Annotated in this window: 96 protein-coding genes and 1 tRNA gene (2 of these 97 cut by a window edge); 55 read left to right on the top strand and 42 right to left on the bottom strand. The window is 63.5% G+C overall.

Annotated elements, in window-relative coordinates; all coding sequences use genetic code 11:
* From F4Y72_00585 to nadA, 5 genes are all read right to left on the bottom strand, one after another.
* Positions 1-451: the start of a HAMP domain-containing protein gene (locus F4Y72_00585; protein MXZ26783.1), read on the bottom strand. The gene continues 1730 nt to the left of window position 1, outside the view; the window shows 451 of its 2181 coding nt (coding positions 1-451); its start codon is at positions 449-451; the stop codon falls past the left edge of the window.
* The gene (locus F4Y72_00590) at positions 451-1605 is read right to left on the bottom strand and encodes an ABC transporter substrate-binding protein (GenBank protein MXZ26784.1); all 1155 of its coding nucleotides are present in this window, start codon (positions 1603-1605) and stop codon (positions 451-453) included. Before F4Y72_00590 ends, F4Y72_00585 begins: the two co-directional genes overlap by 1 nt.
* A 19-nt stretch (positions 1606-1624) precedes the next feature.
* The gene (locus F4Y72_00595; protein ID MXZ26785.1) at positions 1625-2041 is read right to left on the bottom strand and encodes an ATP-binding protein; all 417 of its coding nucleotides are present in this window, start codon (positions 2039-2041) and stop codon (positions 1625-1627) included.
* Between the two features lie 2 nt (positions 2042-2043).
* A complete protein-coding gene (locus F4Y72_00600) occupies positions 2044-3204 on the bottom strand; it encodes a SpoIIE family protein phosphatase (GenBank protein MXZ26786.1) in 1161 nt (386 codons plus the stop codon).
* 71 nt (positions 3205-3275) lie between these two features.
* Positions 3276-4283: a quinolinate synthase NadA gene (gene nadA, locus F4Y72_00605; protein ID MXZ26787.1), complete on the bottom strand. Its 1008-nt coding sequence runs from the start codon at positions 4281-4283 to the stop codon at positions 3276-3278.
* Between the two features lie 367 nt (positions 4284-4650).
* Between nadA and F4Y72_00610 the strand changes: the two genes are divergently transcribed.
* From F4Y72_00610 to F4Y72_00635, 6 genes are all read left to right on the top strand, one after another.
* Entirely contained in the window at positions 4651-5565 is a 915-nt protein-coding gene (locus F4Y72_00610) for a hypothetical protein (GenBank protein MXZ26788.1), read from the top strand.
* A gap of 51 nt (positions 5566-5616) precedes the next feature.
* Positions 5617-5692 (top strand) — tRNA-Val (locus F4Y72_00615).
* 85 nt (positions 5693-5777) lie between these two features.
* Positions 5778-10007, top strand: a complete 4230-nt coding sequence (locus F4Y72_00620) for a DEAD/DEAH box helicase (GenBank protein MXZ26789.1) — start codon at positions 5778-5780, stop codon at positions 10005-10007.
* Between the two features lie 123 nt (positions 10008-10130).
* Entirely contained in the window at positions 10131-11699 is a 1569-nt protein-coding gene (locus F4Y72_00625) for an FAD-binding oxidoreductase (GenBank protein MXZ26790.1), read from the top strand.
* 168 nt (positions 11700-11867) lie between these two features.
* Entirely contained in the window at positions 11868-13655 is a 1788-nt protein-coding gene (locus F4Y72_00630) for a hypothetical protein (protein MXZ26791.1), read from the top strand.
* Entirely contained in the window at positions 13652-14485 is an 834-nt protein-coding gene (locus F4Y72_00635) for a DUF1838 domain-containing protein (protein ID MXZ26792.1), read from the top strand. Before F4Y72_00630 ends, F4Y72_00635 begins: the two co-directional genes overlap by 4 nt.
* A gap of 24 nt (positions 14486-14509) precedes the next feature.
* On the opposite strand, the gene F4Y72_00640 is transcribed toward F4Y72_00635, so the two are convergent.
* The 5 genes from F4Y72_00640 to F4Y72_00660 form a co-directional block, all read right to left on the bottom strand.
* A complete protein-coding gene (locus tag F4Y72_00640) occupies positions 14510-15340 on the bottom strand; it encodes a hypothetical protein (protein MXZ26793.1) in 831 nt (276 codons plus the stop codon).
* 95 nt (positions 15341-15435) lie between these two features.
* Entirely contained in the window at positions 15436-16716 is a 1281-nt protein-coding gene (locus tag F4Y72_00645) for a TRAP transporter large permease (GenBank protein MXZ26794.1), read from the bottom strand.
* Positions 16707-17126 carry a TRAP transporter small permease gene (locus tag F4Y72_00650; GenBank protein ID MXZ26795.1) on the bottom strand — a complete coding sequence of 140 codons (420 nt, stop codon included), beginning with the start codon at positions 17124-17126 and terminating at the stop codon, positions 16707-16709. Before F4Y72_00650 ends, F4Y72_00645 begins: the two co-directional genes overlap by 10 nt.
* Before the next feature lie 73 nt (positions 17127-17199).
* The gene (locus F4Y72_00655) at positions 17200-18180 is read right to left on the bottom strand and encodes a TRAP transporter substrate-binding protein (GenBank protein ID MXZ26796.1); all 981 of its coding nucleotides are present in this window, start codon (positions 18178-18180) and stop codon (positions 17200-17202) included.
* Positions 18181-18212: 32 nt separating this feature from the next.
* On the bottom strand, positions 18213-18977 hold the full coding sequence (locus F4Y72_00660) for an SDR family oxidoreductase (protein ID MXZ26797.1): 765 nt from the start codon (positions 18975-18977) through the stop codon (positions 18213-18215).
* 219 nt (positions 18978-19196) lie between these two features.
* Here F4Y72_00660 and F4Y72_00665 point away from each other — a divergent pair, with 219 nt between their 5' ends.
* The 7 genes from F4Y72_00665 (at position 19197) to F4Y72_00695 (ending at position 31484) form a co-directional block, all read left to right on the top strand.
* Positions 19197-22379, top strand: a complete 3183-nt coding sequence (locus F4Y72_00665; protein ID MXZ26798.1) for a TonB-dependent receptor — start codon at positions 19197-19199, stop codon at positions 22377-22379.
* 105 nt (positions 22380-22484) lie between these two features.
* On the top strand, positions 22485-23231 hold the full coding sequence (locus tag F4Y72_00670) for a FadR family transcriptional regulator (GenBank protein MXZ26799.1): 747 nt from the start codon (positions 22485-22487) through the stop codon (positions 23229-23231).
* A 19-nt stretch (positions 23232-23250) separates the two neighbouring features.
* The gene (locus tag F4Y72_00675) at positions 23251-25455 is read left to right on the top strand and encodes an alginate lyase (protein MXZ26800.1); all 2205 of its coding nucleotides are present in this window, start codon (positions 23251-23253) and stop codon (positions 25453-25455) included.
* Positions 25455-27671, top strand: coding sequence for an alginate lyase family protein (locus F4Y72_00680; GenBank protein MXZ26801.1), 2217 nt, complete (start codon positions 25455-25457; stop codon positions 27669-27671). Before F4Y72_00675 ends, F4Y72_00680 begins: the two co-directional genes overlap by 1 nt.
* Positions 27672-27689: 18 nt before the next feature.
* Positions 27690-28436, top strand: a complete 747-nt coding sequence (locus F4Y72_00685) for a glucose 1-dehydrogenase (protein ID MXZ26802.1) — start codon at positions 27690-27692, stop codon at positions 28434-28436.
* A 134-nt stretch (positions 28437-28570) separates the two neighbouring features.
* Positions 28571-30331, top strand: a complete 1761-nt coding sequence (locus tag F4Y72_00690) for an acyl-CoA dehydrogenase (protein ID MXZ26803.1) — start codon at positions 28571-28573, stop codon at positions 30329-30331.
* A gap of 1 nt (position 30332) precedes the next feature.
* Complete coding sequence (locus F4Y72_00695) at positions 30333-31484, top strand: PLP-dependent transferase (protein ID MXZ26804.1); 1152 nt, start codon at positions 30333-30335, stop codon at positions 31482-31484.
* A 33-nt stretch (positions 31485-31517) separates the two neighbouring features.
* Here the strand turns inward: F4Y72_00695 and kduI are convergent, their stop codons facing one another.
* From kduI to F4Y72_00715, 4 genes are all read right to left on the bottom strand, one after another.
* On the bottom strand, positions 31518-32360 hold the full coding sequence (gene kduI / locus F4Y72_00700; protein MXZ26805.1) for a 5-dehydro-4-deoxy-D-glucuronate isomerase: 843 nt from the start codon (positions 32358-32360) through the stop codon (positions 31518-31520).
* A 17-nt stretch (positions 32361-32377) separates the two neighbouring features.
* Positions 32378-33379 (bottom strand): LacI family DNA-binding transcriptional regulator, encoded by a 1002-nt coding sequence (locus F4Y72_00705; protein MXZ26806.1) that lies wholly within the window; start codon positions 33377-33379, stop codon positions 32378-32380.
* Positions 33380-33512: 133 nt separating this feature from the next.
* Positions 33513-34292, bottom strand: coding sequence for a 2-keto-4-pentenoate hydratase (locus tag F4Y72_00710; protein ID MXZ26807.1), 780 nt, complete (start codon positions 34290-34292; stop codon positions 33513-33515).
* A 140-nt stretch (positions 34293-34432) separates the two neighbouring features.
* The gene (locus F4Y72_00715) at positions 34433-37351 is read right to left on the bottom strand and encodes a TonB-dependent receptor (GenBank protein MXZ26808.1); all 2919 of its coding nucleotides are present in this window, start codon (positions 37349-37351) and stop codon (positions 34433-34435) included.
* A gap of 175 nt (positions 37352-37526) precedes the next feature.
* Here F4Y72_00715 and F4Y72_00720 point away from each other — a divergent pair, with 175 nt between their 5' ends.
* The 4 genes from F4Y72_00720 to F4Y72_00735 all read left to right on the top strand — a co-directional run bounded on the left by F4Y72_00720 (position 37527) and on the right by F4Y72_00735 (position 42988).
* Positions 37527-39251, top strand: a complete 1725-nt coding sequence (locus F4Y72_00720; protein ID MXZ26809.1) for a hypothetical protein — start codon at positions 37527-37529, stop codon at positions 39249-39251.
* A 68-nt stretch (positions 39252-39319) separates the two neighbouring features.
* Positions 39320-40057 carry an ABC transporter ATP-binding protein gene (locus F4Y72_00725; protein ID MXZ26810.1) on the top strand — a complete coding sequence of 246 codons (738 nt, stop codon included), beginning with the start codon at positions 39320-39322 and terminating at the stop codon, positions 40055-40057.
* On the top strand, positions 39951-41510 hold the full coding sequence (locus F4Y72_00730) for an ABC transporter permease subunit (protein MXZ26811.1): 1560 nt from the start codon (positions 39951-39953) through the stop codon (positions 41508-41510). The genes F4Y72_00725 and F4Y72_00730 overlap by 107 nt, the downstream gene beginning before the upstream one ends.
* Positions 41510-42988 carry an ABC transporter permease subunit gene (locus tag F4Y72_00735; protein ID MXZ26812.1) on the top strand — a complete coding sequence of 493 codons (1479 nt, stop codon included), beginning with the start codon at positions 41510-41512 and terminating at the stop codon, positions 42986-42988. The genes F4Y72_00730 and F4Y72_00735 overlap by 1 nt, the downstream gene beginning before the upstream one ends.
* An 82-nt stretch (positions 42989-43070) precedes the next feature.
* Here F4Y72_00735 and F4Y72_00740 read toward each other — a convergent pair whose 3' ends face one another.
* The 3 genes from F4Y72_00740 to F4Y72_00750 form a co-directional block, all read right to left on the bottom strand.
* Complete coding sequence (locus F4Y72_00740; GenBank protein ID MXZ26813.1) at positions 43071-45428, bottom strand: TonB-dependent receptor; 2358 nt, start codon at positions 45426-45428, stop codon at positions 43071-43073.
* 87 nt (positions 45429-45515) lie between these two features.
* Positions 45516-46385, bottom strand: coding sequence for a phytanoyl-CoA dioxygenase family protein (locus F4Y72_00745; GenBank protein MXZ26814.1), 870 nt, complete (start codon positions 46383-46385; stop codon positions 45516-45518).
* Positions 46342-48360, bottom strand: coding sequence for an MFS transporter (locus F4Y72_00750; protein ID MXZ26815.1), 2019 nt, complete (start codon positions 48358-48360; stop codon positions 46342-46344). Before F4Y72_00750 ends, F4Y72_00745 begins: the two co-directional genes overlap by 44 nt.
* Here F4Y72_00750 and F4Y72_00755 point away from each other — a divergent pair.
* The gene (locus F4Y72_00755) at positions 48323-49207 is read left to right on the top strand and encodes an alpha/beta hydrolase (GenBank protein ID MXZ26816.1); all 885 of its coding nucleotides are present in this window, start codon (positions 48323-48325) and stop codon (positions 49205-49207) included. The genes F4Y72_00750 and F4Y72_00755 overlap by 38 nt on opposite strands.
* Positions 49208-49225: 18 nt before the next feature.
* Here the strand turns inward: F4Y72_00755 and F4Y72_00760 are convergent, their stop codons facing one another.
* On the bottom strand, positions 49226-50194 hold the full coding sequence (locus F4Y72_00760) for an alpha/beta hydrolase (GenBank protein ID MXZ26817.1): 969 nt from the start codon (positions 50192-50194) through the stop codon (positions 49226-49228).
* 94 nt (positions 50195-50288) lie between these two features.
* On the opposite strand from F4Y72_00760, the gene F4Y72_00765 reads away from it, so the two are divergent.
* The 4 genes from F4Y72_00765 to F4Y72_00780 are packed head-to-tail and all read left to right on the top strand — an operon-like array spanning position 50289 to position 54849.
* Entirely contained in the window at positions 50289-51272 is a 984-nt protein-coding gene (locus F4Y72_00765) for a phosphotransferase (protein ID MXZ26818.1), read from the top strand.
* Positions 51273-51306: 34 nt separating this feature from the next.
* On the top strand, positions 51307-52737 hold the full coding sequence (locus F4Y72_00770; GenBank protein MXZ26819.1) for an FAD-dependent oxidoreductase: 1431 nt from the start codon (positions 51307-51309) through the stop codon (positions 52735-52737).
* On the top strand, positions 52737-53699 hold the full coding sequence (locus F4Y72_00775; protein ID MXZ26820.1) for an alpha/beta fold hydrolase: 963 nt from the start codon (positions 52737-52739) through the stop codon (positions 53697-53699). Before F4Y72_00770 ends, F4Y72_00775 begins: the two co-directional genes overlap by 1 nt.
* A gap of 52 nt (positions 53700-53751) precedes the next feature.
* Entirely contained in the window at positions 53752-54849 is a 1098-nt protein-coding gene (locus F4Y72_00780; protein MXZ26821.1) for a hypothetical protein, read from the top strand.
* Here the strand turns inward: F4Y72_00780 and F4Y72_00785 are convergent.
* Positions 54616-55431, bottom strand: coding sequence for an alpha/beta hydrolase (locus F4Y72_00785; GenBank protein ID MXZ26822.1), 816 nt, complete (start codon positions 55429-55431; stop codon positions 54616-54618). The two genes, F4Y72_00780 and F4Y72_00785, sit on opposite strands and share 234 nt — an antisense overlap.
* Positions 55432-55483: 52 nt before the next feature.
* Between F4Y72_00785 and F4Y72_00790 the strand changes: the two genes are divergently transcribed.
* Positions 55484-56836, top strand: coding sequence for an LLM class flavin-dependent oxidoreductase (locus F4Y72_00790; protein MXZ26823.1), 1353 nt, complete (start codon positions 55484-55486; stop codon positions 56834-56836).
* Positions 56837-56847: 11 nt separating this feature from the next.
* Here the strand turns inward: F4Y72_00790 and F4Y72_00795 are convergent, their stop codons facing one another.
* Complete coding sequence (locus F4Y72_00795; protein ID MXZ26824.1) at positions 56848-57813, bottom strand: alpha/beta hydrolase; 966 nt, start codon at positions 57811-57813, stop codon at positions 56848-56850.
* 65 nt (positions 57814-57878) lie between these two features.
* On the opposite strand from F4Y72_00795, the gene F4Y72_00800 reads away from it, so the two are divergent.
* Positions 57879-59246 (top strand): LLM class flavin-dependent oxidoreductase, encoded by a 1368-nt coding sequence (locus tag F4Y72_00800; protein MXZ26825.1) that lies wholly within the window; start codon positions 57879-57881, stop codon positions 59244-59246.
* Between the two features lie 11 nt (positions 59247-59257).
* On the opposite strand, the gene F4Y72_00805 is transcribed toward F4Y72_00800, so the two are convergent.
* A complete protein-coding gene (locus tag F4Y72_00805) occupies positions 59258-60181 on the bottom strand; it encodes an SDR family oxidoreductase (GenBank protein ID MXZ26826.1) in 924 nt (307 codons plus the stop codon).
* Positions 60182-60228: 47 nt separating this feature from the next.
* Here F4Y72_00805 and F4Y72_00810 point away from each other — a divergent pair, with 47 nt between their 5' ends.
* From F4Y72_00810 to F4Y72_00825, 4 genes are read left to right on the top strand one after another with little or no spacing between them, the layout of a single operon-like run.
* Positions 60229-61482: a hypothetical protein gene (locus F4Y72_00810; protein MXZ26827.1), complete on the top strand. Its 1254-nt coding sequence runs from the start codon at positions 60229-60231 to the stop codon at positions 61480-61482.
* On the top strand, positions 61482-62468 hold the full coding sequence (locus F4Y72_00815) for an aldo/keto reductase (GenBank protein ID MXZ26828.1): 987 nt from the start codon (positions 61482-61484) through the stop codon (positions 62466-62468). The genes F4Y72_00810 and F4Y72_00815 overlap by 1 nt, the downstream gene beginning before the upstream one ends.
* A gap of 31 nt (positions 62469-62499) precedes the next feature.
* Positions 62500-63216: an SDR family oxidoreductase gene (locus tag F4Y72_00820; GenBank protein MXZ26829.1), complete on the top strand. Its 717-nt coding sequence runs from the start codon at positions 62500-62502 to the stop codon at positions 63214-63216.
* A 3-nt stretch (positions 63217-63219) separates the two neighbouring features.
* On the top strand, positions 63220-63885 hold the full coding sequence (locus F4Y72_00825; GenBank protein MXZ26830.1) for a hypothetical protein: 666 nt from the start codon (positions 63220-63222) through the stop codon (positions 63883-63885).
* A gap of 167 nt (positions 63886-64052) precedes the next feature.
* Here F4Y72_00825 and F4Y72_00830 read toward each other — a convergent pair whose 3' ends face one another.
* On the bottom strand, positions 64053-65096 hold the full coding sequence (locus F4Y72_00830; protein ID MXZ26831.1) for a TGS domain-containing protein: 1044 nt from the start codon (positions 65094-65096) through the stop codon (positions 64053-64055).
* A gap of 72 nt (positions 65097-65168) precedes the next feature.
* Here F4Y72_00830 and pyrB point away from each other — a divergent pair, with 72 nt between their 5' ends.
* The 5 genes from pyrB to F4Y72_00855 are packed head-to-tail and all read left to right on the top strand — an operon-like array spanning position 65169 to position 76675.
* Entirely contained in the window at positions 65169-66155 is a 987-nt protein-coding gene (gene pyrB, locus F4Y72_00835; GenBank protein ID MXZ26832.1) for an aspartate carbamoyltransferase, read from the top strand.
* Positions 66068-68551, top strand: coding sequence for a penicillin acylase family protein (locus F4Y72_00840; GenBank protein MXZ26833.1), 2484 nt, complete (start codon positions 66068-66070; stop codon positions 68549-68551). Before pyrB ends, F4Y72_00840 begins: the two co-directional genes overlap by 88 nt.
* Positions 68520-70973: a penicillin acylase family protein gene (locus F4Y72_00845; GenBank protein ID MXZ26834.1), complete on the top strand. Its 2454-nt coding sequence runs from the start codon at positions 68520-68522 to the stop codon at positions 70971-70973. The genes F4Y72_00840 and F4Y72_00845 overlap by 32 nt, the downstream gene beginning before the upstream one ends.
* Positions 70886-73612, top strand: coding sequence for a hypothetical protein (locus tag F4Y72_00850; protein MXZ26835.1), 2727 nt, complete (start codon positions 70886-70888; stop codon positions 73610-73612). The genes F4Y72_00845 and F4Y72_00850 overlap by 88 nt, the downstream gene beginning before the upstream one ends.
* Before the next feature lie 57 nt (positions 73613-73669).
* The gene (locus F4Y72_00855) at positions 73670-76675 is read left to right on the top strand and encodes a TonB-dependent receptor plug domain-containing protein (GenBank protein ID MXZ26836.1); all 3006 of its coding nucleotides are present in this window, start codon (positions 73670-73672) and stop codon (positions 76673-76675) included.
* A 10-nt stretch (positions 76676-76685) separates the two neighbouring features.
* Here the strand turns inward: F4Y72_00855 and F4Y72_00860 are convergent, their stop codons facing one another.
* Entirely contained in the window at positions 76686-77534 is an 849-nt protein-coding gene (locus F4Y72_00860; protein ID MXZ26837.1) for an ATPase, read from the bottom strand.
* Positions 77535-77654: 120 nt separating this feature from the next.
* Here F4Y72_00860 and F4Y72_00865 point away from each other — a divergent pair, with 120 nt between their 5' ends.
* The 3 genes from F4Y72_00865 to F4Y72_00875 are packed head-to-tail and all read left to right on the top strand — an operon-like array spanning position 77655 to position 79733.
* A complete protein-coding gene (locus F4Y72_00865; GenBank protein ID MXZ26838.1) occupies positions 77655-78137 on the top strand; it encodes a peroxiredoxin in 483 nt (160 codons plus the stop codon).
* Positions 78134-79153, top strand: coding sequence for an NADP-dependent oxidoreductase (locus tag F4Y72_00870; protein ID MXZ26839.1), 1020 nt, complete (start codon positions 78134-78136; stop codon positions 79151-79153). The genes F4Y72_00865 and F4Y72_00870 overlap by 4 nt, the downstream gene beginning before the upstream one ends.
* Before the next feature lie 13 nt (positions 79154-79166).
* Complete coding sequence (locus F4Y72_00875) at positions 79167-79733, top strand: DUF924 domain-containing protein (protein ID MXZ26840.1); 567 nt, start codon at positions 79167-79169, stop codon at positions 79731-79733.
* Here the strand turns inward: F4Y72_00875 and F4Y72_00880 are convergent.
* The 4 genes from F4Y72_00880 to F4Y72_00895 all read right to left on the bottom strand — a co-directional run bounded on the left by F4Y72_00880 (position 79730) and on the right by F4Y72_00895 (position 83199).
* Positions 79730-80431 (bottom strand): DUF1826 domain-containing protein, encoded by a 702-nt coding sequence (locus tag F4Y72_00880; protein MXZ26841.1) that lies wholly within the window; start codon positions 80429-80431, stop codon positions 79730-79732. The two genes, F4Y72_00875 and F4Y72_00880, sit on opposite strands and share 4 nt — an antisense overlap.
* Positions 80428-81633, bottom strand: a complete 1206-nt coding sequence (locus F4Y72_00885) for a GTP-binding protein (GenBank protein MXZ26842.1) — start codon at positions 81631-81633, stop codon at positions 80428-80430. Before F4Y72_00885 ends, F4Y72_00880 begins: the two co-directional genes overlap by 4 nt.
* Positions 81634-81876: 243 nt before the next feature.
* Positions 81877-82443 carry a carboxymuconolactone decarboxylase family protein gene (locus F4Y72_00890; protein MXZ26843.1) on the bottom strand — a complete coding sequence of 189 codons (567 nt, stop codon included), beginning with the start codon at positions 82441-82443 and terminating at the stop codon, positions 81877-81879.
* Between the two features lie 3 nt (positions 82444-82446).
* Positions 82447-83199 carry a hypothetical protein gene (locus F4Y72_00895; GenBank protein MXZ26844.1) on the bottom strand — a complete coding sequence of 251 codons (753 nt, stop codon included), beginning with the start codon at positions 83197-83199 and terminating at the stop codon, positions 82447-82449.
* A gap of 128 nt (positions 83200-83327) precedes the next feature.
* Here F4Y72_00895 and F4Y72_00900 point away from each other — a divergent pair, with 128 nt between their 5' ends.
* The 8 genes from F4Y72_00900 to F4Y72_00935 are packed head-to-tail and all read left to right on the top strand — an operon-like array spanning position 83328 to position 89025.
* A complete protein-coding gene (locus F4Y72_00900) occupies positions 83328-84080 on the top strand; it encodes an electron transfer flavoprotein subunit beta/FixA family protein (protein ID MXZ26845.1) in 753 nt (250 codons plus the stop codon).
* Between the two features lie 9 nt (positions 84081-84089).
* Positions 84090-85040 (top strand): electron transfer flavoprotein subunit alpha/FixB family protein, encoded by a 951-nt coding sequence (locus F4Y72_00905; protein MXZ26846.1) that lies wholly within the window; start codon positions 84090-84092, stop codon positions 85038-85040.
* On the top strand, positions 85041-85907 hold the full coding sequence (locus F4Y72_00910; GenBank protein ID MXZ26847.1) for a sulfurtransferase: 867 nt from the start codon (positions 85041-85043) through the stop codon (positions 85905-85907). It begins immediately after the preceding gene.
* Positions 85908-85936: 29 nt separating this feature from the next.
* Positions 85937-86491 (top strand): hypothetical protein, encoded by a 555-nt coding sequence (locus F4Y72_00915; GenBank protein MXZ26848.1) that lies wholly within the window; start codon positions 85937-85939, stop codon positions 86489-86491.
* 3 nt (positions 86492-86494) lie between these two features.
* Positions 86495-86803 (top strand): REDY-like protein HapK, encoded by a 309-nt coding sequence (locus F4Y72_00920; GenBank protein ID MXZ26849.1) that lies wholly within the window; start codon positions 86495-86497, stop codon positions 86801-86803.
* Between the two features lie 8 nt (positions 86804-86811).
* On the top strand, positions 86812-87315 hold the full coding sequence (locus tag F4Y72_00925) for a MaoC family dehydratase (GenBank protein MXZ26850.1): 504 nt from the start codon (positions 86812-86814) through the stop codon (positions 87313-87315).
* A 26-nt stretch (positions 87316-87341) separates the two neighbouring features.
* Positions 87342-88079, top strand: coding sequence for a DUF3108 domain-containing protein (locus F4Y72_00930; GenBank protein MXZ26851.1), 738 nt, complete (start codon positions 87342-87344; stop codon positions 88077-88079).
* Positions 88072-89025, top strand: a complete 954-nt coding sequence (locus F4Y72_00935) for a hypothetical protein (protein ID MXZ26852.1) — start codon at positions 88072-88074, stop codon at positions 89023-89025. The genes F4Y72_00930 and F4Y72_00935 overlap by 8 nt, the downstream gene beginning before the upstream one ends.
* Positions 89026-89032: 7 nt before the next feature.
* Here F4Y72_00935 and F4Y72_00940 read toward each other — a convergent pair whose 3' ends face one another.
* Positions 89033-91006: an NAD(P)-binding protein gene (locus tag F4Y72_00940; GenBank protein ID MXZ26853.1), complete on the bottom strand. Its 1974-nt coding sequence runs from the start codon at positions 91004-91006 to the stop codon at positions 89033-89035.
* Between the two features lie 69 nt (positions 91007-91075).
* Here F4Y72_00940 and F4Y72_00945 point away from each other — a divergent pair, with 69 nt between their 5' ends.
* On the top strand, positions 91076-93763 hold the full coding sequence (locus F4Y72_00945; GenBank protein MXZ26854.1) for a hypothetical protein: 2688 nt from the start codon (positions 91076-91078) through the stop codon (positions 93761-93763).
* The gene (locus F4Y72_00950; protein MXZ26855.1) at positions 93760-97062 is read left to right on the top strand and encodes an AAA family ATPase; all 3303 of its coding nucleotides are present in this window, start codon (positions 93760-93762) and stop codon (positions 97060-97062) included. The genes F4Y72_00945 and F4Y72_00950 overlap by 4 nt, the downstream gene beginning before the upstream one ends.
* 17 nt (positions 97063-97079) lie before the next feature.
* Here F4Y72_00950 and F4Y72_00955 read toward each other — a convergent pair whose 3' ends face one another.
* The 8 genes from F4Y72_00955 to gspG all read right to left on the bottom strand — a co-directional run bounded on the left by F4Y72_00955 (position 97080) and on the right by gspG (position 102169).
* Positions 97080-97439 (bottom strand): hypothetical protein, encoded by a 360-nt coding sequence (locus F4Y72_00955; GenBank protein MXZ26856.1) that lies wholly within the window; start codon positions 97437-97439, stop codon positions 97080-97082.
* A 94-nt stretch (positions 97440-97533) separates the two neighbouring features.
* Positions 97534-98016, bottom strand: a complete 483-nt coding sequence (locus tag F4Y72_00960) for a type II secretion system protein M (GenBank protein ID MXZ26857.1) — start codon at positions 98014-98016, stop codon at positions 97534-97536.
* Positions 98000-99223, bottom strand: a complete 1224-nt coding sequence (locus tag F4Y72_00965) for a hypothetical protein (GenBank protein MXZ26858.1) — start codon at positions 99221-99223, stop codon at positions 98000-98002. The genes F4Y72_00960 and F4Y72_00965 overlap by 17 nt, the downstream gene beginning before the upstream one ends.
* A 22-nt stretch (positions 99224-99245) precedes the next feature.
* A complete protein-coding gene (locus tag F4Y72_00970; GenBank protein ID MXZ26859.1) occupies positions 99246-100196 on the bottom strand; it encodes a general secretion pathway protein GspK in 951 nt (316 codons plus the stop codon).
* Positions 100193-100807 (bottom strand): type II secretion system protein GspJ, encoded by a 615-nt coding sequence (gene gspJ, locus F4Y72_00975; GenBank protein MXZ26860.1) that lies wholly within the window; start codon positions 100805-100807, stop codon positions 100193-100195. The genes F4Y72_00970 and gspJ overlap by 4 nt, the downstream gene beginning before the upstream one ends.
* On the bottom strand, positions 100804-101355 hold the full coding sequence (gspI, locus tag F4Y72_00980) for a type II secretion system protein GspI (GenBank protein ID MXZ26861.1): 552 nt from the start codon (positions 101353-101355) through the stop codon (positions 100804-100806). Before gspI ends, gspJ begins: the two co-directional genes overlap by 4 nt.
* On the bottom strand, positions 101175-101801 hold the full coding sequence (gene gspH / locus F4Y72_00985) for a type II secretion system protein GspH (GenBank protein ID MXZ26862.1): 627 nt from the start codon (positions 101799-101801) through the stop codon (positions 101175-101177). Before gspH ends, gspI begins: the two co-directional genes overlap by 181 nt.
* Positions 101708-102169 (bottom strand): type II secretion system protein GspG, encoded by a 462-nt coding sequence (gene gspG / locus F4Y72_00990; GenBank protein ID MXZ26863.1) that lies wholly within the window; start codon positions 102167-102169, stop codon positions 101708-101710. The genes gspH and gspG overlap by 94 nt, the downstream gene beginning before the upstream one ends.
* Before the next feature lie 72 nt (positions 102170-102241).
* Here gspG and F4Y72_00995 point away from each other — a divergent pair, with 72 nt between their 5' ends.
* The 7 genes from F4Y72_00995 to F4Y72_01025 all read left to right on the top strand — a co-directional run bounded on the left by F4Y72_00995 (position 102242) and on the right by F4Y72_01025 (position 107664).
* Complete coding sequence (locus tag F4Y72_00995) at positions 102242-102973, top strand: SDR family oxidoreductase (GenBank protein ID MXZ26864.1); 732 nt, start codon at positions 102242-102244, stop codon at positions 102971-102973.
* Between the two features lie 119 nt (positions 102974-103092).
* Positions 103093-103332 (top strand): acyl carrier protein, encoded by a 240-nt coding sequence (gene acpP, locus F4Y72_01000; protein ID MXZ26865.1) that lies wholly within the window; start codon positions 103093-103095, stop codon positions 103330-103332.
* A 79-nt stretch (positions 103333-103411) separates the two neighbouring features.
* Complete coding sequence (gene fabF, locus F4Y72_01005; GenBank protein ID MXZ26866.1) at positions 103412-104656, top strand: beta-ketoacyl-ACP synthase II; 1245 nt, start codon at positions 103412-103414, stop codon at positions 104654-104656.
* The gene (gene mltG / locus F4Y72_01010) at positions 104656-105699 is read left to right on the top strand and encodes an endolytic transglycosylase MltG (GenBank protein MXZ26867.1); all 1044 of its coding nucleotides are present in this window, start codon (positions 104656-104658) and stop codon (positions 105697-105699) included. The genes fabF and mltG overlap by 1 nt, the downstream gene beginning before the upstream one ends.
* A 42-nt stretch (positions 105700-105741) precedes the next feature.
* On the top strand, positions 105742-106368 hold the full coding sequence (locus tag F4Y72_01015; GenBank protein MXZ26868.1) for a dTMP kinase: 627 nt from the start codon (positions 105742-105744) through the stop codon (positions 106366-106368).
* 4 nt (positions 106369-106372) lie between these two features.
* Positions 106373-107332, top strand: a complete 960-nt coding sequence (locus tag F4Y72_01020) for a hypothetical protein (protein MXZ26869.1) — start codon at positions 106373-106375, stop codon at positions 107330-107332.
* Complete coding sequence (locus F4Y72_01025) at positions 107329-107664, top strand: pilus assembly protein PilZ (GenBank protein ID MXZ26870.1); 336 nt, start codon at positions 107329-107331, stop codon at positions 107662-107664. The genes F4Y72_01020 and F4Y72_01025 overlap by 4 nt, the downstream gene beginning before the upstream one ends.
* Positions 107665-107670: 6 nt before the next feature.
* Here F4Y72_01025 and F4Y72_01030 read toward each other — a convergent pair whose 3' ends face one another.
* Entirely contained in the window at positions 107671-109410 is a 1740-nt protein-coding gene (locus F4Y72_01030) for a hypothetical protein (protein MXZ26871.1), read from the bottom strand.
* Positions 109411-109490: 80 nt separating this feature from the next.
* Between F4Y72_01030 and F4Y72_01035 the strand changes: the two genes are divergently transcribed.
* Positions 109491-110522 carry an NAD(P)/FAD-dependent oxidoreductase gene (locus tag F4Y72_01035; protein MXZ26872.1) on the top strand — a complete coding sequence of 344 codons (1032 nt, stop codon included), beginning with the start codon at positions 109491-109493 and terminating at the stop codon, positions 110520-110522.
* Between the two features lie 25 nt (positions 110523-110547).
* Here the strand turns inward: F4Y72_01035 and F4Y72_01040 are convergent, their stop codons facing one another.
* A complete protein-coding gene (locus tag F4Y72_01040) occupies positions 110548-111219 on the bottom strand; it encodes a TlpA family protein disulfide reductase (protein ID MXZ26873.1) in 672 nt (223 codons plus the stop codon).
* On the opposite strand from F4Y72_01040, the gene F4Y72_01045 reads away from it, so the two are divergent.
* Complete coding sequence (locus tag F4Y72_01045; protein ID MXZ26874.1) at positions 111134-112522, top strand: exo-alpha-sialidase; 1389 nt, start codon at positions 111134-111136, stop codon at positions 112520-112522. The two genes, F4Y72_01040 and F4Y72_01045, sit on opposite strands and share 86 nt — an antisense overlap.
* Before the next feature lie 22 nt (positions 112523-112544).
* Here the strand turns inward: F4Y72_01045 and F4Y72_01050 are convergent, their stop codons facing one another.
* The 4 genes in view from F4Y72_01050 to F4Y72_01065 are tightly spaced (at most 47 nt apart) and all read right to left on the bottom strand, a layout consistent with a single transcriptional unit that may run on beyond the window.
* Positions 112545-113210: a hypothetical protein gene (locus tag F4Y72_01050; GenBank protein MXZ26875.1), complete on the bottom strand. Its 666-nt coding sequence runs from the start codon at positions 113208-113210 to the stop codon at positions 112545-112547.
* Between the two features lie 47 nt (positions 113211-113257).
* The gene (locus tag F4Y72_01055; GenBank protein MXZ26876.1) at positions 113258-114481 is read right to left on the bottom strand and encodes a class I SAM-dependent methyltransferase; all 1224 of its coding nucleotides are present in this window, start codon (positions 114479-114481) and stop codon (positions 113258-113260) included.
* Positions 114478-115227: a DUF1365 domain-containing protein gene (locus F4Y72_01060; protein ID MXZ26877.1), complete on the bottom strand. Its 750-nt coding sequence runs from the start codon at positions 115225-115227 to the stop codon at positions 114478-114480. The genes F4Y72_01055 and F4Y72_01060 overlap by 4 nt, the downstream gene beginning before the upstream one ends.
* A protein-coding gene (locus F4Y72_01065; protein MXZ26878.1) for an FAD-dependent oxidoreductase crosses the window boundary here: on the bottom strand, positions 115172-115343 show its final stretch. Its footprint extends 1202 nt past the window's final position; only the last 172 of its 1374 coding nucleotides appear in the window; its start codon lies off the right edge, out of view — the gene reads right to left on this strand; its stop codon occupies positions 115172-115174. The genes F4Y72_01060 and F4Y72_01065 overlap by 56 nt, the downstream gene beginning before the upstream one ends.

The raw sequence follows: 115343 nt of genomic DNA on the forward strand, positions 1-115343 counted from the left end.
CCGATCGGTCCAATTGCTCTATATTGGTCAGAAGTGCGCCGGCACGGTCGCGCATGCGCTGAATGACCGGATCATCGCTGGCCTGCGCCTCAAGCGCGTCAATCCGGGATTCGAAAATCTGCCGGTTCGAAGCCACCGAGGTTCGCACGTTCTCCAGTTCCTCCAGCGTGCCGGCCGCCGCAAGCCGCGGGGCCGCGGCCACCAGCGTCCGACTTTGCTCGGCTACTGCAAAGGCGCCGGTTATCTGTGGAAGGCTGCGGTCGACCACGCCCCGCTGGGCATCGGCGACCGTGTTGAAGGCGAACCAGCTGTTGACGCTCGCGAGCACGAAAAGCAGCAACGCCGCGCTGATCCCCATGTACATGCGGACCGAAATCTTGTGCCGCTTCTCAAGAATTTGCGCAATGCGCGACTTGAGCGCGCCGTTGCCGTTGTCCCCCCCGGTATTCATCACCGCGCCCCGGACGCATCCAGTGGCAGGTATTCGCCGTCCGGACTCACGACGGTCAGGTAAACCGCATCCGATCCCTGGTAATCCTCCGCCCCGAACTCCAGCGAGAAACCCCCAAGATCGATCCGGCCCGCATCGCGCAGCATCGGCAGCACCCGGTCTCGGCGCGGCTCCGGTCCGCACTGCTCCATCGCCACGACGGCCATGCGCCCGGCCAGGTAGCCCTCAAGAGAAACGAATCCGGGTTCCGCGTCCGGAGAAGTCTCCTTCAGCGCCGAAAGATAGTCCTGGACTACGGGAAGCGCCTCGCCCATCAGGGGTGGAACCACCTGCGTCATGAGCAGTCCGGCGGAGCCCAGGCTTTCGCTGCTCAGGTTACGGATCAATGCGTTGCCGCCGGCAAAGGAGGTCGTCATGAAAACCATGTCCAGCTTGAGCTTGCTGCCCCAATTCAGAAAGGCCGCCACGGGCGCCGGAGCGCCCACGATGATGACCGCTTCGGGATCGCCCTCCATCACGTCCAGCAGGGTCGTCTTGACCGCGATGGTGTTGCGTGGATAGACCGCGATGGCGGCCGGCTTGAGTCCTCGCCGCTCCATGGCCAGCTGGGCGCCGCGGAATCCCGCACGGCCGAACGAATCGTCCTGATAGGCGACCGCCACGCGCGTCAGACCCCGGCGGGTCAGGAATTCCATCATCGCCTCCGTTTCCTGGTAATAGGAGGCGCGCAGGTTGATAACGTTCTGCCATTGCCCATCGCGCAGAAAGGGGGCGCCGGTGAAAGGTGCGATATAGGGCACTCCGGCCGCTGCCGCGACGGGTACCGACGACCGCGCCGTCGGGGTCCCGACCGCGCCGATGAGCGCGAACACCTCGCGCTCATTGATCAGGGCGCGCATGTTCTCGATCGCGGCTTCCGGCTCATAACCGTCGTCAAGCGAGATCAACTCCAGCCGCCGGCCATGCACGCCGCCGTTACGGTTGGCCTCGTCGAACGCAGCTTCGATTCCGGCCCGCATCGCCTGGCCCAGCCCGCTGGCCGGCCCGGTCAGCGCCGCCGACTGCCCGAACAGGATGCGCTCCGCGTCGATTCCCGGCTCGGCCGAAACTCCCGTAAAAGCCGCCAGCCCGGCGATCAGAACCAGCCCGCGCATGCCCCCCCGTAACACCACGCTAGAGCCGGGTTACCAATGTCAGCCGGTTGCGGTTGCCCTCCCGGGCGTACTTGACCTCATCCATCATCTCCCGCACCAGGTACACGCCCAAACCGCCGATACGCCGTTCCTCGATGCCCGCGTCGATGTCGGGGTCCGGCGTTTCCGTCAGGGGATCGAAGGGGCTGGCTTCGTCAATGAACTCGATCGTTACGCTGTCGTCCGCGGCTACCAGGCGGAATTCCAGTTCCTGGGATTCATCGTTTCCGTAGCCGTGGTCGATGATGTTCAGCCCCAGTTCCTCCACTACCAGCTTGACCTTGAAGACCAGTTCCTCCGGCCATTGTTCCAACTGGGCCATTTCGTCGATGGCTTTCTCCACCAGCTCCAGTTGCCCGTGGCTGGCATGGATCTTCAGGCGGATTTCGCCGCTCATGACTACGAACCGGACCTCAGCAGCACCAGGCAGGTGATGTCGTCCGACTGCGATCGGTCGCCCGCGAATTCCCTCACCGCCGCGAACACGGCATCGTTCGCCGTCCGCGCGCTCTCCAGCGTGGCGCCCGCGAAGACGTCCAGCAAGCGATCCATGCCGAATTCCTCGCTGTCCAGGTCTTCCGCCTCGGAGACGCCGTCCGTGTACATCACCAGCGCCTCGCCCGGTTCCAGCCGGGCCTGATCGGTGCTGAACTCGAACTGCGGAGCAACCCCCAGCGCCACTCCGCCGGTGAGCGGCAGGATGGTCGAGGACCCGTCCTTGTGGACGATCAGCGGCGGATTGTGTCCGCCATTGGCATAGCGCACCAGTCCGGTTGCCGGATCGAACACGGCGTAGAACAGCGTCACGAACATGTTGGCGTCGTTTCCGTCCTGGAGTTGCTCGTTGACCACGGTAACGACAGCGCCCGGGTCCTCACTGCCGAGCGCCGCGCCCTTCAGCAAGGTACGGCTGGACATCATGAACAGCGCCGCGGGAACGCCCTTGTCGGACACGTCCGCAATGGCCATTCCCAGGCGCCCGTTCTCCAGCCGGATAATGTCGAAGAAATCGCCGCCGACGTTCCGGGCCGGCGCCATGCTGCCGTACAGCTGGTATTGCTCGTTCTTCGGAAATTGCTTGGGCAGGATCGACTGCTGCATGGTGTGGGCCACGTCCAGTTCGCTTTGCAGCGTCAGCAGCTTGTCCTTCGAGGCTTCGGCTTCGCGCCACATCTCCAGTTGGCGCAGGCTGCGGTCGATCGTGATTCTCAGGTCATCGAAGTCGATCGGTTTGGTGACGAAATCGAACGCGCCGCGGTTCATCGCCGCGCGAATGTTCTTCATGTCCCCGTAGGCGGAGATGACGACCGAGCGGAGATCGGTATCGACGTCCGGGATCTTTTCCAGCAGCGTCAGACCATCCATGCGCGGCATGTTGATGTCGGAAAGCACCAGGTCGATGTCGCTGTGCTCGCCCAGGGCCTCGAGCGCCTCGACGCCGTCTCCGGCGAAAAGAAAGGCATACTGCCCGGAGCGAATCTCGCGCCGCATCCGCTGCCGGACCAGTTGCTCCAGGTCCGACTCGTCGTCGACCATCAGAATCTTGTGTTGAGCTTGCATCGCAAGTCAGCCTGCTTGTGGCCACAAAAGGATGCCCATTGTATATGGGCATTAAGGCAGGTTCCCGCCGATCAGGCCTGAAGCATGCGCTCCACGGCAAGCCGCGCGCGGTCTGCGATTTCCGCCGGAACCTCGACCCGCGGCTGAAGTGTTTCCAGTGTGCGCAGGATCTTGGGAAGGGTGATGCGCTTCATGTGCGGACAGAGATTGCACGGGCGCACGAACTGCACGTCGGGATGTTCCACGGCCACGTTGTCGCTCATCGAGCACTCGGTCACCATGACCACGCGGCGGGGCTTGTTTTCACCCACGTAGCGAATCATCGCCGAAGTGGAGCCGACGAAATCGGCCTCGTCCAGGACATCGGGCGGACATTCCGGATGGGCGATGACCTGTATGCCGGAGTGCGACCGGCGATAGGAACGGATTTCATCCGCCGTGAACCGCTCGTGCACTTCGCAGCTCCCTTCCCAGAGAATGATCTCCACGTCGGTCTTGCCGGCCACATAGCGTCCCAGGTAGCCGTCGGGCAGGAAGATCACGCGGTCCGCGCCCAGCGACTCGACGATCTTAACGGCATTCGCCGAAGTGCAGCAGATGTCGGATTCGGCCTTCACTTCGGCGGAGGTATTGACGTAGGTGACAACCGGAACGCCGGGGTATTTCTGCTTCAGCAGACGCACGTCCTCGCCGGTAATCGCAGCAGCCAGCGAACAGCCGGCTTCCAGATCCGGGATCAGCACGATTTTTTCGGGGGCCAGGATCTTCGATGTCTCGGCCATGAAATGAACGCCGCACATCAGGATCACGCCGGAGCCGGCCCTGGCGCCCAGGCGGGCCAGTTCGAGCGAATCGCCGGAGAAATCCGCCACGCCGTGGAAAATCTCCGGGGTCTGGTAGTTGTGTACGAGGATTACGGCATCGCGCTCCTTCTTCAATTCGTTGATGCGGGCGATATACGGCGCATGCACGGGCCATTCCACGTCGGGTATGACGTCGGTCAGGCGGCTGCGGATCGCCGCGGTAATCTCCTGCACTCTCGGGGTGTACTCCAATGAACCTGTCGATTGAACCTGCATTGACGGTCTGCTCCGTTGCCGGGGCTGTAATGCTACAAGTGAGCATAAGCATTGTCAAACGGCTTCGCACATCGTGCTCCAGCCGCCTTCTCGTTGCTCCCTTCTTCCGGGAGACGCATGAATACATCCCTGTAGCTTGCTCCGGCATCCCTGCCTCCAATACTCCCTGAAGAAGGGAGCAACGAGAAGGCTTACGGAGTGCCTGGGTTCAGGGCTTGCATCCACCGTAGCGCCTTTGTGTGCCTTCCTCTCGGGGGAGCGTTGGAGCAGGACAGCGAGAATCGAGCCAGGATGGCGTCTCCCACGAGAGGAAGGCACATAAAGGGGCGGGCCCGAAGCGCCACGGAGGGGAGTCTAAAATGGCTGCGTGACCGAACCGATCAGCGTGGAGCTCAGCGCCGTGGTGCTGACCGTAGTGGACGACGAGCCGCAGGTTCTGGTCCTGCCGGGCGGTCCCCCGGCCCGCTTGCCTTCCGACGGGCTGCGCGGCACCCGTGACCAGACGCTGGAATTCGGCGCCCGGCGCCTGCTCAGACGCCAGGTCGGACTGGAGCCGGCCTGGCTGGAACAGCTCTACACCTTCGGCGACCGGCGGCGGAATTTCTGGCCGCGCAGCCCCGACCGCACCATCACGGTGGCCTATCTCGCTCTGGTTCGGCATGACCTTTGCTCCACCGGGGGGCAGTGGAGGGACTGCTACGAGTTCTTTCCCTGGGAGGATCAGCGATCCGAACAGGACTCCGCGGCGCCGCTGAGCGCCGGACTGAAGAAATGGAGGAACAGGGCCCGGGCCGATGCGACCGGCAGAGAGCGCAGCGAGCGGATCGAGCGCTGCCTGGGGCTGGACCAGGCCGGCTGGACGCCGGACCTCGTGCTGGAGCGCTATGAGCTTGTCTATGAAGCCGCGCTTGTGGCCGAATCCTGGCACGATCGAGGCGCCGCGGCGCCGGAGGGACGAATCCTCAACGGTGCCTGCATGGCCCTGGATCACCGGCGAATACTGGCTACCGCCCTGGGAAGGATGCGGGGAAAGCTGCGCTACCGCCCGGTCGTTTTCGAACTCATGCCGCCGGAATTCACTTTGTTCGAACTGCAGCGCGTGATCGAGGCAATCAGTGGCCGCGGTCTGCACAAGCAGAATTTCCGGCGACTGGTCGCGAACCAGAGACTGGTCGAGGCTACCGGCGTGCGCAAACCGGACACCGGCGGCCGCCCGGCGCGCCTCTACCGCTTCCGGCCCGAAGCGTTGGCGGAGCGCCGCGCCGCCGGCGTGCTGTCCTGAGGCATGCGCTCCGGGCTGCCCATTCGTGTATATTCACGCGACCGCTTTCGTAGGCGCGTAGCTCAGGGGTTAGAGCACTTGCTTGACATGCAAGGGGTCGGTGGTTCAATTCCACTCGCGCCTACCACTCCCTTCGCACACAGCCGCTTTGCCGCCTTTCCTTTCCGGGACACGCCGGCAAGCACATCCCTGTGGGCTCGGCGTCGGCATCCATGCCTCCGACGTTCCCGGAAAGGAAAGGCGGCAAAGCGGCTTTCACGTGTCAGGCGGGAACTGGAATGAATGCGATGATGCAACCAGGATTGACGGCGTTGGGCGGGCTGCATCCGGCGGTTCGCGAATGGTTTGAAGAGTCGTTTGATCGGCCCACGGCGGTTCAGGAGGGCGCCTGGCCGGCCATCGCCGCGGGCCTGCACGCGCTGCTGGCGGCGCCCACCGGTTCCGGCAAGACACTGGCGGGGTTCCTTTCCGTCATCGACGAACTGCTGCGCCGCAGCCTTCGGGACGATCTGCCGCAGCGAACCGAAATCGTTTACGTGTCGCCGCTGCGGGCCCTTTCGAACGACGTGCGCCGCAACCTCAGCGCGCCTCTCGCGGGTATCGATCGGCGTCTCGAGGCCCGGGGCCTGCCGGCCTCGGGAATTACCGCCGGCCTGCGAACCGGGGACAGTACCGCGGCCGACCGTCGCAGGCTGCTCAAGACACCGCCCCACATCCTGGTAACCACGCCGGAGTCCCTGTACCTGCTGCTCACTTCGGAAGGCGGCCGGGGGCTGCTCTCGCACGCAGGCACCGTGATCCTGGATGAACTGCACTCGCTTGCGGGGGGCAAGCGGGGCGCCCACCTCACCCTCAGCCTTGAGCGACTGGAAATGCTCACCGGCCGGCCGTTGCGCCGAATCGGCATGTCGGCCACGCAGCGGCCTCTGGACCGCATGGCCCGGTTCCTGCTCGGGGCGCGGGAGGACGATTGCGCGATTGTCGATGCCGGCGCCGCGCGCGATCGGGACTTGGCGCTGGAACTGCCCGGATCGCCGCTGCAGGCCGTCATGCCGCTGGAGGTCTGGTCGGAGCTCTATGACCGGCTCGCGGACCTCGTGCGCGGTCACGATTCGACCCTGGTTTTCGTCAATACGCGGCGGCTGTGCGAGCGGGCCGCGCGCCAGCTGAGCGAACGGCTGGGCGAAGACGCGGTCGCTTCCCACCACGGCAGCATGTCCAAGGACCACCGGGGCGAGGCCGAGCAGCGCCTCAAGCGGGGGAGTCTCAAGGTGCTTGTCGCCACGGCCTCGCTGGAGCTGGGAATCGATATCGGCTCCGTCGACCTCGTATGTCAATTGGGTTCTCCGCGCGGAATCTCGCGGTTTTTACAGCGCGTCGGGCGTTCGGGCCACGCCGTCGGCGAGGTCCCCAGGGGCCGCCTGTTCCCGCTGACCCGTGGCGAACTGGTCGAGAGCCTGGCGCTACTGAAGGCGGCGGACAGGAACGAAATCGAGGAAATCCGCATCCCACCGGGCGCCATGGACGTGCTGGCGCAGCAGATCGTTGCCGAGGGGGCCTGCGGCGAGAAAAGCGTCGATGAACTGCACGCAACGTTTTCGCTGGCCTGGCCGTACCGCAAACTGGATCGCGAGCGCTTTGCCCGCGTGGCCCGGATGCTGGCGGACGGCTACTCGACGCGGCGCGGGCGCTCCGGCGCCTACCTGCATTACGACAGCGTGAAGCGGCTGCTGAGGCCGCGGCGGTCGGCCCGCATCACCGCCCTGACCAATGGCGGGACCATCCCGGACCAGTTCGACTACGACGTGCTGCTGATGCCCTCCGAGACCCGCATCGGCACGCTGAACGAGGACTTTGCGTTCGAGAGCCTGCCGGGGGACATATTCCAACTCGGCAACGCCTCCTACCGTATACAGCGGGTCACTTCCGGCAAGGTATACGCCGAGGACGCGCATGGGGCTCCGCCCACCATCCCGTTCTGGTTCGGCGAAGCGCCGGGGCGCAGCACGGAACTTTCGGGGCGGGTCGCGAAACTTCTCGACGGCGTGGAGACGCGTTTGGCCCGGGACGCGGACGCAATTGCCTGGCTTGCCTCCATTCCCGGCGGTTCGCTGGAGGCCGCCCGCCAGGCGGTGGAGTATCTCGAGGCCGCCCGCGCCACCCTGGGCTCGCTGCCGGGCGCGGGACGCTTCGTGATCGAGCGCTTCCTCGACGAACTGGGCGACATGCACGTCGTCATCCATTCGCCACTGGGCTCCCGCCTCAACCGCGCCTGGGGCCTCGCGCTGCGCAAGCGCATCTGCCGGAAGTTCAATATCGAACCGCAGGCGGCGGCGCTGGACGACAGCATCGTGATTTCGCTGGGTCCGGGCCACAGTTTCCCGTTGAAGGAAATCACCGGCTGGCTGCATTCCTCGACCGCGCACGAGCTTCTGATACAGGCCGTGCTCGACTCGCCGATGTTCCCGACCCGCTGGCGATGGACGGCCTCGACGGCGCTGGCCATACTTCGTAACTGGAAGGGCGAACGGCGCCCGGCGCAGTTTCAGCGCGGCGATGCGGAGGACCTCATGGTGGCGCTGTTCCCCGATCTGGTCGCCTGCGCCGAGAACCTCACGGGGGACCGCACGGTCCCCGACCATCCGCTGGTCGACCAGACCCTGGACGATTGCCTGCACGAACTGATGGATGCCGACGGTCTGCTGGCCCTGCTGCGCTCGTTCGAGCAGGGCCAGGCCGAAGTGCGCTTTGCCGAGCCCGCCTCGCCGTCGGTACTGGCCCAGGAAGTCATTACCGCCAAGCCCTATGCCTTCCTCGACGATGCGCCGGCCGAGGAGCGCCGCACCCAGGCGATCCGTACCCGCCATCTGCTGGATATCGAAGACGCCGCAACCCTGGCACGGCCGGATCCGCAGGCGATCGCCGAGGTGTGTGCGGAAGCCTGGCCGAACCCGCGCGATGCCGATGAATTGCACGACGCGCTGAACCTGGCGGGATTCCTGACCGAAGCCGAGCTGGCGGATTTCCCGGACTCTCTGGCGGATCTGACCTCGCAGGGCAGGGCGCTGGCCTTTACAGGCGGCGATAGCCGGCAGATCTGGGCCTGCGTGGAACGCGGCGATGAACTGGCCGCGACTCTGGCGAAAACGGACGAGGCGGCAACGGCAATTCGTGAACTGCTCCGTAGCCGGCTTGAAGTCCTGGGGCCCGTAACCGCTGCCGAACTGGCGCAGCCTTTGGGGCTGGAAACGGCGGCCGCGGCCGAGGCGCTGCTGGCGCTGGAGGGAGAAGGCTTTGTGGTTCGCGGCCGTTTCCGTACCAGCGCGGAAGCCGACGGGCCGGATGAGTGGTGCGAACGCGGCCTGCTGGCACGAATCCACCGGCGAACGCTCAAGTCCCTGCGCCGGCAGATCAAACCGGTCAGCGCCGCGGAGTTCACCTCGTTCCTGCTGCATTGGCAGGGGCTTGGGAGCGAACGGCGGCAGGGACCGGAGAGCCTTCGCCTGGCGCTGGATCGGCTGGAAGGCTGCGGCGCGCCGGCCTCGGCCTGGGAAAGCCTGGTGCTGCCGGCGCGGATCGGCGATTTTTCTCCGACGATGCTGGACCAGGTGCTCGCGTCGGGCGAATGGCTGTGGAAGCGGACCGAGCCGTTTCCGGGGCGAGCGGGCGGCCGGCTGGCCGCCAACACGCCGATAAGCCTGCTCAGGCGCGAATACTGGGACTGCTGGCCGTTGGCGCCCGGTCGCATGGAAGGCCTCTCGTTCGGTGCGCGCAAGGTTCTCGAAGTCCTCCGCGAGGGCGGCGCGGATTTCTTCCTCGGCCTGGTCCGCAACACCGGCATGCTGCGCAGCCAGGTGGAAATGGCGCTGGGAGAATTGGCCGCCGCCGGATTGGTGACTTCGGACAGCTTTACCGGCCTTCGCGCGCTGATCACGCGGGCCGGCAAGCGACCCCGTTTCGGCGGACTGCGGGCCCGAATGAGCGGCGTGCAGGCCGGAGGCCGATGGTCCGTATTGCCCGCCCCGGCCGGCGATGACGTCAACGGCGAGGACCGGGTCCGGTACCTGGCCGAAGCCATGATCCGCCGTTACGGCATTGTGTTCCGGGCCCTGCTGGCGCGCGACCGCGGGCTGCCGCCATGGCGCGCCTGGCTGCGCGTCTACCGGCGTATGGAGGCCCGGGGCGAACTGCGTGGCGGCCGCTTCGTGGGCGGGTTCAGCGGCGAGCAGTTCGCCACCCCTGCCGCGGTGGAGGAACTGCGGGCCATGCGCCGCAGGAACGACTTTGCTTCGCGCATCCGCATCTCCAGCGCGGATCCGGCCAACCTGACCGGCGTGATGTCGCCCCGGCGCATTCCGTCGCAACCCGCGCGCTGGATCCGTTACGCCGGCGGAGAACCCCGGATGGAAGCGGAGAGGGACGCCGCTGCCGGCGCCTTATAAGAAAATTCCATCGAATCAAAAAGCTCCGTCAACACGGCGCGGGCTGCTGCAATATGTGGGCTAGAATCTCGCATCTTGCCCGGCCGCGCAAAGCCGGGCGGGACCTTTGGACGGGAGGAGAATATGAGCCAGGAAATTCTTCAGGAACTGTCGGACCTGCTGGGCGATGAGCATGTTGTGACGGACGATGCGGAGCGCCGTTACTTCACGATGGACGTATACAACGCCCGCGAAATGCCGCTGGCAGTGATCCGGCCCGGTACCGTCGAAGAGTTGCAGCAGGCCGCCCGCATCGCCCTGCGCAACAAGGTGCCACTGGTACCGCGCGGCGGTGGCGCGTCCTACACCGATGGCTATCTTCCGGCGCAGTCGAATTCGCTGCTGGTGGACACCTCGCGGCTGAACCGCATTGTGGAGATCAACTCCACCGACATGTATGTAACCGTGGAGCCGGCGGTCACCTGGGAGCGCCTGAATGCGGCACTGGTCAAGGAAAAGCTGCGCACCCCGTTCTGGGGACCGTTTTCGGGGCTGAAGGCCACTGTTGGAGGATCAACCTCGCAGAATTCGGCAAGCATGGGCACCGGCAACTACGGGCTTTCGGCGGAATCCGTGCTGTCCTTCGACGTGGTTCTTGGCAACGGCGAGTTGCTGCGCACAGGCTCCGCCTCGATCAGTACTTCAAAACCGTTTTTCCGCTGGTACGGGCCGGACCTGACCGGCTTGTTTACCGGCGACACAGGCGCCATGGGAATCAAGGCGCGCATCACGCTGCGGCTGATCCAGCGTCCGCCGAGAACCGGCACGGCATCCTTCGGCTTTGAGTCGTTCGAGGGCATGTCCGGCGGGATGGCGGCCGTGGCGCGATTGGGCGTGGTGGCCGACAACTACGGTCTGGACCCCAAGCTGCAACAGGGGCAGCTCACCAAGACCAACACTTCCGACGCGGCTCGCGCGGTGTGGAACGTGGCCCGCGATTCCTCCAATCCGCTCGAAGCGGTTAGCCGGCTGACCCGGATGGCGCTGTCCGGCAAGCGGTTTTTCGGCGGTTTCAGCCATTCCGCGCACTATGTGGTTGAGGGGCACAGTGCAGCAGAGGTAAAAACCAAGCTCAGGCTGGTGCGTGAAACCATGCGCCCGCATGGAACCGAAATAGCCAATACCGTGCCCACCGTGCTTCGGTCCATGCCGTTTATTCCCATGTATTCCGTTTTGGGCGTCAATGGTGAGCGCTGGGTGCCGCTGCACGGGATCATGCCGTTTTCGCGCGTGGCGGAATTTCGCCGCCAGTTGATGAACATGTATGAAGAGAACGCGGCTCGGATGAAGGAATTACGCGTTGATAAAGGCGCGATGTTCATGACCGTGAGCTCCAACGCCTTCCTGTACGAGCCGGTGTTTTACTGGGAGGACAGCCGTACGGTGTTTCACAAGCGCTTCATGCCGCAGGACTACCTCAAGACCCTGCCCGAACACGATGAGAACCCGGAAGGCCGGGCGCTGGTGGCCGAGCTGCGCCAGAAAATCCTGGATATTTTCTGGCAGGTGGGCGCGATCCATCTTCAGGTGGGCAAGACCTATCCTTATTTGCGCGGCAGACAGCCGGAAGCGGAAAGGCTGCTGCGTGAATTTAAGGGCGGCGTGGACCCCGACAACCTCATGAACCCCGGCGCGCTGGGCTTGGGCGCCTAGTCCTCCATTGATGCTTCGATCCCGCCCATCTTTTCCCCCTTCATTCGGGGGACGCATAAATCCATCCATGGAGCTCGGTTCCGCTGTGAGCGCCGGGTCATCGGCGCCCACTGGCTCACAAGCCCCCGGACGAAGGGGGAAAAGATGGGCTTCCCCGGGAGCAAGGGCATGACCCTTGTGGCGTCCCGCCCTCGAAGAAGGGCGGCGGTGGTCGCATCGACGGTTCTGTTTGCCTGCCTGCTTTCGCTGGGCCTCCTCGGTCCCGCGGAGGCTGAGGCGGACGAGCGGGTGGTGGGCGTGCTGTTTGTGATCCATGGTGGGTCGGAGGACTGGACCGACCGCGGAGCCTTCGACACGGCCGCGCAGCTTTTCTCGTACGATCAGAACAGCGCCGTCTATCAGCGCTTTCTCTGGGACCCGCGCATCTGGCCGCGCTTCATGGACTTCGGCAATGGCCCCAAGGAGGCCCTGAAGTATCGCTTCGAGTACGACCGGATCGACGGGCCGAGCCCCTTCTACGGCATCACTTATTCGCAGATGAGATCGCTCGAGGAGGCGCTTGACGCTCGCGCGCAGGAGCTGGGCGTGCGCTTCGTCGTGGACCTGGCGTCCTGGATGGCGGCGGACCCGAAGAACCACCCCTGGCCGCGTCTCGTCTATGGGCCCGGCAGTCCGCAAGGCCAGCCCCTGACGTATTGCGGGCCGGCCGACGATCCCTGGCCCGACTGCGATCCGGAAAGGCACAACGTGGACGGTCCCATCCCCAGGCTGCTGGAACAGGGCGTGACCGAGATCCTGGCCATCGACATGACGGTGGGCGGCGCCCGGTTCTCCAAGACGCATGACGTGGTCCGGACGCTGCGCGCGCGCCTGGCCGCCGAGGTGGGCGAGGACGGGGAACCGGTTCCATTGCGCTGGCTGAACGATCCCAGGGACCTGATGCGCGATTCGTACCCCGTCGAACCGGCGGGATGGACGCGTTCCCTTGGCCCGCCGGCAGCCGACCGCAGCGTGCCGCTGAAGGACGCGCCCAACCCGGTGGTTTCCTCGCCGCTGCTGGCGTTGCTGCACGCCGAGGGTATCGCCGAGCGGTTCAACCCGGAGGTGGAGGAGGCCGAGACCGGCATCGTTCTACTCGGCCATGCGCTGCGCCGCTACGACGAGTATTTTGATCCGAAGATCGACGACACCCTGACGCTGCACCAGACCATAGCGCTGGAATTGCTGCGCCTGTACCCGGAACTCAAGGAACACAGGATCGTGGGCGCCTGGGCCGGGGACATGGTCCTGAACGAAGCATTGACGGACACGCCAGCCGGCGGTTACGAGCGCAGCCGGCCCATGCGCGGCGAGAACCTGGGCTACGCGGCACTGTACGAGCAGCCGGGCGTTCACCCGCAGGGCAAGTGGGGCTACCGTTACTGGGAGGCGCTGGACTATCTGCGTTCCGACGGCGTCGAGCACATCGTCGTGGCGTTTCCGCAGATCGTGGCCGAATCGGTGCTCAACATGGTCGAAGTGCCCAACCAGATCGGCAAGGAACTCGGCTACCGCAACTGGCTCTACTACGAAAAGGGCGATTACGACCGCTACCCGAAGGTGGGGCACCCGTTCGCCGACTACTGGGGCATCTGGGTGAACACGGAGTGCAGGGACGGCGAATCAACGGTCGCCTGCTGCCTGAAAATGGGCGGCTGCGCCGACGGACGGCCCTATCCGCCGGAGCGCCAGACGCCTCCCGACCGGCGGCGCAACGACCTGGACCCGTCGCTGGGCTACGACATACCCGCATTCGGCCATATCGGTTATGACCCGGCCCAGGGCAGTCCGTCGGACGATCGTCCGGTCCAGCAGCAATACCGCGGAACCTGGGCGATGTGGCGTCCACCGAACGACGACCCGCGCATGGGCGAGCTGATGGCGAGGTTTATCGTCGAGGCCGTGCAGCAGCGATGACATATGAAACGGGCCTGAGCCGACGCGAGTTGCTGACCGGCGCCGGAGGCCTGGCGGTCCTGGGCGCGCCCTTCAGCGCCCTGGCGGCGGACGATTCGGGGCCTGAAATCAACCTGGCGACGCCGCGCGACAACCTCATGGCCCTGGTGCGCATCCAGGCGAGCCTGCGCGAAGAAGACGTGCCCTGGTGGTACAGCGGCATCATCTACGGCGCGGAAGACGGCCAGGCCCCGCGCCTCCTGTTCGCTTTCGAAGGCATGGAGATGTACTGGATGCGCCACCTGGGGGAAGACGAGTTCGAACTGATCGGCCACACCGTATCGTTTCTCAAGGACGGCCAGACGGGCGAATGGTTGCGCGAATGGCGGAATCCATACACCGGCGAACTGCTGGAAGTGCCGGCGGCAACGCAGGGCGGGGGCGCCGGGCGTGGCTTCAACTACTCCGTCAGGGGAATACGCCCGACGCTGTTCGTCGACCGGATGCCGGAACGGCCGCCCGCCTACCGGATCCTGTCAGGCGGAGGACGGATCTGGCTCACGAAGGAAACCGAGTACCCGCCCGGCATGGCCCAACCCCGCCTGCAGCGGCAGACCATGAACTGTTCGCTGGAGGAATTCACCGATCCTGCCAGGGAACGTCTGAATACCCAGTTTGCCTCCACCGTGTTCATGCCGTGGCGCAACTGGATGAACATGGGGGACCGGCCCGGGCACATGATCTGGCACGCGGCGGGGCTGAAGCTGGACTCGGTGGATTCGCTGCCGGCCAACTATCGCGCGCGCCTCGACGCCGAACATCCGGACAAACTGACCGCCCGCCCCGTTTAGACGGGCTGCAGACGAAAGTTCGGCCTACTCCGGCCAGCCTTCGCCAGCGGCGCCCGCCTGCAGGGCGCGGATTTCGTCCAGGTCCGCGGGTGGCCTCAGCCACATGGCTGCCTCCTCCCGGGCCCACTCAAGCAACGCCGGCGGGAACTCGTCCTGGCTCTCGACCCGCCATGACAACATGTGGTAGATCGCATTCCCTTCTCCGGCGAAGGGCGGCAGCGCGCCGTAGCGCTGCCAGCTCAATTGGTGTGTTTCGTCCGCCATGTCATTCGAGTGAATAAAGAAGTCGTAGTTTTCCCACGCCTGGTAGCGATCGCCGCCGGGAACCGGAAAATCCAGGAAGACCGAAGCGGTAATCGCGGTCGTGCTCCGGCCCAGCTTGCGCACCTGCATGCCGTTTCGGGACTTGATTCGCTGGATGCTTTCGCCGACCCCCTGCTCGACGTCCCCGTAGATGCGACCGTCCCGCATGCGGTAGCGGATGAGCTGGTACGGATAGGCGATCGGCCGCACCGGCCGGCCCTTGTACTCGGTGAGGATTTCCCCGCTGACCGGATCGGTATACGTGTACGTCTTTCGTGTCAGGTGTATGACGGCGCCGTCCGGATCGTCGGGCCAGATCACCGTGGAGCTGTCAAAACCGATCATTCCCAGCAGCTTCTCGCCGGAGGGATAGTCATAAACGCCGCCCTCCGAAACCCAGTGGACCGGGGAGCCGGTACCCGCCCGTGCATCGACCCAGGTCCGCAGCACTTCCGGCGCCGCGGCGCGGGACCCCGCGGATTCGGAAGCCGCCGCGGACGGCGCCAAGACCGTCGCGCAAGCGCAGAGAAAGAGTGCAGGAATGATTCGCATAGTTGTCTCCTGGCGGAAAGGTGTAGGGCCCTTTAGTAAGGCCTGAAGGTGTCAGAGGCGGACGCGACGAAGCGGCGGGTCAGGGGAAGCAAGGGCTAGTCGAACAGACCGGGCAGCCCCAGCGAGATGGAGGGAACCGCGGTCACCAGCAACAGCACAAGGAGCATCGCGCAATAGAAGGGCCAGATGGAACGCAGGCTTTTCTCTATCGTGATGCCGCCCACCGCGCAGCCCACGAACAGGACCGCGCCCACGGGCGGTGTCACCAGCCCGATGCCCAGATTCAGGATCATCACCACGCCGAATTGCACCGGATCCATGCCGAGTTGAGTTGCCACCGGCAGGAAGATCGGCGTGGTGATGATGATCAGCGGGGCCATGTCCATGAATGTGCCCAGCATCAACAGGATCAGGTTGATGATCAGAAACAGCACCAGCGGATTCTCGCTGATGCTCAGCAGGGCTTCCGACATGCGCAGAGGCACCTCCGCGACCGCCATCAGCCAGCCGAAAGCCGAGGCCGCGGCAATGATCAGCATCACGATGGCGGTGGTCCTGGCGGCATTGCGGGTGGCCGTCATGAACTTCGACCAGTTCAGGCTTCGATACACGAACGCCGCGATGATCACCGTATAGACGACGGCAATCGCGGACGATTCGGTTGCCGTGAACACGCCCGAGAGAATTCCGCCCACGATGATGATCGCCGAAAGCAGGCCGGGCAGGGCCTGAATGAAGGCAACGAGGAGTTGGCGCCACCCGGGGAAGAACCCGCCCGGATAGCCGCGCCTGACGGCGACCAGCCAGGTCGCGGCCATCAGGGCGAGTCCCAGCAGGATTCCCGGCAGCACGCCGGCAAGAAACAGGGAAACGATGGACACGCTGCCGCCCGCCGCGATCGAGTAGATGATCATGTTGTGCGAGGGCGGAATCAGCAGGCCGGTCGCGGAGCCGGTCGCGGTAACGTTCACGGCGAAATCCCGCGTGTAGCCTTTCTCGTGCATGATCGGGGTCAATGCCGATCCCATGGCGGAAACGCTGGCCACGGCGGAGCCCGAGACCGCGCCGAACATCATGCAGGACAGCACGCTGACCTGCCCCAGTCCGCCCCGGGCCCTGCCCAGAATCGACTCCGCCAGGCGCACCAGCTTCGCCGCGATCCCCGACTGGTTCATGAGCTCGCCGGCGAAAATGAAGAACGGAATGGCGAGCAGCGCGAACACGTCGATGCCGGCCGCCATGCGCTGGAAGGCCACGATCAGCGGAATGTCCAGGTACAGCAGCGTGGCCAGCGCCGACAGGCCGAGGCAGAAGGCGACCGGCACTCCGAGGGCCAGCAGGATCACGAAGGTACCGAACAGGATGGCTAGTTCCATGGGTCGGCGTCCCTCCTTCCGAGAAATACATTGACGCAGTTGACGCAGGCGAACAGCGCCATGAGCCCGCCGCAGGCGACGAACGGCCAGTAGGCCACCGACCGGGATATGCCCAGCGTGGGGATGATGTGCGTTGCCGTGTAGTCCACCAGCGCCATGCCGTTGAACGCCATGGCGGCGCCGAAAGCCAGGATCAGCACCTGCCCCAGTACGAACGCGGCCCGCCGGGATTGAATCGGGAGCCTGGTCACGAGCCACCGGAACCCCAGGTGGAACTTCTCGTACACTCCTACCGCCGCGGCCAGCAGCACAAAGCTGACCATCACGATAAGGGCGGCCGCTTCGGACCACGGCGGGCTGGCGTTCAGCACGTAGCGCGCGAACACCTGCCAGGCAATGACCAGCGTCATCACCACCAGTCCGACGGCGGCGACCTTCAGGACGAAATCGGCAATCTTCCCGACCGCACGGTCCAGCTGCTGCTCAAGGCGCCGCACGGATTCTCTCCACCAGGTCCCTGAGCTTCGGATCCTTCAGGTACTGCTCATACAGCGGCTGCATCGCGTCCATGAAGGGTTGCTTGTCAACGTTGTCGACAATCTGCACGCCGGCTTCCACCATGGCGTTGCGGGACATCGTCACCCGCGCGTCCCAGAGTTCGCGCATCACCGGTACCGATTCCTTTGCCGCCCGGCGAATCAGGGCCTGGTCCTCGGGGGACAGTTTTCGCCACCGGTAGCGGGACATGAGCAGCACTTCGGGCACCATCACATGCTGGGTCACGCTGTAGTGCGGCGCCACTTCGAAGTGCCGTGAGGACTCGTAGGAAGGCCAGTTGTTTTCCGCCGCTTCGATCGTTCCCAGCGCCAGCGATTCATACACCTGCCCGAATCCCATGGGCGTGGCGTTGCCGCCCAGCGTCGAGATCATGTCCACGAAGACTTCCGAATTCATCACCCGAACTTTCATTCCCCGAATGTCGGCCGGCGAGTGGATCGGACGGAGGTTGTTGTACATGCTGCGCGCGCCCGCGTCGTAGTAGCAAAGTCCCACCAGTCCGTGAGGCTCCAGGGCGGCAAGGATTTCATCGCCGATCGGTCCGTCGAGGACGCGCCGCATGTGTTCCGTGGAACGAAACAGAAACGGCAGCGAATACACGCCGGTCTCGGGTGCGATCGAATTGAGCGGCGCGATGCTGGTGCGGCTGATGTCGATGCCGCCGAAGATCGTCATCTCGAGCATGTCGCGCTCGTCGCCCAACTGGGCGCCCGGGTAGATTTTTACCTGGATTCGCCCGCCGGTTTCGCTCTCCAGCCGATCCGCCATCGCTTCCATGCCGCGAACGGTGGGATAACCGGCATCCTGAATGTCGGCGGCTCGCAGCCGGACGGATTCCTGCGCGGCAGCGGACGGACCCGCAAGTACCGGCAGCGCCGCGAGCAGAAGAACCGCTATCGGGCGCAGGGCTGGCGCCATGTTAAACACACCCCCTGCCATCAGCGCCCCATCCAGCCGCCATCGACCAGCAGGATGCTGCCGTTCACATAGTCCGAGGCCCGGGAAGCCAGGAACACGGCCGCGCCCTTGAAGTCGTCCGGCGTTCCCCAGCGGCCCTGAGGGATCCGTTCCAGGATCGCCCTGGACCGCTGCGGATCCTCGCGCAGCGCCTCGGTGTTGTCGGTCTCCACGTAACCCGGCGCAATGCCGTTGATATTCAAGCCCTTGCCCGCCCATTCATTCGAGAGCGCCATTATGAGTTGCCTGAGCCCGCCCTTGCTGGCTGCGTAACCGGGAACCGTGATGCCGCCCTGGAACGAAAGCAGCGAGGCCGTGAAGATGATCTTGCCCGAGCCTCTTTCGATCATGTCGCGGCCCAGTTCGCGGCTCAGGATGAACTGGGCGCTCAAGTTCACCTCCAGCACCCGGTCCCAGCGATCATCGCCATGTTCCGCGACAGGCGCTCGCTCAATCGTCCCGGCGTTGTTCACGAGCACATCCGGCGCCCCGTGCCGTTCGCGGATTTCCGCAATGAACTCGTAAAGCCGGGCCCGCTGCCCGAAGTCGCATTGATAGGCTCTGAAGGCCCCACCGGCCTTCCCGACGGCCTCTTCAACCTCCGATCCGGAGGGTTCGAGCGTGGCCGAAACGCCAATGATGTCCGCACCCGCCTCGGCCAGCCCGACGGCCATCGACTTGCCGATACCGCGTCTGCAACCCGTAACCAGCGCGGTCTTGCCGTGAAGATCGAACAGATCGCTCATTGCGGCCGAGTCTTCCCTTGCACGCCAGTGTTGTGTCTCACAGCGCTGGCATTATGCTTCATACTGCAAGCCTTGGCCACTCGGGTCTGATGGGTCTTATTGGGGTGCTGATGCTGCGCGCGGAGACGCTGAACGCCTGGCCAGCGCGCGATGTGATGGCATTTGGTAATACCAAAATGGCATGACAGGAAATACAGATAGGTCGTATTGCTCTGTTATATGCGGTATATTCACGCGGTGGATACTGCTGGAGGAGTCGACATGCGTGCAAACACGACCGGGACTCATTTTGGGCTGCGGACGCTGGCTTCGATTTGCACGGGGCTGGCAGCGCCGCTGATTGCGGCTTCGGCGCTGGCGCAGGATGCGCCGGACAGCGAAGACGCGCTGAGCGAAGCGCCTATCGAGGAAATCGTCGTGAAAGGAGTGCGACGCACGATTCAGGACTCCATCCAGCTCAAGCGGAATTCCGTCACGATCGTTGACGGACTCAATGCGGAAGAGATCGGCGCACTGCCGGCCTTGTCAATCGGCGAGGCGCTGGAGACCGTTACCGGTGCGGCGACTCATCGCGAGAACGGAGGCGCTACCGAGGTTGCCATCCGGGGCTTGGGGCCCTACCTGGGCAACACGGTCGTCAATTTTCGGGAATCGACGAACGGCAGCGGCAACCGCGCGGTGAATTTCAGCATCTTTCCTTCGGAATTGTTCAATGCCGTTGCCATCCATAAAACCCAGACCGCGAGCTATCTGGAAGGCGCCGTCAGCGGCCAGGTTCACCTCAGCACCCGGCGGCCGATCGAGTATGGCGAACAACGCGCGCAATTCAGCCTCAAGAGCTCGGCGCATCCTGACGACAGCAACATCATTGGCCAGGATGAGTATGGTTACCGCGCCACCGCCAGTTACATCAATTCATGGGAAATCGGCGGCCTTGGCACTATCGGCATATCCATCGGAGGGCAAGTGCGGGACGATTCCAACCCGGAGGCGGAGGCCACTCACACGACTGGCGGCGGGCGGTTCGAAGCCTGTGTGCTGGAATCATTCGATTCTACCGCGCAGCCGCTCGATACATCCGGCCGGTGCGATGAAAACGCGGGCGACCCCGATCTGAGCAATGACCAGCTTCAGGACCTGATCGATTCCAATCCCAATTACAACAGTGTTTCGGATATTCCATTTGCCTACATAGCTCGCGATCGCCAGTTCCGCCGCAATACAACGGATGATGACCGTGATGCCCTGTTCGGCGTGCTCCAATGGCAGCCCAATGACCGCATCGATGTCATGCTCGATTTCCAGCAGTCCGAGCGCGATCAAAAGGAACTGCGCCAGGACCTTCAGTTCGGAGGAACCCAGAATAACCTGCGCGATGTCGTTTCCAATCCGCGCACCGGGCTTCTGGAAAGTTTCGTCGCGGATACCGATATCCGATCCAAGACCACGGACTTCGTGCGCTTTGAAGAATATGAAGGCGCCGGCCTTAACATTGCCTGGCAGGCCACGGACACGCTCGAGGTTTCATTCGATGCGGCGTTTGCGGACACCCGGCGGGTCGAGACGGATGTGGAGGTTCGACTGGCCGCGAACGAAGTGTTGATCACGGAACCGGACCGCGTTTCCAGCAGGGAGGAGTTCTGGGTCCGTTTCGATGTGAATGCGCCCGGCACGGATGGGCTTACGCTGCCGACGGTTATTAGCACATACGGCAGCAGTTCGCGCGATCCTGCTTCGCTGCTGGATTTCGATATCAACGATCCCCGTTACTTTACCGCCCGCGACCGTGCGCAAGTTCGAGCCAGGCAGCAGATTCGCGAGCACACGATTGATGCCTTCAGGCTGGATCTGTCCTGGGACACCGACCTGGGTTTTGTCAGCAACCTCGAGGGCGGCGTGCGTTTTTCTTCCCTTGAGTACCGCACCTTCGGCGGCAATCGCAATCGAGCCGGATTCAGCCTGTATGACGACGAGGATCTCGACGGCGTGCCGCACGGGAGCTCCAATACGCCCGAAGCCCGGGTGGTGGTCTTCAATGCCGCCAACAACTGCGGACAGGGCAGCTTCCCGGAGCCTGGTTTCCTTTCGGAATCCAGGGGCGGCAACGATCTCATCACGTTCGCGCACGGCATTGGCACCGGCACCGGATGGGCGACATTCGATCATGGCTGTTTGCTGGATGAGCTGCTCGCGAACTACGGCGGCAGGTCCGCGATCGGCTTCCAAAACGGCATCCAGACCAACAGCATCGACCTGACCGAAGATGTGACGGCTTTCTACCTGCAGGCAAACTACGAATCCCGGATGTCCGGCAGGCCGGTCCGGGGCAATTTCGGCGTGCGCGTCGTGCAAACCGATGTCGATTCGATCGGTTATCGGACCCCGCTCACCGTAACGCAAGAAGAGGGCTTGTATTTTGTCGAGGAAGTGCCGGGCGCCGAGTACGAAAAGGTATTGCAAACCAACAGCTATACGGAACTCCTGCCCAGCCTCACCTTCATCATGGATCTCAATGACGACTGGGTCTTCCGGGCTGGAGTGTTCAGAGGCCTTTCGCGTCCGGACCCCCACTCATACGGCAATAGCCGCTCCATCAACACCAACGACTCCGACGATCCGGACTCCGGCTACGCCAGCCTGGAGGATGCAGTGCATGGCATCAGCTCGCCGGGCAACCCGAAATTGCAAGCCCTGCCGTCCTGGAATGTTGACGTGAGCGTGGAATGGTACGCCAACGAAGACACATTGTTGGCGGCCGGCGTCTATTGGAAGCAATTTCAGGGCGCTTTCGAAAACGCCTATCAGCCGGAAGACATTCTGATTGACGGAAACGTGGTGACCGGCTCAGTGAGGACCACGCAGGTTTCCGATGATAAGAGCGACCTCGCTGGTCTTGAAGTCACCGCTACGCATTCGTTCGACTACCTGCCCGGATTCCTGGGCGGCTTTGGCGCGAAATTCAGCTACAACTACGCGGATTCCGATTTCGAATTCGAGGATGGCCACGGCGGCGACGGCACAGCCTATGATGCGGACGGCAATCCGGTTCGGCTCCTGGGCCTTTTGCCGCCGGCCGGCTTATGGGGCCTGTCGCGCCATACCAGCGCAACGCAGCTTTACTGGCAGAATGATCGCTTCAGCGCGCAGGCGATTTTCAAGGCGCGTTCCCGGTACTTCCAGGGCTTCAGCCGCGATACTACAGCCCGCGTTCGATATGTGGATGACTATAAAACGCTGGACCTTCGCTTGAGATACGATATGACCGACAGTATTGAGCTGTCGCTGGAAGGCATTAACGTGCTTGGCGAGCCGCGTATCGATTTCCGTGCGTTGGTAGGCGAGGTCGTTCAGACCCTCGAGTATGGTCCACGTATATTCGCCGGTGTCAGAGCGAGGTTTTAAATCTAACGACTTCGCCGACGGAAATTCCGCAACATCGCCGACAAGATGGTCCGCACCTGATCGTGGGCGTGCGCGCCAGGGTCTTCTGATACGGACAGGGGAGAGATGAAGGAACAAAGGTTGTATGAGGACGTTGCGCAAAGGATTGCGCAACGGATGCTGGAGGGCGTATATCCGTCCGGCACCCGCCTGCCCGGCGAGCGCGAGCTGGCCGAGCAATTCAATGTAAGCCGGGTCACGGTCCGGCAGGCGCTGATTTCGCTGCAGGCTCTCGGTAAGCTGGAAGTGAGGCCCGGATCGGGAGCGCACGTGCTGGACGCCGCGGTCTCCCAGGTGGACGTGCTGCCCAGCGTAAGCGCGCTTGAATTGACGGAGGCGCGCTCCTTGTTCGAGTCCGAGGTGGCAGCTCTTGCGGCGCCCGATATCAGCGACGAGACGCTGGCCGAGCTTGAGCAACTCATCGTGGACATGAGCAGCGACGAGCATGATGGTGTCGATGCGGCGGAACTCGCGGACCGGGACTTTCACCTGACCATCGCCGCCGCCGCCGGCAATTCCGTGCTCTATTACATTGTCGAGAAGCTCTGGCGGATGCGGATGGAACTGGCGCCGGTCAAGAAGGTTTATGACTCCGTTTGCTCGGAAGACGCGACGGCGCGCGGGAGAGAGCACCGCGAGATTCTCGATGCGCTGCATAGCCGCGATCCCTCCCAGGCGCGGCTGGCGATGAGAAAGCACTTCACGCGGCTGCTGGAATCCATGCTGGACGTTACCGAGCAGAACGCGCTCAGGGACGTTCGCAGGAAGGCCAGCGAGAGCCGTGAGCGTTTCCTCAAAAGCGCTCGAATTTAGCCAAGTCAGGAATCCTTCCATGTCGTACCGGAAATTTCTGGTAGCTTCCGCGCTCGCCATATTTGGGGCGGCAAGCACATCCGCAGCCGAAACCCTTGTCACCAATCAAGAGGAATACCGCGATGCGGTCGCGCGGGCCGGGCCGGGTGACGTCATTGTTCTTGCCAACGGGGTCTGGCGCGATTTTGAGATTCTTCTTGTCGGCAACGGGAAGCCGGAGCGGCCGATTACGCTGACGGCGGAAACGAAAGGGCAGGTCATCATCAGCGGGCAGTCCAATCTGCGGCTTGCCGGCAGCCACCTGGTCGTGTCCGGATTGGTGTTCAGGGACGGTTACACGCCGACCAGCGCCGTGATTTCCTTTCGCCGGACGAAGGGCGAGCCCGCCAATCACTCAAGGGTCACCGAGACCGTCATCGACCGGTTCAACAACCCGGAGCGGCATGAGATTGATTTCTGGGTGTTGATGTTCGGACGACATAACCGCTTCGACCATAACCACGTGGAGGGCAAGGGCAATCTCGGGGTCACGATGGCCGTGCGGCTGGACGGCGAGGAAAACCAGCAAAACCACCACCGCATCGACCACAACTACTTCGGCCCGCGGCCGATACTGGGATCCAACGGCGGCGAGACGCTGCGTATCGGCACCAGCCACTACTCGCTGACCGATTCGCTGACCGTCGTGGAAAACAACGTATTCGATCGCTGCGACGGCGAGCTGGAGATCATCTCCAACAAGTCGGGCGGCAATACGTTCCGCGGAAACCTGTTCCTGGAGTCTCGCGGCACGCTGACCATGCGCCACGGCAACAACGCCGTGGTGGAGGACAACGTTTTCCTCGGCAACGGCGTTCCGAACACCGGCGGCATACGGGTCATCAACAAGGGGCATGTGGTCCGCAACAACTACCTGCATGGGCTCACCGGCTACCGCTTCGGGGCCGCCTTTACGGTCATGAACGGGGTTCCGGATTCGCCGCTGAACCGCTACCACCAGGTCGAGGACGTGCTGATGGAGAACAACTCGATCATCCAGTGCGACTACATCGAAATGGCCGGAGGCAGCGACGAAGAACGTTCGGCGACGCCCATCGACAGCAGGTTCCGGTCCAACCTGGTATTCAACCGCGACGGGAATAACGTCATCCGCGTGCATGACGACATCAGCGGGATCGCCTTCAAGGGCAACGCCGCGAACGCGGTCGACGATCTGCCGGTAAAGAGCGGCTTTTCCAATTCCCCCATCGAGATGCAGCAGGCCGCCAACGGACTCTGGTATCCGGTCGGAGACGACCTCGCTTCAATCGGCGTTCGCACGGACCTGAATGTCCTGGACAAAGACGACACAGGCGTGGCCTGGTATCCGAAACCCGGTTCCTCCCGGGCGACGCCACCCACAATCCTCGTTACGCCCGGCGAGGACTCCCTGTTTGATGCCGCCAGGCGCGCCGATGCCGGTTCGATTCTGGAGTTGGCTCCCGGCGATTACCGGGTCAGGAAGACCATCGTGATCGAACGGCCGTTGACCATCAAAGCGGCGCAGGGCCGCGGAACGGTGAGGTTGGAGTTCGAGCGCCCGGCGCTGTTCGAGCTTGACGATGGCGGCCGCCTGGAACTTTCAGGCCTGGAGATTTCCGGCGCAGCTTCTCCCGACATGTCGGGCAACTCGGTGGTTCGCACCAGCCGCTACTCGATGACGAGCAACTACGGCCTGGTAGTCGATGACTGCTCGGTAAGCGACCTGGACGTCAATTACCTCTTCAATTTCTTCCTGGTGGCCAAGAACACCTTTGCGGACGAGATTCGCATCACGCGCTCCGAATTCAGCGACATTACCGGCAGCGTGCTTGCGCTGAGCAGGGAAATCGACGACCTGGGCCGCTATAACGGCGAAGAAATTTCGGTAGTCGACAGTCGATTCAGCAACATCGGCGGCGCCGTGTTCGACATTTACCGCGGCGGAACGGATGAGAGCACCTTTGGTCCCCGCCTCGAATTGCGTTCCAGCGTGCTGGAATCGGTGGGCCACAACGCGCGCAACAAGACTGCCGCATCCATACGGCTTCTGGGCGTGCAGGTGGCGGATATTCACGACAATGAATTCATCGATAGCCGGCCGATCCGCGTAACGCACACGGTCGGCGATCCGATAACGCGAATCGGAGGCAATCGGTTTACCGGTACGCCGGAGCCGATCGTCGGCGAGATCAGCAACCCTTGATGTGCAAGCCCTTCGTCGTTCTGGCCGTGGCGGCCCTGGCGCTTGGCGGCTGGCCGCAGGATGGCCGGACATCGCATCCCCGCCTGCTGCTGACCGCCGGAGATGTCGCCAATATCACCGCCACGATGCAGGAATCGCCGGGCTTCATGCGCTCGCTGGAGCTGACCCGCGCGCGCGTCGACCGCTATTTCGCATCCGGGCCCGATGTGCCCGCTCCGACCGACGCCGGCGGCGGCTATTCGCACGAGCAGCACAAGCGCAACGGCGTCGCGATCCGCGAGGCCGGCATCGTCTATCAGCTCACCGGCGACGGGCGTTATGCCGATCATGCACGGTCGTTGTTACTGGCGTACGCGGACCTGTATCCGGACTTGGACGAACACCCCATGAAGAAGGAGCAGACGCCGGGCCGGCTGTTCTGGCAGAGCCTCAACGAGTCCGTCTGGCTGGTTCACGCAATTCAGGGTTACGACGCGATTGTCGACACGCTTTCCGGCGATGAGAAAAGCGTTATTGAAGAACGTCTGTTGCGGCCAATGGCCGATTTCCTTTCGGTGGAATCCCCGCAGACCTTCGACCGGATTCACAACCACGGAACCTGGGCGGTGGCCGCCGTCGGGATGACTGGATACACGCTCGACGATCCGTCATACGTGGAAATGTCGCTTTACGGCCTCAATGGCGACGGCAAGGCCGGGTTCATCCGGCAGCTCGACCTGCTGCTGTCGCCGGACGGCTACTACGCCGAGGGTCCGTACTACCAGCGTTACGCATTGATGCCGCTGGTGGTTTTTGCCCGGAGCATCGAGAACAACGATCCGGAACTGAAGATCTTCGAGTATCGCGAGGGGATTTTGCTGAAGGCGATCCATGCCTGTATCGAGCTTTCCTACGGCGGTCTGTTTTTCCCGATCAACGACGCGATACGGGAGAAGGGACTGGATACCGTCGAGTTGCGCCACGGCGTGGCCATCGCCTATGCGCTGACCGGCGACCCCAGGCTGCTGTCGGTGGCGAGTCGGCAGGAATCCTACGTGCTTACCGGGGACGGATTCGAAGCGGCGCTGGCGGCGGACCGCGGCGAGGCGGAACCCTACGAGCACCGATCCGTACTGCTCAGGGACGGCCCGTCAGGCGAGCAGGGCGGTTTGGCGGTGCTCCGCAACGGCGCGGGGCCCGGTCACCAGGCGCTGGTGTTCAAGGCCACGGCGCAGGGCATGGGACATGGCCATTTCGACAAGCTGCACTGGATCTTCTACGACAACGGCAACGAGATCGTGGCCGACTACGGCGCCGCGCGTTTCCTCAATATCGAGCCCAAGAACGGCGGGCGTTATTTGCCGGAGAACGAATCCTGGGCCAAGCAGACGGTCGCCCACAACACGCTGGTCGTGGACGGGGAGAGTCATTTCGGCGCACGGCTGGCGGTCGGCGAGCGTTTCCATCCCGAGGTGCTGCACTTCGGCAGCGACAACGACATTCATGTCGCGGCGGCGTCCATGGACGGCGCCTACGAAGGTGTGTCCTTCAGCCGTACCCTGGTACTGGCGGACGGTGCGCTGGCCGACGGCCCCGTCGTGGTGGACGTGCTCGATGTGACCGGTGCGGGAGCGCGGCAATACGACTTGCCGGTTCACTTCAAGGGTCAGGTGATAACCACCAATCCGCCGCTTCGCGCAATGACCGAAAGACTGCTGCCTCTCGGCAGTGCCAATGGTTACCAGCATCTCTGGCTGCGGGCGGAAACCGAGGTGGCCGGGGGCGAGCTGTTCTCGATGACCTGGCTTGCCGGAAATCGCTTTTACACGTATTCGATCCAGACCGAAGAGCCGCTGGAGGTGCTCTTCGCGGAGCTCGGCGCCAACGATCCGCAGATCAATCTGCGGCGCGAGCAGGCCGTGATCCTGCGAATGCGGAGCTCGGGCGAAAGCACCTTCGTTTCCACGCTGGAAGTACACGGCGAGTACGACGCCGCGGAGGAATCCACGATCGGCAGCGAAGGGTCGATTGCCGCGATCGAGCACTTCGGCGACGGCCACAACCAGCTGGTGAAGATTGTCAGCAGGCAGCGCGGGGAGCGCTACCTGACGCTTTCATACGACCCCGACGACGACCTTGAGCATGCAATCAGGGTTGCCGGCCGGGAGTTCGTGTGGAGCGGCTTCTTCGGGCTGTTCGATCGGAACGGACCGCTGGTTTCAAAGCACTCAAATTAGCCGTTGGGGGAAACAAGTATGGAAGGGAAAGTAGCAATCGTCGCCGGGGGGTCCAGGGACATCGGCAGGGCCGTATCGCTGGCCCTGGGTGAGGCCGGCGCCCTCGTGGTCGTCAACTATTTTCATGATGCCGCGGCTGGGAAGGAAACCGTCGAGAGCATTCGGCAGGCGGGCGGAACCGCGACTGCCGTCGCCGGCGATATGACAAGACGCGGGGACGTCGAGAAGCTGGTGGCCGAGACGCGCCGCACATTCGGCGACTCGATTGACGTCCTGGTCAACGTCGTGGGCGGCATGGTCGCGCGCAAGGCGCTGCCGGAAATGGACGAGGAGTTCCTGGAGCATGTCCTGCGGCTGAACGTAACCAGCACCTTCCTTACCGTGCAATGCGTCCTTCCCCACATGGCGGAAGGAGGATCCATCGTCAATCTCGCCTCGCAGGCCGGACGGGACGGGGGCGGTCCGGGCGCCGCAGCCTACTCGACGTCCAAGGGCGCGGTGATGTCGCTTACCCGGGCGATGGCCAAGGAACTGGGGCCGAACGGCATCCGGGTCAATTGCGTGTGCCCGGGAATGATCGACACGACCTTCCACGATACGTTCACCAAGGATGCCGTGCGCGCCAACGTAGCCGCGGCCACGCCGCTGCGTCGCGAAGGGGGCCCCGAGGAGGTCGCGGACCTGGTCACCTACCTTGCCTCGCCGCGGGCAAGCTTCATTACCGGCGCCAGTTTCGATATCAACGGCGGTACGTTCTTCTCCTGAAACCTGCAAACTTTGCCGACGCGGACACGCGGTCGCTCGGAAATCGGGATGTTTCCCGGAGTATTTCGGGGCTATTGATTGGGGCGGCGTGGGTACAATGGCTGCCCAGCACACTCGCTTTTCTGGAACGACCCATGTCCGAGTATCGACCGCCTGTCGATGAAATGCTGTTTATTCTGGATTCCGTGGCCGGATTGGACGCGGTCGCGGAGTTGCCGGGCTGCGAGATGGCCACGAGCGAGTTGGCGCGTTCGGTCATGGACGAAGCCGGCGAACTGGCCTCGAACGTGCTGGCGCCGCTCAATGCCAAGGGCGATCAGGCCGGCGCCGATGTGCGCGACGGGCAGGTTCACGTTCCCGAAAGTTTCCGCCAGGCGTACGAGGCGTTTGTCGAAGGCGGCTGGGGCGGAATTTCGGCGCCCGAAACCTACGGAGGGCAGGGCTTGCCGCAGGTGCTCTCGATGCCGGTCCAGGAGATGTGGCAATCGGCCAACCTGGCCTGGTCGCTCTGTCCCCTGTTGAGCCAGGGCGCGCTGCATGCCCTGGAGCTGCACGCCAGCGAGGAACTTCGCCGGCAATTCCTGCCGCGCCTGGTCAGCGGCGAGTGGACCGGCACGATGAACCTCACCGAGCCGCAGGCGGGCTCCGACCTGGGACTGGTGCGCTGCCAGGCCAGGCCCGAGAACGGGCACTACCTGATCAACGGCCAGAAAATCTTCATCACCTTCGGCGACCACGACATGGCCGGCAACATCCTGCACCTGGTGCTGGCGCGCCTTCCCGATGCGCCGCAGGGCACCCGCGGGCTTTCGCTGTTCCTGGTCCCCAAGTTAATCCCGGACGAGAACGGCGAGCCCGATCGGTTCAACAACGTGCGTGCCGTCTCGGTGGAGCACAAGCTGGGGCTGCACGCCAGCCCGACCTGCGTCATGAGTTACGAGGACGCCGTGGGCTTCCTGGTCGGTCAGGAAAACCACGGTCTGCCGCACATGTTCGCGATGATGAACGACGCCCGGGTGTCAGTCGGACTGCAGGGGGTGGCGATCGCGGAGAGGGCCTATCAGCAGGCCCTGGAGTACGCGCGCAATCGCATGCAGGGCAAGGTGCCGGGAAGCGCGGGTACCGTCTCGATTCTGCGCCACCCGGACGTAAGGCGCATGCTGATGGAAATGAAATCGCAGATCTTCGCGATGCGCTCGCTTTGTTACATGGCCGCCCTGCATACCGACCATGCGCGCCGCCACCCGGACGAGGACAGGCGAGCCTGGCACCAGCGGCGGCTGGACCTGTTGACGCCGATCGTCAAGGGATGGATCTGCGAAGTGGCGATCGATTTGACCTCGATCGGCATACAGGTGCACGGCGGCATGGGCTACGTGGAGGAGACGGGCGCGGCGCAGCACTATCGCGACGCCCGGATCATCACGATCTACGAGGGCACTTCCGGAATCCAGGCCGGCGACCTGGTCGGCCGCAAGATCATCCGCGACAAGGGCAGGGCGCTGGGCGAACTGCTCGAGGAAATCGGTGAAACCCTGGCGAGCGCTGATGGCCTGCCGGCCGAAGACCGCATCGTCGCGGAGGCGCTACGCGACGGAATGGACGAGACGGCATCGACCCTGGATTGGTTCCGCGGGGAGCTGGGCGGCGACGACGACCTGCCCGGATCGGTGGCCTTCAATCTGATGATGATGCTCGGCTATCTCTGCGGAGGCTGGCTGCACGCCCGTTCCGCAGTGGCCGCCGCCGGCGCATCGGACCGGCAGGATATGCAGGCCCGGCGCGTATGTGCGCGCTTTTATGCCGAGCAGCTGATGCCGCATGTGGCCGCCCGCGCCCGTCGTGTTCGGGCCGGCGCCGCCAACACGATGGCATTGCGTGACGAACAGTTCTGACGTGCGTTTCTCCACCAAACAGATCCATGCGGGAACGGAACCGGACCCCGTGACCGGATCGGTGCTGCCGCCGATCTACCAGTCCACGACCTTCGCCCAGCCTTCCGTCGACGAGTACCTTTCCAAGGGGTACTCGTATTCGCGTAGCGGCAACCCCACGGTGCGTGCCCTGGAACAGCGCCTTGCCGGGCTCGAAAACGGCGAGGACTGCACCTGCTATTCCACCGGCATGGCGGCCGTAAGCGCGGTGCTGCACGCCTTTCTGAACGCCGGAGACCACGCCCTGGTATCGCAGGTCGCCTATGGCGGGACCTACCGTGTATGCACCCAGGTGTTCGCGCGTTTCGGCGCCCGCTTTACGTTCGTGGACACCTCGGACCTCGCCGCCGTCGAGGCGGCGATCAGGCCCGAGACCCGTCTGCTGCTGACCGAAACGCCGGCCAACCCGACGCTGGCGCTCAGCGACATCGCGGCCCTTTCGGAAATTGCCCGGGCCAACAAGCTGATTCACGTCGTCGACAACACCTTTCTTACGCCGTATTACCAGCAGCCGCTGGCGCTGGGCGCGGACGTTTCCCTGCACAGCACCACCAAGTACCTCGACGGCCATAACGCCACGGTGGGGGGCGCCAACGTTGCGGCCACTGCCGAGCTGGACGAAAAACTACGTTTCGTGCAGAACGCCACCGGCAGCATCATGTCACCGATGGTCGCCTGGCTTACGCTGCAGGGCGTCAAAACACTTTCCGTGCGCATGGACAGGCAGTCGGCCAGCGCCTTGGCCATCGCCCAATTCCTGAGCGGCCATCCGGCGGTGGGCGAAGTCTGCTATCCGGGCCTTGAGTCCTTCGCCCAGCACGAACTGGCAGGTCGCCAGGCCAGCGGATTCGGCGCCATGCTCTGGTGCGAGCTGAAAGGCGGGCTCGAAGCCGGAAAGGCGTTGATGGACAGCGTCGAACTATGGACGCTGGCGGAGAACCTGGGCGCGGTCGAATCGCTGATTACGCATCCCGTCACCATGACCCACGCCGACGTCGAGCCCGAAGAACGGCAGCGCGTGGGCCTTCGCGACGGCCTGGTGCGCTTCTCCGTCGGCCTGGAGGCCCCCGAAGACCTGATCGAAGCGCTGGACGCCGCCCTCTCGCGCCTCTGACCTCCGGGAGCGAGGGCATGTCCCTCGCTCCCATTATTTGAGTTGGCAGATGTCGAGGACGTTCATGTCCGTGTAGTCGAGATTCTCGCCTCCCATCGCCCAGATAAAGGAGTAGTTGGAGGTTCCACTGCCCATATGAATCGACCACGGTGGAGAAATGACCGCCTCTGAATCGCGAACGACGATATGGCGCATCGAGTCAGGCTCACCCATGAAGTGGAACACCCTCTGATCGGCGCCCAGTTCGAAGTAGAAGTAGATTTCGGACCGTCGATCGTGCAGGTGCGGCGGCATTGTGTTCCAGACGCTGCCTGGATTGAGGATCGTCAAACCCAGCAGCAACTGTGCCGACCGGCAAGTCTCGGGCACGATGTACTTGTAGATCGTGCGCTCGTTTGAGGTCTCGAGCGAACCCAGTTCAAGGGGAACGGCCTCGTCGATGGAAATCTTGACGAGATCGAATCGCGCGTGCGCAGGCGTCGAGGCGAGATAGTAGCGCGCGGGATTGTCCTTGCTGTCGCACTCGAAAGAGACCTCTTTCGATCCCATCGGAATGTACAAACCATCACGAGGTTTCATCTCGAACGTTTTGCCGTCTACCGATATTTTCCCGTTGCCGCCACCCACGTTGACCACGCCCAGTTCACGTCGATCCAGAAATGGCGCTCCCGCAACAGGCTCGGTCTGATCCGGCAATACGACTGTGGTCGATACCGGTGCGGCGCCGCCAACAATCATGCGTTCATTGTGCGAATAGTTCAGATTGATTTCGTCGGCGACGAACATGCCGGTAACGAGATACAAATCGCGCAGGGCTTCGTTACCAACTCCATCCATCATGTCCGGGTGCGTTGCCTGGTAGGTCCTTGAATACACGTTGTGACTCCTTTTTCTTACGAGCTCTCCAGCTCTCGGGTCGACTCCCGGACAATCAGTTCGGGCACGGTCTGGTTTGGCCCCAACGGAACTTCTTCATCGCCAAATGCCAGGAGGCTTTGAGCCGCGAGCCGGCCGATCTTGCGCGCCGGAGTATGGACCGTCGTCAGACGGGGCCATATTCGAGTTGCCGTCTCAAAATCGTCGAACCCGACTATCGAAAGATCTTCCGGCGCTCTCAGGCCGGCAACATGCAGTGCCTGCAACACACCGGCAGCCATTTCGTCATTGGCCGCGAAAGCGGCTGTCGGCGGGGGATCGAGATCGAGCAGATCGGCGCCTCTGGCCAAACCCGACTCAAACGTATAGTCGCCCTGCAATACATAGTCCATTGGCAGGCGAATGCCAAACTCCATCAGGCCGTCCTCAAAACCGGACCGACGCTCGTGCGCGGAGCGAAAACTCCGGCGGCCGGCGATCACGGCAATCCGGGAATGCCCCAGGCTTGCCAGGTGCCGGGCTGCCTCACGGCCGCCGACCCGATCGTTCGTAACAATCATTCGTCGCTCCATGTCCAGTGCGACGGAGGCGACGCGAATGTAGGCGCAACCGATTTCGCGCAACGCTTCCGCGAGGCGCTCGTCCTCGGATACGGACGGCGTCAGTACGACGCCGTAGAGTTTCTGCATTTCGACGAACTTTCGTGCGTCCTCGATAAAGGTGTCGCTCTGGCGATTGCAGGGATGAACCACCAGTTCGAAATCGGTGCCCTTCAGACCATCGAGAATACCCAGTTGCACATTGACGACGTACTGTGGCGTCGGATTGTCGTAGATCATGCCGACGAGATACGAACGCCGAAAAGCGAATCCGCGCGCTTGCGGGTCCGGCCTGTAGCCGATGTCACTTATGAGTTCCTTGATCCCGGCGCGCGTCGCGTCGTTTACCTGCGGTGAGTCATTAATGACCCGCGATACCGTTTTTTTCGAGACGCCGGCAAGACGGGCCACATCGCCCATTGTCGGCTTTCGGCCGTCGGGATTATTCTCGAACCAACTGCGGGCTGCAGCCTTGAAATCGGTGTCGGCTTTGCGGCTTCTTCTTCCCACGGAAATCTCCGAACAGGACTAGTGTTGTGAGACACAACACTTGTCAACTCGGCATGTTACCGCTCTGGCGTTTGGACCTGAACTTCACGTCGAACCAGCCGGACGAGCCGAAATCAACACGCGCCGCAGAGGACACCGAAACGCGATGAATGCCTGTAACCGCGCCGGTCGAAATCAACGTCCCTTCAGGAAGTTCAATACCCCGAGTAGCAGCGAGACCCAGGAGAAACCGCAACGCCGCCAGCGGACCGCCCGGAATGGCGCTGGCCGTAGCATCACCGACAACGGCACCGTCGATCATGACTTTCGCAGTCATGGAATCCATGTCTCTGAAACTCCAGTTGGCTATTGCCGGTCCCAGGAGCAGTCCGGCGTTGTTGCCGAAGTCGGAAACAACACAGGTCGGACCCAGCTTGTTGATTGCAGCCATGGGACTGCTGGCAATCTCCGCCCCGACGAACAGCGAAGATACAAGGTCGATCAGATCTGCGTCGGAGTATTCCCTTTCCGACGGGTGGACAGGGCAGCCAAGCTCCAGAATAAACTCCGCCTCCACCGCCGCGAATCCACCCGCGTAAATCGGCATGGTCCTGGTGTCGCCAGGCTCTATGCCGACAATGGAAGACTTGAATATCGGGCCGGCCAGGCGCTCATCGCCGACTCGTAATCGATGATCGGCCGGGATCATCCCGATCTTCCAACCGGCGACCGTATCCGCCCAACGCGCTATGGATGCTTCCTGAATCGCGTACGCCCCGTCCAATGAGTCCGGAAGGGCGCCCGGAAAATCCGGCAATGCCTCGGCAGCCGCTCGCGCGGCCACCAGGCGCCTGGAAATCGCGTCAAGCTCTAGCGGTAGTCCGTCGATGTCCGCCTTAGTGTCCAACGGAGGACTCATGGCAAGCCCCGGAAAAGATCCGGGGCCTGCCTGCGAAGTGAGAAGTTGTCATCGATGTCCTTTCGTCAGAAGCGGTAGATTCCACCGACAACGATGCGTCTGTCGGGGAGTCCGACGAAACAAAGCGGCCCGCGTGTGCTGACGCAATGTTGATCAATACGCTCCTCGGTAAGGTTGACAACTTCAAGACCAACGTCCAGATGATCGTTCACCGAGTAGTTGATGCTGGCATTCAGCTGACCTCTGTCGAGCGTATGGACCGGGAAGCTGAACGTGCTGCTGCCGCTCGTGTTGGCGCCGCCGCCGAAGTCCTGTGTGCGGAACGATTCACGCCACGTGTAGCGCGCCCTGGCGGACAGACCGTACTTCTCGTAGTAGATCGTGATGTTGTACGCGTCTTCGGAGAAGTCGAGCAGTCCGCGAGGAATGCAGACATCAGCGCCGAGAACCTGCCGGCCACGTCCCGACGTGCAGTCCACGATCGAACCACCGCTGAAGTCCTGGTTGGTGTAGTTGAAAATGACACCGAAACCGGACGCCCAACCCAGACGATCCTCGAACCCTGAAAGGTCGTACTGGAAGGCAAACTCGAAACCGGACTGGGTGGTCGTTGACGGGTCGTTCGTCCAGGTCCGGTAGTCGACACACAATCCCAGCCTGTTGGGGTCGCCCAATACATTGGGTATGACCGTCGGGTTCCAGATGCCTCCGCCCGGGCAACTTGGGTCTGTTTCACGGGCAAGACCACTGGTGGAAGTTGGATCGTTAACCAGTAATGCGCCTTCGAAGACCTGCCCGATGATGTCCGTGCGGTCCTTCGTGAAGTAACCGAGACTGACCAGCGCCGACTCGGCAAAGTACCACTCGACTGCCAGATCCAGCGAATCCACTTCCTCGGGCTTGAGGTTGGGGTTGCCCTGATCGATGGCGGAATTTTCCTGATTGTCAGCCGCAAACGCAGTACTGATCCTGTTGAAACCCGGACGTCGGATGTCCGCGCCATAGCCGAATCGAACGATCACGTCTTCGCTCACCTCGGCTGCCACATTCAATCGCGGAAGCAGGAAGTCGTACTTGCCCTTGGTTGACACCAGCGACCTGTTGCCCGCGGCATCCTCAAAGCCATACGCCACTGAATCGACTTCAGTCTCGACATACCGCACGCCTACGTTGCCACGGAAAATACCGGCCTCGAAGTTCGCTTGCGCATACAGAGCGGTGGTCTCTTCGCCGACGTCATAGAACTGATTCCGATCGGATGCAAGTCTGGCGGTATCCGGGCTGACCGGATCGTGCGCTACAACCGCCGCCTCCAGAATGGCCAGCGTGCCGTCCGGGTCGGAAAAGGCGCGATCCGGGTCAACAAGCAGGAAATCACGAATGAACAACGTCCTGCCGTCGCCCTTGTCAAAGTTACTGGGTCCCGGCACCAGCAATTCGGAGAACAGGACACCGTTGGGGCTGTCCACCATGCGGCTGAAGCCACCGATCCGGTCCTGAATGCGGTTGAATCGACTTGAGGACTCGCCGTAGCGGAAACCAATATCGAGTGTGGTGATGCCGTTCCAATCCGCGTCCCAGGAGAAGTCCATGCGAAGTGCATCTTCTTCGTTTTCGGTTGTATTGCGACCAATAATTACCTGGTCCAGAACGACATTGGCCGGGTTCAAAAGATCGGCCGGCGCCGGTGCAAAGGGTGAATCGAAATTAACGCCCCACGACAACGTGCCGCCGGACAAGTCATAGATGAACGGCACGCAGTTATCGTTGCTGCTCGCATCGAGAGGACAGTTCGGGTTTATGAAGTTCAGGGTCGTGCTCAGGTTGGGGTTGGAGGTGTCCGACGTTGTCATCGCGTACTCGGCGCTTACGGACCACCTCTCGCCATTCCAGTCACCACCGATCGCAATGATCTGACTATCGGTGACCCTGGAACCGGTATCGCTTGAGAAACGCAGGTTGGGATCGTCATCATCGTTGGCCAGGTCCGGTTCAAGCGTGCCCTGAAGCGCTGCCGGGAACCTGCCGGGACCGACGCCGAAATCAATCGTTTCATAGGCTGTGGGGACACTGAGGTTTCTCAGCGTGCTGACGCCGGACGCCTGAAGCCTGTAACTGTCCTGGCTTCGCTCCTGCTCGTTGACAACGACGTCGGCATGAAACTTCAGGTTGTCACTGGGCGCCCATTCGAAGGTCGACGCGAGATTGACGGTGTCGTAGTCGTAATTTTCCTGCTCCTGAACCAGGAACTGGATACCGAGAAATTCAGCCGGATCGACGGCGGCAGCCGGCGAAACGCGGTTGTCGCGGTCGGTACGAGGACGAAACGACACCGATTCCTGCTCAGTGACGCTGCCACTGATCACAAAACCGATTTCGCCCGCGTCCGTCGACCAATTGTCGCCAAATGCGCCTGAGAACCTTGGCGTCATGCTTTCGGAGCTGAGGCTGCTGTCTTCGTACTGAACCCTGACCGCGCCCAATGTGGCCGGCAGATCAAGCGGGCGTATCGTCTTGAGATTGATTGTGCCGCCGACAGAACCTTCGATGGTCCCGGCGTCAGGCGACTTGGTCACTTCGACCGCTGAAATAATCGCCGGATTGACATCTTCGAAATTGATGCCGCTACGGCCGGAACCCGAATTTACGGTGGAAACGCCGTTGAATTCGACCCGGTTCGAATTGGTGCCGCGGATCTGAACGCCGGTGCCGACACCCGCCGTGCGGGTAATCTGGATACCGGTAATATTCTCAAGAACTTCCGCCAGGTTCTGATCGGGCAGCTTGCCGATATCCTCCGCGATAATGACTTCAACCAGTTGGTCCGAGTCCCGTTTCTGGTCCACAGCGGCAGCCAGGGATCCGCGGATGCCCGTAACGACAATCTCTTCCAGGGGCTCGTCGTCCTGCGCGACGGCCGCAGTTGAAAAGACCAGCGTCATCGCGCCCAGCGCGAGCGCAGCGATACTGGGTTGATACTTCATTGATATTGCTCCCCGGTGAGTGTCCTCACCCCGTAGTGGATAAACTGGTTCGACCGTATAAGGTACTCATTATTACACCGGTGTCAATACGTCCCACGTTCACGGCATATCGGTGGCAAGCGATTGAAGTTTGCCAGCCGGATTTTGTCTTGCTAGTATTTGTTCCGGAAAAGCAATGAACCACAGCCGCCGCTCATTCCTCGGTAACAAATGCATGATATATAGGAACTTATTCCCGACGCTCGGCATGTCAGTCCTGTTTCTCTATTCGCCGATCCTGGTTGCGGATCAGTCGAAGGGAGAGCTTCCTGCCTTATTGTCCACAAAGACAATAAGGCAGGACAATTACTTGCCTGATTTTTCCTTTGCGGGGTACGGGAACGGCCTGGCCGCGATACCGGACGCATCCGGGACCGTGGTCAGGGTTGACGATTTCGGCGCTTCGTCCAATGACGAGGCAGACGACACTAAAGCAGTCCTGGCTGCGATATCGCATGCACATGACGTAGCCGGCCCCGTGATCGTACGGTTTTCGGCCGGACGATATATTGTCTCCGAAGTACTGCGAATCGAGCGCTCGGATTTTGTCTTGCAGGGCGCAGGTTCCGGCTCAGGCGGCACCGTCCTTCACTTTCCCCGCCCGCTGAAACAAGTCGACCGAAGTACGTCACTGGACGAACTCAGACAGTACCTTGTGCAGCTCGACAAGCGCGAGGTAGATCCGGGCAGGAATCTCAATGACTATTTCTCCGAGTATTCATGGAGTGGTGGTTTCATCTGGATACAGAAGCCGGGCGTGCGTGAAGCGCCTTACCTGGTCGAATACGACCCGAAGATCGAAAAACTGGCGGATATTGAGGCCGGCGCAAGAGGCTCCCGGACCATCGCGCTTTCCTCGACAGCCGGTATCGACGAAGGCGACATCATTCAGTTGCAGTGGATCAACCGCACCGGACGCGACGCCGGAATCATCAAGTCACTCTACGGCGCCGAATATGAAAGCGCGGGCTCTCATCACTGGTCGTTTCCGGAGCGACCGCTCGTTCGCCAGGCATCCCGGGTGCTAACGGTCAATGGCCGCAACGTGCAGCTGGCCGACCCGCTGTTGCACGATGCGAATGACACGATTCCTGCACAGGTCGCAGCTTGGGATGGCTTGCAGCACGTTGGAATCGAAGACCTCGGACTCGAGTTTCCCGATTCTCCGTTCTTCGGCCACCACCTGGAGCGCGGCTACAACGGAATCTACTTCACCAGCTCGTTCGACTCCTGGGCGAGGAACATCCGCATTACCAACGCCGACAGCGGCATCCTGAGCTACAACAGCGCCAACCTGACTTTCAGGGACGTAATTACCGACGGCGCCCGGCGCGCTCACTACGCCGTGCATATGGGCAACGTGCATAACGTGCTGGCGGAGAACATTACGATCATGAACCCGGTTCTGCATTCGTTGTCCTTCAACACCCAGGCAACGAAGTGCGTCTTCAGGAACGCGGAGGTTTTCGTCAACCCGGCGCTCGACCAGCATGCCGGTGCCAATCATCAAAACCTGTTCGACAACGTCACCCTGCACATTAAGGCAGTCCGAAGCGACGATGGGCCGGTCGTTCCGGTGTTTGACGGCGGTGGCGCCGGGTACTGGCAGCCCGGTCATGGCGGATTCAATACCACCTGGAACCTGCGTGTCCTGGTAACGGGTGGCGCATTCGCAGATGAAATCGTTACGGTACAGGGCCTGGACGAAGGACCGATGGCCCGAATAGTCGGTCTGCACGGAAATCGGGAATTCAAATTGGATTACCGGCCCACGCCGTATGTCGAAATGCTCAACGAACCGCTCGAATCGGTCCCCTCCCTCTACGATTATCAAAGGCATCAACGCCTTGACGACGATTAGGTGCAATTTGCGCTGATCCTGGGTTGACGCACATCCTATAATCGGGCGAGCGTGGAGGAGGGTGCGCTTTGCTGCAGGCTGCGAAACTTACGAAGAGCTACGGCGATATTGAAGCCCTCAAGGGTCTGGACATGACCGTGGAGGGCGGCGACATCTATTGCCTGCTGGGCGCCAACGGCGCCGGCAAGACGACCACGATCAGCCTGTTTCTGAACTTCATCCGGCCGGACGGAGGCACGGCGACGGTGTGCGGTCTGGACGTAACCGAACAGCCGCTGGAAACCAAGAAGCTGCTCGCCTACATTCCCGAGCAGGTGATGCTCTACGGGAACCTGACGGCGCTGGAGAACCTGCGCTATTTTTCCCAGTTGGGTGGGCACGATTACTCGCAGGAGGAGTACCGCGACTTCCTGCGGCGCGTGGGTCTCGAAGAGGAGGCCGTGGAGCGCAGGGTAAAGACCTACTCGAAGGGAATGCGCCAGAAGGTCGGCGTGGCCATCGCCCTGGCAAAACAGGCCCGCGCGCTGTTGCTGGACGAACCGACGGCCGGCCTGGATCCCAAGGCCAGCAACGAATTCTCGGAGCTGTTGCTGAATCTCAAATCGGACGGCGCCGCGATCCTGATGGCCACTCACGATCTGTTCCGGGCCAAGGAAACCGGCACGCGCATCGGCATCATGAAGGAAGGACGCCTGGTCGATGAACTCAGCACGGGCGAGGTATCCCACGCCGACGTGGAGAAAATCTATCTCCAGCACATGCACGCCGGCGGACACTACGCGCAGGAGGGCGCCGGTTCCGCCTGACCAAGAGGTAAAGCTTATGATCGCTTCCATTGCACGCAAGGAATTCTCCGAAATCGTGCGCGACGGGCGGTTCAAATGGACCGCCGGCATCATGGCGCTGCTGCTGCTGACGGCCCTGGCCGCCGGCTACCAGAAATACAGCGCTTACATGGATATGCAGCGCCTTGCCCAGGACCAGACCAACTACCAGTGGTTCAACCAGGGCGACAAGAACCCGCATTCGGGGGCGCACTACGGCAACTACGCATTCAAGCCGGCCGGCCCGCTTGCCTTCTTCGACAACGGCGTCAACAACTACGCCGGAACCGCGCTGTTCATGGAAGCACACAAGCAGAACTTCGCAATTGGCCGGCCCGCGACCGACCAGAGTTCCATCGGGCGCTTCGGCGACCTGAGCGGCGCCATGATCCTGCGGCTGCTGATGCCGCTTCTGATCATCTTTCTCGGATTCACGGCCTTTTCCGGCGAACGCGAGAGCGGAACCTTGCGCCAGGTGCTGAGCATGAGCGTAGGCAATCGCCAGTTGCTCTGGGGCAAGGCGTTGGGAATCGGTACGGCGGTAGTTCTGGTCGTCGGCGCCTGCGTGCTGATCGGCGGCCTGGCGTTGTCGCTCACCGGACTGCACGCGGAAGGCGAGTCGCTCGGTCTGCGGGTAGCGCTCATGGCGGCGTCCTATCTTCTCTACGCGGCGATCTTCCTGTTCCTGACGCTTGCGGTGTCCGCCTGGGCGAAGAACGCCCGCACCGCGCTCATGATCCTGGTCGGTTTCTGGGCTTTCGTCGGGTTCCTGGCGCCCAAGGCAGCCAGCGAAATCTCCAAGGTCGTGCACCCGACCCCCGCCTTCGGCCAGTGGATGGCCGACATGCGCGGTCACCAGATGCGCGGCATCGACGGAGTGCCGCCGTTCGTGCGCTTCGAGCAGGAATCCCAGGCGATCTTTGCCGAGTACGGAGCGGAGACGGTCGCGGAGCTTCCCGTCTATGTCGGCGCCCTTCGGCTGCAGAAATTCGAGGAATACGACTTCCCCGTATTCGAGGAGCATTACGGCCGGCTGCGCGATTCCTACATCGATCAGCGCCGCCTGCAGGACCGTCTGGGCGTGATTGCGCCCACGCTGCCCCTGCGTTCGCTCTCGATGGCCCTGGCGGGAACCGATCTCATCCGGCACATCGACTTTGCCGACGCCGCCGAGACTTACCGGCGCGACATGGTGACCCGGATCAACGCCTACCTCGGCGAGGCGGCCGCCAGCATGAATACCGGCGGCGGCGGCGTCCTGGTTTCGGATCAGGAGGTTTTCGGGATCGTTCCGCCATTCGAATTCAGATCGCAGGGGTTGGGAGCAACGCTGGATGAGCACGGCGGCAATCTCATCGCTCTCGTGGTCTGGCTGCTGGCATCGCTGGGACTGGCGCTGTGGGCGGTACGGCGCCTCAGGGTGGAGCAAGACTGATGAAACGAATAATCATTTCGCACGAGGTGCGTCAACTCTTTCGTTCCGGGGCGTTTCGCGCGCTGCTGCTACTGGTCGCGGGAGCGATAGCGTTTGCCGCCTTTTCCGGCCAGCGTTCCATCGACCGCCAGGTTGAAGGTGCGATGGCGGCCACCGCGTTCGAGGACGCCCAGCGCGCAAAAATGCGGGCCGATACCGAAGCGTACGAAGCGCGGTTGGCCGCGCAAGGGGGCGAATACGAGTTCGCCGGGGCGCGGCACGCGCCGGGCGCGGGCCCTCCGCAGGGCACCAATGCCGGTGTGGTCGGAGCGCAAACGGCCAAGTACCTCACCTTGCCTCCCACCGGACTGGCGTCGTTCGCGGTCGGCCAGAGCGACATTCAGCTCAACTACGTGCCGGTTTCGATGAACCCCACGCACACCACGACGAACAACCTCGAACTCGAGAACCCGCTGAACCTGATGACGGGCTCGTTCGATATCGCCTTCGTCCTGATCTTTCTGCTGCCGATCTTCATTCTGGCGATCAGCTACGACCTGCTCTCCAGCGAAAAGGAAAGGGGCACGCTGGCGATGATCCTGGCGCACCCGATATCGTTGAAGGAGCTGCTGGCGTCGAAGATCATTGCCCGCGCGGGCGTCCTGGTCGCGAGCATATTGGGGCTGGGTCTCGTTGCGCTGTTCGCGGTCGGCGCCAACCTGGATTCGGCCGATACCTGGGCGCGATTCGGTCTGTGGATCACTGCCACGCTCCTGTATTCACTGTTCTGGTTCGCGATGGCGGTCATGGTCAACGTGTACGGCAGGAACTCGGCCGCCAACGGCATTGCCCTGGCGGGCACCTGGCTGGCACTGGTCGTGGTTCTGCCGACACTCGTGAGCCTGCTCGCGACGACGATCTATCCCGCGCCGTCACGAATGGAATTGACTGTTGCCGCCCGGGACGCGCAGACCGCGGCCGAAAAAACCTATATGGCCCGGCTGGACGAGTATTACTACGACCACCTGGAGTTCATTCCGGAAGGCGACGAGCGCGCGACCGACTTCCTGACCGTGGCGATGGCCAACCGCAACGCGATCGAGAAGGCGGTGCGGCCACTGTACGACGAGTTCCAGGGCCAGCTGAACCGCCAGGAAAGCCTGGTGCAGCGGTTCCAGTTCATTTCGCCCGCGATCATGATGCAGTTGGCTTTGAACGAAGTCTCAGGCACCAGCGCGAACCGTTACGAGCACTTCCTCAACCAGGCGTACGACTTTCACGCGCGCTGGGGCGAGTACTTCAGCGTCAAGTTCCTCCAGCGGGATCCGCTCACGCCCGCCGACTACGACCGGTTCCCGGCGTTCGAGTACCGGGAGGAGCCGTTCGGCGCGGTGCTGATGCGCCTGGTCCCGTCTCTTCTGGGAATGATCGTGCTGCTAACCGGTGCGCTCCTGATACCGTTCCTGCGGTTACGGCGCTACCAGGTCGCCACCTCCTGACCCGGGCGCGAGGGCATGACCCTCGCGGCGTCCGGCCCTCCGAGAAGGCAGGACGCACCGGCGAAAATCCCCCGGCTGATGGTCAGAACCGGTAGGTGCCCCTTACGCCAATGGCGCGCTTGTGCGGAAGTGCCGACACGAAGGCGCGTGTGAACGTGTCCAGATCGGTGTTGAGCGCCACGTAGAGGTAGGTATCGTCGTCCAACAGGTTGGTGACATACGCCTCCACCCGGTAGCTCTCGGCCTCCACGCCAAGGCGCAGGTTCACGAGGTTCCGGTCGCCGGTCTCGAACACGTTCGCTTCGGTAGCGTACTTGGTGGATTCATACACGTACTCGCCGCGAACGAACCCGTCCATGCGGCCCCCGAACACCGGCCGCGTGTAGGTGGCCGTGGCCGAACCGCTGAACTCCGGCGTCTGTTGCGTCTGGTTGCCCAGGTGGTCCGTGTTGTTCGCCGTGGCGCCATTGCTGACGCACGGGTTGCAGATGCCTTTCACAAACTCGGTGCTGTTGCGGGCGAAGGCGCCGGTCAGAAGCCAATGCTCCGTGAGTTGAAAGCGGGCCTCAATCTCCATGCCGTTCATGTCGAGCAGGCCGACATTGGAGAGAATACCCACACCTGACAGAAGCCCGGTCTCGTCGTCGGTAAAGAAGCCTACCTGCTGGACCTGCTGGTCCGTGATCTCTCCCCAATAGCCGATCAGCGATCCCTGCAGCCTTCCGTCCAGCAGCGTGCCCTTCACGCCCAACTCGAACTGGTCCAGCGTTTCCGGTTCGACGTCAAGTTGCGCACCGGAGTTCCGCTGCAGGCTGGCCGCTTCGGTGGGGGAGAGCGTGACCACGATGGAGTTGAATGTCCCGGGGCGGAAGCCGCGCGAAAAGTTGGCGAAAACCATGAGATCGTCGGCGGTCCGGTATTCGACCGTCACGCGGCCGCCCACATCATTGAATTCCGCCTCAAGTCCCCCGGACTCCACCTTCACCTCGTCGCTCTGATACCGCGTTTCGGCGCTGACCGTCAACTTTTCGGTGACATCGTAGTAGACGCCTCCGAAGGCGCCCGTCGTCGAGCTCTCAAGTATCGGCCGGCAAGTAAACCCGCGCGGAGCAAAAAACCACCCTGCCACACAGGAAGACACGTCTTCACTGTTGACGTAGTTGGCGCCGGCAGTCCAGCGCAAGCGCCCCTCGCCCGGCGAGGAAAGCCGCGCCTCGTGTGAGGAGTTCTTTGACCATCGTTCAACCAGGAAGGTGTCGGCGATCGGCGAGAAGGGGGCCCTTGGAAGCGTGTTCTCGTCGCTGACGATCATCGACTTGGTTTCGTTGAAGCCGCTGATCCAGTCAAGGCTCATACCGCCGGGCAAATCCGCCACAGCGGAGAAAGTAGCGCCCGAAACGCGCTTGGCCAGCCCCATCTTTTCGATGAACACGCCCTCGCCGTCGATCTGCCTCGGCGAGGAATCGGAATACAGGGAGAAGGCCGCGACCACGTCCTGGATGTAGTCGCCGCGGGCCAGGTAGCCGGGAGCAAACGCATCATTGTGGCCCACCATGGCCTCGGCGACGCTCACATCGGGGGCCAGTCCGCAACGGTAAGTCATGCTCCCGTTGCCGTCCGGATCGCAGTTCGCGAAACTGCTCGGAAAACGGAACGAGGGCTGGGGCCCGTCGTTGATCTCGATGTCTTCAAGGCGCAGCTTGAACCGAAGCGTGTCGGTGGGCGTGGCCAGGATGGTTGCGACCAGCGACCGGGTTTCCTCGTCGCCGATTTCGCGCGCTCCCGTGCGGTTGTTCTTGTAGTGACCTCCCTTCTTGTTGTTCCTGACGCTGAGGCGAGCACTCAAGCGGTCTTCGATAATGGGCCCTTCAACGGAGAATTGCAGGTCCGCGGAGCCGAAACGATCGAGGTCCAGCCCCACCGAGCCGCCGAATTCCTCGCCGGGGTCCTTGGTCACCAGGTTGACGGCTCCGGAGAAGGTGTTGCGTCCGAAGTAGGCCGTCTGGGGACCCCGCAGCACTTCCACGCGAATGACATCCACGAAGCTGCCCACTTCGCCGCCGAGCACGGGCGCGCCGTCGACAAAAAACAACGCCGCGACCGAAGAGCCGGAAAACGCATTGATGTTGAGCCCGCGGATGACGATGTTCGGCACGCCACGGTCCGCGCGGTTGGCCGTGGCCTGCTGATACGTCAGCCCCGGAGTGAACAGCTGCACGTCGACGAAGTTCTTGAGGTTGGCCGCGTTCAGCTCCTCCTCGGAAAACGCCGAAACCGCAAACGGGATGTCCACCAGGGCCTCCTCGCGTTTTCGCGCCGTGACCACGATCTCCTCAAGGGCCACGCCCTGAGCGAGGGCCCTGGATTGGGGCAAGAGCAGGCTCCCGGTTACAACTGCGCAAAGCGCGAATAACCCGGTGCGAATCAGTGTCTTGGACATGGCGATCTCCTCCCGATTCTCCGTCCCACGGTTCCTAGTATTACACGGTTCCGGCCAACTAACGCCGGGCGGAGACTCAATTTGCCGTTACTCCGCAAACTCTTTGCTGTTGCCCCGCTGCCAGATGACCGGGAAGAACTCCCCCGACGGCGCCTCGCCTTCCGGCAGGCTGTCCACGCCGGGTATGGCGGCCTTGTGGGCGGCCGGATACCAGCGCACGTCGTCTCCGAAGACGCGTACCGCCAATCCGGTGCGCGGCCTGGTCCTTGAGTAATTCCCCCTTGAGAAATGAGGCGTGGAGGGATGAAAAACGACCGCGTCGCCGGGTTCCATGTCGAAGGAGACGAACCGGAACCGAAAATCCGGATTGTCCCGTTCCGTCTCGAAGTCGGGGCAGAGCCCGTCGGCCTGGTCGGGAGCAAACCCGAAATGCAGGTTGTTGTCCACGCAGTGCCGATGAAAACCGGCGACATATTCGACACGCCCGTTGTGACGGTCCACGGGGGTCAACGCAATCCAGATGTTGGGGGCCATCTCGCCCGTAACCGGCCAGGCGGTCTCGTCACAGTGCCAGACCATCACCTTGGTGGAGCCGGGGGGCTTATGGAAAAGGTGGTCGTGATAAACGCGGATGGTGTCCGACCCGATGACACGGCCGACAACTTCCCCGACAGGTGAATTCAACGCGAAATCCCGGAATACTCCCGGTTGGCGCCACATGAAGCAGACGGAAGCCATCGACGCGCCGTGAGAAGGGCCGGGCACTCCATATTTCTCGGGATCTTCCAACAGCCGGTCCACGCCCTGCCTTAACCGCTCGATCCATTGCCTGTCGAACATCCGGCGAAGGTGAACCACACCTTCGCGCCGATAGGTGTTGCGGTGTTCGGCGGTTATCGGGTTGAGGGGGCGTTTATTCATGTTCTCTTGCAACAGACCGTAACCGCTCGAGCTCATGTTCGCTCAAGTTGTAGCGTGAGATTGCACCGATGCTGATCGCCTGCAGCACAAGCGGCAGAACCGCTATGCACATATAGAGTCCCAGCAGCGCGCTTTCGGTCTGCTCGACCCGTTGGCCTTCCGTCGCTTCAATGTATCCCATGGCGCCCAGGAAAACGCCGAGGAAAGCGACTCCGAGAGCGCCGGAGAGTTTTTCCACGAGAACGTAGAGCCCCGTGAACGCTCCCTCGCGACGCAGGCCTGTCTTCAGGTAGTCGAATTCCAATGCGTCGGGCAGCATCGCCTGGGTCAGCAGGAAGGTTCCCCCACCTGCAACGCCGATGAGAACCGACCTCAGGATGATCAGGCCGGTGGGCTCGCCAGGCCCGGCAAACCACCAGGAAAAATGGGCGGCGCCATAAAGCGCCGCTGCGATCATGTAGCCGTTCCGTTTCCCCACGCGGCGCGCGACGAAAAGCCAGGCGGGTTGAGAAAGGATAAGCGCAACGCTCACGACGCCCAGGTAGAGGCCGAGCACGTCGTCGGTCACCTGCAGGACATGTTTCGTAAAGTAGGCAGTGGTGGAAACGGAGATCGCCAGCACGAGGAAGTACACCAGCTTGGACGCCATGAGCCAAAGGAAGGGCACGTTCCCGAGGGCCGACTTCAGTTGCTCCTTGAGCGGCGGTTGTTGCAGTTGTTGAACGGTCCGGGGAGCGTGACGAAGCGACCATACGCAAACCACCACCGCCACCGCCGCGAAGCCTGCCAGCACCCAGGCCATCCTGGCGTGACCTGCCCGGGTTGCGCCCCACCAGGCCAGCAGGGCGGGACCCAGGCTCAAGCCGATCAACGAACCGAACGAGGAAAACACGACCCGGAACGACATGAGCTGGGTGCGTTCGTGATAGTTGGGCGTCAGTTCCACCGCCATTGCGATGTAGGGGATGTTGAACATCGTGTACGAAGTAGCGAACAACAGCAGACAAGCCGACAGGTAGATCAGCAGGGGCGTCTCGCCGATATCAGGAGTCGTATATAACGCCGCAACTGCGACGGCGCACAACAGGCCGCCGGCCGCCAGCCACGGCAAACGCCGGCCCCACCGCGTGGAGATACGGTCCGAGAATGCTCCCATGAGGGGGTCGCTGACCGCATCCCAGACTTTCGCGCCGGCAAAGATGAACGCCGCGGTAGCTGCGGCAACGCCCAGCGAGTCGGTCATGAAACGTAACAAAAGGACGTTCGACGACAGGTTCAGGATGGTGATCGGCATGGAGCCAAGGCCCCACCCCAGCCTGGTTTGCAGTGGAAGCTTCGCCCCGCCCGGTCCTTCCGCGGTGCTGCCGTCGCCCGCCCCGGTCTTAGGCGTTCCGGATTGCGCCACGTTCAGGCGGGCAGCAGCCGGTCCACGTTGGATTCGCCCGGCGCCGGGCACAAGGACTTGTCGAGCTGCACCGACACGCCGAATTGACCTTCGGAACCCGCGCCCGACCTGTGGCCGCTGCCGACACAGTCCTCGGCGAAAAGAACGTCTCCGTGGCCAAACTCGTAATGGCTTCCGTCGCGCAGTTCGACCACGAGGGTACCGAATATCGGGATCAGGATGTTGGGTTGGTTGGCTACGTGCCAGTCGTACATGAAACCGGGCGCGATGGATCCGACGGTCACCCGCGCGGCGGGGTGGCGGATGAGTTGATAGGGGGGTTGTGCGCCCGGGTGGGGTAATGGCAGCTCGCGCATTTCGGCCATGCCCTCCGCGTTGGCGTACAGATTGAAGAACCGCTTCGCCCAGGGGATCTGACCTTCGGGAAATGCCTGCGCGGCATTGCCGCTGCGGCCCGAGAGCATGAGAGCAAGCGCCGCGCCCGCTCCTGATGCCGAGATCAGGGCCCTCCTTGTCGAAGTCGTTCCGCTCATGGCTCCCCCTTCCCCGGACGCTTGTTTGGCATATTATGACGACGCTCCGGAGCGGAGACCACGTGAACGACATTGAACGCCAGTTTGTCGCATTGCGCGAGGGTCAGGTGCATCTGCGGCATCTCGACGCGCCGGCCAGGGACGCAGATCTACCTGTACCGGCTACCTTGCTGCTTCACCCTTCGCCGGCATCGTCGTGGTTCATGCAAGGCCTTATGGTCGAATTGCGAAAGGCCGGCAGCAACGCAGCGTTGATTGCACCCGATACACTCGGCAATGGCGACTCGGCGCCACCCGGTATCGATCACCCCGACATTGCCTATTTCGCCGACAGCATACGCCGCATGATCGACGAGCTTGCGCTCGAGCGCGTGGACTTGTACGGATCCCATACCGGAGCGCGGATCGCTTGTGAGTTCGCTGCAGCCTACCCGGACAGGGTTCGACGGGTCGTACTCGACGGCATCATCGAGTACGAGGACGACATGCGCAACGCCATAATCCAGAACTACGCGCCGCGCATTGAGCCGGACGAGTTCGGGCGGCATTTCGTGTGGGCGTTCAACTTCGTTCGCGACCAGGCGCTGCATTTTCCGTGGTTCATGCGCGATCCGGAGCATCGCCTCGATGGACCCGTGCCGCCAGCGGCGGTCCTCCACCGCGCTGCACTCGACGTGCTGAAGGCAATCGACACCTACGCGGATCCGTACATCGCGGCCTTCGAGTACCGGGCCTATGAACGCATGCCAAACATCAAGGCCCCCGTACTGCTCCTGAAGCCGGACAGCGAATTGCCGGTACTGCGGGCCGCAGTCGCGAAGGCAGCGAGTCTGTTGCAGGATAGTCGTATCGCAACCGTAACCGGCGGCGACACGTCAAAGGCCAAGGCAATCGCCGGTTTCCTGGCTCCCGAGCAATAAGCGCCGCTACAGCGGTTATCAGTTGAAATCCACCGGCGTGGCTGCCTCAACGTATGCAGCGACGATCTGCGCAAACCTGATGGGGGATTCCAGGGGAGGGTAGTGGCCCACGTCCGGCATGAACACGGTCGACACCTGGGTATTCTCGAGATAGCCGGCCAGCGTGCCCGCCGCTGCCGGAATCAGCAGCGCGTCGCGGCCACCCCAGATCAGCAGCGCCGGCGCGCGCACACCGGCCATAGCCGTCCTGGCTTTCTGGTGGTCCTCGACGATTCCGATCAATGCGGTCGAATTGGCCTCGGTCACCCGTCGATTGAAATCGTAGTACTCGCGGCGTGTCTGCACGGAAATCCGCCGCGGGTCTCCACTGTAGTAATCCAGAAACGCGTTTATGAAATGTTCTGATTCGAATCCCGTTTCCCTGAATTCCTCCAGTGCTTTTGCGAATTCGGGCGTAAAGGTCATATGGTCGGTTCTGACCGGGTCCGACGGCGAGTTCGACATGATCAGCCTGTTCACCCTGTCGGGGTAGGCGGCCGCGAAATACATACAGGTCGTGCCGCCGCTGGACACGCCGACGCAGGTCACCCGATCGACGCCCAGATGGTCCAGCAACCCGGCGGTAAAACCCGCCGGTTCAAGGCGCTCCGCCGCCTCGTCCGATACCGGACCGGAAAGGCCGTGGGGCGGCAGGTCGTATCGAATCACCCGGTAGCGATCGACCAGTTCCGGCGCAATGCGGTCCCAGGTGCGCAGCGTGCTGCGCGAGCCGTGGATCATCAGAATGGCCGGGCCCTCGCCCTGGTCCTTGTAATAGACCTCGACGCCGCCGATTTCCGTGACTTGCCCATCCGGATCGGAATATGTTTGCCGCAGCGTTTCGAGGGTGAGGCGCTGATCGGCATATTCGCCGGCGATTCCGGAAAGGGGAATTGAGGATAAAAGCAGCACCAGCAGCGCGGGGGCGGGGAACAGGTTTCGGTTCATTGCGAAGACTGCTGAAGAGGTGCTTGGATTGTATGCCACAATGCAAATTCAGCGATATTCGGGCGACATCAGCCGTGAATTCCCTTTCAACGACATGAACGACTTCGCCAATGTGCGGGTTTCGCACTCGGTGCTGCACCCGGACTGGATTGCAGCGGAAGCAGTGCGGCACTACCCACTGAACGGCGCGGTCAAGGCTTACCTCTTGTACAGGGGCATGAACGACGTCTATCTGATCGAGGACCGCGAAACACGGTATGCGATGCGGGTTTGGCGGCGAGGCTGGCGCGATGTCGACGTCGTGAAAGTCGAACTCGACTTCCTTGATTACTTGCGCCGACGAGACTTCCCGGCGTCCACGCCATTGCGCACGCGCAACGGAGAGCTTTACTTCAAGGTTGGCTCACCCGAGGGAGCGCGCGCCGTCGCGATGTATTCCTGGGCCCCGGGGCAGAAATTCGGCGAGGCGCTGGACGAGCGCTCCGCCGAACGCATCGGCGCCTTGTTGGCGGAAATGCATCTGCTGGGTATCGAGTACCTCGGCGACCGGCAGCCGTCGACCGATGATGCGGTGAGTTTCATGGTCAGCCTGCCACCGCTGCTCGAATTCCTTCACGACCGGCCCGAGGATGCCGGCTATTACGAGAAGCTTGCCCCCCGGATCGTCGAGCGCCTGGAGCAGATCCCGCGGGAGACTGTCCCGCTTGGATTGTGTCACCGGGATCTTCATGCCGCCAACGTTCACGTGGAAGAGAGCGGCCGGATCACGTTTCTTGATTTTGACGGCACGGGGCAGGACTTCCTCATGCAGGATGTGAAGAATTTCACGTTCGGCAACCTGTTCTTCGATTTCCCGCCCGTGTACGGTGAGGCGTTCGAGCGAGGATACGCATCGGTACGTCCCTTCACGGCAGCGGAACTCAAGCATTCGGAGCTGTTCCTGCTGGCGAAGGCTTTTCGGCTCATCCTGGGCATGGCGCACGCTTCCGTGTCCGTCGGACGGGGAGCCCTGCGGTTTCGCAATCTGGACTGGTTCAGCGCCTATATCCGGGCCCGCGCCCGGAACGTGGGACTATAGGACCGTTTGCACGGCACCAAGCAGGAGAAATGGCGTGAGCAGCAATTTGCAATCCGGCCAATGGGACATGATCGTCGTGGGCGCCGGAACGACGGGGCTACCGGCGGCTACCTTTGCCGCGAAGCGAGGCGGGCGCGTACTGCTTGTCGAGGCGGCGGGCAAAATAGGTGGGACGCTGCACCTGAGTTCCGGGCAGGTGAGCGCCGCAGGCACACGGCTGCAGGCCGAAAAAGGCATCGAGGATTCGCCGGAACAGCACCTGGAAGAGGCGATTCGAATCAGTCGCGGCACAATCGATCCAGTGCTCGCGAGACTGAGCATATTCAACGCCGCGGAAGCCTTCGACTGGATGATGGAACTTGGCTTCGATGTGCAAGACCAATGCCCTTCGATCGAAAGCGTACATGAACGTTACAAGGTGCCGCGCTACTACTGGGGGAACAACTTCGGTCGGTCCGTTCTGGACGTGCTGGAGCAGGCGACGCGAGAACAGGAAGCTGTCGGCCGGATCAAGGTCCTGACCGGCACAAGAGTGATCGGTCTGCTGCAGAACCGTCAGGGTGTCGTGACAGGTGTCGAAATCGCCGATGGGGAGGGCAGGGAATCCTCGGTTGAAGGGAAGAACGTAGTGCTGGCAAGCGGCGGATACGCGGCCAATCCTGCGATGTTCAGGCGCTTATGCGGTTACAGGCTGTACGTGAACGGGTCCTATGAGTTCGCCCAGGGCGACGGTTACGATCTCGCGGTTGCGGCGGGCGGATACCTGCGCGGGCGCGAAAACTACCTCTCCAACTTCGGCTGGCTGCTGGAAGACGGCCCGTACCCCAAGGAGATCCTTGGCCGGCTCAATACCTTTCCCGAATCGCGTCCACCCTGGGAAATCTATGTGAACATGCACGGGCAGCGATTCGTGCGGGAAGACGAACCGAGCATAGATGCCCGCGAACACGCGCTGCTGGAACAGCCGGATTTGCGTTACTGGGTCGTTTTCGACGATCGCATCTTCCGCAAGGCGCCGCCGATCGTCTATGACTGGTCGCGTGAGCAGATGACGGCGTCGTTCAACAGACGCGAGGCTTTCCGCCAGGCCGACTGCCTGGAATCGCTCGCCCAGAGCATAGGGGTGCCCGGAAACGTCCTCGCGAATACGGTCGCGGCTTTCAATGCGTCAGTCGCAGAAGGCAGGGATGGGATGGGCCGGCGCCATTTGCCCGCACCGATCACCAGGCCGCCGTTTTATGCCATCCGCCAGCAAGGCGGATCGCTGTCCTCGACCGTGGGCGTCGCAGTCAACGAGAAGCTGCAGGTCATGCGCCCGGACGGCGCCCCGATCCCGGGGCTATACGCCGCCGGGGAGATCCTGGGTTCCGGGCAGCTACAGGGCAATGCGTTCGTTGGCGGGATGATGGTCATGCCTTGCATCGTCTTTGGCCGTTTGCTCGGAGAGCGGCTGGTGGAGTTCTGATGCGGCGCAGATCGGTCATCGGCGGCCTGGTCGGCGGCGCATTGCTCAGTCGCGGCAGGCTCATAAGCGCCGCAATGGCGGAGGGAGAAGATACGGTGACTACCGACAAGGCCCGTTACGCGGGCGTGGGAGAGAAATGGAAAGGCGCAGCAGCCCTGGCTGGCGGCAAGGGCTATGCGCAGTGCCGGCTGGGAGCCTTGCATTACCGGCACTTGCGTGCACCGTCCGGAAGCGACCTCAAGCCAACGATCCTGTTGCTGCACCAGACGCCGTTCGGCCTGGCGGAGTGGGTCGACATACAACCCATGCTGACGGAAATGAGTCATGACACGATCGCGCCGGACAATCCGGGTTACGGGATGTCGGACCCGCCGCCGGACTCCGTAACGATCGCCGATCTTGCAGACAACCTGGTCGATCTCCTCGACCATCTGGACGTGAAGCAGGTTGCGGTGGCCGGCCATCACACCGGCGCCTCCATAGCCGCTTCGTTCGCGGCGCGCCACGCCGAGCGCACGGCTTGCGTCGTGCTGCACGGCTGTCCGGTTTACGACGAGGCCGAGCGGGCGAAGCGGCTCGCGCAGGCTGCGCCGCAGATCCACCTGCGCGAGGACGGATCGCATCTGTCGGACATTTTTTCCGCCATACACTCGCGCGCGCCGTTTCCCCGCGGGCTGGCTACGGCGACCTGGGGAACGCTGGGCGCCTGGTGGGCCGGTTTCGACACACCCACATACCGCGCCGTCTTCGCCAACGACATGGCGGCGGACCTGGACAGGATTCGCACGCCCGTCCGGATCCTCACGGACCGCGGCGACAGCCTTCACGAGCAGGACAGGCAGGTCGCCGACCGGCGCGCCGACTTCAGCCTCGAAGTCTTTTCCGACGGGGGTTCCTTTTCGTTGATGCTGGATCCGCGAAAATGGGCCGAAAGGGTCGCGGCTTTTGTCTCTGCGAGCTAGCAGGCTGTCGGGCAGGGGGCTATTCGAGCGGGTACTGTTAGTCTCCCTGAATATGAATCCGAAAATAACCTCGATGCGCTGCCTGCCAATCCTTCTTTGGGCCGCGCTGCACATGTCCGGTGTTGACGCCTCGCATGAGCCGGAAGCCGCGGCTGTGAACGCTGCCGAGGAGGAGCAGGCGGCGTTTGATGTCGAGCGCGTCTACTCCAACCAAGAGGGGCTTGTGCAGCTTGCACTGGACAAGGTTCGCGCCTCCGAAGAAGGCGTGGCCGAGACCTATTTCGTAGGCTTTGGCTCGTCCGACGCGCAGGACGTCTTTGAAAATGAGGTCAAATTGGTCGAGGCGCAATTCCGGGAGCAGCTCGGGGCCGAAGGCCGAACGGCGATGCTCATCAACAGTCGCAATACCATCGATGACCTGCCACTGGCCAACGGCAGGAATCTCGCAGCGGTGCTCAGCGGAATCGGACGGAAGATGGGCCCCGAGGACCTGCTGGTCCTGCACATGACCTCACACGGCTCCAGGAAACACCGGTTCGACGTGTCCTTCAAACCGTTCCGTCTGAGGGACTTTTCCGCCGAGCGCATCGGTGAAATCGTAGATGGCGCGAATCTGCCATGGCGCGTTGTGGTCGTATCCGCCTGTTTTTCCGGAGGCTATATCGAAGCCCTGAAGTCGCCACGCACAATGGTCATAACCGCAGCAAGCGCCCGGCGGGAGTCTTTCGGCTGCGAGAACGGACGCGACTACACCTATTTCGGCGAAGCGTTCTACCGCGACAGTCTTACCGACGGAGACTACAGCGCCGCGTTCAGGCGTGCGGTCGCCCTGGTTCGCAAGCGCGAGCGGAGCAAGGGCTTCCGGCATTCCCGGCCGCAACTCTGGGTGGGTGAGGAGATCGAAGACAAGTTGCCGCTATTGCCTGAGGAAGCGCTCGATCTCCTCGACGAGATAGTCGCGCCGGAGAGTAAGGACACCGTGGGAGAAGCCCGGGATGTCGAGACGCCGTCCGTTCCTGAACAGGTGGGAGGTCTGGTGGGTCACGGCCCACAGATCGTCCTCGGGATTGAGAACAAGCACCGGTTGGCTGACTTCAGCCATGGCGCCCAGGAAATCGTAGCGATAAACGGCAACGTATCCCCACGGTAGCCGGCTGCCCAGGCGCAATGCGTCGGCCATTCCGACATGGAGTTCTTCGGCCGGTATTCCGGGGTCCGCCAGCTCGCCGATGAGCGACCAGAGTTTTTCGACATGAGCCAGCGTCCGGTCCGGCGGCGGAAAACGCTCGCTCAGCCGGTCGAGCCTCTCGGCGCGAATGTCCTCCGGGTACGCCGCCAATCCAAACAATACGCAGCGCCGAACCCGCTGCCCGTCCCGGCGCGCCATCTCCGTGGCGGTTATTGAACCCGTGTGATAGCCCATCACGTCGAAAGGCCCGGGTGCAATGATCCCGTGGCTTGCGAGGTGTTGCATAAAGTCGAACATCGCTTCGGCGTAGTCGCCGATTTCAACCGGTTCGGGCGGAGGATCGCTCATGCCGTAACCCGGCGTGTCGGGGGCAACGACCACCCTGTCCTTCGCCAGGAACGGCTGGATAGGTTCCCACTGGCGGCTATTGCTGGGTGTCTGGTGCAGGCACAGCAACGGCGGCTGCGTAGCCTCTTCGGGAGTCACGATTCGATAGTGCAGTTGGCCGTAACGGCCGGGTGCGTAGGCTTTGGTCGGACGCATCGGGATTCTCGCGTGGCATGGTACAAAGTACGAACCGTACAGGAGTTTACGCATGAATCTGCTCGCGTTCATCATGCAGACGGGCGGGCACATTGCAGGATGGCGCCACCCGCTCGCGACCGACAGCGCGCTGTGCAACGTCGACTACTTTGTTTCGTGCGCGCAAACGGCAGAGCGCGGCAAGTTTGACGCTGTCTTCTTTGCGGATTCCCTGGGATACCCGGCTTCCCGCTCGGCGGAGACTTTCGAGGGTCAGGAAACGCCGAAACTCGATCCGCTGCTGTTGCTTTCAGCCGCCGTACCCTTGACGCAGCGGGTCGGTTTGATCGGGACCGCGTCGACTACCTACAACGAGCCGTACCCCACCGCACGGCGCTTCGCGACCCTGGACCACATCAGTCGGGGCCGGGCGGGATGGAACATCGTTACCTCAACCATGGAGAACGAGGCACACAACCATGGTCTTGAACGCCACATGGGACACGCGGAACGCTATCAACGCGCAACAGAATTCGTCGATGCGGCGCGCAAGCTCTGGGACAGTTGGCAATCCGGCGCGCTCCTGGCCGACCAGGACAGCGGCCGCTACACAGACGCGTCGAGGATCAGCGCGGTCAATCACTCCGGAGAGCACTTCACGATCGCCGGCCCGCTCAACCTGCCCCGTACGCCTCAGGGACATCCGGTCCTGGTTCAGGCCGGTGCATCCGCCGATGGCAAGGCGTTCGCCGCCCGCTACGCCGAAGTCATCTTCACGTCCCATCCGGCCATCGACAGCGCAATTGGCTTTCGCCGGGAAATGCATGAAAGGGCAGCTGCCTTCGGCCGCTCAAAGGACGCCATCAAGGTCTTGCCTGCGATTACGCCGTATATCGGCCGGTCCCGTGAGGAGGCTCAAGCATTCAAACAGGAGCTGGATGAACTCATTCCGCTGCCCATTGCGCTGGAAAAGCTGGAGACGCTCCTCGGCGGATTCGATCTCACGGGTCACGATCTCGAGGGTCCATTGCCTGCGCTGCCGCCGGAGTATCTTGAGGTGCAGAGTTCCACGCGGGACCGGGTGCTGGAGGCGGCCGGGCAGGAAGGCGCCACGGTGCGCAAGCTGGCCTACCAGGTCGCAGGGGGACGAACGAGCAGCGCGGCGATCGGCACGGCGGAAGACGTCGCCGACCTGCTCTCCGAGTGGTACGAGGCCGGCGCCGCGGATGGATTCATCATCTCGCCCCCGGTCCTGGCATCCGGCCTGGAAACCTTCGTGGACCAGGTAGTTCCGATCCTGCAGGCGCGCGGCCTGTTCCGCAAGGACTATGCGGGGGAGACGCTACGCGATCATCTGGGCCTTGAAGCACCGGCAAACCGATACGAGAAGGATCCGCAACTGCGTATCAGGCCCGAGATATGGTAGCGAAGCACTAATCAATCGATGAAGTCGCTCAGAACGCGCGCCAGTGCGGCGGGTTCTTCCTGCATGGCGAACGCGCCGGAGTTCGCGATTTCCAGGAAGGTCGCGCCGGGGAGCGCGGCTTCGGCGCCGGCGCGATATTTCCCGTAGGCCCGGTCCTTTTCTCCATACGCGATAAGCGTCGGGGCCGTTACCCGGGCGAGCGTTCCGACGATATCGGTAATGGCGACGCCTCGTTCCGACGGTTGGATCCAGCGCCCGGCCGCTTTCCGGCTGGCGAGGCTTTCGACGTAGATATCGTGAGTGTCGACGATGCCGAATGTTTCGTTCAGCATGTCTTCCCGGAAGACGATCGGCAGCCCGTTTTCATCGAACAGATCGCGTTGCGCGTCGTCAATAAGGGCGCGGATTTGATCGAGGGACCGCCGTGGCGCCAACGCTGACGATACGATCGCCAGCCTGTTGATCCGCTCAGGCCAGAACGCCGCGAGGATCACGCTGACGCATCCGCCCAGCGACGTGCCTATGAGATCGACCTTGTCGATTTCAAGTTCATCGAATGCCCCGACCAGCAGGGAGGCCGACTCGCCCAGGGTCTGGACGTATGGGGGAGGCCCTTGCCACTGCGATCCGCCATGACCGGGTAGGTCGAACGCGATGACGCGCCGCTCCCGGCCCAGAATGGCCGCCACGTGCCGCCAGTCGGACAACCAGCCTCCCAGCCGGTGCAGCAGGACGACAGGCGGTTTGCCCGTGTTGTCCGGTCCCGTTGCCGCGTAATGCAGAACGCCGCCGGCGCGGCGCAGCTCGTTCCGGGATTCCCAGGGGCCCACCGGTGGCGTCACGTCCACTCCGGCCTGCGCTGCACCGGGGGCAGGGCCCGCAACGCCCAGGGCGCTTATGCCGGCCGCCAAAACGAAGTCACGTCGATTGATCATCAGATGTTCCGCCTCCCCAACAGGACGATCACGCCTGCACATGGTACGCCGGTAAATCGAACTCGCCCGGCGCGCGTTGCTGCGCGGAACGATAAACTTCGCGCACCATGTTGGACCCGCATCAGCTAATCCTGGCCGTTTTCATTCACAACAGCGGCTCCCATCCCGGCGGCTGGCGCTATCCGGAGGGAGGCCCGCTCGATCAGCACGATTTCAGCAACTTCGCCCGGCTCGCGAAGAAGGCCGAACAGGGCAAGCTCCACATCTATTTCTCGGGCGATTCAATGGGCTACCCCAACATCAAGGGCAGGGAAGCTTTCGCGGCCACCGACTATGCCGGCAAGCTCGAGCCCAGCACGTTGCTGGGCGCGCTTGCCGCGGTCACGCACCAAATCGGCCTAGTCGCAACGATGTCCACGACGTTCAACGAACCGTATGCGGTCGCCCGCCGTTTCGCGTCTCTCGACCACATTTCGGGGGGCCGCGCGGGCTGGAACGTCGTCACGTCGACGAGTTCGATCGAGGCGCGCAATTTCGGCTTCGACAGGATCATGGACCATGACCGGCGCTACGAGCGCGCCGAGGAGTTCGTCGACGTCGTCCGCCGGCTATGGGACAGTTGGGAAGACGGCGCCATCATCCGTGATGCGGCCGCGGGACGGTACTTCTCGCCCGACAGGGTCCATCAACTGGATCACGAGGGCGAGTTCTTCCGGGTCGCCGGCCCGCTGAATATTGGCCGGCCGCCCCAAGGACACCCCGCCATCGTCCAGGCGGGCGGCTCGCCGCCGGGGAGGGCGCTGGCGGCGAGGACCGCCGATCTGATATTCACCGCACAGAACAACCTGGATGACGCGCGGGCTTTCTACGACGACATGAAGCAGCGCGCCGCCGGTTTCGGCCGGGATCCTGCAAAGCTCAAGGTGATTCCCTCGGTCCAGTTCATCGTGGGGGCAACGGAACAGGAAGCCAAGCGCAAGCAGCAGGAACTGATCGAGCTGATTCCCGACGCGCTCGCCATTCAGACCTTGCAATTGCAGATTGGCGCCGACCTGTCGCATTGCTCACCCGACGACCCTTTGCCCGAGATCGCGAAAACCGAGGGCGGGCAATGGGTGCAGGAACAGATCGTGAAGATGGCGCGCGAGGACAAGCTCACGATACGCGAGCTTGCAAGACGTGTCGTCGTTTCGCGCGCAAGCCTGGTTCGAGCCGGAACGCCGGAGCAGATCGCCGATTTCTGCGAAGAATGGTTTCGCGCCGGCGCCGCGGACGGCTTCTCGATTACACCGAATTACCTGCCGGAAAACCTCGACGAATTCGTCGATGAAGTCGTGCCGATTCTGCAGGCGCGTAGGCTCTTCCGTACCGACTATGAAGGCACCACGCTGCGCGAGAACCTCGGGCTCGAACGACCCGCCAACAGCTTTTCGCTGGACCCGTCTCTCGGCACGGAACCGGAAATCTGGTCTTAAGCGCCGCCGCACTACATGATCGACGGCTCTTCCACGTGCTCCTGCAGACAGCCCCTGAAGGCCTCGTCCGGCGGAAGATCCACGTCCCAGAAGCGTGCGATCACCCTTTCCCCGGTCAACCCGTTGGTAGCGTCCGTGCATAGCCACACGGCCGGCGGCACGATGATGTCGCCGGGCAGCAGGCGGCCGCCGGCTCGCTGACCGACAACGCCCGGCACCATGGCCGGCGTGATCAACTCGGTGTCCGACGGACCGCCGGGCAAGAGGATATTCACGTCGATGCCGGTGCCTTTCAGTTCGCCCGCCCAGCAACGGTGCGCCGTTTCGAGCGCCGCCTTCGAGGATCCGTAGACGGAATTCCCGGGCCGGACCATGTTGAGCAGGCTGGTGGAAATGGAAATCACCTTGCCGAATTTCCGCTTCAGCATGTGCGGTATCACGGCTTGGGTCATGAAGAAGACGCCGAACAGGTTGGTCTCCACGATCGCGCGCAATTGCGGCTCGGTGACGTCGTGGAAGGCCGTGATCTTTGAAAGTCTGTCTCCAAACTCTCCGTAGGATCGCCCGGCGTTGTTGATCAGAACGTCGATGCGGCCGAATTCGCGAAGCGTTTCTTCCACGGTGCGGGCGCAATCCTCGGGGCGGGTAACGTCGCCGGCAACGGCAATGCACCGGCCGGCCCCTGCGATGTGCTGCGCTTTGCCCAGCACGCTCGCCAGCGTGTCGCTGTTGCGCCCGGTCAGCGTCAATCGCGCGCCGGCGCGCAGCAGTTCCTTCGCCATGAACCAGCCGAAGCCCCGGCTGCCGCCGGTGACGACGACGACGCGGTCTTTCAGCGACGGATGGTGCAAAGTCCTCAAGGCGCTCTCCGACCACGTTCCGGCCGACCCGGCATCCGCCGGCTCGCTACTTCGATTCATGTTGTCATTGCTCATGGCGCTATTATTCCCCGTTCATTCTTGACTATCGTCAGGTTCCAAGGATGCCCCAGAACAATGCTCCGGCGTCAATAGACTCCGCGATACCGACGCCGGCCGAGCTGGCAGCGGCCGCCGATTCGCTCGCTCCGCTTGTTCGCGCGAATGCCGTCCTGGCGGAGGAGTTGCGCGACCCGGTCCCCGAGGTGGTGGACGCGCTGAGAAAGGCGGGGCTGCACAAACTGTACAGACCGCGACGCTTTGGAGGCTACGGTCTTGACTGGGGACCTCATTTCACGGTGAGTGAGCGGCTCGCGCGCGAGTGCGGATCGACCGGCTGGCTGGTGTCGCTGGTCTTTTCCCACGTGATGTACCTGGGCCGGTTTCCGCTGGAAGCCCAGGAGGAGTTCTTTGCCAGCGCCGGCGACGACGCCGTGCTGGCGAGCGGCTCCGCCGGCGGCGGCGCGATTCATCGCGAGGGCTCCGACTGGCAGTTGACGGGTCGATGGGCGTTCGTCAGCGGCGTGAACGTGGCCAGTGGCGTGATGGTCACAGCCCGCGAAAACCCCGAGGGCCCGATTTCCCACTTTGCGATACTCCTGCCGGAGGAGTATCAGGTTCTGGACACCTGGCATGTCGAGGGACTTCGCGGTACCGGAAGCCATGACGTTGTGGTCGAACAGCTACTCGTTCCGGCGCGACGCGTGCTGACCATAGAAGAGTTTGCCAGCATGAATCCGCCGGGCGCCGCGATTGCGGAAAGCTACGTACACCGGGTTCGCACCTGGCCATATCAGACAAGCTGGCTCATAGGGCCGTTGCTCGGCACGGCGCGGGGGGCTATGGAGTCGTATTGCGGGCAAACTCGAGAACGTACCGGAAGGCTGTTCGGCGAACCGATCGTGTCGCAGGTGCCGGTCCAGGTCCGCATCGGGGAAGCCTGCGCAAGGCTGGACGCCGCGGAGTTGCTGTTTGAGGAAGTCATCAGGGTGCTTCATGCCGCCGGCGCGGCAGGCGAGGAGATTGCCGGCGAGCGGCTGCTGCGCCTGCGGCGTCTGATGACCTTCGGATCGCGGCTGTGCACGTCCACGGCGGATTCCCTGGCGGCCATGATGGGCGTCACGGGGCAAAAGGCGTCCAATCCCGTGCAGAGGCTGTACCGTGATTGCCGCGCCATATCCACGCATATCGAGCTCAACTGGGATCAGTCCATGGCGCCGACGGGCAAGGTTCGACTGGGCGTGCCGACCGGCGACCCGTTGATCGATGGCGACTCGACCTCAGCCAACACTTCACCCGTCCTCGGCAAGCAAATCTGATGGCGTTCTCCCCGCCGCGGGTAGCGCTCGGCTGCATGGGTTTCGGCTCCAGCCGTTGGCGGTCCTGGGTCCTCGATGAGCAGGAGTCTCTGGATATGCTCGCCCGGGCGCTGGAGCTCGGATTCACGTTTTTCGATACCGCCAACGTGTACTCCACGGGTCGCAGCGAGCGCGTGCTGGGGCGCACGTTGCGCCGGGCCGCGGCGCGCGAGCGCGTCATCGTCGCAACCAAGGTCTATTTCCCGGTCGGAGAGGGTGAGATGGGCCTTTCCGCCGGTAACGTGAAGGCGTCCTGCGAGGCGTCGCTGCGGCGATTGGGCATCGAGACCATCGATCTGCTGCAGATACACCTCTACGACGAAGAAACCCCCGTGGAAGAAACGATGGAAGCGCTTGCCCGGCTGGTGCGGGAAGGCAAGGTGCGCCACCTGGGGGCGAGCAATCTTCGCGCCTGGCAACTGGCCAAGATGAACTTCACGGCGCGGGCCAACGGCTGGCCCGAGTTCGAGTCCGTGCAGGCGCACTACAACCTTCTGTATCGCGAGGAAGAACGCGATCTCCTGCCGTTCTGCGTGGATCAGGGTATCGCTGTCTTGCCCTGGAGTCCGCTCGCGCGCGGCCGGCTGGCGCGTCCGCGGGCGCCCTTGTCCACACCGCGGGCAAGGGTGGACGACGTAGCGGACCAGTTGTATGGCGCGCCGCGCGACGAGGTGCTCGACGTGTTGGCGGAGGTGTCGGGCGAATACGGAATCAAGCCCGCCTGCGCGGCCCTGGCCTGGCTGTGGACCCGGCCGGGCGTAACAACCCCGGTGGTCGGAGTGACCCGTCTCGAACACATCGAGGATGCGCTGGCCGCGGCCGAAATGTCGCTTCCCGACGCGATGCTGAGCCGGTTGAATGCAGCCTACAGCACCCGTCCGTACATCGGGCTTCCGGAAACGGCCAGTAATCAGACCGTTCTGGAAACAATAGACTCACGTCAATAGACGCAAACCTCACTTTCATCGGGAGAAACAGATGAGCAATACCTGGTTGATCACCGGCGCCAATCGCGGCATCGGCCTTGGTTACGCAAGACAACTTCTTGCCATGGGAGAAAAAGTGATTGCGGGTGTCCGCAACCCGGACAATGCGGATTCGCTGACCGAATTGTCCAGGCAACATTCGCCCCTGCTCGACATCAATCGACTGGACATGAACGACTGGGACTCCATCGACTCCTTTGCAGGGAGTCTGGAAGAGCAGCGAATCGATTACCTGATCAACAACGCGGGCTTGTACGGCGGCAGCTGGACCGAGGACTCCCACAGGCAAAGCGTCGACAGCATGGACTACGAACTTTGGGAGGAAATAATGCGCGTCAACGTGATCGCTCAATTCCGGCTGACCCGGGCACTGGAAGGATCCCTGATGCGGAGCAACCAGCCACTGGTAGTCATGATGTCGTCAGACATGGGATCCATCGGAAACAACGACATGGGGCAGAGTTACGCTTACCGGACAAGCAAGGCCGCGCTGAACATGATCGCCATGAGTCTTGCGGTTGACCTCAGGGAACGCGGGATCCGGGTCATATCCATGGCGCCGGGCTGGACGCAAACGGCATTGGGCGGTTGGACCGCCACCTGGAGCGTTGAAGACAGCGTGGCGAAACAGATCAAGGTCATCACGGCCCTGGGGCCGGAGGACACAGGCATGTTCCTGAATCTGCATGGCGAATCCGTGCCGTGGTGACGTATGCCGGTTGACGTACTCCTCGTTATCCATATCGCCGTGCTCGGCTACTGGCTGGGGGCGGAGTTCGTCATCAACAGCGAGTTCCGCTTTGTCTGCCGGGCGGCGTCCATGCCATTCGAGGAGCGCAAGCGCCTGATGGAGCATGTCATGGACGTGGACCAGCACGTTCGCTACGCGCTGGTCCTGCAGGCCGGCCTGGGAACCGTCCTTTCGGCGCTGCTCGGCTACTTCCCCGGGGGCACGACACTGGCATGGGCAGCAGGCCTCGCCACCGTGCTGTGGCTGGCGTTCGTCGAATTCGTCCACCGCCAAAGGCACGGCGCATCTGGAAGAAAACTGGCGTTGCTGGACCGCCTGGTCCGATATGTGCTGCTTGCGGCGCTGGTGCTTGGCGGCCTTGCCGCGGTCTTCGGCGCAATGGCGCTTCAGACCTGGCTGGCATGGAAGCTCGTTCTGTTCGGCGCCGTCATCTCCTGCGGCATCGGCATCCGCTACTACATCATCCAGTTCTTCGGCATCTGGCGGCAAATCGAAGCGCATGGCTCCAACTCCTCGCGCGAGCGCGCAATCCGCAAAAACTACGCGGCCGGCACCTCGATGCTCGGCCTCCTCTGGCTCTGCATCGCCACAATCACCATCCTCTCCATCCTGAAACCCGGCACCTGAGCAACACCCAACCGCGCCAGCTAAAGCCTTTCATTCGGCCTCCTCCTCGTGGGAGCGTTGGAGCAGGGACAGCGAGAATCGAGCCAGTGAGCGCCGATGCCCCGGCGCGAACAGCGCCTCCAACGAGGAGGAGGCCGAACGAAAGGCGAGGGCTGGCAGTACGCCTTTCAGCGGTGATGCAGCTCCAGGATGTCGCCATCGTGAATGAGGTGCTTCGGACTCACCTGCTGCCCGTCATAAACCTTCTCCCCCCATATCCGCGCAAACCGCAGGCTCCCCGCAATGTCCTTGTGCACCAGCGACGCCAACTCGCTGACCGTGGCGCCATGCCGCAGCGTGAACGGCCGCCCCAGATCCGGCGGCTTGCCCGGCGTCTTGGTGTAGGCCCGCACGACACCCAGGCCCCTGAACAGGAACTCGGGTATCGCATCCAGGTTCTCCCCGGTCTCGGCTGACACGGCAATCACAGGAAAGCCGAGCTTCCCGCTTAAACCGTCCAGGCGGTTCCGATATTCGCCCAGGTCGGTCTTGTTGGCCACCAGCAGGGCAGGGAGGCGGATCCGGAACAGGTCCTCGAAAGTCTCCTGCTTGCGCGCCCGGCGCTTCCTGCGACGGCGCTTGCGCGGATCCGGTAGTCCCGGCCACTCGGAAACGAAGGTCACGCGCTTCTCGGCCATCTTGTCCAGCACGACCCCGATCTCCCCGGCACAGTCCGGCGAGGCGATATCCACGACCAGCAACGCGCCGTCGGCCGGCTGCAGGGCGGTCGCCAGCCAGGGCTGGGTGCGCTCCACCGCGACCGGGGGCAGATCGACCAACTGAAAATGGATGTCGTGATACGGCGCCATCCCCGGTATAGGCGTCTCGGTGGTATGCGGCCAGACGCCCACCGTGGACTGCGACCCAGTGAGCGCCGAATGCAATTGCGACTTGCCGGCGTTGGGCGCGCCCAGCAGCGCCACCTGGGCCGCGCCCTCGCGACGCACCGCGTGGGCGGGGCCGGAACGCGCGCCTCCCTTGCGCGGTCGGGACAGTTCGGTCGTGAGCTGCTTGATCCGGGTCTTGATGTCCGCCTGGACGTGCTCGGTGCCCTTGTGTTTCGGGATGAGCCGCAGCATCTCGCGCAGGCAGCGCAACCGGTCTTGAGGTTCCCGAGCCTCGCGAAACGCCTGCTCGGCCTTTTTGTATTCCTGCGTGACGTTGGTGGGCATGACGGCGAAAAGTTTACCCTTCGTGGCGCATCACGCGACACCGGAGCGCCATTCAACGATAATGGCGGCGCAATGGGGAGTAGCGGGTTGTTTCACGTTATCGATACCCGGCAGTTCGACCGGCCGATGCTCGACCGTCTGTGCCGTCTGGCGACCCATGTGCGGACCCTCGCGAAATCGCGATCCGGCGCGCAAACCCTGCAGCGGCTGGCGCCCAACCGGCGCGCGATGCTCTATTTCACGCAACCCTCCACACGCACCTTCCTGTCCTTCAACAGCGCCTGCCACATCCTCGGCATGCAGACCAGTGAAATCCGCAATCCTTCCATATCGTCGGAGGTGAAGGGCGAGACCTTCGAAGACAGCATCCGCACCTTCAGTTCGTATGCGGACATCATCATCATGCGCACCCCGGAAGGCGGAAAGGCCGCGCGCGCGGCCGAACTCATGGACTCCATTCCACGCCCGGTCCCGGTCATCAACGCCGGTAGCGGTCCCGACCAGCATCCCACACAGGCCTTGCTGGACATTTACACGCTGGAGCGCAGTTTCGAGAATCGCGGCGGCATCGACGGCCGGACCATCGCCATGATGGGCGACCTGCGCCGCGGCAGGACAGTCCGGTCGCTCAGCTACCTGATGAAGAACTACAGGGACGTTCGCCTGCGATTCGTCGCGCCGCCGGGTTTCGAGATCAAGCAGGACATCCTCGATCATCTCGACGAGCACGGCGTCGAGTACGCGTCCACCAGCCGGCTGGACGAAGTCCTGGACGAACTGGACGCCTTGTACGTGACTCGGCTCCAGGAGGAATACGACGAACAGAACGAATCGGAGAACGCCGATTACGCGTCCTATTCGATCGGTCCCGAACAGTTGCGGCGCTTTCCCTCCGACGCGATCATCATGCATCCGCTTCCGCGCGGGCCGGAACTCGACCCCGGCATCGACAACGATCCGCGCGTCATGTACTGGCGGCAGGAACGAAACGGTATGTGGATGCGGGTCGCGCTGTTGGCGGCAATTTTCGACCTGGACGGCGACTTGAATGTGAACTGAAAGTGATAAAGAAATTAACTATTTCATTTATCACTCTGATATCAATAGTAGTTCTGATATCTGTGGCGGCCTTGCTGTGGTTGCGCACCAGCAATATTCCGACCCGCGCGGGAACCGTGGACAAGCCGATTCCTTTGGATGTGCTGGATGCGCCGGTAACGGTCAGGCGGGACCGCTACGGGATCCCGTACATCCATGCGCAATCGCTTGCGGACGCGATCCGCGCGCAAGGCTTCGTCACCGCGCAGGACCGGCTGACCCAGATGCTCCTGACCCGCGAAGCGGTTAATGGGCGTCTGGCCGAACGGATCGGACCTCGCGGAGAAAGCAACGACCTTCGCGTGCGGGTGCTCGGAATCCGGCAACTCGCCCGCCGGTTTGCGGCCGGGCTCAAGTCGCCCAGCCGGGAAATGCACGAGTGGTATCTCGAAGGCGTCAATGCCTATATCGGCGCGCAGGAGCATGAGTTTCCGCTTGCGGTGCGCATTTCCGGGACGCCGCCGGCACCCTACACGCTGGAGGATATTTGCGCGCACTATCTTCTTCAGGCGTACGACCTTACCGAGAACTGGCGCTCCGAGTGGCTGGCCCAGCGTCTCGTGGACCGGCTGGGACGCGAGAAGGCCGCACAAATCTCCCTGGTCAGCGTAAATCCGGATGACGGCAGCCGATGGGCGTCGGATTACGCGCTCGCGCCGCGGGAACCGCTGGTGTCGATCCATGAGCAGCCGCGAATCGAGGCCAGTCCGGTGGGAGGCTCCAACAGCTGGGCAACGGCCGGATGGCGGTCGGAGCGGGGAGCGCCGATATTGGCCAACGATCCGCACCTCGACGCCCGCCGGCTTCCCGGCATCTGGTACCCCCTCGGCCTGATTACGCCCGAATGGCGGGCCGTGGGAGTGGCCGCGGCCGGATGGCCCGGCCTGGCCGTGGGGCGATCCGATTCCATCGCCTGGGGCGTTACCAATTCGGCCGCCGACACGGCCGACCTGTTCATCGAGCAGGACGATCCCGAAAACCAGGGACACTACCTGGAAGGCGAACTGTCCTTGCCGTACGAGGTGGTCAGCGAGACCGTGCGGGTACGAGACCCGGATTCTCCCGGCGGCATTCGCGAACGTACGTTCCAGGTCCGGCGCAGCCGGCGCGGGCCGGTGGTTTCCGACACCCTGATCGAGGATGCGCACGGGCGGTCCCTGTCGCTTCGCTGGAGCGTGGCCGAGAACCTCGGAAGCCAGGTGGGCGTCGATCGATTGATGCTGGCGAAGGATGTGAACGAAGCCGGCCAGGCGATCCGCGACATCGTGGGCGCTCTCAACTACAACGTGGCCGACACCCGGGGGAATATCGCCCATTTCACCTCCGGGTATATTCCCGTCCGGCTGAGAGGAGACGGCGCAATACCGCTGCCGGTAATGGGCGGGGAGGACAACTGGACCGGGTTCGTTCCCTTCGATCAGGCGCCCTCGACGATCAATCCGCAACGAGGCTGGGTGGGCAACGCCAATCACCGGACTGTCAGCGGAAGCTTCGACGGCATGTGGAGCAGCTACTCGGCCCCTTCCTGGCGCTACCGCCGCATGCTGGAACTGTTCGACAACGACCGGGTGTTCTCGGCCGAAGACCACTGGTCGGCGATCACCGATACCAAAAATACACTGGCCCGCGACCTGGTCCCGTTGTTCCTGCCGGCCCTTGATGGCGCCCCCGAGACGCAGCCTGCCGCGGACGTTTTCGGCAGCTGGGATTACTGCGACGACGCCGGGAAGGCCGCGCCCGCGCTGTTCCAGTTCATGATCCGCGCGCTCGTGAACCGGGCCTTCGCCGACGAGCTGGATACCCTGGTCTTGAGCTACGAGGGTTCTCCCTATTTCTGGCAGGAACGTGTACATTCGATGCTGAATTCTGGCGAATCGCACTGGTTCGACGACATCAATACCCCGCAAACGGAGGGCCGGGACGACCTGATCCGCGACGCGGCGCTGGATGCCTGGCGGCAGCTTGAAGCGAACCTGGGCGGGAACCCGCGCGACTGGCGCTGGGGCGATATCAGCCGGCTCAGGATTTCCAGCCCCGTCCCAATAGGCAACAGGTTCGTGAACCGTCTGTTCGGCGGCGGCGATTTCCCGCGCACCGGGTCGACGGAGACCTTGTGGGGGTCGTACGGCAGCCCGTCGTCCGGCGCCTGGGCGATCGATTCGCTACGCTTCGTGGCCGATCTCGGCGATCCGGACAAGGTACTGGCGGTCATTCCCGGCGGTGTCAGTGGACGCCTGTTCGATCCGCACCTGAACGACCAGCTGCCGTTGTGGCTGTCCGGCGAAATCAACTACTGGTGGTTCTCCGATCAGGCCATCAGCGCCAATGCGCGCAGGGAAGTCACACTGGCGCCGTGAAAATCACCCGAGGAAACCTCGAATGCTGAAAAAAATCGGAATCGCGCTCATCGCCCTGCTGCTGGTGATTGTCCTGGCTGCAGCCGCGGGTATCGCCTGGCTCAGGGAGAGCAACATCCCGGATCGGGACCGGGATGTCGGCGACGCAGCGGTCCTGGCGATGCTGGATGACGAAGTGCGCGTGAAGAGGGACCGGCAGGGAGTGCCCTATATCTACGCGGAGACGCTGGCCGACGCCTTGCGCGTACAGGGCTTCGTCACCGCCCAGGACCGTCTGTCACAAATGCTGCTGACCCGCGAGCTGATTCGCGGACGGCTGTCCGAACAGATCGGCGAGGCCGGCCTGCGCAGCGACACGCTGATTCGGGTCATGGGCCTCAGCCGCATGGGATCCCAGTGGGCGGCGCAACTCGAATCGCCCAGCCGCGAACTGCACGAATGGTTCCTCGAGGGGGTCAACGCCTACATCGCGACGCAGGCCGATGAATTTCCGCTGGCCGTGCGGATTTCCGGGGAGCCGCCGGCGCCATTCACCCTAGACGACTTTACGACGCAGTACCTGTTCCTGGCGTTCAACAGCACGGGAAACTGGCGCACGGAAGTGCTCAGCCAGGCGCTGGTCGATCACCTCGGCGCCGAAAAGGCCGCGGAAATCTCGATGCTGACCGTCAACCCCGACGACGAGAGCGAGTGGGCATCGGACTACAGCCTGGCGGAGAACAGCATGCCGGCTGGCGGACCCGCGAGTTTCCCCGAGCTGCCCGAGCCGGCGGACGGCTCGAACAGCTGGGCGACATCGGCCCGGCGATCGGCGGGCGGCGCGCCGATCGTGGCCAATGACCCGCACATTGACGTGCGCCGCCTGCCCGGCATCTGGCACCCGGTGGGCCTGATCACGCCCGAATGGCGGGCGGTGGGTACCGCCGGCGCGGGCCTGCCGGGACTGGGAGTGGGCCGATCCAGCCATGTTGCCTGGGGCATTACCAATGCCTTTTCCGATGTCGCCGACCTGTTCATCGAACGGGACGATGAGGACCGGCCCGGCCACTACCTGGAAGGAGAACAGTCCGTTCCGTACCGGATCGTGGAGGAGACCATCCGCATACGCGACCGCAATGCCCCGAGCGGGTACCGAGAGCACCCTTTGACGGTTCGCCATACGCGGCGCGGACCGGTCATATCCGATCACGGCCTGACCGGAGACGACGGCCGCGTTTATTCGCTGCGCTGGAGCATGGCCGAGAATATCGGCACGCAGGTCGGAATCGAGCGCGTCATGCTCGCGCGCGATATGTTTGAGGCCGCCGAAGTCATTGGACAGATCAACGCGCCATACAACTACACGGTGGGAGACACGAAGGGGAACATAGCGCACTACACGGCCGGCCACGTGCCGGTGCGGCGCCGGGGCGACGGTGCGCTGCCCGTTCCCGTCATGGACGCCGAGGATGACTGGCCTGCTTTCGTGCCTTTTGCGCGGGCGCCCACGTACATAAACCCGCCGCGCGGCTGGGTCGGCAACGCCAACCACCGCACAGTGAGCGGCGATTTTGACGGTCACTGGACCAGCTACGTGGCTTCTTCCTGGCGCTACCGCCGTATGCAGGAACTGTTCCACGGCGACGCTGCGCTTTCGGTTGCCGACCACTGGTCGGCGATCAACGACACGCTGAATCCCATGGCCCGCGGTCTCGTTCCGATCATGGTCCGGGCACTGGAAGCGCAACCCGAAACGCAGGCCGCCGCCGCGATGCTGGCCGACTGGGACTTTCACGACGAGCCGGAGCTGGCGGCACCCGCCCTTTTCCAGGCAACGATGGCCAGCCTGGTGCGGCGCATTTTCGAGGACGAGCTGGGCGAGGTGCTGGCCCGGCAATACGCACGCGACATCTACTACTGGCAGGAGCGCGTGTACCTGATGCTCTTGGCGGGCGAGTGGGAGTGGTTCGACGACAAGCGCACCGAGGCGGTGGAGGGCCGCGACGACCTGCTTCGCGCCGCGGCGCTCGACGCCTGGTCCGAATTGCAATCGCGACTGGGCCCCGACCCGTCCGCCTGGCGCTGGGGGGACCTGAGCCGGTTCCGGTTCAGCAATCCCTGGTTGCCCGGAGAACTGGCCGATCGTCTGCTGGGCGGCGGGGACTATCCCGGCCGCGGATCCGGTGAATCCCTGGGGCGGGCGCGTTTTCCAGGGCAGGGCAACTACGACCCGCGCATAATCGACTCGCTCAGGTTCGTCGCCGACCTCGCGGATCCCGACAAAGTCCTGGCGGTCATACCCGGCGGCGTCAGTTCGCGCCTGTTCGACCCGCACCTGAACGACCAGCTTCCCGCATGGCTGGCCGGCGACATCGGCTACTGGTGGTTCTCGGACGCCGCCATCGCCGCCGACACGCGGCAGGAAATGACGTTCAAGCCGTGAAGCATCCTGCATCACTCGCCGCGGTCCTCGCCTGGCTACTGGCGCCGGCACTGCTCGCGATCGCGCAGGATGCCGCAAGCGAACTGCCCTGCGACACCGGCCTGTACGAAATCAGCGCGGACCACGAAGGCGCGCGCGCCAATGCCTGCCGGGTCTTCAATCCACGCGGAGTGATCCTGACCATCGATCCGGAAGATCCGCCGCCGATCAATCCCAGCCCCTGGTACGGATTCCACGTGCGCGCAAAGAACGCGAACGAGCAGGGGACCCTCGTGGTAACGCTACGCTACTCCACCAGCCGGCACCGCTACGCGCCCAGGACCAGCATTGGCGGGCGGGAATGGAACCCGCTGCCGGAGCGCCAATGGCTGGTCCACGAGGACGGCCGCGCGACCATGGAACTCAAGCCCGGCGCGGAGGGGCTGTTCGTTTCGGCCCAGGAGAACCTCGGACTGGGCTTCTACGAAGAATGGCGCCGCGGCACGGCCGAGCGTTTCGATGGACTGCAGTGGCGCAGCATCGGCAAATCCAGGGGAGGGCGCCCGATTTTCGCGGCCGAGACCGCTCCCGGCGCGGCCAACTACCTGCTGTTCATCGGCCGTCAGCACCCGCCCGAGGTCCCGGGCGCCCTGATGTTCGCGGCTTTCGCCGAACGGCTGCTCGAGGACCGCTCGAGCGCCTGTGACGACCCGTCCTCGGCCAAGTGCGCCTTTTATTCCGGGCACAGCCTGGTTTTCATACCCAACCTCAATCCCGACGGCGTCGCGCTGGGCCACTGGCGGCACAACCTCGACGGGACCGACCTGAACCGCGACTGGGGGACTTTCGAGCAGCCCGAGACGCGGGCCGTACGGGACCTGGTCGACTCGCTGGAAGAGACGGGAAGCGAAATCGCGGTCATGCTGGATTTCCACTCGACCTGGAGAAATGTTTTCTATGTCCCGACCTTGAAGGATTCCACCCGCCCGCCGGCGTTCGTCACCCGCTGGCTACGCCTGGCCCGTGCAAGCGGGGACGCCTACGCGTTCGAACGGGCGCCGCGATCCTCGGAAGATACCGCGATTGCCAAGAACTACTTCTATCGCCGCTTCGGCGTCCCGGCAATCACGGTCGAAACGGGCGACGACACGCCCAGGGACGAGATCGCCGCCACCGGTCCCGTCCTGGCGGCCGCGCTGGTCGAGGTTCTGGGCGGCGGGAACGGCCCTTCGGGACGCCGACGCGGCGCGCTGTGCCCGGATTTCTTCTGCTACATGGCCGAGGCGAACAAGGCATCGCTGGTCATGCTCCTGAAGGAGAGGCTGGTGGACCGCGGGCAGGCGGAGAAAATCGCCGCTGCGATGATGCAATTGCATAGCGAGCAGGAGGCCGAAGGCGCCAAGCGAACAGCGAACTACCTTCCGTACGAGGAGCGCCTGATCGAACTGGCCGATGAGGAAGTGGCCAATCTTCATCTTGGACGCTCACGCCAGGACCTCCACGGCGTGGTGCGGCGAATGTTGATTCGCGACCAGTGGCTGGCTCTGGCGGAAGGCGCGTCGCGAGCTCGCGCCGCTCTTCTGCGCCTGGCGGAACAGGAGGCGACAACGGCTATTCCCGCCTATACGCATGGCGTTCAGGCGCAGCCCACCACGCTGGGGCACTACCTGCTGGCGTTCTCGGCCAGCCTGGAACGCGATCTGCAGCGATTCCGGGAGGGATACGCCCGTATGAACCGGAGTCCTCTGGGCGCAGCCGCGCTGGGAACTTCGGGTTTTTCCCTGGACCGTAAACGGCTTGCGGAACTGCTGGGCTTCGCCGCTCCGGTCGAGAACAGCTACGATGCCAATCTGGTTTCGTCCGGCGACCTGCGGCGGGAACTCGCCGGCATTCTGGCCCTGTCCGCCGTTCCTATTGGCCAGTTGGTCGAGAACCTGCACACCCAGTACCACAATCCCAGGCCGTGGATCCTGCTGGACGAATCCTCCGTCGCCATCAGCACGATCATGCCGCAGAAGCGCAATCCGCGGCCGCTGGACCGGGTGCGCAGCCAGGCCAGCCGGGTGCTGGGCGCCGCGCAGACGGAAATGCTTCTCGCGCACAACACCAACACCGGAATGCACGACTACCGGGACATCGCACCGGTCATGGAACTGGCGGACAAGGCAAGGCTGATGTACCGCCGCTACGAATGGCTCGTCGGACTGCTGCGAATCGACCGCGACCGAGCACTGGAAGAACTGCAGCGCGGGTATTCGACCATGACCGAAGTGGCCGACATGCTGGTCCGGGAGGCCGGCCTGCCGTTTCGCACCGCCCATGGCTACGCTTCGGCGCTGACCGACTACGGGCGAGCACACCGGCGCTCGCCAGACTCGCTGACCGACGAGGAACTGAAAAGGATCTACCGGGAAACCATAGGCGGCCGTTTGCCGGTTCCGACGGAAACGCTGCGCCGGGCAATGGATCCGGTGGCGATGCTCGCCGATCGCAGGGGTTCGGGCGGACCCCAGGCCGCCGAAGTGCAGCGAATGCTTGGCCGTCACGCGGAGTCCCTGGCCGCCGACCGGCAATGGCTGGGCAAGGCCAACGGGGATCTGCTCGCGGCATTCCTCAAACTGCACACGGCGTTTGCGGAAATTGCGCCTTCCGAACGGTAGTTTGGCGGCTGCCCGCCATCAAGCTAGAATCCGCTTCTTACCTGGGAGGTAGGCATCATGAATGAACGTACCAAGTTCGCGGTCTGCGCGGCTCTTTCCCTGTACTTCGCAAGCAGCGTCAGTGCAATCGCGCAGGACGTCCAGGATAGCGACAGCGACGAGCCCGAGATGGAGGAAATCGTCGTAACGGGGAGCCACATCAGGGGCGCCAACATTACCGGGGCGCTGCCGGTTTCGGTGATCGGCGCAGAAGAGATCGAAGCAACCGGCGTGGATTCGGGCGATGACCTGATGCAGTTCATTCCCGAGCAGGGCCAGAACTTTTTCAATGAAGCCGAGAACATCAGCGGCGGCGTGAATTCCGCCCGCGGCGACATCGGCGCCTTCAATCTTCGCAGCCTGGGCACCGGGAATACGCTCGTGCTCTTCAACGGCCGCCGGGTCGTCAACGCCGCCAGCTTTCAGACCGAGGAAGTCGGCGGCAGCTTCGTCCCGGTCAATACGGCCAATACGCAGACCATTCCGATATACGGCATGGACCGGCTGGAAATCCTGAAGGATGGCGCATCCGCGCTATATGGCGCGGATGCCGTCGCAGGCGTTGTCAACTATGTAGTCAGGGACGACCTCGACCATTTACGGGTTTATTTACGTTACGGCTCGTACGACAATGTGGGCAGAAAAACCCAGCGCGTTGCGCTGGAGTGGGGCGACTCCTTCAATGGAGAACGAACCCGCATAGGCGTCCTGGCCAATTATTACGTGCGCGACCGCATCAGTGCGCATGAAGACGAGCGCTGGGCGGACGCGGACTTCCGCCGTCGCGTGCCGGATGACTCTCCCTGGGCGGGCGACACGCGATTTCGCAACACCAGCGCCAACTCCCTTTACGGGCAGTTCGACGTGCGGGCGAGCGCGCGCAGCACTGGTCTGCGGAACGTGCTGACGGATTCTGCCGGCGAATTCCAGGTATATCCCCAGGGTCATGAGGACTGTGACTGGGATCTCGGGTATGGAAACTGCGGAGCGATCGATGGCGATCCGATCTACCGGCGCAACCTCAACGCAACCCGCGATCTCTCTTCCGACCTGAAGCGGGGCAATATTTATTTCTTCGTCAACCATGAGTTCGAAAATGGCATGGAGAGCTTTTCGGAGGCGCTGTACTACATGTCGGACACGCACCTGTACCGGCACGCGTCGGCATCGTTCAGCACGGTAAAACTGAGAGTCGCCGCGCAGAACTACTACAACCCCTTCGGACCCTGCGGATCTCCGAACCGCCTGCCGGATAGCGTTCTGCCGAGCCAGGTGCCCTGCGAGGGTCTTGAGCTCGAAATCGACAACTACCGCTACCATGAATTCCCGAGGATCGTTGAGAACGACGGCAATGTCCTGCGGCTGCTCACGGGCCTCAGAGGCCAGGCCGGACGGTGGGACTGGGAAGGCGCGGTCGTCTGGTCCCGGGCCCAGAAGGATGACCTGACCCGCAACAGGGTATCCAACCTGTTGATGGTGGAGGCCCTTTCGGACCCCACGCCGGCAGCCTACAACCCCTTCAGCGGCGGTGTGAACAGCAATATCGAGCGGGCCCTGGTGGATGTGTACCGCAACAACGAGACGACACTCGCAATGGCGGACTTCCAGGTCTCTACGCCGGAACTCTTCAATCTCCCCTGGGGACCTGCGGGCGGGGTGGCCGGCATCGAGTTTCGCCGCGAAACCTTCGAGGACGATCGTGATCCCCGACTCGACGGAACCCACGTTTTCACCGATTTCCAGGGTGACACCTTTCCGTACGTGTCGGACGTGATCAATTCCAGCCCAACGCCCGACAATGAAGGGAGCCGAAACGTCACGTCACTGTTCACGGAACTGCAGTTGCCGCTGATGAACAACATCGATATACAGCTGGCGGCGCGTTACGAGAACTTCTCCGATGTGGGCAGCACCGTGGTGCCCAAATTCGCCATCGGCTGGCAGATTGTGCCGGCCGTTCTTTTGCGCGGATCCTGGTCGGAAGCGTTCCGCGCCCCCAATCTGATCACGATCAACGAGGTCATCGTGGCGCGGCAGAACACCCGCAATGACTACGCCTGTGTGTATGCGGCCGAGAACGGCGGCGATCCGGAACAGGACATCATCGATTGCCGGAACAGCACGCAGCGTATTGCGCAGGGCAGCAAGCTGCTGGAGCCCGAGCGCTCCAACAACTACTCCTTCGGCATCGCGGTGCAGCCGACGGATTCGCTCACGCTCACGCTCGACTGGTGGTCCATACGCAAGGAAGACACGATCGGCCTGCTTGGCGAGGAAAACCACACGGTGCTGGACCTGCTGACGCGCCTGCAGCATGGCGGCGGCAACTGCGGAAGCCTGAGTGCCAACCCGGCGGTCGTGCGCCAGGGGGCCGAAACACTCAACGATGACGAGGCGGCAATCTACCAGGCGGCGGGCATTTGTCCTGCCGGCCTGATTCGCTACATTGACGACAACTACGTCAACCTCGACACGCGGACGCTCAAGGGCTGGGACGCAAGTCTGCGCTATTCGCTGGAAACGGGAGTTGGCGACTTCAGCCTGACATATCTCGCCTCCTTCCTGACCAAGTTCGACCAGGTTCCCGGCGGCAGGGCTGCCGAACTGGTCGCGGCAAAGGACGCGGGAACTATTCCGGCCAGCATTCCGGTGTCGGGATTCGCCGACCTGCTGCAAAAGGACGGCAATCAGAAGGTTCGCCAGACACTGTTCCTGTCCTGGCGCCGTGCGCCGTTCCGGGTAGGCTTGTCAGCCCGAAACCTCGGTGACTTCTACCAGAATTCGCTGACGCTGGATGATGGAACCCTGTATTGGATCCCGTCGGTTACGACCTGGAACGGCACGTTCGATTACAACTTCGAAATGGTCGATCGTGACTGGCGGCTGCGCTTCGGAGTGAACAACATGTTCGACGAGCGTGCGCCTCTCGCCGACCGTTATTTCGGGTTCTTTGCCGACGCCCACCAGGGCATCGAATACGGACGGAACTATTACCTGCAGTTGCGGATGACGCAGGGCGACTAGCGCACGCCGGCTATCCGCCGGCCGCGCGGATAGCGTCCGCTACCAGGTCCACGAAGTCCGCTTCGTTGCGGACGCCCTGCGCGTCCCGGGCGGACACCGTGTAGCCGTGTTCCTTTGCCAGGGCGGCATACAGGGGCCGGCGGTGGGCGATCAAGCGCGGGAAGGCCCATAGCGTGAAGTTATCGGGCGAGGCCTGCTCAATGTCGTCGAGCTTCCGTTCCTTCAGGAATTCAGGCAGCGAACGCTGGAGGAATTCGGGCGAGTAATACATGGGCTTGGGTTCCTTGCGCGCTCGCTCCACCAGCTTTTCCTCGTCCTCGGCCGATGCCTCGAGATACAGAATGACGGTGTGCTCGATGAGCGTGTCCACCGCGCCAGAATCCCCCAATTCGCATATGCTGCCGCCGGCGTCATTCACGAAGTGCATGTAGCCGTAGATGCGCTCGGCCTTCTCGATGAACGAGGCCACGTCGCGCATCGCCCTGGCCTCCGCGTCGCGGTGCAGTTCCTGGCGCCGCCGAAACTCCTTGAGCGGCAGACCGCCCTGGTCGGGATCGCCCAGCTTGCCGAGGAAGGTGGAGATGGGGCGCAGATTGTGTACGGTGATGTTGCTTTCGATGTAGATGGAGTCGCTGCGAAGCAGGTTACGAAGAAAGGGCACCTCCATGGCGCGCAGCTTGATGTTGTCGAGTATCGGTTCGCGCAGATACTGGGTGCCGATGCGGTAGTCGCCGGAGTAAATGAACCACCGGGTCGCGGGCAGGCGGTTGGCGAGCACCGTCTTGCCCACGCCCGACATGCCCATCAGCGTGACGGACTTGCGCGGCGCTTTTCTGAACTCTTCGGCCGACATGCGCATGGCGCGATTGTATGCGCTGCGTTGCGCGCGGCAGGCGCCGGGATCAGCCCTGATGCCGTTGGCGCGGACTGGTCGCTGGATTAGAATGTCGCTTCTTTTTTTACTTCCGGGAGGACCAGCATGAGCATTGAGAAAGGGCAGGCGATGCCCGAAGGGGCCTTCGGCGTCATGACCGAAGGCGGACCGGGCCGGATCACCACCGGCGAGTTGTTTTCAGGCAAGAAGGTGGTCCTGTTTTCGGTGCCGGGCGCGTTCACACCCACCTGCTCGAATGAGCACCTTCCCGGCTACGTAAACAACGCCGGGGAGCTGCAGGCCAAGGGCGTGGACCAGATCGCCTGCATGGCGGTCAACGATGTGTTCGTAATGGACGCCTGGGGCCGTTCCGCCGGTGCCGGCGATTCGATCATGATGCTGGCCGACGGCAACGGCGATTACACCCGGGCTCTGGGCCTGGAGCTGGACGCCTCCGGGTTCGGCATGGGCATGCGCGGCCAGCGGTTCTCGATCGTGGTCGACGACGGAGTGGTCACGGAACTCAACCTGGAAAACGGCGGGGGCCTGAGCTGCTCTTCGGCCGAGACCGCGCTCGAACAGCTTTGAATCAGGACATCCCGGAGACCCAGCGGCAGGTTCTGCTCAGCCGCTACCCCGACGGCGTACCGGAGACTTCCGATTTCGAGTTGGCCGAGGGGGCGGTGCCGCGGCCCGATGAAGGGGAATTCCTTTCCCGAACGCTCTACCTCTCGCTGGACCCGTATCTGCGCGGAGTGATCTCCGGCCGCCATCTGTACGCCGAGCGAGTACTACCCGGCGACGTCATGCCCGGGCGAACGGTCGCGCAGGTGGTCGAGTCGCGGCACCCGGACTTCGCTCCCGGCGACATCGCGGTCTGCTCCAACGGCTGGCAGGAATACGGGCTCAGCACCGGCGCCATCGACCTGCGCAAACTGGACCCGGACGCCGCTCCCGTCAGCACGGGTATAGGAATACTGGGCATGCCGGGACTGACCGCCTGGGCCGGGCTCCTGCACCTGGGAGAGCCCATGCCGGGCGAGACCGTGCTGGTGTCGGCGGCATGCGGACCCGTGGGCTGCATGGTGGGCCAATTGGCGCGCATTGCCGGCTGCCGGGCGATCGGGATCGCCGGCGGCCCCGAGAAGTGCGCCATCGTGAAGGACGAGTTCGGCTTTGCCGAATGCGTCGACTACAAGACCGGCGAACTGGGCGATAAACTGAAGGCCGCCTGCCCGGACGGGATTGACGTGTATTTCGACAACGTCGGCGGCGAAGTGCTGACCGCGGCAATGGCCAATCTGGCCCAGGGCGCCCGGGTCGTCCTGTGCGGAATGATGAGCGGCTACAACAACACGGGGCCACCGCCCCCGGGCCCCAGCCTGATCCCACTGGTCATGGCCCGCGCGACCGTCCGGGGACTGGTCGTCTATGACCATGAGGACAAGCAGCAGGACTTTCTCCGCGCTTGCACCCGCTGGCTACAGGAAGGGCGAATTCGTTATCGCGAGGACATCGCCGACGGTATCGAGAAGGCGCCGGAAGCGTTCTGCCGGCTGATGCGCGGCAAGAACGTCGGCAAGGCGCTGGTGCAGTTCGCCTAGGGCCGCGCTTGCCGTGACCCGCAAGCCAGGCGTCAGGGAGGAACTGCTCAGGTTCTGGTTCGAGGAGTCCGGCCCCGAGCGGTGGTTCGCGAAAAGCGACGAGTTCGACGAGACGATACGCGAGCGTTTCCTCGCGGACTACGAGGCCGCCGCGCGAGGCGACTACGATGACTGGCGGAGCAGCGGGGCCGGCTGCGTAGCCCTTTGCGTGCTGCTGGATCAGTTCCCCCGCAACCTGTTTCGCGACGATGCGCGGTCGTTCGCAACCGACGCCAGGGCGCTGGGAATCGCCCGACACGCGGTTGATTCAGGTCTCGACATGGCGGAGAACATGAGCAGGGACATGCGAAAGTTCCTCTACCTTCCCTTCGAGCACAGCGAGGACCTCGACGACCAGCGGTTTTGCATGAAGCTCATGGCCGAACGCCTGGATCCCGTCGGAGAGGACCTGGACTGGGCGCGCAAGCACCTCGTCATCATCGAACGCTTCGGCCGTTTCCCGCACCGCAATGAAGCGCTGGGCCGTGAATCCACTCCCGAAGAACTGGAATTCCTGAAGGAACCCGACTCCAGCTTCTAGTGCTGACGCGATTCTCGCAACTGGTCCGTAAAGTCCAGGGTCAGCAACAAGCGACGCGCGCCAGCGTTTAACTGTGGAGAGCGATGGACCAGGCCTGCCTCTTCATTGCCTGCCCAACCCTCTCCCTTTAGCAGGGCAACATCCCCTTGCCGAATTTGCTGAATATCATCGGCATGGGAGAACAAACCGGATTGCTCATCTGACTTCCCTTGATTACCGGCCCCCAGCTTGCCTCGGTCAACCCGGTCATGGGCAAGCCATTGAGTGGCCCGTCCCTGGTAGGTCGTAACCAATCGGCAAGGCACCCAATCTACATGAAATCGAGGGCACATGGCATGACCGAGTGCAGTCAGTCTCAGCCCGATGCATTTGAGATCGAACAAGAAACAGAACATTTCGGCCAGCTCGGCGATGTCTGCGGCCAGGGCAACCGGCTCTGCCTTGTTGCCGAGTGACTTGATGAGGATTTCGTAAGCATTCTTTGGACTCACCGTACGCGAAATTTGTAGATGTGGTCTTTCAAGCAAGAGATGCTCGGCGGCATTTGATAACACCTCGGGGAGCGTGCGTTGCCAGACGGAGATATTGACCTCCTCCCGATAAATATCGGCAAGCACGTCGAGTTGATCCCCGACAACGGCTTGTCGGCATTTAATCTCGGGGAAAGCTACATTCAATGCAGGGGCCAATGCAGTCATTCCTGTCTCCAGGCCGGAAAGGGATCATTCAGGGTCAACCAGTACTCTTTGCCCCTTAGGAGTTCCTCTTGTGTCAACAGGCATTGATCTAGAGTGTCCGTCATTGCCTTCTGATCAAGTCCCTGCCCGATGAAGACGAGTTCCTGGCGCATGTCACCGAAAGGCTCTTCCCACGATTTGAAAATGTTTTCAAGACTTTCTTCATCCTCAGGCCAACTGTCCCGAGGCACTGCATGCCAGAACATGCCTGCAAAGCCATATCGGGCAATTCCACCGGCCTGACTCCACTCCCACGCGAATTCCGGACGCGTCGCGAGCCAGAAATAGCCTTTTGATCGAATCAGTTTGCCGAACTTCTCCGTATTGTGGAAAAACTCATGGACTCGCTCAGGATGAAACGGCCGGCGTGCAACATAGCTAAAGCTACCGATGCCGTATTCTTCCGTTTCGGGAACGTGTTTACCGCGCATTTCCTTGAGCCAGCCTGGGGCTCGCTGCGCGCGCTCAAAGTCAAACAGCCTTGTGTTCAGCACATCATCAGTGGAAACCTGACCTTGCGAGATAGGGATAATGCGCGCCTTTGTATTCAAAGATCTGAGGATCGCGGCCAATCTATCGATCTCGGCTTGTTCAACCAGATCCGTCTTGCTGATCAGCAGCACATCGGCAAACTCGACTTGATCGATCAGCAAGTCGGCAACGCTGCGCTCATCTTCCTCCCCCAAGGATTCTCCGGTTTCCTGTACGTCCTTTGCTTCGTCGTAGTCTCTGAGAAAATTGACTGCATCTACCACTGTCACCATGGTGTCCAGAGTCGCCACATCGGATAGCGAAACTCCATCTTCATCGGCGAAAGTGAAGGTTTCGGCGACTGGCAAGGGTTCGGAGATTCCGGTCGATTCAATAACCAGGTAATCAAATCGGCCCTCCCTTGCCAGTTTGTTCACTTCGAGCAGCAGATCTTCCCGCAAAGTGCAGCAAATACAACCATTGCTCATCTCCACGAGCTTTTCTTCCTGATGTGACAGCGACACCCCTTGCTGAACCAGTGAAGCATCGATGTTTATCTCGCTCATGTCGTTCACGATAACCGCGACCTTTTTACCTACTCGATTATTGAGAATATGGCTAAGCACCGTCGTCTTTCCTGCGCCCAGGAAACCCGAAAGCACGGTCACCGGCAAGCTTGTTTGTTGATTCATCTACACCCCTGTGGATCACTACGGCGCATTGCTGCTTGTGCCGGGAGTGCAAGTCTTGCCAATACCCCGGCGAATAGAATGTTACATTATATCAATACTGTCCCGTAAGTGTCTTATTGGGTTTATATAAGATATTGTTTTGAATGGACAAATATGGGAAATGCCAAGGGCGTAGACCTGCACGCCCGGCCGTGTCCGATCGTTCGCGTGCCTGGACCTGGTCCAGCGCACCAATTGCCCGAGTCAGTTACCGCCTTTCGTGGGGAATGGGCAGCTTTTTTCTTTTTCCACCAGGTCGAAAGTGAACAGCATCTTGGCCATGCCGGTCAGCACCGCCATGACCATGCCCAGTTCCATGATTTCGGCCGGGCTGAAGTGCCGCTTCAGGCGCTCATGCAGGGCTTCGTCCAGCGAGCCGCCGGGGTTGGTGAGCACCATCTGGTCGGCCAGAGCGAGAGCGGCCCGCTCGCGTTCGGAGAACGGGCCGCTTTCGTATTCGTCTAGCCGGTCAATCTGCTCCTGCTTGACCCCCGCCGCGAGCGCGTCCGGGCGGTTGCCCTGGTTGCAGAAGCGGCAGCCGTGGGTGGTCGACAGGCGCAGGCGCGCCAGTTCCTTGATGACCCGCTCCACGCGGCCGCCGTTGAACAGGCGCTCGTAGAACTCGCCGTACCAGTCGTACAGCTCCGGCGCATGCGCCATGATCTCGAACCACGTGGCGTCGCCACGAAGTGCCATCGAGCGCTCCCATCCCTGCCGGATGCGCTCCGGCATGGCCTCCGGGGCGACGCGCGGAAGCTGCGGCTGCGGCATTCGCTACCCGAGCAGGGGAGCCACAAACGCCTGGGCGCTGTGAATCAGGTTGCCCATGGTCGCGGCCGCTTCCGGCGCTCCGGGTTTGAAGATTCCGAGGAAGGCTTCAACTATCAGACCGGCCCAGATCATGAACACCCAGGGGCGCACGCGATGGATACTGCTGCGCAAGGCGTGGTCCTGCTCCTCGGTAATCGAGCCCTGACTCAGCGCCCGTATGCCGGCGATAAACCCGGGAAGGAAGATGCGGATCATGACGCCGCACAGGACCATGAACGCAAAGACGATCAACTTCGGTGCGAGCCACGGCGCGTTGTCCAGCCGTCCGGTGGAAACCGACCACCATACGGAAACCACGATCGCGGCGATCAGGAACCAGCGGAACCACAGGTCCAGTTTGGTCAGCGTCGGCATGAAACTGGCGTTGTGCTTGAAGTGCATGACCAGCAGCACCGTGAACCACACCGGGCCCAGCACGACGATCATTGCATACTGCCACGGGGGATGAGACACCCCTACGTATTCCGAAAGAATGCCTCCCACGGTGAGCATCATGCTCAGGCACAGGCGCGGCAACAGGTCAATCCACATCATGATGCGCGAAGCCATGAACCGTTGGTCCGGGCTATACGAGCGATTGAGGATCATTCGGGTGGAATAAAACACGCCGATGTCGCCCCCCAGCCAGTAGGCAAACAGCACCAGGTGAAGAATCAGCCAGATAGTGTGGCCGAGATCGCCTTCAGCTCCAGTCATAAACATTCCCCTCCGTTAATCCGGCGCATAGTGTAGCGTTCATTTGCACCAGTACCTAGCTGTTGCCGCGCGCCGCGGGCGGGGTAGAATTCGCCGTTCCGTAACGGCAGCAGAGTTTCCGCGGAAGAATGCGCAAGATACTGGTTACGCTCAAGCGCGTGGTGGACTACAACGTTCGTGTGCGGGTAAAGCCCGACGGCAGCGGCGTGGCCATCGAGGGCCTGAAAATGAGCGTCAACCCGTTCGACGAGATTGCGCTTGAGGAAGCCCTGCGCATGCGCGAGCGCGGCGAGGCCGGCGAAATCCTGGCCGTGACGATAGGCGGCGACGAGTGTCAGCAGCAGCTTCGCACGGGGCTGGCGATGGGCGCCGACCGGGCCCTGCTGGTCAAGTGCGAAGGCGAGGTGGAGCCGCTGGCGGCAGCCGGCATCCTGCTGGAAGTGATCCGGCGCGAGGAGCCGGACATCGTCATCATGGGCAAGCAGGCCATCGACGACGACTGCAACCAGACCGGACAGATGCTGGCGACGCTGTGGGGGCGGCCGCAGGCCACGTTCGCATCCGAGGTAAAGCTGAACGGCGACACGGCCCGGGTTACCCGTGAAGTGGACGCCGGACTGGAAACCCTGGAAGTCCGGTTGCCGGCGGTTATCACCACCGACCTGCGACTGAACGAGCCCCGCTACATCAAGCTGCCGGACATCATGAAGGCCCGGCGCAAGCCGCTTGAAACGCTGGAGGCCGACGACATGGGACTTACCGCGCCGCCGGCGCTGAAGGCACTTGCGTACGAGCCGCCGGAGCAGCGACAAAAGGGCGTTGTGGTTGAAGACGTGCCGGCGCTGATGGGCATGCTGCGCGAACGCGGATTCTTGAATTGAGGTAGCGGTGTGAGCGCAGTACTCATAGTCGCCGAGCATGATGGGCAGACTCTGCACACCGGTGTCGCGAGAGTTGCAAGCTGCGGCCTGGCGATCGGCGCGGACCGCCTGGACGTGGCGGTGCTCGGCCGGGATTGCGGCGATGTGGCGCAGCAGGCCGCGCAAATTGAAGGTGTTTCCCGTGTCCTGTGCCTGGACCGGGGCGAAAACGCAAACCCGCTGGCCGCGGTCCAGGCGCCGCAGATTGCGGCGCTGGCCGGGATAGGCTACAGCCATGTGCTCGGGCCCTCCACGACCTTCGGCAAGGACCTGATGCCGCGCGTGGCAGCGCTGCTGGGCGTGCCGCAGGTCAGCGACATCATGAGCGTGGAGGGCGAGCGCCGGTTCAAGCGCCCGATCTACGCGGGCAACGCCGTTCTTACCGTGGAGGCGCCCGCCGAACACATCGTGGTCGGGACCGCGCGCCTGGCTTCCTGGCCGGCCGCCGCGGAAGGCGGCGAGGCCGCCATCGAGGAGGCGCAAACGGACGCGGAACTGCCGGATCATACGAGCTGGCTGGATCTGAAGTCGGCCGAATCCGAACGCCCCGACCTGCAAAGCGCCAGCGTGGTCGTTTCCGGCGGACGGGCGCTGGGCAGCTCCGAGAATTTCTCGCTGCTCTACGAGCTTGCGGACCGCCTGGGGGCCGCGGTCGGCGCATCCCGCGCGGCGGTGGACGCGGGCTACGTCTCCAACGACATGCAGGTGGGGCAGACGGGCAAGATCATCGCCCCCGATCTGTATTTCGCGATCGGCATTTCCGGCGCAATACAGCACCTTACCGGAATCAAGGACGCCGGCGTCATCGTGGCGATCAACAAGGACCCGGAGGCCCCGATCTTCGAGATCGCCGATATCGGCCTGGTGGGCGACCTGTTTGCGATCGTTCCGGAGATCCAGGCCGCAGTGGAGGGCTCCTGAGTGGCCGCTCTGTTGCTGAATCCGGAAGAACTGTATTCCGCCATCGAGGCCGGCGAGGCCCGGGCGGTGGACTGCCGCTTCGACCTAATGAATCCGGACGGAGGACGCGCACTTTGGGCCGATAGCCACATCCCCGGGGCGCCGTATGCGGACCTCGACCACGATCTCGCCGGACATGCGTCGGGGGAGGGCGGGCGCCATCCGCTTCCCGAACCCGCGGAATTTGCGACCACGCTGGGTCGCTGGGGCATCAAACCCGATACATTGGTAGTGGCATACGACAACATGGGCTGTGCGATTGCCGGACGACTCTGGTGGATGATGAACTGGATGGGACACGAGCGCGCCGGGCTGCTGGATGGCGGAATCCAGGCCTGGGAAGAAGCGGGCCTTGCGCTTGAGAGCGCCGAACCCGTCATTGAACCCACGGACTACCCGGTTGGGGGCCACTGCCGGCCGGTCGTGGGACTCGCCGGGGTGGAGCGCGCGGCGCTTGCCGGCGGCATGCACATGCTGGACGCCCGCGACGGCGCCCGCTATCAGGGCCTCTCGGAACCGCTGGATTCACAGGCGGGCCACGTACCCGGCGCGATCAATGCCTTCTTCCGCGAGAACTTGGACGCCAGCGGACGCTTCCGGTCACCGGACGAGCTCCGCAAGCTTTACCTGGATCTCCTGGGCGGCGCCGATCCTTCCGCCGCCTGCGTCATGTGCGGTTCCGGCGTAACGGCCTGCCACGATCTGTTCGCGATGGAGCTGGCCGATCTCGGCGGCGCGGCGCTGTATCCCGGTTCCTGGAGCGAATGGTCGCAATCCGACGATCGTCCGATAGCGCGCGGCCCGGAACCCGGAGGACCCGCCTCATGACGCTTCGGCGTGCAACATCCCGATTGACATTGCCGGCCCTGGCCGCAATTGCGGCCACACTGCTGCTGACCTCCTGCGCCACGGCGGAGGGTGAAGGGGCCTCGGCCTCGCGCCAGGGCCGAATCGCCCGCTTCCCCCACAACATGGCGAGTGGCGATTGCTTCTTCCAGAACCGCATCGACAACTTCGAGGTGCTTAACGACTCCAACCTGCTGGTCTTCGACGGCCGCAGACGCGTCTACCACGTGGAGATTTCGCCCCCGTCCATGGACCTTCGCCACGCCTACGGCATTCAGTTCCGTTCATCGACCGGCCGGGTCTGCGGCAATCCGGGCGAGCGCCTGCAGATCAGCGGCGGTTCATTCGGCTCGTTTCCGCTTTCCGTAACCGGCGTCTACCGGCTGGACGCCGTCACGCAAACGGCCGTTCGGGCGCATTTCGGCAAGGCGGTCGCCCAGCCTCCGCTGCCTGAAGATGAAGACGCGGCCGCCATCGAGGAACTGGTGACCGACCTTGAGGAAGAGGAAAATCCGGCAGGAGAAGAACCCCAGACATCATCCCCGGGCGAGGATCAGGAGAACTGAGTAATGGATAGCGTCATCGTGCTGTTTAACCTGAAGGAAGGCGCCGACCCGGCCGAGTACCAGGCCTGGGCGCGCAGCCGCGACCTGGTGGAAGTCAATCGGCTTCCGTCGGTGGAAAACTTCCGCGTCCTGCGCTGCGTGGGACTGCTGGGCGGGACGGATGCGCCGCCCTATCAGTACGCGGAGGTCATCGACCTCAACAGCATGGAGAAGTTCGGAGAGGACATCCAGTCGGACACGGTCGGCCAGCTGGCGGCCGAATTCGGCCAGTTCGCGGACAGTCCCATCTTCATCCACTGCCAGGACCTCTAATCCTGCAGGTGGCCGAGGCAAGCCCCGAAAAGGGCCGCATCGTGCGGCGCGGCGGTGGACGGTACTACGAGGAGTTCCGCAAGGGGGACGTGTACGAGCATTCGCCGGCGCGCACGCTGACCGAGACCGACAATACCTGGTTCACGCTGCTCACGATGAACACGCACCCGCTGCACTTCGACAAGGAATACGCGGCGAAGACCGAGTTCGGCCGGCGGCTGATCGTCAGCACGCTGACGCTGTCGGTGCTGGTGGGCATGAGTGTCTCCGACGTCAGCGAAAAGGCCATCGCCAACCTGGGCTGGGGCGACATCCGCCTGCCGAACCCCCTGTTTATCGGCGATACGCTGTACGGATCGTCCGAGGTTATTCGCAAGCGGCCTTCCAAATCGCGTCCCAACGCCGGCGTCGTCACGGTGCGCACGACCGGCCGGAACCAGCACGGCGACGCAGTCTGCGTATTCGACCGCACCGTGCTCGTGCCCAGGCGCGGCCACGGCGTTATGGATTAGCAAACCACACACCGGGAGGGGTCCCAATGAGCGAAATTCTTCAGGTAGACCATGTGAACTATCACGGTCGCATTGCCTATCTCAGCAAGAAACCGGACCGCATGGACCAGGAACGCGGCCGTGAGCGGTTCACGATCACCGTCCACTCCGACGGCCACCGCACCTGCACGGCACAGAGCGAGATCGACGACCGGCCCAGCGTGATGCGCAACGTGGCGCTGACGCTGGACGAGAACTGGCATCCGCTGGATTGTTTCGTGCGCATTTCGGTGGGCGACCGGTTCATGGGCAGCGGCTGGTTCCGGTTTGGCGAGAACGAAGCCGAGTGCGAGACCTGGACGGCCGTGGAAGGCCGGGTTTCACAGAAAATGAGCCTGATCGAGCGCCCGCGGGCGTTTGTCGATCACGCCATCATCTGCGACTCCTGGGTCCTGAGTATGCTCGATCTCAGCAAGGGTCCGGGCGTGCAGAAATTCCCGCAGTTGCTGATGTCGTCACCCGACCACCGCGGCGCCACCGGGCCCATGCTGCACAGCATCCCCACGGCGATCGAGTACGTCGGCAAAGACCGGATCACGGTGGGCGCGGGCGAGTTCGACGCCCTGCATTTCCGTTTCGGCGTAAATGTCGGCCTGGCCAACGATCACCCGAGGTACGACGTCTGGTGCACCGCCGACGGCCACTACATCTTCCTTCGCGGCGCCGTCTACGGCTACATGATGACCTACTACGAACTCATGGACCTGGAGGTGGAACATGCGTAATCTCAAGTCGTTGCTTGCTGTTGCCTTCCTGGTGACGCTGCTGCCGGCAGCCCCGGCGTTCGCGCAGGGCGAGGATTCCACGCCAACGGAACGCGACGTGCTGGTGTTGGCCGAGCTGCTGGCGCGCGTTTACGACAACTACAACCAGGTGTATTTCGACCGGCGCATCGGCTATCCGGAAAACGAACGCCATGACCGCATCGAGCTTCGCGTCGATCGCGTGGGCGGGCCGGATTCCATGCTGCTTGCGTTTCGGGAGTTCTCCGGCGGCGACTATTCCGCGCTCACTCGCGCCGGTGCGCTGGCGCTGTCGCCCGACAATGAGCGGGGCGCTTCGCGCATGGAGGTCTGGAACCGCCCGGTGGAAGGGCTGGATCCGATGGCTGAAGGCGCAGGCGTCTCCGAACGTCCGGAAGCGCCGCCGGACTGCGTCGTCTACTGGACCCGCGAGGCCGCGCAATTCCGCGGCAAAGCGGAGGGCGAGTGCGCCGCATGGGCGGACAAGTCCTTGCTGGGCGAGCAGCAGATGTGGCTGGATGCGCCCGGCGGTCGTGATCACCCGGGCGGAACCTACAGGCTGCACGCGGCGCGAATGATGAGCTGCTATATCGACATTCCCGGCGTGAGCGGCGGGCGTGACGAGGAATACAGGCGCTACGACAATCTCCAGGTCCACGACCGGGGCGGTGGAGCGCGTATCACCCATACGGACGGCAGGGAGATCGGCCTCCGGCTATCGAACGTCGATTGGCCGCTCAACAATTACAGCGACGTCTTCACCCGCGACGTCCTGGTCTTGTACGTGCTCGAATACCTCGAAGACGGAATCACCTCCCACGGCTACGTCTTCACCGAGCCCGACACCGAGCGCATCGGCATCAACCTCTACTGGATGCTGTCGTACTGCTACATGGAGTCCAACAAGAACATCCGCCCGTTCATGTAGTCCCGGGCTAGAGGGAGCGGCCGAGGGCGTGGCCGTCGGTGGTGGCGGCGAGCAGCGTGCGCGGCATGTCGCAATCGCCGACGCAAACCACTTCGACGCCTTTCGCCTTCAGCGGCGCGGCCAGTTCGTCGTTGGGCGCGCGGCTGCCGGACCAGGTCAGCATCGCCAGGTCGTCGATATCCCGCAGCGAACCGTTGAGGACATTGCGGCAACTGACGCGGCCTTCATCCAGCGCGGAATCGGCATGGATGTCCGAAAGCAGCACGACCTCCACGTTCGGCATGCCGTACAGGCGCCGGTAGATGCCCTGACGCGTCACCAGGCCAACATCGCTGGCCAGACGCTCCCGGGGCGTGACGATCACAAGCCGCGCGAAACGCTCCGCCAGCAGTTCCGCTGCCGAGTAGGTCGCCAGCGTATGGTCCTGGTCCCATAACACGGCCGTGCCGTCTATCGTTTCCTCGGGACGCTCCAGCATTTCCCGGCTGACCTCGCGGATATCGAATACGAAATCGCGCCATTCCTCAGGCCAGCCGTGCGGCCACAGCATCGTCGCGCCGCCTGCCAGGACCACCACGTCCGGCTCGCACTGCAGCACGTCGTCCACTCCCGCCTGGATCCCGAGGTGAACTGTTGCACCGGCTTTTGCGGCGGCCATTTCCTGGTAGTCGTAGACACTGCTTACGTTCTCTCCGCCGGGTAATTGGGCATGCAGGTACGCCTTGCCGCCGGGCCGCTCCGATGAGCCGAAAACGGTGACTTCATGTCCCCGGGCGGCAGCCACCCAACCGGTCTCCAGGCCCGCGGGACCGGCGCCCGCGACCACGACGCGCCGCTTGCGCCTGGCCGGCTGCGGCCAGTAGTCCACCTCGTCGGGCTGCGAAAGGCGGGGGTTGTTGTCGCAGAGGATCGGCTTGCGCTCGACGATCGTGGCCCAGCAGGTATTGCAGGACACGCAGTAGCGGATCTCGGACTGCCGGCCTTCGGCGGATTTCTTAACCCAGGCCGCGTCGGTTACCAGCGGCCGCCCAAGCGCCACCATCTGCGCCTTTCCCGCGGCCAGTATGCCCTCCGCTTCCGCCGGGTCGGTAATCAGACCCAGGGCCATGAGCGGCACGCCTGGCGCGTTGGCCGCGATCTCCGCGTGCTCCTGGACATACGGGGCGCGCGGGTAGCTCATGTCCGGAATGTGCGTCTCCAGCGTATGGGAATGCGAACCGTCGCAATAGACCAGGTAATGAAAGCCGCCGGTCTCCGCCAGGCGCGCGGTGATGCGCGCGGACTCGGGATGATCGATGCCTCCCGGAATCCCGTCAGTGCCCGGCAGTTTTAATCCTATTATGAAATTATTCTTACAACTACTTGTTATTACTTCTATTAGTTCCCTCAATAATCGTGTTCTTCCCTCCACGTCGCCACCGTACTCGTCGTCGCGTATGTTGGCCGCCGGCGACAGGAACTGGTGAAACAGGTGGCCATGTCCGGCGGAAAGTTCGACCCCGCTGAAACCCGCCTCCTCCAGGCGGCGCGCGCCCTTGCCGAAGTGTTCGATGGCCTCGTGAATGCGGTGCACAGGCATTTCCCTGGGCATGGTCCAGCTCAGGTCATCGGGCAGCGCCGAGGGCGCCCACGCCTGATGCGACCGGCCCGCCTCGCGGTGACCGCGGCCGGAATCCTGAAACTGCCCCAGAAGGCGGCAACCCTTGCTTTCCACGCTGTCCGCCCAGCGGGACAGGGCATCGAGAGTGTTCGGTTGGAACAGGGCAGGGCGGTGCGACCGGTCGTGCCAGGGCAGCACGTTCAGTGGCTCGGTGACGATCAATCCCGTTCCGCCCGCTGCGCGGTTGGCGTGATAGCGCACAAGGCGGGGATCGATGTCCTGGTTCTGCGTGTAACGCGTGCTCATCGACGCGTGGACCACGCGATTGCGCACGGTTCTCCCGGCCAGCGTGATCGGTTCAAGCAGAAGCGGATATTCCATTCGCCCAGGACGGATTGGCAATTGAGCGAGCGTACCTTAACCTTTAGGCAGAGCTTGTAAACCGACAGTTTGAGCACGCCTTCCTACCAGCAGATTCTCGAACAGGACCTTTTCCCCGCGCTGCGGGAGGGCGCACTGGTCGTGACCGCCACCGGCAGGCTGGCGCGGAGGATACGCTTCCGCTACGGCCAGTGGCGCCGCGCCGCGAACGCAACCGTCTGGCGGCGGCCGGCCGTAATGTCCTGGCAGGAATGGGTGCGCCAGTTGTGGGAAGATTCGCTGCTGCGCGGCGGCATAGCCGGCGATTTCACATTGCTGTCGTCCCACGGATCGCTGATGCTCTGGGAGCAGGCGGTCGGGAAGAATGCGGTGGCCGGCTTCGACCTGGAGCAGAACGCGGAACTGGCCCGTAGGAGCTGGAACCTGGCGCTTGAATACGGGCTGAACCTCGAGCGCCTGCGCAGCGAGGTGGACGGGGAAGACGAGCGCCGCTTCGCCCGTTGGGTCGCGCGCTTCGAGGAACTGCGCCGATCGGGAAGCTGGCTGGAGCCCGCGGGACTCCCGCCACTCCTGACCCAGGATCTGCAGAGCGGCGCGATTGCCGCTCGCGGGCCGCTGCATCTGCTCGGGTTCAACGATCCGCTGCCGACGCCGCAATCCGAATTGCTTGAGACCGTACGCTCCGCTGGCATCTCCGTGGAAACAGGCCCGGCAGCGCCCAGGGCGGCAAACGTATGCCAGATCCAATACGAAAACGGCGACGAGGAACTGCAGGCCGCGGCAAGCTGGGCCGTGGAAGGCAACGCCGGCCTGGTGCTTGTCGATTTCACCGATCGTGCCCCCCGGGCGCGCCGGGCGCTGCTGGACCGGATGCAGCCCGCATGGCAGACGCGAGGATTTCCACAGGATGCTCCGCTGAACTCCGCCGAAGCGCCATCGCTGGGACATGCAGGACCGGCGGAAATGGCCCTCGACGCGCTCTGCCTGTTGCCGACCGTAGTGGATTTCGAGGTGGTCAGCCGGGTGCTGCGCGGCGCATACCTTCATGGTTCGGACGCGGAAGCCGGCAGCCGCGCACGCGTGGAGCGGCGGATAAGGGAGAGACTGGTCGGGGGCGAGATTACCCGCGCGCAACTGATGGCGCGCACCCTGTCGGGCGCGCCACTGCTCGCCCAGGAACTGCAGAAAGCATGGAAGGCTTCCAGAAAGGCCCGCGGAAAGGGCAGGGCGCACTCCTACCGCACCTGGGCCGGAGTATTCACGACCTTTCTGCGCGAACTGGGCTGGCCAGGCGACCGGCCGCTGGTCAGCAGCGAGCAGCAGGCGGTGGAAGCCTTCGGCCGCTTGCTTTCGGAGTACGGCGGCTGCGACGCCATTTCCGCAAGGCCCGTCCCGCTCGCCGCAGCGCTCTCGCGCCTGGGCACGATGGCCCGGGACCGCAAGTTCCAGCCCCAGGGTCCCGACCAGGCCGTGGAACTCCTGCCGGTCGAGGAGTCGGCCGGTTTGCACTTCGATCGATTATGGGTGGCGGGCGCGGGCGCCAACCTGTGGCCACGAGGAATCCGGCCGGCGCCCCTGCTTCCTCTTGGATTGCAACGGCGCATGAAGATGCCCCAGGCAAGCGCGCAGTCGGCGCTGGACCAGGCCCGCCGGCAAACGCAAGCATTGCTGCACAGCGCCGACGAAGTGGTGTTCAGTTGGTCGAAGGTTGCGGAAGAAGGCGTGGAGACAAGCTGCAGTCCACTCATTGCCCAGGTTCCCCTGCGCGACCCTTCAAGCGTGGAGGAGGCGGTTGCGGGCCCTGCTTACGTCGAAGTCGTTCGCGCCGGCGCCTCGCTGGAGACACTCAGGGACGATGCTGCGCCTCCGCTCCAGCCGGATGAAGAGGTCGGCGGCGGTACGCGGCTGATGGATCATCAACTCAGGAACCCGTTTCGCGCATTTGCAGAGCATCGACTGTACGCGGCCGAGTACCCAAGACCGTGGGACGGAATCAGTCCGCTGGACCGCGGGGACATCGTGCACAAGCTCTTGTGCCGGCTCTATACCGAGTTCGGGGACGCCGCGTCGCTGGCGGAGGCCTTGCCCGACCTGGAGCCCAGCCTCCAGGAATGGGCGGCGCAAATCCCCCGCAAGGAACCGCCGGGAATCCGGCCGCTCGTGCTGGGGCTGCTGCGGATGGAACGCGAGCGGGCCGTGCTGCTTGCGCTGGACTGGGTCCGTCGCGACCTCGAGCGCGGCGAATTCAGCGTCCGGGAACTGGAGGAACTGGCACAACTGGACCTGGGACCTGTCACGCTGCGAATGAGGCTGGACCGGGTCGATCAACCGGGGGCCGACGCGGGGGCGCTGGTGCTGGATTACAAGACCGGGCGGGAAATACCGCTTTCGGGGCTCAACCCGGAGCGTCTGCGGTCCAGCCAGCTTCCGGCATACGCGCTGGTCACGCCAGACGTGTCCGGTGTCGGCTACGTATTCCTTTCCGGAAGACAGCGAGCGGTGAAGGGCATATGCGACCCGAGCGCCGATATTCCGGGCAAGGAGAAGCTGCCGAAGCTGACACCCATTTCGAAGCACCGCGATTTCAGGCATTACGCGAACTGGGAAAGCGTCCTGGCGGCCTGGCGCGAAGCACTGGAAAAAGCGGCGATGGACCTGAGCCGGGGCGATGCGCGCGTCGAGATTTTTTCCTGGGATGACGGCGGTCGCGGACAGTACCAGGTACTGAGCCGTATCCAGGAGCTGGAGCAGGCATGACCGCGCCCGGAGACCAGGCGGTCCGCGAACGGGCGCTGCACCCGGAGCGCTCGTTCATCGTGCAGGCGCCGGCCGGCTCCGGCAAGACCGAGATTCTGGTCCAGCGCTACCTGAGACTGCTGGCGCGGGAGGCCGAGCCCGACGCGGTGCTGGCGATCACCTTCACGCGCAAGGCGGCCGCTGAAATGCGCGAGCGCGTGGCCCGCAGCCTCCGGGAGGCCGCTTCGGACAACAAGGACGTTCCGCCTCACCGCCAACGGAGCCTCGAGCTTGCGAGGCGCGTGCTTGTACAGTCCCGCAAGCGCGGCTGGGACCTTCCGGACAATCCCGCGCGCCTGCGCATCATTACCATCGACTCGCTCGGTTCGTGGCTGGCGGCGAGTTCCCCGGTGTCCAGCGGCGGCGGAGCGCTGGGCAACCTGCGCGCCGACGCAGTGCCTCTATACGAAACGGCCGCCCGCATGTTGCTGCAAGATGGCATCCGGATTGGGGACGAGGATGTGCAGACCCTGCTTCGCCACCTGGACGGCAGCGGGCAGCAATTCACCGAACTGGTCGCGGGAATGCTGGCCAAGCGCGAACAGTGGCTGCCGTTGCTGGGAGCGGGGGACAACGCAGCGGCGCTCAATGCGGCGCTGCGCAATCTCGCAGGCCGCGAAATCGGCCGCATGCTTCAATGCCTGGGGAGATTTTGCGGAGAATTCGAGAAGGCCTTTGCCGATTACTGGGTAACCGACGATGAGCCGGACGACCCCGCCAACCCCGATGCGCTTTCCGGATGGGGCCGCGCGGCGAACGACCTGCTCACGCTGAAGAACGAATGGCGCGTGCGGTTCAAGAAGCAGCTCGGCGAAAAACTGGAACAAGCGCTCAGAGGGTCCGGCGAGTTACAGGAACGATTGTCCCGCCTCAGGATTCTCGAGTCGCCTGGTTACGAAGCGGCCCGTCTGCAACTGGTGCAGTCGGTTATGCGCGTGTTGCGCGGCGCTTTTGCGCAGTTGAAGGTGCTGTTTGCGCAGCGCAGGGAAACCGACTACACGGAAGTCAGCCAGGCGGCGCTCAAGGCCCTGGGCCACGGCGACCGACCGTCGCTGCTGGCCGAACGCCTGGATACGCGGCTGCGCCACATCCTGGTCGACGAGTTCCAGGACACCTCGCGCACCCAGCTCGACCTGCTCCAGCAGATGACCCGCGAGTGGCAGGACGGCGACGGCCGCACCGTGTTCATGGTCGGCGACCCCATGCAGTCCATATATGGGTTCCGGGAGGCCGACGTACGCGGCTACCTCAGGGTGTGCGAACAGGGATTGGCAGCCCTGCGGCCCGAACTGCTCCGGTTGACCGTGAACTTCCGTTCCACGCCCGGGCTGGTGGACTGGTTCAATATGGTTTTCCCCAGGGTCTTCCCTGCCGAGGGCGACATGCTGCTGGGCACCGTGGCCTATACGCCCTGCAAGCCGGCGCCCGGGGCAAGGCCCGCGTCCGAGGCGAAGCACGGAAATGCCGATGCACGTCTTCACTACTTCCGCAAGGGGGATCACGAGTCCGAGGTGGCGATCGTCGAGCAAATCGTCCGAACCACGCTCAAGGACCGTCCCGACGGGACCATCGGAATCCTGGTCCGCAGCCGAACCCACGGAGAGGAGGTGAGTAACGCGCTGGGCAGGACCGGCATCGCGGTCAACCGCACCGAGTTCGAGCGCCGCAAGCGCTTCAGCGTGGTACAGGACCTGGCCGCGATTGCCCGCGCCCTGGCGCAACTGTCCGACCGCATCGCCTGGCTGGCGGTCCTGCGCGCACCGTGGTGCGGACTTTCGCTCAAGGATTTGCACGCGCTTTGCCACGATGCCCCGCGCGAAACGATCTGGGACCTGCTGCGGGACGCCGCGCGCGTCGGCCGCCTCAGTCGTGATGGGCGCGACCGCCTGGCCCGCGTCGTCCCGGTGCTCGAACGGGCGCTGCGCCTGCGCGGGCAACTGGACTTTCGAAGCTGGGTGGAAGGAACCTGGCTGGCTCTGGGCGGTCCCGCGGGCAACAGCGACGAGAATTGCCTGCGTCATGCGGCCGAGTTTCTCGACAGTCTCGCCGAAACCAGCCAGGGAAGTCAGATCGACAACGCGGTTGCCCGCACGCTCAAACTCACCGACGAATTCGTGTCCAACCCGGAGACCGGCGCGCGCGTGCAGATCCTGACCATGCACAAGGCCAAGGGCCTGGAGTTCGACACCGTGATCCTGCCGGGGCTGGGACGGGACATTCGCGGCGGACGCGCGCCGGTGCTGCGCTGGTGGCAGCCGCCGCCCGGCGAGAACTGGTTGCCGGCGGAGCAGGGCGCCGCAACCCTGCTGGCCGTGCCCCCGTCACGGCGAAGACAGGACAGCGACGCCGTGTACGAATACCTGGACAAACTGGAGAAGGCCCGTGAGAATGCCGAGCGCAGGAGGCTCCTGTACGTGGCGGCGACGCGTGCGCGCACCCGCCTGCATCTGCTGGTGGGCCTGGTCCGGGACGAGGAGTCGCAGGGCCCGGGGGAGTTCAGGCCCTCGGCGCGGACCATGGCCGCCGACCTTGCGGAGGCTCTCAGGGAACTCTTCGAGCGGGAAGCTCCCGGGGAACTCCCCGCAAAGCGCAGGAGCGCGAGGAAACGGCGATTGGTGAAACCGGAGATCCAGCGCGTGCCCGACGGCTGGGCGCCGCCAGAACCTCCGGCGCCGATGATCGCACCCAGCCCGGAGGCAACCCGGTCCCCTTCATACGTCTGGGCCGGCGAACGGGCGCGGGTGCTGGGCCTGGCGGTCCACCGCTGGCTTCAGGAAATCGCCGAAGAAGGACCCGGCGCCTGGTCACGCGAGCGCCTGGGAGAGCAGCGTTCGCGCACGCGGCGAATGCTTCAGTTCCACGGCGTGCCGGCGGACGAATTGGAATCGCTGTCGGCGGACGTTGAAACCGCACTGCTCAACACGCTGGAAGACGAAACGGGCCGCTGGACGCTTGAGCTTCACGACGATGCCGCCAGCGAACTGCCTCTGTCCCTGCAGGAAGACGGCCGAACGCGCAGCCTGATCCTCGACCGGAGCTTCGTGCACGAGGGCGAGCGCTGGATCGTGGACTACAAGACTTCGCGCCACGAGGGCGGCGACCTGGATGCCTTCCTGGATGAGGAGGAGCGCCGTTACGCCCCGCAACTCGAGCGCTACCGTCTCGCCATGCAGGCGCGCGAAAGCCGGCCCATCCGCACCGCGCTCTACTTCCCCTGGCACAGCGCCTTCCGCGAAGTCACCCCCGAACCCGGCGCGTAACCTCGGGCCAACAGACCCTAGTAGTTCACGTCTTCCTTTCTTCCGTCAGCGTGGTTAAGGGTCCACGGACCTTGAGGTTTACCACTGACCAGCGCACCACGCCCCGCCTGGACTTTGCCGGACCAGGTGAACAACAGCTCCCCCTCGCCGTCGGCCACATTCCCGGCGCATTCCCCCGACCAGGACGCGGTCATTCCCTCCTGGAGGAAGGCGTTCCAGACGAAGCAGCCGGGGTGGCTTTCCAGTTCCATCCAGCACTGCGATCGAGGCGGCTTGCCCGCGCAGGTGTCGACCACGTCGATCTGCTGCGTTGTCGCGCAAGCCGTCAGAAGCAATACGGCGGCAAGTACGCCAATCAGTCGAATCCCGCAATTCATGATTCTTCTCCCTTCCTGTTCTTGTCGTGCTCTTACAGTCCCGATCAGAGGCTTGCCACGCCTGTGTTCGTCTCGATTCTGTCCAGTTCCGGCTTCAATCGCTGCGTTCGAGTACCAGGCTGACCTGGGTGATACCGGGAGCCGAGCCGCGCTCGATGTCGGCGCTGACGGTGCGGATGCCTTCCTGGACCGCCAGGCCCGCCAGCCAGGCGCTGACTTGAGGAAACGGCGCATCGCGCAGACGCAGGCGGACCCGCGATTCGCCGTCGGCCGCGCCTTCTTCGAGAAAGCCGCTCAGGCCGGCGTCGCGGACCGAACGGTTGACCAGGAGCAGCAGCGAGGCGTCCGATCGGGGGCGCGGCGCCGGCAGAGCCGCCAACCGGCTGCCCACGCGATCCAGCCGTTCCAGCAACGCTGTCTCCGCTGCGCGCCTCTGCTTGTAGCTCTCGGCCCGGTCAAGCAGCGGACCGACGGCCGCGAAATACCAGATCGCGGCAAGCGCCATCACCGCCAGCGCCGCGAGCAGAACCTGCTCTCGGGCCGATCGCGCGCGCCAGAGTTCAGCGATCGCGACCATCGCGAATATTCAGTTCACCCGTGACCGATCCGTTGGATTCAGGCACGGCGGTCTGAATCAGCACGGAATGGCCGCTGGAAATCAGGCTTCGACGAACCCGGTCGAGCGTTTCCTCGTCCGCGGCCGCCAATCGCGCCTGGGCGGAGTCGTTCCCGTAGTTCAGGCCGAGCAAGCGGGTGCCGCTGCCGCCGGCGCGTTCCAGGGACTGCAGCAGCCGCAGAAACCCGTCGCTGTCGGCCGCTGCGGAAAGATCGGCCGAAGCGACTCGGCGCCTGAACTCGCCCCTGAGATCGGCCGACGCTCCCGCATCCGGCATCATCTGCCGAAGCCGCGCTTCCACGGTTCCGGCAAGCGCCTGGTATTCCCTTTGCGCGCGCCAGCCGTCCATGGCCAGGTAGCCCGTAAACAAAAGAGCCACAACAAGCAGGCCGGTAGCAACGCCCCTCAGCCGGCGGGCCCGGTCGTCGCGGCGGCGGAACTCACCCTGCAAGAGGTTCACGGCGCCGCCGGACATCGACTCCGCGGCCAGTTGCGGCATCACGCCCTGTTCCAGCAGCCGGAGCTCCACGTCCCGTCCGTTCAGGCTTGCCATTGCTTCCTGCGCCACGCCTTGCAATGCGGGCTCGCAATAGATCACCAACCGGAACGGAACGGCCTCGTCGCCGGCATGCTCCGCGCACGCGATATCAACAAGGCCCGCAAGCTCGCTGGGCTGGGCCGATATCACTTGCCCGCCGCCGTCCCGCAACAGCAGCGCATCCTCCTCCAGCAGAGCTGCGGCGGCGTTGGGAAGCCGGGGCAGGGCGTCGCCTTCGCCGTAAACGGCGAACGGCAGCAGTCCCGCTGCTTCCAATCGTGCGAGAAGACTTTCAAGCCGTTGCCGTTCCACGGCCGCCACTTCCAGTTGGTCGCCGTCCGCGGGTCCGACCGCAAAATGCAGGTCCTCCACGTCGCCCGCAATCCGGTCCTCCAGCGCGTATCTCGCGCCCCTGACCGCCGACCGTCGCCCGCGCGCGGGCAGGTCCATACGAGCCCGAAACACTTCGCGCGCCGGGATCAGAAGGACGACCTTGCGCGCCTCGGCCAGTTCGGCGGCCTGCTCCAGATCCCCTTCGCCGCGATGCGCCAGAGGTGCGCCATGGGCGTCCACCGCCTGCCAGGAGGCCCCGCCTTCCGCGTCGCCGATTCGTATTACGAGATATTCCATCCGCTCGAGGACTTTTACGCCACTATTCTTCCACCGGCGCCAACCAGGCTTCGGGCGGCAATCCCTGCCGGCGCGCGCGGACCTGATTGAGGCCGCGATCCAGCAGGCTGCTCAGGTAGAAACGCGTGCCGTCGGCGTTCACGGCCACGCGCAGCGCGAACCAGTTGCTGGACAATGAAACCCGCTCGGCCATCCGGGAGGGGAGGGCGGCCTGCACTTCGCCCAGGTCCGTCATGCCGCCTGCGAGCTGCCGCTCACGCCAGCTGTGTACCTGGGCCCGGTCCGGGTATTCCGCAAGCGACAGCAGCACTTCCTCGGTCGCCGTGTTCACGTTGACGGGAACCGGCGGCCCGGTTATCGGCAAGGCCGTGACATGCGGCGAGAGCAGGCGCCAGGTTTCAGCGTCTACGCCCTCTACCGCCAACAGTTCCGAAACGTCCTCCATCGGACGGTTCGGGGCCTGATAGGGCGGGAAAAGCCGCGTGTAGGCCTCGTCTTCGGCGCCTCCCGCGGGCTGCGGCAGATTGTCGGCGTCCATCCAGTCCAGCGCCTTCAGGGCAATCGTCTCATCCAGTCCCAGCACGCCTAGCAGGCGTCGAAACTGGTCGACCGCGATCATGTCCGGCGTTCCCTGCCGGGTGACCAGGTTGTTCAGGTTGAACCGCCCCTGCATATCTTCTATTGTCCCCCGAATCCGCATCGGCCCTACGCTCATGTCGCGGATGCCGCGGAACCAGGGCTCGCCGTAATGGTCCGTATCGCTGTCGAGCGCGTCGCGGGCCATGATCTCGGCCGCCAGTTCCTCGATTCCCAGGGCAACAAGGCGTGCCTGCGTGCCGCCCAGGAGGGCCCGGGACGCCTGCGTTTCAAGCTGCAGGGCAAACATTCGGGCGGCGGCCAGAACGCCGGCCAGGCTCACGATGAGCAGCGCCGAAATCAGCGCCAGCCCCTTCTGGGAGCGGTCCGAGTTCACCGGCCCACCTCGATCAGGCGTGAAACGGTTCCGATACCCGGCGCCACAACCGTAAGCCGGACACCGGCCGGCAAGGTCTCAACGGAGAACTCGCCGGGTGGAGGCCAGAAATCCGTCCACGCGGCCTGCGCCGCTACCGGCCCGGGCAGAAACTCCACCCGGAATTCCTCCACTTCCGCCAGCAGCACCTCGCCCGCGGCCTGGGTGGCCCCGATCCGGTCCAGCACCGGCCAGTATTCGCGCAGCAGGCGCCCGTCGATCAACCGGTAACGCACCCGTTGCAACTCGGCGCGCGGCAACAGTCCCGGATTCAGCCACCCGCCGCGGGTGAAGGTCAGTTCGTCCGTGCCGAGTGCCTGTAATGCCGGCTCATGGTCCTGGCCGAGGATGCCGCGCACCGGACGCGCCCGCAACTGGGCGAAATCGTTTTCCATCAACCGCACGGCGCGCTGCACAGCGTGCCAGCGCTGTTGCTGCCCGTCCAGCCGTTCCGACTGCCTGACCGCCTCCCCGAGCCCGCCGAAAGCCAGCGTCGCCATCACGGCGAAGATGGCCAGGGCCACGAGCAACTCGATCAGCGTGAACCCGCGCCGGCGGGGGCGGCCGCTCATAGTCCTGCTTCCGCTTTGTTCCGTACCCGCACCACACCCCTGGCCGCCGCCAGGACCGGGGCGTTGCGTTCCGGGCCGACCCGCACTTCCACGTCGCGCAGGGTCTCGGCAGCCGACTGCCGAACCCGGTACTCGACCCACCAGACGCGCCCGCCGATCTCTTCCTCGCGGCGCGCCTGACCGCTCGGAAGGTCTCCGGCCAGCCGCAGGGCCGTCAGCGCGTCCGCGGCCGCCCACTGCGCCAGCGTGCGAACACGCAGTTGCTCGGCGGTCCGGGCCGATTGACCGGTAGCGGCGAATGCGGCGCTCAGGCCCAGGGCGACGACCGCCAGCGCCACCAGCACTTCGAGCAGCGTGAATCCTCTTTTCACAGGCCTTCCAATTCGAATTGGCCGGAAGAACCGAAGCGCATCGTAGCGCCCACTTCCCGAGTGCCGACCAGCCGCAACGTAAACGGCGTGAACTCGCCTTCGGGCAGAAGCAGGATCTGCGGCGCGGATTCGGCGACCCCGAACGCGAGCGCCACCGCTCGGCCGTCGATACGCAATTCGAAGCGCATCGGCTGCGGCCAGGTGTGGGCCGCAAACGCGCCCCTTGGGGACAATGGTGTCCAGACGAAACCGGGGCCGGATTCGTCGTCCGGCTCCCGCGGAACCAGTTCAAGATAGGAATAGCCTTCCCGGCGGAACTTCAGCCCCAGCACTCTTCCCTGCAGGCGGCTCTCTTCCGTGGCCAACTGCAGGGTGGCGGCCAGCCTGCGCGCCTCCCGCGTTACCGGGCTGCCGGCAGCGCCGGCCGACAGCGCGGCCAGGCCGGTCAGCAGCGCGATCAGCGCCAGCACGACCAGGATTTCGATCAGCGTAAAACCAAGCTCCGCCGACGTGGCGTCCCGGGATGCCGTCACGGCTGCCGGTCGAGATTCCAGTTGCCGATGTCCGCGTCCTGACCCTCGCCGCCTTCCTGTCCGTCGCGTCCCAGGGTGTAGACATCCAATTCTCCGCGGCGGCCCGGGCTGGCGTAGAGATAGGGGCGATTCCAGGGGTCCAGCGGCAGGCGGCGCATATAGCCGCCTGCCGGCCAGCGAACGTCGGGATCATTGGGCCGTTCCACCAGCGCCTCCAGCCCCTCCGCGTTGGTGGGGTAGCGGAAATTGTCCAGCCGGAATATGTCCAGCGCCGCCTCTATCGTCTGGATATCGGCCCGGGCCCGGGTGATACGCGCATCATCGACGCGGCCCACGTAAACGCCTGTCGCGATCGCGGCCAGGATGCCGATGATGGCCAGCACCACCAGCAGTTCCATGAGCGTAAAACCGCGGGAGCGCCGGGCGGATTCCTGTCTGCCGAAAAAATCGCGCTTCATCCGGCAATCATGCCAGAGCGGAAATAAGGGCGCTATCGCCTATAATTTTTCTGCGTGTCCGACGATACGAACCTGTTTTCCCTGAGCGGAGAGATCGCCCTGGTCACGGGCGCGACGCGCGGCATCGGCGCCGAAATCGCAAGGCAGTTCCGGGCTGCCGGAGCCGATGTGATCGGAACCGCGACCACGGCGGAGGGCGCAGCCGTAATTGCCGACCGCCTGGGTGGCGGCGATGCGGGAAAGGTGCTTGACGTGGCGTCCGACGAGAGCGTTCAGGCGCTGATGAAAGAACTGGCCGGGCGCCTTCCGACCATCCTGGTGAACAACGCGGGCATCGTCCGCGACAACCTGCTGCTGAGGATGAAGCCGGAAGACTGGCAGGACGTCGTCAACACCAATCTCAACTCGGCCTACCGCCTATGCAAGGGCTGTCTGCGCGGCATGCTGAAGGCGCGGCGCGGGCGCATCATCAACCTCTCTTCCGTGGTGGGCGCAGCCGGAGCGGCAGGACAGGCCAACTACGCGGCGGCCAAGGCGGGACTGCTGGGCTTCACCCGCGCGCTGGCGCTCGAAGTGGCCGGCCGCGGCATCACCGTCAACGCCATCGCGCCGGGCTATATCGAAACCGACATGACGGCGGGAGTGACGTCCGAGCGAAAGGACGCGATCGTCACGCAGATTCCGGCCGGACGCGCCGGTTCGCCGCTGGACGTGGCCGGGGCGGCCGTCTATCTTGCGTCGCCCGCGGCGGCCTACGTCACCGGCACCGTGCTGCACGTGAACGGCGGAATGTGGATGGGCTGATACCCGAACCAGGCCGATCGGGACTTCACGGGCAAATGCCCGTCGGGGCGGGTATTCCGTTAGAATACGCGCTTCGGCATTACTGTCGGCTTCGCCCGGCTCCCAGGGGAATTGGATCTATGAGCAATGTTGAACAACAGATCAAAGCGATCATCGCCGAGCAGCTTGGCGTGTCCGAATCCAGCATCACGAACGAATCCTCGTTCGTGGATGACCTGGGCGCCGATTCGCTGGACACCGTGGAATTGGTGATGGCGCTTGAGGAAGAGTTCGAAACCGAGATCCCCGACGAAAACGCCGAGCAGATTACTACCGTTCAGGAAGCGATCGACTTCATTTCCGCCCGCCTGGAGGAATAGCCGAGCCGGCGCGGCCGGACCAGAGTGCTGACAGCACCAGCGTAATTTCCGGCACGCCTGGCCGCCTGGAGTAATTCTCATGAAAGGACGTCGCGTAGTCGTGACGGGCGCGGGAGCGATTACTCCCGTGGGCAACGATCCCGAGACCTCATGGCAGTCGGTCCTCGGGGGGAAGAGCGGCATCACGGCCCATGAGGAACTACCCAATATCGGGGCATTCCCCTCGCGAATCGCAGGACTGATCCGCGATTTCGATCCTACCGAATACATGGAGCGTCGCGAGGTCCGGCGTTTCGATGCATTCAACCACTACGGCGTCGCGGCCGGAATCCAGGCGTTGCGCTCTTCGGGGCTCGTGATCGACGATTCGAACGCCGACCGGGTAAGCGTCTACGTGGGCTCCGGCATAGGCGGCATCCGCACCATCGAAGCCTCGCATGAGCGCTACGCCGAGCAGAACAATCCTCGGCGCATTTCACCTTTCCTGGTTCCCGGCATTATCGTGAACATGCCCGCCGGCCTGCTTTCGATACAGATCGGCGCCCGCGGCCCCAACATTGCGACGGCCACCGCCTGCTCCACGTCCACGCATTCGATCGGTCTGGGGGCGCGGTCCATCGCCTACGGCGAATCCGATGCCTGTCTCGCCGGTGGCGCCGAGCACTGCATCGCCTACCTGGGCATCGGCGGCTTCTCCTCGGCCCGCGCGCTGTCGCTGCGCAACGACGAACCGGAACGCGCCAGCCGGCCCTGGGACCGGGATCGGGACGGTTTCGTGCTCGCCAGCGGCGCCGTGTGCCTGATGCTGGAAGAGTTCGAGCATGCACGGGCACGCGACGCGGAAATACTCGCCGAAGTCATCGGTTTCGGGATGAGCAGCGACGCATATCACATCACGGCACCGGCGGAAGACGGCGCGGGCGGGGCCGCCTGCATGCGCGCGGCGCTCAAGGATGCGGACCTCGAGCCCGGGGAGGTGGACTACATCAACGCCCACGCCACCTCCACGCCGCTGGGCGACCTGGTCGAGACCATCGCCATCAAGGACGTTTTCGGCGACCATGCCGCGCGCGTGGCCGTCAGTTCGACCAAGTCGATGACCGGCCACCTGCTGGGCGCAGCCGGCGCGCTGGAGGCACTGTATTCGATCCTGGCGATCCGCGACGGCGCGGTTCCTCCCACCATCAACCTGGACAATCCAGATGAAGGCTGCGACCTTGACTTCGTACCCGGCACGGCGCGCGACATGCGCGTGCGGGTGAGCATGAGCAACTCCTTCGGGTTCGGCGGCACCAACGGTTGCCTGGTCTTCCGCGAGGTCTGATGACCCGCAACGCCAAGACGGTGGTTGCCGGGCTGGCCGCGGCGGCCCTGCTCGCGCTTGCAGGACTGTATTCCGCGCGGCTTGCGCTGGAGAACCCCCTCGCTGCCGGTTCCGCCGATCGAACCGTGATCGTCGAACCCGGCGACTCACTGAATGCGGTGGCCGCACGGCTTGAGGAGCGGAAGATCCTGGAGCGGCCGTGGCTGTTCAAACTGGCGGCCTACGTGACGGGAACATCGGCGCGCATACAGGCAGGCGAATACCAGGTCGGGGCCGGTGACACCCATCGCCTGCTCATCGATCGCATGGTTCGCGGCGAGGTCGTTCAGCACTACTTCACCATCATCGAAGGCTGGACCGTGCGCGAACTTCTTCGGGCTCTACCTGCCGCAAAGCCGCTCGTTTCCACCTTGCAGTCGCAGGACGCGGAAGGCCTGGCCGGAGAACTGGCGCTTGGACATGGTAACGCCGAGGGATGGTTCTACCCGGATACCTACGCTTATACGCGCGGCGAAACCGACGCCGATGTGCTTCTGCGGGCCCACGCGCTGATGCAGGACCGATTGCAGGCGGCCTGGGCGGAGCGCGTTGCCGGAATGCCCCTGGGCGATCCATACGAAGCATTGATTCTGGCGTCCATCATCGAGCGCGAGACCGGGATCGACGCCGAGCGCCCCGTCATCGCCGGCGTGCTCACCCGGCGACTGGAGCTGCGCATGCGCCTTCAGGTAGACCCCACCGTGATCTACGGAATCGGCGAGTCCTACGCCGGCGACATCACCCGCGCCCACTTGCGCGAAGACACGCCGTACAACAGCTATACGCGCTACGGACTGCCGCCCACGCCCATCTCGCTGCCCGGCGAGCCGTCCCTTCAGGCGGCCGTGCAGCCGCAGCCGGGCGAATTCCTGTACTACGTGGCGTCGGCGGACCTCGACGGCAGCCACGTATTCAACGAAACGCTGGACGGACACAACGCCGCGGTCGCAATGCTCGTGCGCAGCCAGCGCGCGCGCAACGGCGGAAACGCGCCGCTCGAATGATGCCGCCCCGAACGCGGCTCCACAGGCTATCCTTTCCCTGATATGAGCCGCGGACGATTCGTAGTTCTGGAAGGGATAGAAGGCGCGGGCAAGTCCACTCATGCCGCCTACCTGGCCGGCTGGCTCGAGCAGCAGGGCATCGCCGTGGTTGCGGCCCGGGAGCCGGGCGGGACCGCGCTTGGAGAGCGGCTCAGAGAGATACTGCTGGATCCCGAATTGACCGGCATGCCGCCGTTGGCGGAGTTGCTGCTGATGTTCGCGGCGCGCAGCGCGTCCCTGGAGGAAGTCATTCTGCCCGCGCTCGACGAGGGCGCATGGGTGATCTGCGACCGCTTCGTGGACTCGAGTTACGCCTATCAATCGTACGGGCGCGGCGTGTCACTGGAGTACGTGGAAGCGCTTGAAAAGCGGGTTCTGGACGGCCTGCGTCCCGATCTCACCATTCTTCTGGATGCTCCAGTCCGCCTCGGTCTCTCGCGCAAGGCCGATCCGCAAGGGGCCGACCGGTTCGAACGCGAGAGCCGGGAGTTCTTCGAGCGGGTGCGCGCCGGGTATCTGGAGCGGGCCGCGCTGGGAGGCGACGGTTACCGCATTGTCGATGCGTCGAAATCGCTGGAGGAAGTGCAAACGGACCTGAAGGACGCGGTTCGTCCGCTGGCCGGTCTCTAGTGTCATGAGCCGGACGGAGCTTCCCTGGCTGGAGCCTCTTGAGGCCGAACTCGCGGCCCAGATCGGTTCGGGCCAACTCGCTCATGCGCTGCTGGTGCACGGCCAGCGCGGCACCGGGAAACGGCGCCTTGCCGCATGGCTGGCGCAAGAGTTACTGGGTTCCGACCGACCCGTATGGCCCGCGGAATCCGCTCCGGAGACCACACTGCACGCGAATCTTCACCCGGCCGCGCCGGAGCCCGGCAAGTTGCTCTCGGTAGAACGTATCCGGGAGCTGATCGATTTCATGCTGCTGAGCACCTACGGCACGGGCGCGCGCCTCGCCGCGATCTGCCCGGCCGAGTCGATGACACGATCGGCCGCCAACAGCCTGCTCAAGATTCTCGAGGAACCGCGGCCGAACAGCTATATCCTCCTGGTCGCGGACGATCCGGCGCAATTGCCTGCCACGATCATCAGCCGCTGCCGCCTGCTGCGTTCTCCGGCCGTACCGCGGGACGCGGCGCTTGCCTGGCTGGCGCAGCAGGAACCGGACGCGAACTGGGACAACGCCTTGCGTCTGGCCGGAGGCGGACCGCTCGCGGCGCGGCAGATTCACGCCGACGGCCTCGACGAACGCGCCAGAACGATGAGCGGCCAACTGGCCGGCCTGGAACGGCGGGCATCCACGCCGCTGGAAGTGGCGCGGAGCTGGAAGGACCTGTCGATGCGATTCTGCTGCGATTTCCTGTTCCGTTGCGCGTTTCGCCGGATCAGCGACTGGACCGCAAACGAAAATAATGCCTACAAGCAGAGATTTTCGGTATTGTCCGCGGATTTGCAGGAGGCAATGATCAGGGACGGCTTCGTTCACCTGGACAACCTCATGGATTGCCGCCGCATTGAACGCTTCACGCCGAACGCGGAACTGGCCGTAACGGTGCTGCTCAAGGACTGGTACGGGGGTTTCGGCACCCAGCGATGAGCGTCCCCGGCTTCTACTCCCTGGTGCTGGAGGACGCCGATTCGCTTTCCGCGGCCTGGCTGCCGTTCCTCGAACCGGGCGGACTGTTCGTTGCGACCCGCCGGGATCATTTCCCGGGAGAAGAGGTCGTGCTGCTGGTGCATCTTCCCGACGGCGAGAAATGCAGCGTAGCCGGCAGTATCGCGTGGATCGGCGCGGAAGATCTCTCCGGACAGCCGCCAGGCGCCGGCGTTGCCCTCGACGGCGAGGAAGGACAGGCGCTTGCGGAAACAATCAGGCGAATCGTGCGCGACGCACCGTCTCCGGCCGAAGCGCTCCTGGCCCGCTGCTGAAGCGCTTCAGCGCCAGCCGGGGAATCGCACCAGGCGCTGCGGGGCCGTCTGGACGCGGCATTCGGGGCGCAGCTTTTCGGCGCCCAGCAGGTACCAGTAGCGGCGGTGGGCATAGCCCAGGCGGATCCCCGAGTCGCCGGTGAAACACCAGTTTCGATACTCTTCCGGCGCCAGCAGCATCCGGTCGGCCGCTCCGGCCAGCCAGGCCGAAGCATCGAGGATTTCCTGGCGGCGATCGACGCGGCGGCGCCCGAAATGGGTGACCGGCCGGTCCATGTGCAGCATCTGCTGGGCCCGCCAGTCGGCCAGTCCCAGTTCCGTACCCGGCGGCAGCGCTTCAAGTGCCGCGGCCGTTATCGTCTTGCCGGAACGCCCCTCGTTGAGCAGCGAGAACGAACCCCAGCCCAGCAGCATCCAGAACAGCACGATGATGCACCCCGTGACCGCGGGCGCCCTGCGGCTGCCGGCGGACAACAAGCCTGCCAGGCCCGCCGCGCTGGCCACGATCACCAGCGGCACGACCACCGGATGGACCGAGTTGATCTCCAGGAGCAGCGCTAGCCGTCCCGGATTCAGCAGGTTGAACCAGAAGGGAGAACCGTCCGAAAGCGACGTAACCGCCGGCTCGTCGGCCGGCGTCACGCCGTACACGCTCAGCATGGAAAAGAGCAGAACCAGCAGCACGCCCATCATTCCGATCCAGAGCGTCAGGCGGCAGTTCCTGCGTTGCAGGGCGGCAGCAAGATGCGGGCCGCAGGCAAGCGCCAATGCCGGAATGATCGGCAGAAAATCGGCCGCCCGCTTCGCCTGGCTGACGGATATGAGAAGCAGGACCGCGGCTGCCCAGACGATGAAGCAGAGCAGGGCAGGGTCGCGTGCGCGCAGGCCGTCCCCCCAGCCGTAGCGCACCCAGGGAAGCGTTAGTACAAGCGGGAAACAGGCCCAGGGGGCGACCTGCAGGACGTAGTACCAGAACGGATAGAGGTCGCTCCACGAAGCAGGCCCGCGGCCCAGAGGCCAGGCTTCCGGCAAGGCCAGCCTGTAAGCGGCCACGGCCTCGCTTTCGGAGCCCCAGAGCAGGGCCAGCCAGGCCGCCGGGATCGCCAACAGCACGGCAATGCCCGCCAGCAACCTGAGGTTCCACCGGGTCGGCTTCAAAAGCCAGCCGCGGCGCGCAGCCCAGAGCCACGGCGCCAGCAACAGGAGCGGCAACAAGCCGGAAATGTCGATCAGCAATCCCAGCGCACAAGCCAGGCAGCCGAGAACGAAATGGCCCCAGGCGGGCCCCAGCAGCAGGTGGCGGGAAAGCCCGTAGAGGCCGGACACGATGAAGAAGCACAACACCACGTCGCCACCTGCGCCGTGGGCCTGCAATGCGAATTGCACGCAGCCCAGCATCGCGACCCCGGCCCAGAAACCGGCGGCATCGTCCCAGAGTCGGCGGGCCAGGTCGCAGGTCATCCACAGAATGCCGATGCCGGCCAGCAGGGACGGCAGGAGGAATCCGATCCTCATGCCGAACAGCCACTGAAAAACCGCCAGTATCCAAAGATATAGCGGCCCTTCCTTGACGAACAATTCACCCGCGAGCGTGGGCGCCAGCCAATTGCCGGAGTTCAGCATTTCCGCGGCGGCGAGCGCGTTTTCCGGCTCGTTGGGCGGCCAGGGATCGCGCAGGCCGAAACCCGCGGTCAGTATCAGCAGTGCGGCGCCGAACAGGATCAGCAACCGGGCCGGGACTCTCATACCACAAGTGTATCGCTCCGCGGGCCACACTTATAATCCCGTTCGCGACTACCCCCGCCCGCACCGGCGCCCGGAAGCCTATGACCATACGAACCGATGCACTGATAGTTGGCGCGGGGCCCTGCGGGCTATTCCAGGTGTTTGAACTGGGGTTACTCGGTATCAGCGCACACCTGGTCGATGCCCTGAAGGAGCCCGGCGGGCAATGCACGGAACTCTATCCGGACAAGCCCATCTATGACATTCCGGCCATACCGGTGCTCAACGCCCAGGACCTGGTGGATGCCCTACTGAAGCAGATCGAACCCTTCAATCCGACCTTTCACCTGGGCGAGGAGGTGACGGTCGTCCGGCCGCTCGGAGAAGGGGAGGGCTTTCACGTCGAAACCGGGGCGGGGACGCAATTTCAGGCGCAAACGCTTTTTCTCGCCGGCGGCGTGGGTTCGTTTCAGCCCCGCAAGCTGCGCCTGGACGGGGCCGAGACCATAGAAGGCCGGCAGCTTTTTTACCGGGTAAAGGATTCCTCACGTTTCCGCGGCAGGCGCCTGCTGATACTCGGCGGCGGCGACTCGGCTCTGGACTGGGCGCTGGAGCTGAGCGGAATTGCCGAATCGGTGACGCTGGCGCACCGGCGCGACGAGTACCGTGCGGCGCCCGCTACGGTGGCGCAGTTCAAGGAACTGGTCGCGCGGGGCAGGGCGCAACTGTACGAGAAGGCCCGCGCGACCCGCCTGTACCTGGACGGGGATGATCTCAAAGCCGTCACGCTCAGTGTTGAGGACGTTGAAAGAGATCCATTGGAAGTTGATGATTTACTGGTGTTTTACGGCCTTGCACCCAAGCTGGGCCCAATCGCCGGCTGGGGCCTGGACCTGAACCGCAAGACCGTGAACGTGGATCCTGAAAAGTTCCAGACCAATATTCCAGGGATCTTCGCCATCGGCGACATCTGCCACTATCCGGGCAAGAAGAAGCTGATCCTGAGCGGTTTTCACGAAGCCGCGCTGGCGGCCTTCGCGGCCAAGGCGATACTCACGCCCGGCAAGAAAGTCCACCTGCAGTACACGACCACCAGCCCGATCATGCACAAGCGCCTGGGGCTGACCGACTGACCCGGGCGGGAGAGCGTCCCAGGGCCTAATCGTCAGGCATGGCCGCCAGCACGGCCTCTTCGAACTGCTCCTCGCTGTGTCCGCCCAGAAGCGTCCGGACGATTGATCCGTCCGGACCGATCACGTAGTTCGCCGGCATGACGCCCGGCCAGAAGGGATCCAGCTCTTCCACCAGCAGATAGTCCTCGAATTCCGCATTGAGATAGCTGTGCCACGCGGGGAAGCGCGTCTCGATGAATTCCGGCACCAGCCACGCGGCGTCCGCCTGGTCGTCCAGCGATATCGCCACGAGGGCGAACCGGGACGGATCCAGCTTCTCGCGCAGGCGGATCAGCGCGGGAATCTCGTGGATGCAGGGACCGCACCATGTGGCCCAGAAATTGACCAGCACCACCTTGCCCCGGTGGCTTTTCAGCAGAGGCAGCAGTTCGTCCGCCCGGACCCACTCAAGCTCTTGCGCATCGTTGTTTTCCACCGGATCCGCGGCATCTTCGGCCGGCAAGGCGGCAGGGGAGGCCAGCGCCAGGAGCGCTGCGGCCGACGCGAGAGTGGCCCGCCAAACAGGTGTATGATTTGGGGTTATTCGTACAGGGTTCACCGGAGCTAGCCGTATGTTGAAAAAAGCATACCTTAGCGCAATGGCGCTGTTGGCCGCGTTCTTCTTCCTGCCGTCTACGGCATGGACGCAAGCCGAGATTCTCTACCAGAACGAGTTGGGGTTGTCTGACAGGGCGGCCTTCAGCCCCGAAATCGCGGTATCCGGCGGCGGTGAAGTGTACGTCGTGTTTCTGGACCGGCCCGATCCCACGGGTCCGCCCCCGAAGCGCAAACACGGCGAACACAGCCATCGCTCGGCGGTGGATTTGTGGATTGCGCGTTCCGACGACGGCGGGTCCAGCTTCCAGGCCCCATCCATGGTCAACCATGAGCAGGGCGTCATCTGGGGTTTTCAGGTCAGCAAGCCCCGCGTCAGTATTGACGGCGACGGCGCGGTGCACATTTTTTATCCCGGCAACGCGCAGTCCAGCGAGACGCGGCTGGACGTGATCGCCTCGCAGTACACACGGTCGCTCGACAAGGGAGCCACATTCTCCGAGCCCGTTTTGCTGAATTCGCACGTCAACGAGGACGGGCGGGGGCTGCTGGGCGAGGAACTCGGCGCGGCGCATGCCTTCGGAACGATGGCGGTAGCGCCCGACGGGACCGTTCACACCTTCTGGCTTGACACGCGCTACATGGGCAATGCCATGATGGGGGCCACGCTGTTTACGGCATCATCGAAAGACGGCGGCGCCACATTCGGCACTGAGATCGAGTTTGCGCGTGACGTTGTCTGCCCCTGCTGCCAGCTGGTAGCGGACTTCGTGGGCGACGAGGCCGTGCTGGTGTCCTACCGGCACGTGTTCGACGACGGTTCCCGCGACAGCGTGGTGCTGCGTTCCACGGACGACGGGCAAACCTGGCCCGAGCTGGCCCGCTTGCCTATCGATCCCTGGTATATCGGCGGCTGCCCGCTCAAGCCCACCGACATGGCCGTAAACGAGAACTACGTGTATTCCGTGTCGTTCTCCGCCGGCCCCGAGCAACAGGGCGTCTGGTTCAGCCGCTCGCGGAACGGCGCTCTTGCATTCGAGGAAGCCATACATATGCACCCGGCATCCAAGTACAGCGACGCGCCGGTCATCACCGTGACGCCCAGCGGGGTAGTGCGGGTTGTCTGGCATTCCCGCGAGGGACGCAAGAGCCCCTACCGGCTGTATATGTCGGAGTCCTACGATCACGGCGAGACCTTTACGGCCCCCTGGGAGTTGCCCACGCCTGAAGGCCAGTCACGCTTCCCGGTCATGGCCACGGACGCCGACGGGAATTCGCACGTGGCCTGGGAGCAGCAGGTGAAGATCGGTGAAATCGTGACGACCGAAGTGCACGTCATGGGCATCGCGGCGCCGAGCACAGGCCCCACAACGGTCATCGCCGGGCTGGGTCAGGTCGCCGAATAGAACGCAGCTTCAATTACACCGTCTAAAACGGTTTGGCGTGGCCGAGGAAGGCCAGCACCAGGGACGTACCCCAGAACAGGTAGACCACCTTTTTCGATTGCCCGAGCATCGTGGTGAAGATGGCCTCCACCTCGGGCGTCGAGCCTTCCGCGGCCAGTCGCCGGAATCCCGTCCCGATGTCGGCGACGTAGGACCTGAGCCACAGTCCGAGATATACCAGCACGCCGAACAGCATCACCTTCAGCCCCAGCCAGTTGCTGCCGAAACCGACGTCCATCACCAGCGATACGGCGCCGGCCAGCACCAGAACGGGCGCGACGACCCACCGGATACGGTTGTCGATTATTCGAAACGTGCTGCCGGAGGAGGGGCCTTTGTTCAGATAAACCGCCCAGGACAGCACCAGCCAGGCCAGAAAGGCGATCCAGACCGGCCAAAGCCAGGTTCCCGTGACCGGGCTGAGTCCCAGACTGTCCGCCAGCGTAAGGCCCACGGGGAACATGAGGATCAGGCAGGAGCGCGGCACCAGGTCGATCCACAACATGGCGGTGAGGAAGCGCCGCCGCTCCTCGATCGGGAGTTGCGCCTTGCAGATGTAGTGGGTCGTGACATAGACCCCCCAGTCCGGCCCCAGCCAATAGACGAACAGCACCAGGTGCGCGTAAAGGACGAAAGTGTGAAAGTCCATAACTTACCCCTAACTTTACATAATATATATTATGCCCATTTGATAGATCAACGCGCCTGGGGTTTGGCGAAGAGCATTTGGGCGTCCCCTATCGTTCGTTCCGCGAACCCCGCCTCGCAGTACCGAAAGTAGAAGTCGTACATGCGCAGGAACTCCCCGGAGTATCCAAGCTCCTTCGCCGCGTCCCAGTTCCGCCGCAAGGCCTCCGCCCACAGCTGCAGCGTGCGCACGTAGTGACTGCCGATATCTTCCATGCGCACGAGGCGGAAGTCCGTCCGCCGGCGCACCGCGCCCATGATCGCCTCGACCGACGGCAGAAAACCTCCCGGAAAAATGTAGCGCTTGATGAAGTCCACGCGCCTGACCGCTTCCCGGTACGCCTGATCGGCAATCGTTATGGCCTGCAGCGCCATCAGGCCGTCGGGCTTCAGCAACTCGCTGCAGCGGTTGAAGAACAGGTCCAGGTACTGGGCGCCCACCGCTTCAATCATTTCAATGGATATCAGCCGGTCGAACTGCCCCCCGGTGTCCCTGTAGTCCTGCATCCGGATTTCCACCAGATCTTCAAGACCCGCAGCCTTTACCCTCTCCGAGGCTTCCGCGTGTTGCCGCTCGGAAATCGTGATGCTCACCACCCTGCAGCCGTATTTCCGCGCCATGTGGATAGCGCAGGCGCCCCAGCCGCTGCCGATCTCCAGGACCCGCAGACCGGGTTTCAGTTGCAGTATTTCGCACAAACGGTCCAGCTTTGCGATCGAGGCCTCTTCCAGGCTTGCGTCCTCGGACGGGAAAAATGCGCAGGAATACAACATGGTGGGATCGAGAAACAACTGAAAGAAGTCGTTCCCTACGTCGTAATGCGCCGCAATGTTGCGTCGCGAACCGGAGCGGGTATTGCGCCGCAGAGCGTGCCCTATCCAGCGTGGAATGGCGCCCAGCGCCGACAATTGGCCTCCCAGGCCCTCAGCCACATCCTGATCGCGCAGCATCAGCCTGAGCAGGCCGGCCAGGTCCGGAGAGCGCCACTGGCCGTCCATGAAAGACTCCGCCGCGCCCAGCGCGCCACCTGTCGCGATCGTCCGCCAGCAGGCGCTGTCCAGCACTTCGAGCGTAGCCTGCGGAAGATCGCCTGAATTGCCCTGCCCGCCCAGAATCCGCCTGTGGCCTGCCTCCAACACTTCCAGCCGGCCATTCTCAAGCCGGCTCAGGCGCTTCTGCACCGGTCGCCGCCACATTGAGGCGGGCAGATCGGCCTTCCCCTGCGCGTTCATGATCCCGGATGCGCTAGCGGCTTGACGCCCTTCAACCACAGGCGCAGGGCATTGAGATGGATGCGCAACGTAACGTTGGCGGTCATCAACGGGTAGCGCAACAGGCTGCGTGCCAGCACGTCGCCCGTGACCGGCCGCCGGGTCAGCGCCAGGCTGGTCTGAAGGGTGGCCTCGTCCTCCCGAAGCACTTCGATGCTCAGCGACAGCCGCTCGCCGGGCGAGCCTGCCCAGCAGCGGTACGACATGTCCATGGGAATGAAGGGTGAGACGTGCATTTCCTTAGCGATTTCAAATACCTGCCCTCTCCCTCCAGATTTTGCCTCAGTAACGGGCAGGACGTAGCACACGCGCTCCTTCCAGGGGGTGTTGCTCACCTCCAGCACATAGCAGCGGGGCTTCGCGCTGACCCTGTCGAAGCAGTAATAGACCGAGATCGGGTTGAAGATGTAGCCGAAATACCGCAGGTGCGTCAGCAGCCGCACCGGTCCGTCCAGGCGCAGGCCGCTCCGCTCACGCACCAGCGCCCGCACCCCCTCGGCGAGGTCGTCGCAGTTTCCGTCCAGGTGGTCGCTCGGCAAAAAGCGCGCAATCGCCGGTCGCCGCGTGGACCACAACCACCTGCCGGAGAAAACCTGGTCCAGCTCGTCCAGGTCCACGTACGCCATGAACAGGCGGTACTGAAAAGCGTGCCTAGCCGGCCTGTGCCGGATATGCCTGACCCAACCCTCGTAGATCGCGCTGTGCATATGCGAATTTTGCCTGAATCTCCGGTCTCGCCGCCCATTCGCGCACGCTGCCCGCCGCCTTGAGGCCGCTGGCCAGGCCGTCCTCGTGGAACCCCCACCCGGTCCAGGCGCCGCAG

This window comes from Gammaproteobacteria bacterium, from assembly GCA_009838035.1.
Classification (GTDB): Bacteria; Pseudomonadota; Gammaproteobacteria; order Steroidobacterales; family Foliamicaceae; genus Foliamicus.

What these genes read in the sequence shown, in the direction of transcription:
- F4Y72_00590 (MXZ26784.1), bottom strand. Translation starts at nt 1,605, where the DNA reads ATGCGCGGGCTGGTTCTGATCGCCGGGCTGGCGGCTTTTACGGGAGTT.
- F4Y72_00595 (MXZ26785.1), bottom strand. Translation starts at nt 2,041, where the DNA reads ATGAGCGGCGAAATCCGCCTGAAGATCCATGCCAGCCACGGGCAACTG.
- F4Y72_00600 (MXZ26786.1), bottom strand. Translation starts at nt 3,204, where the DNA reads ATGCAAGCTCAACACAAGATTCTGATGGTCGACGACGAGTCGGACCTG.
- nadA (MXZ26787.1), bottom strand. Translation starts at nt 4,283, where the DNA reads ATGCAGGTTCAATCGACAGGTTCATTGGAGTACACCCCGAGAGTGCAG.
- F4Y72_00620 (MXZ26789.1), top strand. Translation starts at nt 5,778, where the DNA reads ATGCCTCCGACGTTCCCGGAAAGGAAAGGCGGCAAAGCGGCTTTCACG.
- F4Y72_00625 (MXZ26790.1), top strand. Translation starts at nt 10,131, where the DNA reads ATGAGCCAGGAAATTCTTCAGGAACTGTCGGACCTGCTGGGCGATGAG.
- F4Y72_00630 (MXZ26791.1), top strand. Translation starts at nt 11,868, where the DNA reads ATGACCCTTGTGGCGTCCCGCCCTCGAAGAAGGGCGGCGGTGGTCGCA.
- F4Y72_00635 (MXZ26792.1), top strand. Translation starts at nt 13,652, where the DNA reads ATGACATATGAAACGGGCCTGAGCCGACGCGAGTTGCTGACCGGCGCC.
- F4Y72_00640 (MXZ26793.1), bottom strand. Translation starts at nt 15,340, where the DNA reads ATGCGAATCATTCCTGCACTCTTTCTCTGCGCTTGCGCGACGGTCTTG.
- F4Y72_00645 (MXZ26794.1), bottom strand. Translation starts at nt 16,716, where the DNA reads ATGGAACTAGCCATCCTGTTCGGTACCTTCGTGATCCTGCTGGCCCTC.
- F4Y72_00650 (MXZ26795.1), bottom strand. Translation starts at nt 17,126, where the DNA reads ATGACGCTGGTCATTGCCTGGCAGGTGTTCGCGCGCTACGTGCTGAAC.
- F4Y72_00660 (MXZ26797.1), bottom strand. Translation starts at nt 18,977, where the DNA reads ATGAGCGATCTGTTCGATCTTCACGGCAAGACCGCGCTGGTTACGGGT.
- F4Y72_00665 (MXZ26798.1), top strand. Translation starts at nt 19,197, where the DNA reads ATGCGGTATATTCACGCGGTGGATACTGCTGGAGGAGTCGACATGCGT.
- F4Y72_00670 (MXZ26799.1), top strand. Translation starts at nt 22,485, where the DNA reads ATGAAGGAACAAAGGTTGTATGAGGACGTTGCGCAAAGGATTGCGCAA.
- F4Y72_00675 (MXZ26800.1), top strand. Translation starts at nt 23,251, where the DNA reads ATGTCGTACCGGAAATTTCTGGTAGCTTCCGCGCTCGCCATATTTGGG.
- F4Y72_00680 (MXZ26801.1), top strand. Translation starts at nt 25,455, where the DNA reads ATGTGCAAGCCCTTCGTCGTTCTGGCCGTGGCGGCCCTGGCGCTTGGC.
- F4Y72_00685 (MXZ26802.1), top strand. Translation starts at nt 27,690, where the DNA reads ATGGAAGGGAAAGTAGCAATCGTCGCCGGGGGGTCCAGGGACATCGGC.
- F4Y72_00690 (MXZ26803.1), top strand. Translation starts at nt 28,571, where the DNA reads ATGTCCGAGTATCGACCGCCTGTCGATGAAATGCTGTTTATTCTGGAT.
- F4Y72_00705 (MXZ26806.1), bottom strand. Translation starts at nt 33,379, where the DNA reads ATGGGCGATGTGGCCCGTCTTGCCGGCGTCTCGAAAAAAACGGTATCG.
- F4Y72_00715 (MXZ26808.1), bottom strand. Translation starts at nt 37,351, where the DNA reads ATGAAGTATCAACCCAGTATCGCTGCGCTCGCGCTGGGCGCGATGACG.
- F4Y72_00720 (MXZ26809.1), top strand. Translation starts at nt 37,527, where the DNA reads ATGAACCACAGCCGCCGCTCATTCCTCGGTAACAAATGCATGATATAT.
- F4Y72_00730 (MXZ26811.1), top strand. Translation starts at nt 39,951, where the DNA reads ATGAACTCAGCACGGGCGAGGTATCCCACGCCGACGTGGAGAAAATCT.
- F4Y72_00735 (MXZ26812.1), top strand. Translation starts at nt 41,510, where the DNA reads ATGAAACGAATAATCATTTCGCACGAGGTGCGTCAACTCTTTCGTTCC.
- F4Y72_00740 (MXZ26813.1), bottom strand. Translation starts at nt 45,428, where the DNA reads ATGTCCAAGACACTGATTCGCACCGGGTTATTCGCGCTTTGCGCAGTT.
- F4Y72_00745 (MXZ26814.1), bottom strand. Translation starts at nt 46,385, where the DNA reads ATGAGCTCGAGCGGTTACGGTCTGTTGCAAGAGAACATGAATAAACGC.
- F4Y72_00755 (MXZ26816.1), top strand. Translation starts at nt 48,323, where the DNA reads ATGACGACGCTCCGGAGCGGAGACCACGTGAACGACATTGAACGCCAG.
- F4Y72_00750 (MXZ26815.1), bottom strand. Translation starts at nt 48,360, where the DNA reads ATGTCGTTCACGTGGTCTCCGCTCCGGAGCGTCGTCATAATATGCCAA.
- F4Y72_00760 (MXZ26817.1), bottom strand. Translation starts at nt 50,194, where the DNA reads ATGAACCGAAACCTGTTCCCCGCCCCCGCGCTGCTGGTGCTGCTTTTA.
- F4Y72_00765 (MXZ26818.1), top strand. Translation starts at nt 50,289, where the DNA reads ATGAACGACTTCGCCAATGTGCGGGTTTCGCACTCGGTGCTGCACCCG.
- F4Y72_00775 (MXZ26820.1), top strand. Translation starts at nt 52,737, where the DNA reads ATGCGGCGCAGATCGGTCATCGGCGGCCTGGTCGGCGGCGCATTGCTC.
- F4Y72_00780 (MXZ26821.1), top strand. Translation starts at nt 53,752, where the DNA reads ATGAATCCGAAAATAACCTCGATGCGCTGCCTGCCAATCCTTCTTTGG.
- F4Y72_00785 (MXZ26822.1), bottom strand. Translation starts at nt 55,431, where the DNA reads ATGCGTCCGACCAAAGCCTACGCACCCGGCCGTTACGGCCAACTGCAC.
- F4Y72_00790 (MXZ26823.1), top strand. Translation starts at nt 55,484, where the DNA reads ATGAATCTGCTCGCGTTCATCATGCAGACGGGCGGGCACATTGCAGGA.
- F4Y72_00795 (MXZ26824.1), bottom strand. Translation starts at nt 57,813, where the DNA reads ATGTGCAGGCGTGATCGTCCTGTTGGGGAGGCGGAACATCTGATGATC.
- F4Y72_00800 (MXZ26825.1), top strand. Translation starts at nt 57,879, where the DNA reads ATGTTGGACCCGCATCAGCTAATCCTGGCCGTTTTCATTCACAACAGC.
- F4Y72_00805 (MXZ26826.1), bottom strand. Translation starts at nt 60,181, where the DNA reads ATGAGCAATGACAACATGAATCGAAGTAGCGAGCCGGCGGATGCCGGG.
- F4Y72_00810 (MXZ26827.1), top strand. Translation starts at nt 60,229, where the DNA reads ATGCCCCAGAACAATGCTCCGGCGTCAATAGACTCCGCGATACCGACG.
- F4Y72_00815 (MXZ26828.1), top strand. Translation starts at nt 61,482, where the DNA reads ATGGCGTTCTCCCCGCCGCGGGTAGCGCTCGGCTGCATGGGTTTCGGC.
- F4Y72_00820 (MXZ26829.1), top strand. Translation starts at nt 62,500, where the DNA reads ATGAGCAATACCTGGTTGATCACCGGCGCCAATCGCGGCATCGGCCTT.
- F4Y72_00825 (MXZ26830.1), top strand. Translation starts at nt 63,220, where the DNA reads ATGCCGGTTGACGTACTCCTCGTTATCCATATCGCCGTGCTCGGCTAC.
- F4Y72_00830 (MXZ26831.1), bottom strand. Translation starts at nt 65,096, where the DNA reads ATGCCCACCAACGTCACGCAGGAATACAAAAAGGCCGAGCAGGCGTTT.
- pyrB (MXZ26832.1), top strand. Translation starts at nt 65,169, where the DNA reads ATGGGGAGTAGCGGGTTGTTTCACGTTATCGATACCCGGCAGTTCGAC.
- F4Y72_00845 (MXZ26834.1), top strand. Translation starts at nt 68,520, where the DNA reads ATGCGCGCAGGGAAGTCACACTGGCGCCGTGAAAATCACCCGAGGAAA.
- F4Y72_00850 (MXZ26835.1), top strand. Translation starts at nt 70,886, where the DNA reads ATGGCTGGCCGGCGACATCGGCTACTGGTGGTTCTCGGACGCCGCCAT.
- F4Y72_00855 (MXZ26836.1), top strand. Translation starts at nt 73,670, where the DNA reads ATGAATGAACGTACCAAGTTCGCGGTCTGCGCGGCTCTTTCCCTGTAC.
- F4Y72_00860 (MXZ26837.1), bottom strand. Translation starts at nt 77,534, where the DNA reads ATGCGCATGTCGGCCGAAGAGTTCAGAAAAGCGCCGCGCAAGTCCGTC.
- F4Y72_00865 (MXZ26838.1), top strand. Translation starts at nt 77,655, where the DNA reads ATGAGCATTGAGAAAGGGCAGGCGATGCCCGAAGGGGCCTTCGGCGTC.
- F4Y72_00880 (MXZ26841.1), bottom strand. Translation starts at nt 80,431, where the DNA reads ATGACTGCATTGGCCCCTGCATTGAATGTAGCTTTCCCCGAGATTAAA.
- F4Y72_00885 (MXZ26842.1), bottom strand. Translation starts at nt 81,633, where the DNA reads ATGAATCAACAAACAAGCTTGCCGGTGACCGTGCTTTCGGGTTTCCTG.
- F4Y72_00890 (MXZ26843.1), bottom strand. Translation starts at nt 82,443, where the DNA reads ATGCCGCAGCCGCAGCTTCCGCGCGTCGCCCCGGAGGCCATGCCGGAG.
- F4Y72_00895 (MXZ26844.1), bottom strand. Translation starts at nt 83,199, where the DNA reads ATGACTGGAGCTGAAGGCGATCTCGGCCACACTATCTGGCTGATTCTT.
- F4Y72_00900 (MXZ26845.1), top strand. Translation starts at nt 83,328, where the DNA reads ATGCGCAAGATACTGGTTACGCTCAAGCGCGTGGTGGACTACAACGTT.
- F4Y72_00920 (MXZ26849.1), top strand. Translation starts at nt 86,495, where the DNA reads ATGGATAGCGTCATCGTGCTGTTTAACCTGAAGGAAGGCGCCGACCCG.
- F4Y72_00930 (MXZ26851.1), top strand. Translation starts at nt 87,342, where the DNA reads ATGAGCGAAATTCTTCAGGTAGACCATGTGAACTATCACGGTCGCATT.
- F4Y72_00935 (MXZ26852.1), top strand. Translation starts at nt 88,072, where the DNA reads ATGCGTAATCTCAAGTCGTTGCTTGCTGTTGCCTTCCTGGTGACGCTG.
- F4Y72_00940 (MXZ26853.1), bottom strand. Translation starts at nt 91,006, where the DNA reads ATGGAATATCCGCTTCTGCTTGAACCGATCACGCTGGCCGGGAGAACC.
- F4Y72_00950 (MXZ26855.1), top strand. Translation starts at nt 93,760, where the DNA reads ATGACCGCGCCCGGAGACCAGGCGGTCCGCGAACGGGCGCTGCACCCG.
- F4Y72_00955 (MXZ26856.1), bottom strand. Translation starts at nt 97,439, where the DNA reads ATGAATTGCGGGATTCGACTGATTGGCGTACTTGCCGCCGTATTGCTT.
- F4Y72_00960 (MXZ26857.1), bottom strand. Translation starts at nt 98,016, where the DNA reads ATGGTCGCGATCGCTGAACTCTGGCGCGCGCGATCGGCCCGAGAGCAG.
- F4Y72_00965 (MXZ26858.1), bottom strand. Translation starts at nt 99,223, where the DNA reads ATGGAATATCTCGTAATACGAATCGGCGACGCGGAAGGCGGGGCCTCC.
- gspJ (MXZ26860.1), bottom strand. Translation starts at nt 100,807, where the DNA reads ATGAGCGGCCGCCCCCGCCGGCGCGGGTTCACGCTGATCGAGTTGCTC.
- gspG (MXZ26863.1), bottom strand. Translation starts at nt 102,169, where the DNA reads ATGAAGCGCGATTTTTTCGGCAGACAGGAATCCGCCCGGCGCTCCCGC.
- acpP (MXZ26865.1), top strand. Translation starts at nt 103,093, where the DNA reads ATGAGCAATGTTGAACAACAGATCAAAGCGATCATCGCCGAGCAGCTT.
- fabF (MXZ26866.1), top strand. Translation starts at nt 103,412, where the DNA reads ATGAAAGGACGTCGCGTAGTCGTGACGGGCGCGGGAGCGATTACTCCC.
- mltG (MXZ26867.1), top strand. Translation starts at nt 104,656, where the DNA reads ATGACCCGCAACGCCAAGACGGTGGTTGCCGGGCTGGCCGCGGCGGCC.
- F4Y72_01015 (MXZ26868.1), top strand. Translation starts at nt 105,742, where the DNA reads ATGAGCCGCGGACGATTCGTAGTTCTGGAAGGGATAGAAGGCGCGGGC.
- F4Y72_01020 (MXZ26869.1), top strand. Translation starts at nt 106,373, where the DNA reads ATGAGCCGGACGGAGCTTCCCTGGCTGGAGCCTCTTGAGGCCGAACTC.
- F4Y72_01025 (MXZ26870.1), top strand. Translation starts at nt 107,329, where the DNA reads ATGAGCGTCCCCGGCTTCTACTCCCTGGTGCTGGAGGACGCCGATTCG.
- F4Y72_01030 (MXZ26871.1), bottom strand. Translation starts at nt 109,410, where the DNA reads ATGAGAGTCCCGGCCCGGTTGCTGATCCTGTTCGGCGCCGCACTGCTG.
- F4Y72_01035 (MXZ26872.1), top strand. Translation starts at nt 109,491, where the DNA reads ATGACCATACGAACCGATGCACTGATAGTTGGCGCGGGGCCCTGCGGG.
- F4Y72_01045 (MXZ26874.1), top strand. Translation starts at nt 111,134, where the DNA reads ATGTTGAAAAAAGCATACCTTAGCGCAATGGCGCTGTTGGCCGCGTTC.
- F4Y72_01050 (MXZ26875.1), bottom strand. Translation starts at nt 113,210, where the DNA reads ATGGACTTTCACACTTTCGTCCTTTACGCGCACCTGGTGCTGTTCGTC.
- F4Y72_01055 (MXZ26876.1), bottom strand. Translation starts at nt 114,481, where the DNA reads ATGAACGCGCAGGGGAAGGCCGATCTGCCCGCCTCAATGTGGCGGCGA.
- F4Y72_01060 (MXZ26877.1), bottom strand. Translation starts at nt 115,227, where the DNA reads ATGCACAGCGCGATCTACGAGGGTTGGGTCAGGCATATCCGGCACAGG.